The sequence below is a fragment of the Sphingobium fuliginis genome, from assembly GCF_015074805.1.
Classification (GTDB): Bacteria; Pseudomonadota; Alphaproteobacteria; order Sphingomonadales; family Sphingomonadaceae; genus Sphingobium; species Sphingobium fuliginis.
Genome location: NZ_CP060036.1, coordinates 795,001 through 910,343 on the forward strand (window position 1 = coordinate 795,001; position 115,343 = coordinate 910,343).

Sequence of the window (115,343 nt, forward strand, 5' to 3'; positions counted from 1 at the left end):
AACTTTATGGGGAGCTGCTGAATATCTTCGACAGCCGGGACAAGGACATCGCTTATTTTTACGAGTCCTATATTCCCGCTTTCGACATGACGGGTCCGCAGGAAGGGCGGTTGAGCCGGGTCGTGGAGCCCCGGACCGTGCGCCTGGGGATGAAGGTCAAGTTTTAGGGCGCGCCGCGTTGAAGCGGACGCTGGCCGCGCGCTCCAAATTTCTGTCGCCGCATCGTTTCAAACGGACATCCTCCCCGCGCGAAGCGTGGGGAGGAGGAACAGGCGAAGGCCGGTTGAGGGCTCAACCGCGCCGCTTCGCCTCCGTCCAGCGGCCATTCAACAACAGGAAGGCGATGGTCAGACGCCGTAAAGCAGCGTCGCCTCCGCGCTGCGTTCCCGCTCGCCGGCGATGCGCTGGCCATCCATTCCCTGATCTTCGAAAGGCTGACCGAGCCGGGACAGCAGGAATCGTCCGAACGTCCAATCGCCCAGCGCGGAATCGGCGTTGATGTGCCCCGCCTCTCCCGCGTCGGCAAAACGGCTGCCCCAGAATTGCGCGAGCAGCCTCGCCCGGCTGAAGGAGATATAGGGATCGTTGCGGCTGGCTACGAGGATCGAGGGGAAAGGCAGCAGCGCCTTGGGCGTCGGCGCGAAGCCGCGCAGGCGGGAGTCGACGGCGCCCGATTCGAGTTCAGGCGGCGCCACCAGCAGGGCTCCGACGATCTTTTCGCTCCATTCGCGGCATTCGAACGCGGCCCACCAGGTCACGGCGTGGCAGCCCAGGCTATGGGCGGCCAGAATGACCGGGCCATCGATGCGATCGATCGCATGGTTGAGATTGCCGATCCAGCTATTGCGCTGCGGGGCGTCCCAACTGCCCAGTTCGGCGCGGTGGCAATTGGGCAGTTCGGCTTCCCAGATCGTCTGCCAATGCCCCGGCCCGCTGTTCATCAGGCCAGGCACGGTCAGGATCGTCGCGGAAGCGGTCAGTTCAGGGGCATATGGGCGCATGGGAAACCTCCTGCCCATGACATATTCTCTATCATTATGATTGACAATAGTGGATGGATGTTTTGCGGACTGCTGTTGCCGCTGCGCGACGAACCGAAAGGCGCGCTCCCTCTGCCTGATCGAGGTCAGGCGGGCCAGTCGGTTCGGGAAAGTTGAAAGCCGGCACGCCTGCTCCTATCAGCGATGGATGCGGCGGCGATCTTCATGACAGACGGCATCAGGGACATTCTCGACCGTTTGCGCGCACCCGCCGGCAATGTCGTGGCGCGGGCCAGGCGCATGGTGGAGGCCCATGTGCCGGAAGAACGGCGCGGACCCGGATGGGACCGGCACTGGCGGGAGCTGGAGGCTTATCTGGAACTGCCGGGACAATGGCTTTGCGCCGAGGGAAAAGAGAATGACGGCTGACAAACTCGTCGAACTGATCGTCGCCCGTCTGGTGCGCGATCATGGACGCAGCAAACATCATTGGCGCAGGCTGGTGGGGCCGATCCGGCTCTATAGCCGCGCGACGCATCCGCATTGCAACTGGGCCGCCGCGCCGACCGGAAGCTTTCAGGAAATCGCCGCGATCGAGGCGCTGCTGGACGACTGGCGCATGCGTTACCCGCTGCTCTCCGGTTGATGAAGCATTTGGCTGGAGCGCCCTGCGTCAGGCAGGAGGCGGGGCACGCGCATCCGAATTTCCGTTATCGCATCCTTTCAGGCGGAAAACCGGCCCCGCCCTTCGACGGGCTCAGCACGGGCAGTTCCGCACCATATCCAAAGCAGATTCCGATCCGATTGCATCGGCTCGACTGCTCTAGGTTTGTGTTTATCGCGTTTTCCGAGCCAGCAGATGACTCCATCTGCTCTAGCTGCCCGCTTCCGTATTGACGGGCGGCGCCAATGGATTGGGATCGCTGTCCTCGGCTTTCTCCACGCGCTCCGCCGCTTCATCGTCGGCCTGGCCCGCATCGCCGCCGGGCGAACCCTTTTCCGGCGGCGGCACGTCATTGCGGCCCTCCGCCGGGTCCTGGGTCGATTCGCCGCGCTGTCCGTCATTCTGCATGTCGATCTCCTGCTTCGAGGGTCTCAACGTGCCATGTCCGGACGGTATCCTCACCACAGGGCGACAACCGAATAGGGTTTAACCTGCTTTATCGCTCCTTCCCCTCAGTGCGGCGCCGCGTCGCCACAGGCGTCCATCGGCACGCTGACATAGTCCAGCTTCACGTCCGAAATGCTGATGTCGGCAGCGCCGTTGGATCGCAGCACGAGCGGCGCGGTGACCGCCTGCATGTCCGCGCCGCGCTTGGCGAAGCATTGCAGCGGAACGACGAGCCGAGACCATTCCCCGGGCTTTGCGGAGGACAATGCGCCGCCGATCGGCAGTTCGACCGTGCTCTGCCCGCTTTGCAGGCCGACGGTCATCTTCCCCGCCGGCTTTGCGTCCACCCGATATTCGACGACCAGGCTGATCTCTCCGTTGCTCTCGCGCGAGAGGTCGAAGGCGCGGGGGGCGACGAAGGCGACCTGCCCTGCCCCCTTCCATACGAAGCGACGGCTGTCCTCCTGCGCGCGGCGGTCGACGCCGCTCTGTGTGACGCCCTCCGCCTCTATGGCCCAGCCGGGCGGCGTCTGGCCGCGTCCATAGAAGGTGCCGGGCGTCGCCGCCGCCATGCCGGCGGGGCGGCTCTCGTCCAGCGTCCCTACTTTGCCGGGCCGGGCGTAGCTCAGGCCATAGCCGAAGGGGAAAAGCGGATCGTAGCCCGGATCGCGGCGGTTCAGCACATATTGGTCCGGGCGTTTCGGCCAGGAAAAGCTCAGCTTCCCGCGGAAATCATGGCGCGGCTTCCCGTCCGCGCCGGCGAACAGCATATCGGCCACGCCGCCGCCCTCGCTTCCCGGCAGGAAGGCCGCGACGAAGGCGTCGGATGCGTTGAGTTCCGCATTCACCCAAAGCGGCCGACCGGAAAGGAAAACCGCCACCACCGGCACGCCCGCCGCCTTGAAGCGGCGCAGCATCTCCAGATCGCGCTTGTCGCCGGGGCTGTATTCCAGATTGGGAACGTCGCCCTTGAACTCCGCATAGGGCTTTTCCCCGAAGACGACGATGGCGGCGTCCGGCTTTTGCGTGAAGCGGCCGTCGGGGGCGTAGCGCGCCGTGCCGCCGCCGGCCTTCACCGTCTCTTCTATCCCCTTCCAGACCGACTGGGCGTTGGGAAAGGCCGAATTGGGCACGTCGATCCCCTGCCAGGTGATCGACCAGCCGCCCGCCTGCTGGCTGATGCTGTCGGCCGCCTCGCCCGCGACGAGGATGTCGGCATTGGCCTTGAGCGGCAGGACGCCTTCATTCTTCAGCAGCACCAGCGATTCCCGCACGGCGCGCCGGGCGACGGCGCGATGGCCGGCGGAGCCGATGGCATCGAACTTGCCGGCAAAGGCGCGGGTGGAGGGGCGCCCCCGCTCGAACGTCCCGGCGCGGATCTTCACCCGCAGGATGCGCCGCACGGCGTCGTCCAGCCGCGCCATCGGGATCGTGCCCGCCCTCACCTCCCGCAGCGTGTTGTCGTAAAGCTGTTTCCAGCCCGGCCCCGAATACATGAACATGTCGAGCCCGGCATTGATCGCCTGCGGGCAATCCTCATTGGAGCAGCCCGGCACCTGCCCATGGCTGTTCCAGTCCCCCACGACGAAGCCGTCGAAACCCATGCGATCCTTCAGCACGTCGGTCAGCAGCGACTTGTTGCCGCTCATCTTGGCGCCGTTCCAGCTTGAGAAGCTGGCCATGACCGATTGCGTGCCCGCCTCGATCGCCGCGGGATAGCCGCCCAGATGCACGTCGCGCAGCACCTCCTCCGACACGCGCGTATCGCCCTGGTCGCGTCCGCCGGTGCCGCCATCGCCCAGAAAATGCTTGGTGGTGGCGATCAGATGATCGGGCGCGAGGAAATCCCTGGTGCCGGCCTTGCCCTGCACGCCCTCGATCATCGCGCCGGCATAGTCGGCGGCGATCTGCGGCTCCTCCGAATAGCTTTCATAGGTGCGGCCCCAGCGGTCGTCCTGCACCACCGCCAGCGTCGGCGCGAAGGTCCAGTCGAGCCCCGCCGCCGCCGTCTCCAGCGCCGTCACGCGCCCGATCTCCCGGATGAGATCGCGGTCGCGCGCCGCGCCCAGGCCGATATTGTGCGGGAAGAGCGTCGCGCCGACGATGTTGTTGTTGCCGTGGACGGAATCGGTGCCCCAGATGATCGGGATTTTCGGGCCCCTGTCGCTCCGGGACATGGAGGCTTCATAGAATTCGTCCGCCAGTTTCAACCATTTGGCGGGCGAAGCATATTCGTCGCCATAAGGGCCGCTATTGCCGCCGTTCAGGACCGATCCGACCTTGTATGTCCGCACGTCGGCGGGGGTGATGGAGCCGATGTCGACCTGGATGAGCTGGCCGACCTTGTCCTCGACCGACATGGCCTTCAGCAATGCGTCGACGCGCCTTTCCACGGCCGGGTCGCGCTTGGGCTGGGCATCCACCCTGGGCCAGAGTTCGGGATGCGCAACCGAGGCCGCGGGCTGCTGCGCCGCCGCGGATGCCGCGAGCAGGACCGTCAGGACGGTCAGGGAAACGGGCGAAAGGCCGATGGTCATGTCGTCTCCTGGAATAAGGTCGCCTTCATGCTGGCGAAATAGCGGAATTTTTTCTGTCCGGGCATCAATGCGTTCCCGCGGAGGCAGGAGCACATTCTGCACTTGGGCCAACCGCCCCCATCAGGGCTTCAGGCTCTTGGCATTAAGCCTCGCCACGCCCTTCAGCGCGGCGTCGCCCGCATGATGCCCCACCGCCAGCGCATAGTTGCCGCCGTCGAGCCGCCAGCCCCTCCCTTCCTCGAAGCGCGCGATCAGGCGTGGGTCGACGGTCATGGTGACGCGCCGGGTCTCGCCGGGCGACAGGCTGAGCTTGTCGAAGCCGGCAAGCCGCCAGGCGGCGATGCCTGCGCTCCCCTTCGCCTGCACATAAAGTTGCGGAACGTCCGCGCCCGCACGGCTGCCCGCATTGGTCACGTCGAAGCTGACGGTCAGCGCCGCGCCGTCCTGCACCGCCAGATTGGCATAGGTGAAGCTGGTATAGGTCAGGCCATGGCCGAACGGGAAAAGCGGTTTCACGCCCTTCATCGCATACCAGCGATAGCCGACCTCCGCACCTTCGGGATAATCGACCGCAAAGGGCGCCACGCCGCCGGTCATGCCGTAATTGGTCTTGTCCCCGGCGTCCCGGCGGGCCTCGGCCGCGTGCAGTTCGGCTAGGCCCGCCGGTTCCGGACGCGGCGCCTGACCGGCGCGCACCGGGAAGGTGATGGGCAGGCGGCCCGAAGGCGCGACGTCCCCGAAGAGGATATTCGCCATGGCTTCGCCGCCGCGCTGGCCGGGATACCAGGCCTGCACCAGCGCCGGCACCTTCGCGATCCAGGGCATTTCCACAGGGCCGCCCGTCTCCAGCACGACGATGGTCTTCCGGTTGGCAGTGGCGACCGCTTCGATCAGCGCATCCTGATTGTCCGGCAGGCGCATATTGTCAGGGTCCTGCGCCTCCGTCTGCCATTGCCAGCCGAAGACGATGGCGAGGTCCGCCCGACGCGCCGCTTCGGCCGCGGCCCTTGGGTCGCCGCCGTCGACATAGCTGACCTCCGCCTGCGGCACGAGTGCGCGGATCGCCTTCAGCGGCGAGGAAGCATGCCAGGTCATCCGCGCGAAGGAGGCGGCGGCCCCCTTTGTCAGCGGAATTTCGACCGGAGCCCCGCCGACGGAGCGGACCTGCGACGATCCGCCGCCCGACAGCACCCCGACATCGGCATGGCCGCCGATCAGGACGATCCGCCGCGCGCTTTTCGCCAGCGGCAGCAGATCGCCCTCATTCTTCAGCAGGACGATGCCCTCCTCCGCCGCGCGCTGGGCGATGTCGGCATGGGCGGCATAGTCGATCTGGCGCGGGCTTTCCGGGACGGGATCGTCCATCAGGCCGCTGGCGATCACGCCATGGAGGATGCGCTCCACCATATCGTCCAGCCGGGCCGCGGGAATCCGGCCGGCCTTCACAGCCTCCTCGAACGGCTTGCCGAAATGGATCGCATCGTCCAGTTCCTGCCCCGATTCCTGATCGAGCCCGCCCAGCGCCGCCTTCCCGGTGGAATGGACCGCGCCCCAGTCGGACATGACCCAGCCCCTATAACCCCAGTCCCTCTTCAGGACTTGGTTGAGCAGCCAGTCATTTTCGCAGGCATAATCGCCATTCACCTTGTTATAGGCGCACATGACGGAGGCGGGATCGCCGATCTCCGTCGCGATCTGGAAGGCCAGCAGGTCGCTTTCGCGCAGCGCCGCCCTGTCGATCCGGGCGTCCAGCACGGTGCGGCCGGTTTCCTGCGAATTCAACGCGAAATGCTTGATGGTTGAGACGATATGGGCACTCTGCACGCCCCTGATATGCTCGCCCGCCATCACCCCGGCCAGCAGCGGATCTTCGCCCAGATATTCGAAATTCCGCCCGTTCCAGGGATCGCGGGTCAGGTTGACGCCGCCCGCGAGCAGGATGTTGAAGGTCTTGGCCCGCGCCTCCGCGCCGATCATCGCGCCGCCCGCATAGGCAAGCGCCGGGTTGAAGGCGGCCGCCGTGGCGAGGCTGGCCGGCAGGGCCGTCGCCGTATCGCCCTTGCGCTGCTCGATCTGGTTGGCGACGCCCAGACTCGCGTCGCTCTCCCGCAGGGTCGGGATGCCGAGGCGCGGGATGCCCGGGATGTGCCCTGCGGACGGGATCATGGCGATCGGTTGGGAAGGCCGGGCGAGCGGCGGGAAATAGCCGTGGATGATCGCCAGCTTCTCCTCGATGGTCATGGCGGCCACCAGCGCCCTGGCGCGTGCTTCCGGCGACAGGGCGCGGTTGCTGCCGGCACTGGCGGCGGGGACCGGCGGGGAAGGCTGCGCATGGGCCAGGCCGGCGACGCCAAGAAGCAGGGAAGCGATCAGCGGTTTGCGCGTCATCAGGATACTCTTGCAGAGGGTTGCCGCCCACGCAGATGGTCGAGCAGCGCACGATGGTCGGGAAGATGGGAGACGGCGGCGCCGGAGGCCCCGGCCACCCTGGCGAAGGCGGCCCGCGCCTCCTGCCCGCCGGGATAGCGGCCGATGCCGCCCGCCAGCCGGGTTTCGAAACCCATGCCGTAGAGGATATAATGATAGCTGGGCGGCAGGAAGGTTTCGAGATCGACCGTGAAATCGAAGCGCGAGGGCGGGCGGTGCCGCCATTGGGCGAGCAGGTCCTGCAGATCAGCCGGGATGGAGGCCGGATCGGCATTGTCGCGCCAATAGGCCGTGTCGGTGCGGCGGGTAATGCAATAATGCAGCTTCAGGAAGCGGACGATCCGTTCGAACCGCGCCGTCATCAGCCTGTTGAAGCGGCGCGCCGCGGCATTGCGGGCGGCGGTGTCGCTGGCGCTTCCGGCAGGCAGGAGGAAATCCCCCACCATGCGCAGCGCCGCCTCGATCAGCATGATGCCGGTCGATTCCAGCGGCTCGAAAAAACCCGCCGACAGGCCGATGGCGATGCAGTTGCCGATCCATTGCCGCTCGCGATAACCAGTAGCGAAGCGAAGCTGGCGCGGGGTCAGCGCCTCGCCGCCCGGCCTGACATAGCGGCGCAGCACGGTTTCCGCCTCATCGTCGGAGCAATGGCGGCTGGAATAGACATAGCCGATGCCCCGCCGTTCGGGGAGGCCGATGTCCCAAGTCCAGCCCGCCTCATGCGCGGTCGCCAGCGTATAGGGACGGATCGGCGCGTCCGGGCGGTCATGGGGCACCTGCATCGCCAGCGCGCGGTCGTTGAACAGCGTGTCGCCGCAGCCGACGAAGCCGCTGCCCAGCGTCTTCCCGATCAGCAGGGCGCGGAAACCGGAACAGTCGATGAAGATGTCCCCCTCTACCCGCCGCCCGTCCCTGAGGGTCAGGGCGGCGATGTCGCCATCCTCCCGCTGTTCGACATGCGCCACCATGCCCTCGATCCGCCGGACACCGGCGGCGAGCGAGATCGTCCGCAGATAGTCCGCGAAACGCGCCGCGTCGAAATGATAGGCATAGTTCATCGGACCGGAAAAATCCGGGTCCTGCACCCGCTTGGGCGCTCGCCCGGCGCGGATCACCCGTTCCTGCACGGTGACGCTGTCGGCCCAGGAAGCGCGCTGTCCCTCCATCGCCAGCCAATGGGGCAGCAGCGCCTCATCCTCGCCGCCGATGGGCATGTTGAACGGGTGGAAATAGCTGTCCGCGCCCGTGGCCCAGCCGTCGAACAGCACGCCCTGCTTGAAGGTCGCATCGGCGGAGCGGAGGAATTCCCCCTCCCCAACGCCCAGTCCCGCCAGGGTCGAGCGGATGGTGGGAAAGGTCCCTTCGCCCACGCCGATGATGCCGATCTCGCTGGATTCCACCAGCGTCACGTCGCGCATCCCCAGCGTGCGGGAGAAGGTGGCGGCGGACAGCCATCCGGCCGTTCCGCCGCCGACGATGACGATCCGACCGGGGGAGGGAATGTCGGCCGTCATCTCAACTTCTCCTCGTCAGCCGGTCAGAAGTTGGCCCGGGCGCGCACGCCCCAGGTCCGCGGCGGCTGGAGGTTGGACAGGAATACCGGGTCGTAGCGCGGCGCGCCGAAGGAACCGGCGCCCGTGCGGATCTTCCCATTCTCGATATTCTGGACGAAGGCTTCGACCGAATATTTCTGGTCCGGCGACACGAAGCGGATCGATGCGTCGGAACGGAAATAGGCCTTCTGGCGGTCCCAATCGGTGCCGTTGGTGCCGCGGTTCGGCATATTGTCGGCCGGATCGTCGGGATTGACGAAGGGATTCGCATCGCCGTTGAAGTAGCTCAGCCAGCTCTTGGTCTCATAATGGGTGGTGAAACGGGGCGTGATCTTCGCGCCGCTCGCCAGTTCGAAATCATGCTCATAGCTGAGCGTGGCGGAGAAGCGCGGCGCATGCGCCAGTTCATTGCCCTTGAGCTGCGCGATGGAGGACAGCTTGCCGCCGTCGTAGAGGCGCCCGTCGACGCTCTCCAGTTCCTCCAGCTTGGTCTTCTGGAGCGTGCCGGAGAATTGCAGCCGGTCGCTGTCGGTCAGGTTCGCCACCATTTCCGCCTCCAGACCATAGGCCTTGGCGCCCTTCGCATTCTGGGTGATCATCTGGCTGCGCACGACATTGCCCGCATCGTCGCGGAAAGTGACGGCCTGGTTCACCTGATAGCCCTTGAAGTCGCTATAATAGGCCGCGAGGTTCAGCGTGACGCGCCGGTCGAGGAAGCGCGACTTCAGGCCGACTTCATAGTTGGTGAGCGTTTCCGGATCGGTCAGGCCGGCATTGTCCTGGATATTGCCCGACTTGAAGCCGGTGCTGATGCTGGCATAGCCCAGCACATCCTCCGCCAGGTCGGCATCGACGCGGGCGAGATAGGTGAGCTTGTCCCACTTGCCCTTCACATCGTTGCTGGAAATGGAGAAACCGGGCAGCAGCGCGGCCAGTTCATCCGCCGTGGCGTTCGGATAGGCGCCGAAGATGCCGCCCTGGCACGCGTCGGCGGGCAGGGTCGCGGGGCAACCGGAGAAGGTCACGTTGCGCCCGCCGATATCCTCCTTCTTGTCGGAGGTGTAGCGCAGGCCGCCCGTGACGCGCAGCGCGTCGCTGACATGCCAGACCGCCTGGCCGAAGACGGCGCGGCTGTCGATCTGGCGATTCGCCTGGATGAAGCTGCCCGCCCAGCTGAAGGTGCCGTCGCGATAGCCGTTCCGCTGGTCGATGTCGAAGCGGATGCGGTTCTTCTCATGGCTGTAATAGGCGCCCAAAATCCAGTCGATCGCCTGTTCGCCGGTCGACTTGAGCTGGACCTCATGGCTCTGGAAATCGTAGCGCGAGGAGAGCGTCCGGTTCTCCCCGAAGGCGCCGAGCGGCAGGTCGTTGCCGTCCGCGTCGACCTGCCCCGTCGGCGGCAGAGCGCCTGCGTCCGCATCGGTCTGCGTCGAGCCGCCGATGCGCGACCAGCCCGCGATATAGCTCAATTGGATGCCGTCGGTGACATCGTAGTTCATGGTGCTGCGCACCGCGACGGAATAGCGGTCGGTGTCGGGCGCGGTGTCGCTGAGCGTCGACCAGCGCTTCGTGCCGGGGCGCGGCGTCTGGAGCAGGCCGATGACCGGCGCGCCATTGTCGAGGAAACCTTCCGCCGACAGGTTCCAGCTAAAGCGTTCGCTCGGCTGCCAGAGCATGGAGACGCGGCCCGACTGCTGGTCGGCGGCATAATATTTCTTGCCGGTGGTGATGAAGGCCGAGCGGTTGATGCCGGGCACGTCCGGCGCAGGCTGGAAATCGGCATAGCCGTCATGCCGGTCGGTGACGAAGGCGACGCGGAAGGCCAGCGTGTCGGTGACTGGGATGTTGATCGCGCCGCGCACGCCCAGACGGTCGTAATTACCCGCGACGACCTCCACATTGCCGCCGAACTCGCCCAGCTTCGGCTTGGCGGAGATGAGGCTGAGCGCACCGACCGTCGCGTTGCGGCCGAACAGGGTGCCCTGCGGGCCGCGCAGCACCTCGACGCGCTCCATGTCGTACATCAGCACAGACGCCCCCTGCGCGCGCGGCGAGTAGATGCCGTCGACATAGATGGCGACTTCGGGGTCCGCCACTTCGGTATAGGCGCTGTCGTTGCCGATGCCGCGCAGCGTCAGCAGCACCGCCGACTGGTCGCCCTGCTGGTTGAACTGGAGCGACGGGACGAAGCGGGCGAGGTCGGTGACGTCCTTCACCTGCTGCCGGTCGAGCTGCGCCTGACCGAAGGCGGACACGGCGATGGGGGTGGATTGCAGCGTGGTTTCGCGACGGGTGGCCGTCACGATGATGTCGCTGCCATAATCGGGCTGCGCCGTCTGGGGCGCTGCATCCTGTGCGAAGGCGGGGGTCATCCACAAGGTTGCGGATGCAAGCGCGGTGCTCGCGGCCAGCGCAAAGCTTTTCATCATCTCTCTCCCTGGACCCACATGGTCTGTGGGCGCCTATTGACCCAAGCCTGACAACGATGTCAACATGATTTTTGACATCGTTGTCATATATTGCCATATTGCGCCGGAACGGCTTTGCGGCTTCACTATATTCTCCAAGGTTCAGCCAAAGCCTCTTTCCATGGTGGCCGTCACGTCATCCCCGCCCCTTTCCGATCAAGAGCAGGTGGACAGCCGGCTTTTCCGGCTGTCCATCGGCGTGTTCTTCACCGGGGGCTTCCTGACATCGTCCGTCAGCCTGCTGGTGCCGCAGCTCAAGCTGATGCTGGACCTGGACTACAAGGGCGCGCTGCTGGTCCAGCTTGCCTTTCATTCCAGCTACATGCTCTTCGCGCTGCCGATCACCTGGTCGATCGTGCGCGCCGGCTACATGCGGGCCATCGTCGCCGGCCTGGCGGTGATCACGGCGGGATGCCTGGCCCTGACCCTGGCCCAGAACGCCCTGTCCTTCGCCATGGTGCTGGGGGCGCTGCTGCTCGTTTCGGCGGGGCAGACCTTCCTTCAGATCGCGTCCAACACCGTCGTGGCCGTGATCGGACCTTCGCGGGGCGCGGCGCGCCGGCTGACGCTGCTTCAGGGCTTCAATTCGTTCGGCACCGTCCTGGGTCCGCTGCTCAGCGCGCCGCTGCTGCTTGGCGAGCTGGACCCGCAGGCGGCGCGGCATGTCGGCGCGGCCCTGCCCTTTACGGGGACGGCGCTGGTCACGGGACTGCTGGCCTTCGCCTATTTCCGCAATCGCGCCTTGCTGGAGCAGGATGAATCGCGCCGATTCGCCTCCATCGGGCAGATGTTCCGGGTAATGCGCTCCCGCCGGTTGCGCTGGGGCGCGGCGTCGATCTTCGTCTATGTCGGCGCGGAGGTGGCGATAGGCGCGTTGCTGCCCACCGTCCTGATGCGGCCGGACCGGCTGGACGCGGCGCCTGTTCTCGCCGGTCAACTGGTCAGCCTCTACTGGGGCGGCGCGATGGTGGGGCGTTTCCTGGGCGCATGGGCGATGCAGCGGATCGCGGAGGCGCGGCTGCTGATGGCCGTGTCCTTCGGGGCGGCCGTCCTGACGACCGCCGCCATCGTCCTGCCGGGCGTCACCGGCGCCAGCGCCCTGCTGGCCGTGGGCCTTTGCAACGCCATCATGTACCCGACGATCTACGCGCTCGCCCTGCCGGAAGACGAATGGCAGGCGCCGGTCGCATCCATGTGGCTGTGCATGGCGGTGGTCGGCGGGGCCATCGTTCCACTGCTGACCGGCGCGCTGGCGGATGCGACGGCATTGCTGCCCGCGCTGATCCTGCCCGCCGCCTGCTATGCCTTCATCGCCCAGTTCGCGGCCCTGTGCGCGCGGCCGCAGGAGACCCGCCCATGAGTACCGTCACGATCAAGGACGTCGCGGCCCGCGCCGGCGTTTCCCCCAAGACCGTCTCGCGCGTCATCAATGGGGAGGACCATGTCCGACCCGAGATCAGGGAAGCGGTGCAGCGCGTGGTGGCGGAACTCAATTACCGGCCCAATGCCTTTGCCCGCAGCCTGTCCAGTTCCCGTTCCTATCTGCTTGGCCTGTTCATCGACGATCCCGTTTCGGGCTATGCCGCAGATGTGCAGCATGGGGCGCTGCTGCGATGCCGGGAACGCAGCTATCATCTGGTGGTGGAGCCGGTCGAGCTGAACCGGCCGGACTGGAAGGATCATGTCCGCGCCAGCATAGCGAGCCTCCGGTTGGATGGCGCGATCATCGCCCCGCCCATTTGCGATGCGGCTGAGCTGATCGACCTGTTCCGCGAATCCGACGTGCCCCATGTGCTGATCGCCCCATCCGGCGAATCGCCCGATTCTGGCGCGGTGCGCATGGACGATCGCGGCGCGGCGCGGGAGATGACCGCCTATCTGATCGGCCTTGGCCATCGCCACATCGGCCTGGTCCAGGGGCCGCTCAGCCACAGCGCGTCCGCCCGGCGGGAGGAAGGTTTCCGCGCGGCCATGGCGGAGGCCGGCATTGCGGTCGATGAAGATGCGGTGCTGCGCGGCGACTTCAGTTTTCGCTCCGGCCTGGAACGGGGGGAAGCGCTGCTGGACCGGACGGACCGCCCAAGCGCCGTCTTCGCCTGCAATGACGACATGGCGCTCGGCGTCCTCATCACCGCGATGAAACTCGGCATAGCCGTGCCCCAGTCGCTGTCCGTCGCGGGCTTCGACGATTCGGCCTCCTCGCGCGCGGCCTGGCCGCAGATCACGACCATCCGCCAGCCCAAGGCGGAAATGGCGGCCGCCGCCGTCGACATATTGGTCGACCCATCCTTCCGAAAGAAAAGCGCCGGGCCGCAATCCCGCCTGATGTTGCCCCACGCCCTTGTCGTGCGCGGCAGCACCGGGGCCGCATAGCGCCGGCCCCCAGCTTAACCATTGATAACAAGCCGGTTCAGGATTGGCGCATGTGCGGCATGGAATAAGGCGGTCAACGACGAGGTAAGAGGAGACCAGTCATGACCATTCGCAAGACCATGCTCGCCATCGCTGCCGCTGCCGCGACCCTTTCCGCGGCGGTTCCGGCCACTTCCTTCGCCCGCGACGGCGGCTGGCACCGCCATGATCGCCACGAGCGGGTTCGCTATTCCGACCGCCGCGACTATCGCGACTACCGTTCCTATCGCGACGACCGCGGCTATCGCTGCCGCAAGTCGGGCGGCACGACCGGCCTGCTGCTGGGCGGCGTCGCGGGCGCGCTGCTGGGCCGCGCGGTCGATACCCGCGGCGACCGGGCTCCCGGCACGATCATCGGCGCGGGCGCCGGCGCACTTGCGGGCCGCGCCATCGATCGCAACTCCAGCTGCTAAGCCGGATCGTAGAAGGGGCGGCAGCGCCATGGCGCTGCCGCCCCTTTTTTATTCCGCCTGCGGTCAGTTGGGCCGGACGATATTGGGGCCCAGATTCGTCATCACTTCTTCGGCGCTGAAGGCGCGGACATTATCTGCGGGCTTGCGGCCCCTGCCCATCACGATTTCTGCACTGGCCTCATAGCGGTCCACGGTGCGCACATCGATCCGGCTGTCCCAGAAGGGATCGCCCCAATAGGGATCCCAGCTCCGCCAACCGAAGCCGCGCCCATAATAGCGCCAGGATGGGCCCCAATAGCCGAAGGCGCCCGGCGCGAACGGCCGGTCGACATAGGTCCGGCTGCGCCTCTCGGTATTGCGGTCGGCCATGACGAACCAGTCATAGCCGCGCTGGCGCGTCAGTTCCGCGGCGCGGTAGAGCAGATAGCGCTCCACCGTCTCCCGCGATGTCATGCTGTTGCCGGAAAAGGTCACGCGAAAGCGATTCGCCTCGATCTGCTCGTCGGCATAGCCGCCGGGGGCAGCGCGGCTCTGCCCGGCCGGCTGATAGGGGGTTGCCGTCGTGCAGGCGCCAAGCGCAAGCATGAGGCCCGTTGCAAGCATCCATTTCTTTCCGATTTTCATCATGGCATCCTCGCTGCTTTTCTTCGTACCGGATCAACGCGCAACCATGGATTGGGGTGCCGCAGGCTGGGCAAAGCTGAATGATCGCAGGGGGCGGATATGAAGATGCCGGGCCCGGACCGGAGAATTCCTCCTCCGGTCCTCCCAAACTCTCAGAAGGTGAACCGCGCGCCGGCCCGGAAGGAGCGCCCGAATATTCCCAGTCCACCTTGGACCGGATTATAGTTGTTCGCGCCGTAGGTGACGGGGTCGATCGGCGGCAGATCGTCGAACAGGTTGAGTATATTGATGTAGAAGGTGAAGCGATCCGACGCCTTGAAGCTGGTCGTCAGGTCGACCGTGATATAGGCAGGCACGTCGCACTTCACGAAAGGCGCGGAAAGCAGGCCGCAATCGCCCGGCTCCGTCCCCTGGTCGGCGGCGGAAAGATTATAGCCGCCAAAATATTCGGCTGTCGCGCTGACCGTCCATTTCCCCCATTCCAGCGTATTCTGCCAGTTGCCGTGCCATTCCGGCGTGCCCGATCCGGCGGTCAGGTTGAAGTTGCCGGCCGTTCCTTCATAGGATTCCGTCGTGCCGTCCGGAAATGTCGTGCTGAGATTGATGATATAGCTCGCCTCCAGCGCCGAGGTGAAGCGAATGTCCGGGCCGAGGTCGATCTGCGCCCTCGCGGCGAAGTCCAGTCCTTCCGAACGGATGGTGTTGGCGTTGATAAGCTGCGACTGCACGAAGGCCACGCGCGGCGTCGCGCCGGGAAAGTCGGGCGCGGGCGCATCCGCGATGATATTATAGCCGGATGGCACCACCTGGCCCGCATAATAAGCGAGTAGCGCCGGGCGGTTGCTGGGCGTGGTGATCGCGCCGGTCTTCTTGATGTTGAAATAGTCGATGCTGAGGGAAATGTTCCGGATCGGCTCCACGACGATGCCGGCGGTGAAGCTGGTCGACCGTTCCGGTTTCAGGTCGGGGCTGGCCAGCGTGGTCTGGCCATAGCTGGCGCTGCTGATATAGGCCGGACAGCTGTTGAAGGTCGCCAGGGAACAGCCATATTGCGACAGGAAGGCGTCGTTGTACAGCGATTGAGCGGCCGTGACGAAGCCGGTCGTCGGAATGGCGTTGGCCTCCGCGAAGCTGGGGATGCGGAAGCCGCGTGACCAGGTGCCGCGAAGCGCGACCTGGCGGATCGGCGTGAACTTCGCCCCGACCTTCGGAGAGAAGGCGTGCTGTCCGCTCGAATAATCGTCATAGCGGCCCGAAGCGTTGATCTCGAGCGACTCCAGCACCGGCGCATTCAGCTCGACAAAGGCCGAACGGACCGTCCGGTGGCCCTTGGTGCCGAAGGCGTTGAGGACGAAATAACGCTGCGTCGGCCCGTTGACGTCCGAATTGGCGCTTGGCGCATCGATGGATTCATAGCGCAGCGAAAGCCCGCCGCCGATCTGCATCGGTCCCCCTGGCAGGTCGAACAGATTGCCGCTGAGCGTCGCCTCCACGGCATAAAGCTGGGAATTGGCATCCGTCACATTGTCTGGCGACAGATAATCGAGCGTCGCCTGACTATTGGCATAAGGGTTGACGAAATCATAGCTGCCGTCGGCAATCACGTTCAGAAGATTCTGGATATAGATATAACCGTTCTGCGTCCGCCGCAGGTCGGTGCGCATTGCGACGCCATTCACCGCGAAGTCCCAGTCGTCCCACAACTTGCCCGTAACGCCCAGAGCGGCGCGATAGGTGCGGCTGCGGGTCTCATTATATTCCTGGATATTGGGTATGCGCCCCAATATGCGCGCCACCTGCCCCTGCGCCGCGAAAGGATTGTTCGGATTGAGCCGGGCAGCCGGATTGGCGGCGGTGCAATTGGGATCGGGCAAGTTATTGATCAGCGGGCAGACATAGACCGGCAGGGCAAGGACAAGCGAACCGACGGAATTGGCGCCGCCAGCGGCGGCCGCCGTGCTGAAGCGGGGAAAGTTGATGCCGGCCGGGCCGTTGCGGCGGATGCTGGCGGGCAGGCCGGTGAAGCTCACATTGCTCTGAAGGAAATTCGCCTGGAAATAGGCCTCTATGTCGTCGGTGATCCGTCCCGTCGCCCGAAAGGAACCGCCCCATCTTTCGATATTGGGAGAGATGACGCCATATTGATTGACGAGATCGCCCTGGCATACGGTTCCGGGCGCACGCGCGTCCGCCGCGAATTCCTGTGGGGTCAGCGTATAAGGCGTCTCCCCGGCGATGCAGCCGGCGGCGGGGTTGAGGAACTGGTAGCGGCCGGTTTCGGCGGCATTGTCCGGACCGGCCGGCGCCACGAAGAAGGTGGTGGCGAACAGGCTGGCGTCGGTGGTGGTCGAAAAACCGGAATAGCCGCCTGTCGAAGGATTGATCGATCCTCCATTCGGCCCGATGGACGGTCCGCACACGCCGTCGCGGCAGATGCCCGACTGGTTCTGCGAATTATAGGGATAGCGCCGGTCGCGGTTATAGAGCGCCGCCTGATCGAAGTAGAAACCGCTGATATAGACGTTGAATCCCTGATCATCGAGATCGCCCCAGCCCGCCGTCAGGCTGAGCCGGTGATTGGCGCCGTCGCCCCGCTGGCTGATGCCCGCTTCCGCCCGGCCGGATATGCCCGTGATCTGCTTCTTCGTGATGACGTTCACGACACCCGCGATCGCGTCCGCGCCATAGGTGGAGGACGCGCCGTCGCGCAGCACTTCGATCCGGTCGACGATGTCGTCGGGAATGGTGTTGAGGTCGACGAAATTGCGCGTCGCATCGTCCGCCAGCGGATAATAGGCCGCGCGCAGGCCGTCGAACAGGACCAGCGTCGAGTTGGTGCTGAGGCCACGGAGCGACACCGCCGATGCGCCGGCGGCAAAGGCCCCATTGGCGGAAAAGGAGTTGGTGAGCGCGGGGCCGTTGTTCGACGCCAGCCGCTGCACCGCCTCCTGCGTGGTGTTGATGCCGCGCTGTTCCAGCGTCTCGGCATTGACGACGGTGATGGGCGATGGCGTCGCTGCCGTCGTCGTGCGCAGGATGGACCCGGTCACGACGATCGTGTCGCCCTCGCTCGGTTCGGCGGAGTTGGTCGTGGGGGCCGGGGCCTGTCCGGGCGCGGTCTGCGTGTCGGACTGCTGCGCAGTGCTGCTTTGCGCCGCCGCCGGGGCGATCAGGCTGAGGCTCGCCAGACAGGCCGTCAGTGCAGAGCTATTGCAGAGGGCGCGGTGGATGATAGCCGAATTGGTTCGCATTGCTCGATCCCCTCACAGGAAGAAGTCGCGCCGAACCGCAGTAAGATCGGCGCTGCCGCTGAACGCGCGATCGGGGTTGAGGGACGCTGGCTGGAATGCAACCTGGATTAGGATCGACTGCGGTAGGAAGAAGATAGTTGCTCAATTGCTACAATTTAAGGCTATTCCGGATGATCTCGCGCAAATTCGGATGAGATCATGGGTGGAATGCCTCCAGGACTCATGGAGATTGGCCGTCAGGCGTTGTCAGGATTTCCATCCCTGCCGCCGCTTCCGATTCCGCGCTCGATCAGCGCGTTGGCGATCGCGGCCACCTCCTGAACGGGGCGGCTGTCGTCCCAAACGCCAAAGCGCAGGCCCAGGAACACGTTCATGCCCATGATCGCCCAGGCATGGATTTCATCCGGCTCGCCGGAGACTTCCCCGCGCGCCGCCGCCTCGCGCAACCGGACCAATATCCGAGACGCCGTGCTCTCATAATGGGTGCGATAGGCCGCCTGGTCGACGAACTCCGCCTCATCGATGATGCGGTAGATTTCCTTGTGGCTCCGCGCGAACTCCAGAAAGCTCAGCAGCCCCAGCCGTTCGGCATCGATCCCGTCGCGGGCCTGCGCGATGCGCGGCCCGACATAGTCCCGCACCTGTCCGGACATATCCGCGACCAGCGCGCGGAAGATGTCGTCCTTGCTGTCGAAATAAGTGTAGAAGCTGCCCAGCGCGCAGCCTGCCCGCCGGGTGATGCCGCTGATCGACCCTTCGTGGAAGCCCTTTTCCCCGAACTCCTCGGCCGCCGCCGACAACAGCGCCCGGCGGGTTCTTTCCCCGCGGGCGGTGCGCGGCGTCTTGTCCTTTTCGCCCAGCAAATCCGTCATCCGTCATCCTCCCCATCCGTGATCTTTTTGCCGCATCCGGCCTGTTCCCGTCATGCGTCCTTATTTCAAGTTGAAAGTTGGTTCAACTTTCATTATCGAATCGCAGGAACAGTCCCGCGACCCGGATTTCCGGGCGTATTTCAGGAGAGGAACCGTCCATGAAGGCTCGCCATTCCCTGCGTATCGCCGCGCTCGCCTCCGCAGCATGGGGCGGCGCCGTTTCGCTTCCAGCCATCGCGCAAAATGAAACGCCCGCATTCGACAGCGGCAGCGAGATCATCGTCACCGCTCGCCGGCGGGAGGAGAATATCCTCGACGTGCCGGTGTCCGTCACCGCCATCTCGTCGGAAAGCATCGCCCGGCTCCAGGCGAACGACATGTCGGGCATTCAGGGGGCGGTGCCGAACGTCAATCTGGTGCAGGGACGCGGCTCCACCTCCAATTCCAACTTCTTCATCCGCGGCATCGGCCAGCCCGACGCGCTCCAGACCTTCGATCCGGCAGTCGGCACCTATGTCGACGGCGTCTATTTCAGCCGCATCCAGGGCGCGCTGGTGAACCTGTTCGACGTCGAGCGGGTGGAGGTGCTGCGCGGCCCGCAGGGCACGCTCTATGGCAAGAACACCATTGGCGGCGCGGTCAACATCGTCAGCCGCAAGCCCAGCACCACCGACTTCAAGGCAATGGGCAGCCTGACCTATGGCAGTTACGACACCTGGCTGGCGAACGGCTATGTCTCCGCGCCGCTGGTGCAGGACAAGCTCGCCCTCAGCATCGCGGGCGTCTATGACAAGCGCGCCGGCACTGTCACCGATCCTCTGACCGGCCGCAAATATAATGATCGCGACACCAAGGCCGGCCGCGCCATTTTGCGCGCCACACCCAGCGACCGGGTGGAACTGATCCTGTCGGGCGACTATACCCGCCAGCGGACGGCGCCGACACTGGGCTATGCCACCGCGCCGCTCACCAACGTGCTCTACAATTCCGCCTTCCAGGTGATCGGGGTGCCGGTGGTGAAGCCCGCCTATCCCTATGGCAAATATGATTACAAGGCGTCGACCAGCCTGGCGCCGGGCCAGGGCCAGCGGCTCGACCATTGGGGCCTGTCCTTCACCGCCAATGTCGAACTGAACGACGCGGTGACGCTGACCTCCATCACCGGCTATCGCAAGCTGCGCCCGGATTATTACATCGATTTCGACGCCACCGAACTGGAAGTGGCGGACGCCTTCGTCGGCGTGCATCAGAAGCAGTTCAGCCAGGAACTGCAGCTCAAATATGACAGCGGCCCGTTGTCGGGCGTGTTCGGGCTCTATTATCTGAATGAGACGATCCGGTCCCATCAGGAAAGCTATGACGACAATTATCTTCAGCTTCAGGCCGCTCCCGGCCTTATCCTGCCGCTGACCTTCACCCGCTTCATCGACGATCACCAGAATGTGAAGAGCTACGCCGCCTTCGGCCAGATGACCTATGATCTGACCCGGAAGCTCTCGATCACGGCAGGCCTGCGCTACACGAAGGAACGCAAGGAGTATAACCGGTCCACCTATACGGTGCTCGCCGGCGCGCAGACAGCGCCCTTCCTCTTCCCCGGCAGCCTGCCGGCGCCCTATAATGACCTAGACCATGTCGATTTCGACGCGTGGACGCCGATGGCGACCCTATCCTACAAGCCGACGCGCGAGACGCTGCTCTACGCGACCGTTTCCAAGGGCTTCAAGTCGGGCGGCTTCAACGGCCGCGTCAACGGGCTGGGCGACGTGACGCAGGTGGTGGACGGCGTCACCACCATCATCCCCTATTTCAAGCCGGAGACGGTCTGGAGCTATGAGACGGGCGCCAAGGGCAGCTTCCTGGGCGGGCGGGTCAATCTGTCCGCGGCCGCCTTCTACTCCGACTACAAGGACTTCCAGGCCCGTGTCGGCGGCGGCACCACCGGCATCGCGGGCGGCTCCTTCCCCGTCGTGAACGCAGGCAAGCTGCGCATCTGGGGCGTCGAGTTCGAGGCTTCGGTAAAACCCATGCGCAACCTGAACGTCGCGGCTTCTGTCGGCTATCTCAACGCCGATTACAAGGAGTTCAACGACGGCCGCCGCGCGCCCGCCTTCTCCTGCAATCCGACCGGCAACGCCATCACCTGCAAGCCCCCCTTCGCGCCGCCCATGACGGTGCGGCTGGCGGCGGACTACAGCATTCCCTTGGGCAGCGCGTCGCTGACCTTGGGCGGGGACATGCGCTTCGTGGACAAGCAGTGGCTGTCGGTGGACAACCGCCCCGGCCTTCAGGAAGACGGCTATACCATCGCCAACGCCTATGTTCAGGCCGATTTCGCGGAGGGCAAATATTATCTGCGCGGCGCGGTGAAGAATGCCTTCAAGGAATTGTACAAGACCGACGGGCAGGAATTTTCCAGCGTGGGCAACATCCAGACTGTCTATTATGGCGACCCGCGCACCTGGACGATCACGGCGGGCTTCCGCTTCTAATTTGCAAGGGACCAGCGGCAGCATGACCGGACGCGCGCAGGAAACGGCAGGCAAAGGCTATCGCGCGATCGTCCTCGCCATGCTGCTGCTGGTCTATACCTTCAACTTCCTCGACCGGCAGATCCTTGGTATCCTCGCCGGGCCGATCAAGGCGGAACTGGGCCTTAGCGACGCGCAGCTCGGCGCGCTGGGCGGCATCGCCTTCGCCCTGCTCTATTCGACGCTGGCGATCCCGCTGGCGCTGCTGGCGGACCGCACCAGCCGCACATGGGTCATCACCGCCAGCCTTGCGGTCTGGAGCGGCTTCACCGCGCTGTGCGGCATGGCGGGCAGTTTCGCGCAGATGTTCCTGTTCCGCATCGGGGTCGGCGTGGGGGAAGCAGGCGGCGTCGCGCCATCCTATGCCGTCGTCTCCGACTATTTCCCGCAAGGCCAGCGCGCCCGCGCCCTTTCCATCTACTCGCTCGGCATTCCGCTCGGCTCGGCGGGCGGCGTGCTGCTGGGCGGCTATATCGCGCAGACGGTCGAATGGCGCACGGCCTTCATTGTCGTCGGCCTGGCCGGCCTGATCATCGCGCCCATCTTCCGCCTCACCGTCCGGGAGCCGGCTCGCCCCGACATGCAGGCCGATGCTATACCGGTTTCCGCCGTCTTCGGCATATTGGCGGCCAAGCGCAGCTTCTGGCTGCTTGCCCTGGGCGCGGCCTGCTCGTCGCTTTGCGGCTATGGCGTCGCCTTCTGGCTCCCCAGCCTTTTGATGCGCAGCTTCGGCCTCGATCTGATGGGTGCGGGACAGTTTCTCGGCGCACTGCTGCTGGCCGGCGGCGTGGCGGGCGTATTGCTGGGCGGCTGGCTGGGGGATCGGCTCGGCGGACGCGACAGGGCCGCCTATGCCTGGGTTCCCGCCGCCAGCTATATCGTCGGCATGCCGCTGTTCGTCATCGGCGTGCTGTCGGACAGCGTGGCCTTCGCCTTCTGCCTGTTCCTAATCCCGCAGGCGCTGGTCTATGTCTGGCTGGGCCCGGTGCTGACCGCCGTCCAGCATCTGGTGCCCGCCCATATGCGTGCGAGCGCATCGGCAACCTTCCTGCTGATCAACAATCTGGTGGGCCTGGGCCTTGGCAGCTGGAGCGTCGGCGCGCTGTCGGATGCGCTGACGCCGCAATTCGGCCACGAAGCCCTGCGCTATGCGATCGTCGCGGCGCTGGGCTTTTACCTGCTGGCCGGACTGTTCATGGCGCTCGCGGGCAAGGCGCTGCGCAGGGACTGGATCAGCGCATAGCCCCTCCATCGGGCATCACCCAAAAGGTCGAAAGTCCGTAACGGATGGTTTACATTTTTGACTGATGAACTGCCGGAACCGAAGTGATACACTGCGTTGGCGAAATCCGGATACTTCCCCGCTTTTCGCTCGGCTGAACGCGAGAGCGGGAACGTCTCCAAACCCTTCCCCTCTTCGTTCAGCCGATTTCGGCCATATTTCGGCCCGTCGGAGACGGTTCGTTAAGGATAATGCATCAAGCATTCCTTAATTCGCGGATGTTAGACGAACGGCAACCGAAAGGGCCGGATATGACATTCGTTCGACTATGCGCTGCGTCCACCATCTTTTCGTCGGCATTGCTGCTGGCCAACCCCGCCACCGCGGCCGAGACCGCGAAGGGATCCTTCGCTGTCAGGGCCGTGGTTCCGGCCTATTGCGAGATCGACAGCGATCCCGTTCAGCTAAGCGAGGGTGCGGGCTTTCAGTCGGGAAGCGTGATGGAGCTTTGCAACAGTGCGGACGGCTTTCAGGTTGTCGCTTCCTATCGCGAACTGGCGCCGAACGAGCAGGTGCGGTTCAGCTATGCCGGGCTTTCGCGTCAGCTCAATGCATCGGGCTGGACGCCGGTTGCCAACCGTGTCGGCGCCAAATTCGGCATGCGCCCGATCGGCGTGCAATATAGTGCGCTTCAATCGCCGTTGGCGATCAATCTCACCATCACTTATTTCTGATCCGGCCGGGACCGGGCAACCCCGCAATCAGATCGGCGTAACGGCGACGGTCACCCGGTCGGTATATTTGCCGGCATGCCAGGTCGGGTCCGGATCGACGGTGATGGAAACCGCATGCACGTCGCCCTGCGACCCGGTATGCTCACCGACATTGATCTGATCGCCGGTCGCCATGTTGAAGGCGCGGCCATCCACGAACAGCCGGTAGGGAATGACGTCCGGCCCATCGGTCCGCCGAAGCATTCCGCCATATTGCGATGCGAAACGTAGCTGATAGCCGGATGTGCTGAGCACGCGCACCGCAAAGGGCTGCGACACCGTAGGCATGGTGGTGGACAGTTCGCCCAGGTCGATCCGGGCCGCTCCCCCTTCCCCGCCGACGCCGGCGAAGCGAATGCGCGCCGTCGCCGGAATTTCCAGCTTCAACCGAACCTGCGCCGTATCCAGCGGCGTGTTGCCGATGTCTTCCGACAGGGCAAAGATCAGCTGCTGGCGATAATCGCCGCTTCGCATGCCCCAGTTCACCGGCACGTTGACGGTATAGCCGACCGGGCTGCGCGCATGCGGCTGCAGAATGACGACGCCGCCACCGCTGGATACATCCGCAGGCGAGGCGGAGGTCACGGCGATGTTTCCGCCCGGGCCGTTCAGTGTGTAGTTGGGGAAAGAGGCGTCGGATGCGCCCAGATCCCGCGTCACCCGAAGCCGCAGGCGGCATTCACTGTCGCCGTCATTGCGTATCATGATGCGGAAAGGTTCGGTCAACTGCCGCTGGTCCATGCCGTCGCCGGCGGCAAGGCGGACCTCGCGAGGCCCCTCGATGAAGGAGGGCTGGCATTCCGCCCAGGCATGGGCCGGCATGACGAGCGATGCGAAACCCAGGCAGCGGCAAAATCGGCGCATCATATTCACTCCTGTGTCCCGGTGGCGGGGCGGGCCGTCACATCGCCCAGTTGTAGCAAGGATTTCGTGTCGGCGGGGACATGAATCGTGAACATCATGTCCGGATTGCGCAGTTCCACGCGATAGCTCTTGCCGGGACGAAGGCCCTGCGTGGCGAAACGGCCGGCCGAATTGGTGAAGAAGGGTTGCGGCTCGAAGTCCGGATCGTCCACCGCCGAAATGGTGCCGCCCAGCAGGCTGACCTTCTCCCCCTGATAATAGAGGAAGCCGTAGGCGCTGATGTTGGCGTCGCTGCCGACGACAAGCTTGTAACCGCTCTTATAGGGCGGATTGACGGTGTGCACGCCCGTGCCGATGTCATAGCCCTCCGTCCCGTTCTTCAGGTCATATTGAATGCTCTGACGGTTATAGCTGTTGAGCCGCCCGTCCATGGCCGGACCCCAGGTGCCGCTTTGCGCCTCCACCTTGCCGTCGTCCACCGACTGTCCCACCACGACCTGCTTGTCCTTGAGCGCCTCATGCGCCTTCGCGACAAGGAAGCTGTCGGAAACCGGCCGCCCGACGGCGATGCTGTTCCCCGCCATGGCGATCGAGGTACCGATCTGAAGGCGGCTGTCCTGCCGGTCGTCGATGCGCGAGAAACCATTGCCCGAAGAGATGGTAGTGAAGCGCGAATAGAAGCGGTTGCCGATATAGGTCGCCGACCCGTCGACCGAAGCCATGCCGTCCGAATTGCGCGCCGCGATGTCGTACCCGAAGGACCCGACCGTATCGTCATAGCTGCGCGTCAGGGTGAGACGCGCATCGTCCCGGCGGCTGTTATAACCTGCCTCCGCCCGCGTCTTCTGGCCGAAGGGCACGACCAGCGCGATGCGCGCGCCGAAACTGCGTCCGAACACGTCCTTGCCATATTCCACGCCACCGGTCAGCCGGAAGCGAGACGCCCGGTGCATGACATCGACGAAGGCGAGCTTGGTTCCCCTCAACCCCTCCCGCTCGAACCAGTTGCCGCCGACGACCAGGCTGGTGCGCTCGCTGAGTTGCTGGCCGTAATTGGCGGTCAGCGTGAAGGTTCGGAAGCGCCCGAAACCGATGGCGTCGGACAGGGTCGAGAAATTCCTGCTGCGATAATCGGCGCTGACGGACAATTGCTTGCCCTGGATGCCATAGCCGAATTGCAGCGAATAGGCGCCGCGCAGCGAATAGCCGGTGCCCCGCCCCGTGCTGATGGCGCTGGAGAATTCGAAGCGGCCAGGGATGGTGCGCGGCGTGGAAATTATCTCGATTGCGCCCAATTGCACATCATCCCCCGCCTGCACCGCGCCGCCGAGCAGCAGCCGGTTGCTGATGCCCCGGCGATAATAGGCCGACAGCGCGGGAGAATGACCATAGATCGGCTGAGCGCGGAAGTCGGTCGGCACGAAGCCGAGTGCGGCGCCATATTCGGTTTCGCCCGCCACCAGATCGGACGGGTTGAAATAGGAGTCGAAGGATGTGATCTGCCGCCGCCCGCTGACATCGGTGACATACAGCTGGGCATTGCGGCCGCCATATTGGGCCTGGAGCCGGGAGAGGTCGTAAGTGCCCGAATTGAGCTGGAACCGCTCCACCTGCTGGCCGTCGACGATCACATCGACGGTCGAATCGCGGTCCAGCAGAACCTGTTGCCCGCCAAGCTGGACGAGCGGCGTGCTGCCAGTGAAGGTCCGCCTGCCCTTTTCGACAGCGATGCCGCCCAGCAGCGTGCCGGAAGTGATCGACAGGCCGTTGAGCTGAAGGTCGCCCGCCGTCCAGCGCCGCTGCTTCTGATATTCGTCATAGACCAGCCGCGCCTGACGCCGGTAGAAGCCGCCTCCGCCCGTCAGCGCCTGGTCGTAACCGCCGTCGAACTCCAGAACGACGCCGCGATAGCGCATGGCGCCCTGCAGGATCATCGCGGGCTTTTCGAAGTCGCGGAAATCCGTAACCCGCATGTCCCCGATCATGTTCAGATAGGCGCTGAACGTCTCCGGCTCCAGCGTCGTCGCGGGGAGCGAGAAACGCACGGCCTCCCCCAAGGCCTGGGCAGCGACCATGGTCCCGTCGATGCGATCCACGCGCACCTGCAATTCGGACGAATCGTAGATGAGGGTGACGCCCGCTCTTTCCGCGTCCGCGACCGACACGGAAGGCGTGCCGGGCAAGACGGCGGCGAATTTGATCCGTCCGCTTTCCGACAGCAGGGGTGCGATATGCTCGATCAGGGACTGGCGGTCGAAAAGAACTGTGCCGTCCATATAGACCGTCGCAGAGACGTCACCATAGACATTGCCCTGCCGCAAAAGGGGCAGGGTCATCTGAAGGCCCTTGTCCGCAGGGCGCGGCGCGGAACCCGGCGGTGCGGGTGCAGCCGGGGGCTGCGCGCCTGCGCTTGGCTGCCCGGCCGCCTGCGCCAGCGCGATAGTCGACGATGCGACCAATGCGCCTGTGGCGACGCTGAAGAGTAGATGTTTCACCCTGCCCCCCCTCGGGCATGTTCAATGGATCAGCGCTTCAGCGTCACCGTCGCCCCAGCCGCCATCTTTTCCGGAGTCGGGATGAAGAAGACGCGGGCGCGACCCGGGGCGACGATTCCCATTCCGATCATTTCGCTCATCTGAGCGGCGTTGTATTCCGCGCTATAGGGCTTCCCCGCGCCATCGACGCCGCTGATGGTCCAACCGGACCGGCCGGCCGGGAAATAGCGATTGCCCTTGTTCTCGATGCGCACTTCCAGACCGTTTTCGGTCCTGGTCTTGCGAACATCCTTGTCCTCCGGCGCCTTTTCGTCCGGACCAAGTTCGACCTCCCGGGAAATCGGTGCGATCTGGGCGACCACCGGATCGGGCGTCGTCCCGTCGGGCACGACGTTGACGAGCACGTTGAAGCGCATCACAACCTGGATGCGCGACTGTTCGGCGGGAAGCTGGACCGGGATCTGGCTGACGGCGGCATAATAGACCTCCGACTGCGTCAGCGGGCCGTCCGGCAGATATTGGATGCGGAAGACCTGCTTGCCGTTGGGCGCGATCAGCGTCTGGGGCGGGAAGACCATGAACCGGTCGTCGGCGGGCTCCAGCGTCAGTTCGCCGCGTTCCCCGATGACGCCGCGATACATGCGCACTTCCATCGGCAACTGGCGGTCTTCATTATTGGCGACCTCGATCCGCGCCGTGGACCGCGTACCTTGCGGCTCCAGATCCACCGACATCGGCGTGACCCGCGCAGCCTGAGCGCCGGTCGCCATGCCCGTCAGCAGAAGCAGCGGCAGAACGAATTTCACCCATTTGAGGAACATCGTCCTCTTCCCCCCTCGATCATGAACGGCGGAAATCGGGGAAGCCATGAACGACTCCCCCAATTCCCGTGATATGCTGCGATCAGCTCGCGGTGACGGTGACCGTCACGGTATCGGTGTAGGTGCCAGCCACGGGGCGAGCATCCAGGTTGTTCAGAGGATCGACCAATGCGTCGAACTTGACCTGGCGATGCAGCGCGCCGCGCGAGGCGCCGTTGTTGAGCTGGACCAGGCCGAACAGCGCCGAACGGCGGAAACCGGGCTGCTGCAGCAGGCCGCCATTACGGTAATTGTCGGCGGCGAGCGAGTAGTTGATCGTGTTCTTGAAGCCCGCATCCGCGCCGGTCAGCGGGGTGCTGGTGGTCAGACGACCGGCATTGGCCGACGAGATGGTCATGCTGTTCGTGTCGTTGCACGACACGTAGAAGGAGTTCGTCGAGCTACTGGCGACGTCGTTGATGAAAAGCGCGGTGCTGCCGGCGTTGGTGTTGACGTTGACGGTGCCAAGCTGAATGTCACCGATATTCTCCATCGTGCAGGTCTTGGCGACCGATGCGTTGATGTCGAAGGTGTCGCTGTCGGTGTTGGCAGCGAAAGCGGGCGTGCCGGCCATCAGGACTGCTGCGGCCGTGGCGGCCATAAGGAGCTTCTTCATAAGGATTTCCTTGAATCTTGAAATGGATTGCGCGTCAGAGCGGCGACGGGATCAGGAACGTCTGCGAATCCCGATCCAAGCCATGCCTCAGAGCGCAGTCTGGACGGTGACGGTAACGGTGCCAGTATAATTGCCGGCCAGCGGGCGCAGCGTGTTTTCGGACGACAGCACCTTCGCAGCCAGCCGCACCTGGCGGTGAACGGGACCACGGCTGGTCTGGTTCTGGGCACCCTGCGCGCTGGAGAAGCTGGGCTGCGCACCGCTCGTGAAATAGTTCAGAGCCTCGACACGGTAGTTCAGCTTGTCGGTGAAGCCGGCGTCGTCGACGCCCGCCTGGAAGGCGCGCGAACCCTGGAGCGTCGCGGGACCGGACAGGGTCATCTGGTTCTGCTTGTTGCAGCTCACCCAGAACTGGTTGGTGTTCTGCGTCGCATCGCTGCTGAGCAGCAGGGCGCCATTGCCGGCCGTCGTGGAAATGTTCAGCGCGCCGAGGTTCACGTCATTGACGTTCTGCATCGTGCAGGTTTCGGGGATCTGCGCATTGATCTGGAACTGGTCGGTGGCCGAGTTGGCCGCAAGGGCCGGACTCGCGACAAGCATTGCTGCCGCGGAGGCAAGGATCATCTTCTTCATGGAATACTTCCCCATCTGTTACGAAAATCGGCCAGAACCGCCCCCGTCTCCAATGGGTTTGCTCCGGACCGTAACTTCAGGGAGGACGCGCGACTCTCTTTCCCCACCCCTGGAGCTGGTCGAAAGTATTAATATATATCTAACGAAAGTTAATACTCAATATTGGGTATGACGCCGCTTTAATGGTTAACAGGCAACAAGCGCATCTTGCCCTTCGATCATCAAAGTCGCGGATTCAGGCGGATGAAAGGCATAGTTTCCGCCAGATCGACCCAGATCGCCTCGATCATGTACGAGATCGGGACAAAGGGCTGTTAATTTGTTAAGGACAATTTATTCAATTTCTCTATATCCGACGTAATAGCTGTCGATTCGACCGATATAGATCAAGATTGAGAGGCTGCTGCCGGGGGGTATGTGTGGCTGAAGGCTCCATCGCGGATGGGGAATCGATTTTTGCGAGCTGGGTCGACGCCGATCCCATTCCGCACGCGATAATCGATCGCTCCTTGCGGCTGCATTGGCAGAATCGGGCCGCCACAGCCCTGCTGCAGCATTCGTCCGAATTGCAGGAACAGGACGGCCGCCTCTTCGCCCTGCAACCGGAAAACCACGCACGGCTCAAGCTGTTCGCCGCCCATGCCGGGTCCGACGCATCTTCCTCCATGGTCATTCTACCCGTTGCGGACGATTATCTCATCCTTCGCGGAAGGCCGATCGGGGCAAGCGGGCGGGGAGAACAGGGCGAGCAGATCGGCATCATGTTCTTTTCCGCCAAACATTTCATCGACCAGTCGATCGTGTCGGGCGACGTCAAGGACATTTATCGGCTCACCAATGGCGAGTATAAGATATTGAGCGCCATGATGAGCGGGATGAACGCCGAACAGATTTCGGGAAATCTCGAAATATCCCTGGAAACGGTCAGAACCCATATCCGCCGCATCTATTCCAAGACCGGCGTGAGGAGCCGCGAGGCATTGTTCGCCCAGTTGCAGCCGTTCAAGATATTGGCATAGCCCGCTGCCCCGCCGCCAGCCGAAGCAGACGGCCGCGAAAAACAGGAGCGAAAGCAGGCTGGCCTCTCGGCCCCTGCCCGCCTAAGGAACGGCTGACCGAAGTTGGCGTGCGTCGTGCAGAAAAGCCTGTCCTGAACCTGTCGAAGGGTGGGAACCGGTTTTCGGCCTGAAAGGATGCGACAACGGAAAACTGGAGCGCGCGACCTGCGTCCGATTTGACGCGGCGTGCTCCAAAGGAAAGGGCGGCAGGATTTGAACTTGCAGGTGCGGGCCTATGCCATGTTGGGCATGACCATGGCGTTCTGGGCGGGCAATGCGATAGTCGGCCGCGCGGTACGGGGCGAAATTCCGCCGCTGACGCTGGCCTTCGGCCGCTGGATGCTGGCGCTGCTGATCCTGGCCCCCTTTGCGTGGCGTCCCGTCATGGCCCAGCGCGCGCTGATCCGCCGCCATTGGCGCACGATCCTGTTCCTGGGGCTGGCCGGCGTCGCTGCGTTCAACGGCTTCCTCTATTCGGGCCTTCGCCACACGACGGCGGCCAACAGCCTGTTGTTGCAGGGATTGATCCCGACATTCGTCGTCATCGTGAGCCGCATCGCCTTTGGCGACAGAGCGCCCCTCCGCCGGGTCGCGGGCATTGCGCTGTCGACGCTGGGCGTGACATTCATCGTGTTCAGGGGCGATCTGTCCGAAATCCTGCGGCTGCGCCTGGGCATCGGAGACCTGCTGGTGCTATGCGGCTGTGGCGCATGGGCGGTCTATACCGCCTGCCTGCGCCTGCGCCCGCCCATCGCCCCGCTGGTCTTTCTGTTCGTGACCTTCGCCATCGGCGCGCTGGCGATGGGCATGGGCGCGTTGAGCGAGACGCAGGCGATCGCGCGGATGCACTGGAACGGAAGCGTGATGGCCGCCATCGCCTATGTCGCGATCTTTCCCTCGATCATCGCCTATATGTCGTTCAACGCCGCGGTCAGCCATGTGGGCGCCAGCGCCGCCGGACAGACGATCAGCCTGCTGCCGCTGTTCGGGGCCGTGCTGGCTGCCCTGATCCTTGGGGAACCGCTGTTCGGATACCATCTTGCCGGCATGGCCATGATCTTGGGCGGGGTGTTGCTGAGCTGGGGCGTGGGTTCGCCGGAACAGGATCAGCGTCCCTCCGCCAGCGCCACCGCGTCGGCGCCCGCCGGAAAGCGGAGCTGACCCGTCCCGTCATGAACGGCGGTCCAGACGGCTTGCGCGACGTCGCTCTCTCTGGTCGTCAGGGCAGGCGACGCGAAGGCCGCGAGGATCGGTTGCGCGAAATCCGCATATCGGCCGGGCAGCAGGTCGGTCACGGGGATGATGGCGTTCGCGCCGAAGCGGGTGGTGGGCGCATAGCCCGGCTCGACCAGTTTCACCTGAACGCCGAAATAGGCGAGTTCATGCGCGAGGGAAGCCGTGAATCCCTCGATCGCATGCTTGGTCGCGCTATAGGCCGCCGCGAGCGGAAAGGCTCCCAACGCCACGGTGGACGTCACGTTGACGATCATGCCCGATCCACGCTCGCGCATCTGCGGTATGAATGCGCGGCACATCGCCATGGTGCCGATGCTGTTGGTTTCGAAGAGCTGGCGGACCAGACTCATCGGCATGGCTTCGAAGGCGCCCACGCCGCCTATCCCCGCATTGTTGACCACTATGTCGACCCGGCCGGCGGCCGCGACCAGCGCGGCTATGCTGTCCTCGCTGGTGACGTCCAGCGGCAGCAGGCGCAGGCGTTCGGAATGGCCGCCGAACAGGGCCGGGTCGGGCCGTCGCATGGTTGCGACGACATTCCATCCCTGCGAGAGGAAATGAAGCGCCGTGGCCTTGCCATAGCCCGAAGAAGTGCCGGTGATCAGGATCGTCTTGCTCATCGTCTGCCTCGCTCGATGTCGATGCATGACCGATAGACGGACCGTTTCGGACGATCTATAATCAATGATCCATATAAGATTACGGATCGTCCATAACATGGATCCCCTTAGCGACATCATCGCCTTGCTTGGACCCAGCGCCGCCATCGCCAAGCCGATCACGGGGCGCGGGCGGTGGGGCGTTCGCTATCGCGCGCATGACGCGCCCGGCTTCACGATCATCCTTGCGGGGGAAGCCTGGGTCGCCTTCGAAGGGGGCGCACCGCTTCGGCTGGCGCAGGGCGACTTCCTGCTGATGCCGACCACCCCGCCCTTTTCCTTGAGCAGCGAAGCGGGTCTTCCCTGCACCTGGGTGGAACCCCGCGGCGAAGCGGTGCGGCACGGGGATCAGCCAGGCGATCCGGACTTCATCGCATTGGGCGGCAGCTTCGCGTTCGAGCGGGCCAACGCCCCCCTTCTGCTGTCATTGCTTCCCGATCTGATCCATATCCCGGCAGCGCAGGGCCGCGCCACGCGCTTCGGCCAGTTGATCGGGATGCTGGCCGACGAATGCCTGTCCAGCCATCCGGGCAAGGAACTGATCACCCGGCGCCTGCTGGAGATGCTGCTGGTGGAGGCGCTTCGCTGGCGGCCGGGCGGTGGGGAAGCGGACCATCGGGGCCTGCTGGGCGCGATGCGCGATCCCGCGCTGGCCCGCGCGCTGCGGGCCATGCATGAGGATGTGCGCGCGCCCTGGACCGTCGCGCAGCTTGCAAGCGTGGCGGGCATGTCGCGTTCCGCCTTCGCCGCGCGCTTCGGTGAGGCGCTGGGTTGCGGCCCGATCGAATATCTTGCGCGCTGGCGCATGGCGATCGCCAAACACGCCTTGCTGCGGGGCGACAGGTCCCTGGGCCGGATCGCGGAGGAAATCGGCTATGATTCCGCCAGCGCCTTCAGCGCCGCGTTCCGCAAGCGGCTGGGCTGTCCGCCCGGCAGCTTCGCGCGGCTCCACGGTGGCGGCGGTCCGGAGCTTAGCCCCCGCGCCCCGGCTTCACCGCATAGAGGCCGTGGTGCGACAGGATGAAGAGGGTTCGGCCGCCTTCCCCGCCGAAGAGCAGTTGCAAGGGCCGTTCCGGCACGTCGATGCGGCCGACCTCCCTGCCGTCGGGCGCATAGACGAAGACCTGCCCGTTCGCGACATAGACCCGGCCCTGCGGGTCCACCGCGACCCCCTCCCCACCGCGATCCGCGAACGGCCTGAGGTCGGTGATCGCGCCGCCCGCGCCCACCAGGCCGCTGTAGGTGCGGTTTTCCGAACCATTGGTGAGGAAGACGCGCCTGCCCGGCTCCCCCTGGATGAAACCATAGCTGTCGAGCGAATCGGAGAAGCGCAGGCCGCGATGGTCGGCCGGACCCTGCGCGAAGGTGCGGAAGGCAGGCAGGGCGATGCTGCCGTCGGGCGAGACATATTCCTGCGCCTTGGGCGCCGCCATGTCGCGGGCGAACATCTGGGCAAGCGTCGTGAATTCGTAGGTCCTGGGATCGATCTGGTCCCTGAACTCGCCATTGTTCCACCAGTTGACCGGCAGCACCGTGGCCCTGCCCGCGTGGGGCGCGACGGGCGTTGCCGGAATGACGCTGATCTCGCCGTCGGGCGCGCCGGGCCTGACGCTGTAGACCGTGCCGTTGCGCCCGTAGGAGGAGAGGACGAGCAGATTGCCGGAACGGTCGATGCTGAGGTTGACCGGATCGAGCGAGGCGTCGCGCACCATCTCCAGCCGGCCTTCGTCCGACCAGCGCCAGATGCGCTGGAAGCGGCGATCGATGAAATAGAGCCGGCCCTGCGCATCCACCGCGCCGCCGCCCGCCGAATGGAAGCCGTCTGCCAGTTTCTCCACCCTGCCGCCCAGGAAGCTGGCGGGCTTCACCGGCTCCGGCCGGGCGGGGACGTCCAGCACGGCGAACTCCCGTTCGCGAACGTCCAGCCCATGGGTGACGTCGCGAATGGCGTTTTCGAACGGGAATTTGGTGAGCCGCAGGAAGGTCGCGCAGCCATTTTCGTCGCAGGTGCCAAGGCCGCTTTCGCCATTCACATGGACGTTGCGGAAACGGATGTCATGGGAATTATAGAGGGTAATGGCGGCGGGTGCGGGCTCCCTGGTGCGGGTGACGCGATAGCCGTGGAAATTGGCGACCAATATGTTGCGCGAGTCCCTGATTTCCAGCGCCACGGCGTCGCCGCTCTCTCCCGCTTCACCCTCCGTCTGCGGCGCGAGCAGTTCCCAGTTGGCGACGCGGTTCAGGCCGATTTCCGTGCGGACATGATGCTCGACCGACGCCTGGATGAGGCGGCCGGGCGTTTCCGTGTCGGAGATCAGGATGCCGGGATGGCCGAAGGTGCTGGGGCTCCAGATATTGGCGAAGGTGCCGCCGCCGCCCTGCGTCACCCAGAGGCTGGCATATTGGCCGGCCCAGCGTCGGGCGGAATCGGGATCGCCGGTGGCATTGTTGTTGTAGGGATTGACCCGGCTGCCGTCGAAGCGGTCGGTGCCGTGGCCACCCTGGAACTTGACGTCGTTGACCATGGAGTGGGCGCCGGCCTTCCACAGCAGCGCCGTGGCGTGCGGATTGGCGCCGTTGGTGTTGAGGCCGAGGCCCGCGACGATCGCATCGCCGCCCTTCGCGCTTTCCACCAGCGCCTTGGGCGCGCCCACCCCTGCCCAGCCGGGCGCGCCGTCGGGCAGCACGATCTGCGTCAGGCTGGGGTGCAGGCCCAGCAGCACCGTATCGGGACGCAGGCGCAGCGTGTCGCTGACATGATAGAAGCCGGCGGGCAGATAGACGACGCGGTGGCTGTCGATCGCCTTCTGGATGGCGGCGGTGTCGTCGGTCCTGTCGTCGCCCTTGGCGCCGAGCGTGCGGGCGTTCACCCATTCCGGGACGGGCGGCAAGGGGCGGATGGCGGGAGCGGACGGGGCCGGCAGCGCGCCCATGGCTTCCGCCTGCATGTCCGTCCGGTACTCGCCCATGCGGCCGACGCCCGGCAGCGTCAGGCCGTGGGTGAAGGAGGCGATCCTGTAGTTCTGCCCCCTGCCAGCGACGGTGCGGCCGCTTTCGCGGAAACGGGCGAAGGTGGGGGTGTTGGCCGCCAGCACATTCTGGAAGCCGATCTGGGTATAGACATTCTTCTCGTTCGAGATGACGACGCCCGCCTTGGCCACATTCTCGAACCGGAGGTCCTGGCCCCAGAGCCAGTCGCCATAGCCCCGGTCGATCTCTATCCCGACCGGCACGTTGCGGAAGGCGACGTTGACCATCGTCAGGCCGGCCTCATGCTCGCGGATGGCGGCGTCGCGCTGTCCCTCGAACGTCGCGTCGACCAGCGCGAAGCCCCAGGCGGGGGACGGCTTTTCCGCGAGGATGCCGTAGCGCCCGCCCCGGAAATGCAGGTCTTCCGCTTCATTCGCCACATGGTAGAGGCCGGCGAGGCCCGAGCCGATGTCGAAATCGGCATGGCTGACGAAGCTGTGCTGGGCGGAGTGGAAGCGGATCGCGGTGGCCGCCGGATTGCCGTCCATGATGCGGAAGTCGATATTGCCGAGCGCAGAATAGAAGGTGCCGGGATTGGCGTCCGCGATGGTCCTGTTGAACGGCACGCTGCCCGCCGGGGGGAAGGCGGCGGGCGGCGTGTCCCGGTCGGTCTGGCGCTTGCTGCCGGTGAACATCAGCATATGGGCGACGCCGCGCTGGAAGCCCGGCGTGTTCCGGCCGAGCAGGATGACCGGGCGCCTTTCCCCGATGCCGAAGATGCGGACGCCCGGCCAGAGGAAGATCGTCCGGCTGATGCGATAGGTGCCGGCCGGCAGGAAGACGATGCCGCCGCCGCCCTTTTCCGCCGCCGCGTCGATGGCGCGCTGGATCGCCGCGCTGTCGTCCGCCCGGCCGTCCCCCGCGCCCTTGACGGTGACGGCGCGCGGCTCGTCGGGCGCAACGGTATAGACGGATGGAGAAGCGTGAGCGGGTACAGCCGCCGCCAGCAACAGCAGCACCGACGCGCAGGCCCCGCTCAATCCACGAACCATCGACATACTCCAGTTACAAGAAGTCCCGGCCGGTGAAGGCCGGGACGAGGTGGGGGAGAGAGTGGCAGATCAGAAGTTGAAGCGAACCCCCGCGCGGTAGATGCGGCCCAGCGTGTCGTAGAGCGCCGGGTTGATGTCCAGGCCGGTGTTGGTCTGCGGCGCGGCGACCGGGTCCTTGTCGAACAGATTGTCCACCTTGCCGTAGATCGACAGGTTTTCGCCGAACTTGAAGGTCGCGCCGATGTCGACGTAGAAGGCGCCCTTCATCCGGTTATAGTCGATGGTCGGGTGGTTCGTGGTCGAGGCCGGGCAGGACGACTGGCAGACGACATATTGATTGCCGAAGGTGCCGTCGCTGATCCAGCGTTCCTGCACCGTGAAGCTGAACCGGCCGCTGTCGTAGGTCTGGACCGCCAGCCATTTCCAGTCCGGCGTATTGCCGTTGTTGGCGCCCGCCTGATCGACCGGGTCGACGCCCGCAATGCCCGCATTGACGATGAACTTGCGGATATGCGTGCCCAGCGCCCGGACGGTGAAGCTGCCCGGCAGGCCCAGCGGCTGCTGCCACTGATAGCTTGCCTCTATGTCGAAGCCGCTGGTCTTCCAGGAAGCGAGGTTGAAGGGCTGGACATTGACGAAATTGGTGCCCTGCGGCCCGTCGAGCTGGAAGCCGCCGCAGAAGGCCTGGTTGCCCTCGAAGCAGAAGCGGACGATCTGGTCCGCCGACAGGGTGGAGACCACGCCGCTGAGCTTGATGTTGTAATAGTCGAAGGAGAGGCTGAGGCCGGGAAGCCATGACGGCCGCGCCAGCACGATGCCGAGTTCGGTGTTGCGGGCCACTTCCGGCTTCAGATTGGTGTTGCCGATGGTGTTCTGGAACACCTGCACCGCCTGGTTGCGGAAGGGATCGTTGAAGTTGGGCAGCGTCGTCACCGTGGGCGCCGCGAAAAGTTCCGACAGGTTCGGCGCGCGCACGTCGCGCGAGGTCACGGCGCGCAGGCGGATGCCGTCGAGCGGCGTGTCCCAGGTGCCGCCGACCTTCCACGTCCAGACCGTGCCCGACGTGCTGTAGTTGGTGACGCGCGCCGCGCCGTTGAGGTTCGCGCGGCCCATGGCGTCGCTGTCGATCAGCGGCAGGTCGACTTCGAGATAGCCTTCCCACACTTCATATTTGCCGCGCCCGTTCTTGTAGTTGCCGGCCGCCCAGTTGCTGCCCAGCGTCGAATTGAGCAGCGGATCGGCCGGATAGTCGGGGCTGTTGGGGCTGAGCGGCGAAACGCCCGCGCCATAGGGATCGGCGTTCACGCGATAGAATTCGCGGCGATATTCGCCGCCGAACGCGACCGAGACCGGCCCAGCCCACAGTTCGAACGGATTGCCCGAGAAGTTGAGGCTGGCGACGTCCTGCGTCAGCTTCGTATGCTGGAACGGTCCGTTCTCATGCGGCGCGACATAGGCCAGCGCCGCATCCGAAGGGGTGAAGCCGCCGAAGATGTTGATCGGCTGGCAACCCGCCGCCCGCGCCGCCGGATCGGCGCAGACGACGGCGCCGTTGAGCGTGATCGCATTGGTTGCGGCGACATAGCGGTTCTGGAGGACGATGTCCCGCACCCTGATGTCGGAAATGGTGATGCCATGTTCATAATAGGCGTCATAGTTCCAGCCCGTTCCGCCGACGCCGATCTTGCCCTTCAGCCCGCCGACGAAGCGATATTGCCTGCGGTCGGTGTGCACCCGGGGATCGGGGAAGGCGCCGTTGCTGCTGCCGAAGCTGAATTCCGTGATGCCCGCCGTGGCGCAGCGGTCGCGCACCAGTTGCGGCAGGAACGGGTTGGCGCACTGGACGGTCAGGCTGGGCCGGTTATAGCCGGGGCTGGGCTGGTTGCTGGTCTTCACCTGCGCGACATTGACCGTCACATAGGCTTCATTGTCGTCGGCGAAGTCGTAGCCGATCCGGGTGTAGCCGTTGATGCGCTCCAGCGCCGATTTCAGAGAGGCGCCCGAACCCGGCGCGCCCGACAGGTCGCCGCCCTGGCAGAAGCTGTTGCCGCGGAAGCAGTTGCTGACCTGGCCGTTGCCGAGCGGCTGGCCGCCCGAACCATAGTTGAAATTATAGGGCGTGCCGTTCCGGTCGAAGGCGATGCCCTGCAACGGGCCGTTGTTGATGAGGCCGTAGCGCGCATATTGATAGGGCTGTGCATAGTCGCGATAGTTGAACTGCGGCAGGCCGTTGTTGAGCTGGCCGGTGTTCATCAGCGTCGTCGCGCGGTACCAGTCGCGGCTGCCGGCGAGGTCCGTGCCGAAGTCGCCGGCGCCCACGCCGCCTTCATGGTCATATTCGCCGCTCAGCACGACATGCAGGCGATCGTCGAGGAAGGACTTGCCCCAGGCCGCCTGCACCAGCGCGGTTTCATCGTCGCCATATTTGGTGATGCTGCCAAGGATATTGCCCTTGAACCCTTCGAAACGGGTGTCGGTGATGAAGTTGACGACGCCGCCGACCGCATCGGAGCCGTAGGAGGCCGACGCGCCCCCCGTCACCACGTCGACGCGCTTCACCAGAAGCTGCGGGAACATGCTGATGTCGGGAACGCCGGTGACGTTCGCGCCGACGACGCGCTGGCCGTCGAGCAAGGTCAGGGTGCGGATCGGGCCCAGGCCGCGCAGGGAGAAGGAGCTGAGGCCCTGCTGGCCGCTCGACGTGCTGAAGGTGCCGGTCGACGCGCCGGTCGATCCCTGCAACGAAGGCAATTGGGCGACGGTGTTGAAGATATTGGGCTGCGCATTGTTGGCGATCTGCTCCTCACCGATCACCGTGGTTGGCGTGGGCGCGTTGAAGCCGCTGGTCGTGATGCGCGACCCGGTGACGACGATGTCGGCATTGCGCGCCGCGCCCGCATCCTCCGTCTGCGCCTGGGGCGCGGCCGTCGGGGGCGTGGCCGCGTCCTGGGCCCGGACCGCGCCGGCCAGAGCCATGCTCGCCACCGCCGCGAGGCTGACGCCGGCCAGATGTCGATGGATTGCGATCGTCACTTTCATTGATCCTTCCCCTTTTATATCTGGCCGCCCGTTGCCGGCCGGCTGCGCCCATGCCCGGCGATGCCGCAAAGATTAGCCCCCGGCCCGCCGCGCCGCACTTACGACATAGGTCGTAGGCGCGCCGTGGCGGCGTTTTCCTACGGCTTCGCCGCGTAGAGGGCGTGGTGCGTCAGGATGAACAGCGTGCGCCTGTCCGGGCCCCCGAACAGGATCTGCAACGGACGATCGGGCACGTCGATCCGGCCGCTTTCCCTGCCGTCCGGCCCATAGACGAAGATCTGCCCGTTCGCGACATAGACGCGGCCCCGGCCGTCCACGGCCACGCTTTCCCCGCCGCGATTGGCGAAGCGGCGAAGATCGGTCAGCGCGCCGCCCGCGCCCACCGTGCCGCTATAGGTGACATTTTCCGACGCATTGGTGACGAACAGGCGCTCGCCCGGCTCGCCCGACACGAAACCATAAGCGTTGAGGCTGTCGGACCAGCGCCAGCCGCTATGGTCGACCGGCCCCTGCTGCCAGGTGCGGAAGGCGGGCAGCGACAGGCTGCCGTCCGGTGACAGATATTCCTGCGCCTTGGGCGTTCCCACGTCGCGTGCGAACATCTCCGCCAATGTGGTGAACCGATAGGTCCCGAAGTCGAGCTGGTCGCGAAACTCGCCATTGTTCCACCAGTTGACCGGCAGCAATGTCCGGGCGGCGGCGGCGTTGCGCACCGGAGTGGGCCGGATCGGCGTCATCGCATCCTTCGGCCCCGCCGGATCGAAGGAATAGACGCCCGCCTTCGGCCCCAGGGAGGACAGCACCATCACATGGCCCGATGCGTCGATGGCAAGGTTCACCGGGTCGAGCGCATGGTCGCGCACGATCTCCAGCCCCTTGTCCTCGCTCCAGCGGTGGATGCGCTGGAACCGGCGGTCGATGAAATAGAGCGCGCCCTGCGGGTCCACCGCCGCGCCGGAGATCGACCAGAAGCCGTCCTCCAGCTTATCGACCTTCGTGCCGCCGGGCGGCGGGGCGGGGATGGTGCTGCCCGCCGGTCCGATGTCGAGCTTCGCAAACTCCCTTTCCCGCACGAACAGCTTGCGAGTCACATCCTCTATCGCATTGTCGAACGGATATTTGCTCGCCCGCAGGAAGGTGCCGCAGCCTTCGTCGTCGCAGGTGGCATAGCCGCTTTCGGCGTTGATGTGGACGTTGCGGAAGCGGATGTCGCCCGAATTGGCGAGCTTCACCGCGCTTTCCTCCGGCGCATAGGTGCGCGTGACCCGATAGCCATGATAATTGGCGAACAGCAGGTTGCTGGAATTGCGGATGTCGAGCGAGATGGCGTCGGGCCCGTCGCCCACTTCCTGTTCGGTCTGGGGCGCCAGGAACTCCCAATTATGCACATTGTCGAGCACGAATTCATTGCGGGCATGATGTTCGACCGACATTTCATAGACATGGCCCGGCGTGCGGGTGTCCGTGACATAGAAACCCGCCTGCGCGAAGCTGTTGGGGCTCCACACATCGACGAAGGTGCCGCCGCCCCCGTCCGTGACCCAGATGCTGGGATATTGCGCGTCCAGCCGGTCGTCCGTGACGGGATCGCCGGTGTGGACCCGCAGGCTGCCGAGCGTCGTGCCGTCTGCGGTGGGGGTGCCGCCGCCGCCCATGATCTTGACGTCGTCCACCAGGCTGTTCTCGCCCGAGCGCCACAGCAGCGCGGAGGCGCGCGGGTTCACGCGGCCGGTGAAGAGGCCGAGGCCGGACAGGATATTGTCGCCGCCCCTGGGGCTTTCCAATATGGGGAGCACCGTGCCGAGGCCGGCATGTCCGGGATTGTTGTCCGGAATATAAAGCTGCGTGATCGCCGGGTGCAAGCCGATCAGCACGCTGTCCGGGCGCAGTTTCAACCGGTCGGTGACCTTGTAGAAGCCGGTCGGGAAATAGAGGATGCGGTGGCTGTCGATCGCCTTCTGGATCGCGGCGGTGTCGTCCGCCCTGCCGTCGCCCATCGCGCCCAGCGTGCGGACGTTGACCCATTGCGCCATATCCGGAAGGTCGCGGATGGCGGGCGTCCTGGGCGCGGGCATGGCGGGCAGCGCCTCCACCTCCGCTTCCGTCCTGTACTCGCCCGTCCGTCCGAGCGTGGGCACGGCGAGGCCGTAGGAGAAGGACGCCACCCTATAGGCCCTGCCCTTGCCGTTCACCGCCTGCCCGCTGTCGCGGAAGCGCGCGAAGACCGGGCTGTTCACCGCCAGCGCGTTTTCGAAGCCGACCTGGGTGAAGACATTCTTCTCATTGGAGATGATGACGCCCGCCTTCGACACATTTTCGAATCGGACATCCTTGCCCCACAGGCTGTCGCCATAGCCCCGGTCGATCTCGATCCCGACGGGCGTGTTGCGGATCGCGACATTGACCAGCGTCAGGTCCACCTCATGTTCCCGGATGGCGGCGTCGCGCTGGCCGTCGAAGGTGGAATCGAGCAGGGTGAACTGCCAGGCGGGCGAGGTCTTTTCCGTCACGATGCCATAGCGGCCGCCCTGGAAATGGACATTTTCGATGACGTTGCCCGCCTGATAGACGCCCGCAAAGGCGGTGCCGAGGCGGAATTCCATATGGCTGAGGAAGGCATGCTGCGCCATGCGGAAGCGCACGCCCGCCGCCGCCGGATTGCCCGGCGCGATCTCTATGTCGACATTGCTCATCGAGGAATAGAAAGTGCCTGAATTGGCGTCGCGCACCACCTTTTCGCGCGGGACGACGGTCGGCACCGGCACGGGCACCTGGCCGACATTATACTGGTCGCCGCCGCCGAAGACGATCATGGTCGACACGCCCTGCTGGAACCCGGGCGTATTGGCGCCCAGCAGGATCACGGGGCGCGTCGGCCCCACGCCATAGACGCGCACGCCCGCCGGGATCACCAGCGTGCGCGTGATGCGATAGGTGCCGGACGGCAGGAAGACGATGCCATGGCCGGTCCTGTCCCGCGCCTTGTCGAGCGCCTGCTGGATCGCCGCGCTGTCGTCCGCGCGGCCGTCGCCCTTCGCCCTGACGGTGACGGCATCGGGTTCGTCGGGGGCAAGGGGGAAGACCGAGCGGCCCGCGGAGGATGCCTGCTCCGCCTGTGCCTGTTCGGCCCCCGCCAGGGCCGTCGCCGCCAGCAGAGCCGCCATCATGGCGCGTCCGATCATCACCGTCTCCCGAGATAGTTGTCGCCTCGACCCATGGCTAAGGCCGGGGCCGGCGCTTGGCACTTGCGACAAAGGTCGTAGTTTTCATGCCTCTGCCGGCAAAGCTATAGCGAAGGGACATCGGGGCGGTGCGTCATCAGGGCGCCATCGCCCGCCTGCCAGGGACGCCATTTTGCCATCATCCGCCGATCCTGCCCCCTCCTTGCCGCTCGCCGTCATCGTCATGGGCGTCAGCGGCTGCGGCAAGTCGACGCTGGGCGCCCTGCTGGCCGAAGCGCTGGCCTGTCCCTTTCTGGAGGGCGACAGTTTCCACTCGACCGATGCGGTGGAGAAGATGCGCGGCGGGCGGGCGCTGACCGACGAGGATCGCTGGCCCTGGCTCGACCGTCTGGGGCAAGCGGCGGCGGATGCGATAGCGGCGAACGGCGCGGCGGTCCTTGCCTGCTCGGCGCTGCGCAGAAGCTATCGCGACCGGCTGCGCACGGCGATCGGCGCGCCTGTGCGTTTTGTCCTGCTGGAAAACAGCCGGGACCAGTTGCTGGCGCGCCTTTGCAACCGCCCCGGCCATTATATGCCCGCCAGCCTGCTGGACAGCCAGTTGGCGACGCTGGAACGGCCGCAGCCGGACGAGGGCGCGATGATCCTGACCACCGACACGCCGCCCGGCGCGCTGCGCGATCTGACGCTGGACTGGCTGCGCTGATTGCCTTCACGGCATCAGGCGGCGGCGTCCTTCCCACAAATGCCAGCGCATCGCGAGCGCGGCGCCCTCCGGGTCCTGGGCGCGGATCGCGTCGACGATCAGCTCATGCTCGCGCAGCATGGTCGCGATCACCTCCGGCGGGCGGGAGCGGGAGATGTCGACGCCCGCCCGCATGATCTTCTCTACATCGCCATATAGCGCATCGAAGGTGATGACGAAGGCCGGATTGCCGGTCGCTTCCGCAATGCGGCGGTGCAGTTCCATATCCTCGGCATGGGCGGGCTCGCTGGACAGCAGGGCCTGGCTCAACAGCGCCAGCCCTTCTTCGATATGCGCCATTTCATGCCCCGTCCGCCGGGTGGCGGCGAGGCGCGCGGCCTCCGCCTCCAGCACGAAGCGCACCTCATAGCTGCCGAGCGTCGTCGGCAGTTCGCTGAGCGGCATGAAGGCCGTCAGCCGTTCCGACGGGCGGCTCTTGACGAAGGAGCCGGCGCCCCGCCGCGCCTCCGTTATGCCGTCCGACGCCAGCCGCACCAAAGCTTCCCGCACGATGGCGCGGGAGACGCCGAACATCTCCGCCAGCCGCGATTCGGAGGGCAGGCGTTCACCGACCTCCAGACCTTCCGCCTTGATGATCTCGACAATGCCGGCATAGGCATGGTCGGAAAGCCGCGCCTGCGTCATCGGGACACCTGCCTGTCTGTCGAAGTCATGGCTGCCCCCTTGCTAGAAGATACTGCTCGCCGCCAGCACCAGCAGCAGGCCGACGACGGCGACGACTGTCTCCATGATCGACCAGGTCTTGAAAGTGCCGGGCATGTCGGTGCCAAGATAGCTTTTCACCAGCCAGAAACCGGGATCGTTGACGTGCGAGAAGAACAGCGAACCCGCGCCGATGGCGAGGACCATCCATTCGGGTTGCACGCCGGATGCGGCGACCAGCCCCTCCATGACGCCTGCCGTGGTGATCGTCGCCACCGTGGCTGAACCGGTCGCCAGGCGAATGCAGACGGACACGCCCCAGGCAAGCAGGATCGGGGAGATCGCGCCGCCCTGCGCCAGCCGCACCAACATGTCGGAAAGCCCCGCCGTCACCAGCACCTGCTTCAGCGCGCCGCCCGCGCCGATGGCCAGGATGATGCCCCCGGCGGGCGTCATCGCCTCCGTCCAGATGGCGTTCTGGATGCTGCGGTCGGCGATGCGTCGCCCGAACAGCAGCGGCAATGCAGCAAGCACCGCCACGAGCAGCGCGACGACCGGATCGCTGATCCAGCTCAGCCAGTGGAACAGCGTCGCCATGTCCGGCGGCATCAGCGCGACCGCCTGCCCCGCCGCGATCAGCACGACCGGCAGCAGCACGGCCGCCAGTGCGCGGCCGACGGAAGGAGTCGCGACATCGACGCGCACGGGATCGAGCAGCGGAGGACTGAGCTTCACGCCGGGCGCGGTGAAGCGGGCCAGCAGCGGGCCGGCGATGATGGCGGTGGGGATGCCGACGATCAGGCCATAGACCAGCGTCAGGCCCAGATTGGCGCCCAGCGCGTTCACGGCCAGCAACGGGCCGGGATGCGGCGGCACCAGCGCATGGACCACCGACAGGCCCGACAGGGCGGGCAGCATCAGGCGGAGCTTGGCCGTGTCGTTGTTCTGCCCATTGGGCAAGGCCGCCGCCGCCGAAGCGACGATCGGCAGCAGCAGCACCAGCCCCGTTTCGAAGAAGAGGGGCAGACCGATCACGATGGCGGTGAAAAGGCTGGCCCAGGGCGCGCCCCCAATGCCTGAAATGCGCAGCGCAGCGCGCGCGAGTCCGCCTGCGCCGTCCGACAGTTGGAGCATCGCGCCAAGGCCGAGGCCAAGCGCGACGACAAGGCCCGTGCCGCCCAGGATGGCGCCCGCGCCCTTCTCCACCGCCTTTGCGGTTTCCTCCATCGGCAGGCCCGCCAGCAGCCCCACGGTGAAGGCGCCGCAGAGCAGGCCCACGAACGGATGCAGCCGCCCCCGGATGATGAGCGTGATGGAGAGCGCGATGCCGGCAATGGCCGAGAAGATCAGCCGATAGTCCGCCGGGCTCATGCGGCGCCTGCTCCCGCACCGACGCGGGCGACCGGCGGATGAGGAGCCACCGCCGCCATAACTGATGTTAACGCCATCCTCTCCCCTCTCTTCTATATGGTGATAGGGCCATGCGGAGATCAGCCGCTGCTTAAACCTGTTAGACAGGTCATAGCCATGATTTCAGCGCAAAACCACAGATATGGGGTCGTATATCGCATTTTTCGCTTGAAGCTGTCTGACCGATTCCGGTATGTTAGCGTTATCGAATCCGACATGGCAGTGCGCGAACCGCGCTGCCTCGGCAAGCCTGGCGGAATAGGCCGGGTAGAATAGCGCCGGGCAGGACAGCGCCCGGCAAAACAGGGAGAGAGAGGATGCACATCGCGCTGGATCTGCATGACAGCCTCGGTCATCAGGATCAGAGGCCCCAGGGCATCAGGACGGCCGAACCGCCCCAGCTCACCCCCACCCAGATGAAGGTTCTGCGCTGCGTTCATTCGGGCCTGCTGAACAAGCAGATCGCCTATGAACTGGGCATGGCCGAAGCCACGGTGAAGGTTCATATGACGGCGCTGATGCGGAAGCTGAACGTCCGCAACCGCACCCAGGCGGCCATCGTCGCGCGCAATCTGGGCTGGCTGCGCCCCGCGCTTGGCCGCGCCGCCGACTGACCCCTCATTCATCCTCCAGAAAAAAGGGAGCTTCGCGTGGCGACCACTTCCCGTCGTGAAATCCTGGGCGGCCTTGGCGCCGGAATGGTTCTGGCCGGCATGGCAACGCGCGCCGGCGCGGCGCCGGCGCGCAAGATCGGCTATGCCATTGTCGGGCTGGGTTCCTACGCCACGCGCCAGATCATGCCGAACTTCGCGGGTTGCGAGCATGCGAGGCTGGTCGCCCTCGTCAGCGGCACGCCGGCCAAGCTGGACCAATATGGCGCGCAATATGGCATAGCGGCGACCCACCGCTACAGCTATGCCGATTTCGATCGCATCCGGGACAATCCGGACATCGACGTCGTCTATGTGGTGCTGCCCAACAGCATGCATGCCGAATATAGCATCCGCGCGGCGCAGGCGGGCAAGCATGTGATGTGTGAAAAGCCCATGGCCGTGTCCGTCGCGGAGTGCGAGGCGATGATCGCCGCCTGCCGCAAGGCGGGGACGAAGCTGATGATCGGCTATCGTTCGCGGTTCGAACCCTATAACCGGCTCGCCATCGAACTGGCGCGCGGCGGCCATGTCGGCCCCACCCGCCTCATCACCGCCGAACATGGTTTCCCGGCCCGGCCGGACCAGTGGCGGCTCGACCGACCGTTGTCGGGCGGCGGATCGATGATGGACATCGGCATCTACAGCCTGAACGCAGCCCGTTACCTGACCGGGGAAGAGCCGGTTTCGGTCAGCGCCGTCGAGACCACGGACAAAGCCGATCCCCGCTTCAAGACGGTGGAGGACCGCATCAGCTTCCTGCTGCGCTTTCCATCCGGCATCGTCGCCAACTGCATCTCCAGCTATAGTTCCTCCCATAATGGCTATCGCGTCATCGGCACGCAGGGCTGGATCGACATGGAACCGGCGACCCCTTATCAGGGGCAGAGCATGTCGATCCGCAAGGATGGCGTCACGACCCCGCGCACGCTCCCGCCCGCGGCCAAGAACCAGTTTGCGGGGCAGCTCGATCATATGGCCGAATGCATCGTCAACGGCACGACCCCCATCGTGCCGGGCGAGGAAGGCCTTGCCGACATGCGCGTGATCGAAGCGATCTACCGTTCGGCGGCCGAGCGGCGAGAGGTCGCCATAAGGGCATGACGTCGCGCCGGATGTTCCTGGCCGGTCTGGCGAGCCTGCCCGTCGGCGCGCGGCTGGGCGCGGCGGTGGCCGCCCCCATCGGCTCGATCCGGCGGCTCGACCCCGAACTGGACCGGATCGTCGCGCCATCCGCGTCCGTGACCGTCCTCGCCAGGGGCTATAAATGGGCCGAGGGTCCGGTCTGGGCGCCGCGGGACAATTGCCTGCTGTTCAACGATCCGCCGTCCAATATCCTGTATCGCTGGCGGCCGAAGGATGGGGTGCGTCCGTTCCTGTCGCCTTCCGGCCTGCAAGGCCCCGTGCCGCCCGGCATCAGGGAGCCGGGCCTCAACGGTCTGGCGATCGATTCCTCCGGCGCGCTGATCGCCGCGGACAGCGGCACGCGCGCCATCGTGCGAATCGACCTGCGCACGCGCGCCCGGACCATTTTGGCCGACCGGTTCCAGGGCAAGCGTTTCAACAGCCCCAATGATCTGTGCGTCGCGCCGTCGGGCATGATCTATTTCACCGACCCGCCCTATGGGCTGACGGATGGCGATAGGTCTGCGTTGCGGGAACTGGAGCATTGCGGCCTCTATGCGCTGGGTCCGGACGGAGCGCTGTCGCTGCTGGACGGCAGTCACCGCCGCCCCAATGGCGTTGCGGTATCGCCGGACGGCAGGACGCTCTATCTTGCACTGTCCGATGAGCAGCGGCCGGAGGTTCTGGCCTATTCGCTCGATGAACGCGGCTTTCCGACGGGTCAGCGCCTGTTCCACGACATGCGCGCGGAACAGGAGAAGGGCCTGCCCGGCCTGCCGGACGGCATCAAGGTTTCACGCAATGGGCATGTCTTCGCCACAGGTCCGGGGGGCGTCCACATACTCGCCCCGGACGGCAGGGCGCTGGGGCTGATCGGGACGGGCAAGTCGGTGGCGAACTGCGCGCTGGACGCCGCCGGGCGACGCCTTTTCCTCACATCCTCCGATATGCTCGCGGTCGTGCCGGTTCGGCCGGTCTAAGGTGTGTGGGGATTCAGCCCATGGCGGGCTGCAAATGACGGCTTTCTGCGCTTCCAGTGCTCACGTACTTTGAGTACGCTGCGTCGAAACGAGTCACCTGCCTCGTTTCGAGGTTCTCGAAATCCACCATTTTCGCTCCACCCTGAGCTGAATCCCCACACACCTTAGGGGCGGCTCACGACAGGGAGATCAGGCCGCGGCCCCCAGCCGACCCAATTCCCCCTCCGCCCGCGCGCGCCTTCCATAGACTATCTCGAACAGCGGCCCCGCCATCATGGTGGTGACGATCGCCATCAACACCAGCATCGAGAACAGGGCGGGTTCGATAATGCCCTTCTGAATGCCGATATTGATGATGATGAGTTCCATCAGTCCGCGCGAGTTCATCAGCGCGCCGATTCCCAGCGCGGTCCGATTATCCTCGCCCGACAGGCGCGCCGCCGCATAGCAGGCGCCGAACTTGGCAAGGATGGAGGCGACCAATATGCCGAGCGCAATGAGCAGGAAGGAAAGCGAATTCACCATGTCGAGGCGCGTGTTCAACCCGGAATAGGTGAAGAACATCGGCAGCAAGATGACGACGGCCAACGGTTCGACCTTCTTCCTCAGTTCCTCCACGAACAAACCGCGCGGCATGAATACGCCCAGGATGAAGCCGCCGAATATGCCGTGAATGCCGATCGCGTCCATGATGAAGGCGGACAGGCAGAACAGCGCCAGCGTGATCGCCAGCACGGTCATGCTCATTTCGCCCTGCGCCTCTACCGCGCGCCCCAGCGGCGCAAGCAGGCGCCGACCGAACAGCAGCAGGAAACCGACATAGAGGAAGGCGCCGACGATCGCCAGAACGGCAACGCCGCTGCCGCCGCCGAACAGGGCGAGCACCACGGCCAGCACGCACCAGGATGCGGCGTCGTCGAACGCCCCGGCCGTCAGCGAAAGGGTTCCGAGCGGGCTGTCGGCAAGGCCGCGTTCGTTGATGATCCGCGCCAGCATCGGAAAGGCGGTCAGGGCAATGCATGCGCCCATGAAGAGCGTCGCGCTGCCCTGACCTATGCCCTCCGCGAAAAGGCCGGGAACGGTGACAAGCCAGGGCGTGATCAGGATCGCGATGACGAAAGGCGCGAACAGCCCCGCGCCCGACACCATCGCCGCGTTCCGGGCCTTCGACTGGAAATGATCCAGGCGCAGCGTCAGGCCGACGAGGAACATGTAAAGCGCCACGCCGAACTGCGCGCCGGCGTATAGCACATTGTTGGTTTCCCTGGGAAAGATCATCGCCTGCAGGTCGGGCGCGACGACGCCGAACAGCGAGGGCCCCAGGATCACGCCGGCGATCATTTCCCCGACTACCTGGGGCTGCGCCAGGAATTTGCGGCAGAACCAGCCCACCCCCCGGCAGGCGAGGACGATGAGCGCGAGTTGCAGGAAGAAATGGATGCTGTAGTCGCCGGGAGCGAAACTCAGCAGCTTCGCGCTGACCGGCGGCCCGTGGGGCGCCAATATGTTCGTCAGCGACGGAAAAATATCCCCTGCCATCCCACCCTCTCGCCTCTTATTTTGGGAGCGCTACCACATATTCCCGGTGGAAGGAAGGGATTGCGCGCTTGACGGCCCGGCGCAAGCGGCCCGATGCCGCGGAAGAAGAGGGAGGAGAGGCATGGGGCAAGGCGGGGGAAGGGGAAAACCGCCGCTGCCCTGGCCCAGGCAAAGCTCTGGACGCAAACCTCTCCCCAGTTCATCGCCATGCTGCCGGTGTCGCTTCGACCCCGACAGCATGGTCTTCATTCAGACGTTGACCTGGTCATGAGCAGAAGACCGGTTCCCGATTTCCCGCACCATGTCCTAGAAACGGAAACGAACGCCTGCCCGATACATGCGCCCGACGACATCGTAGAGCGCGGGATTGACGAAGAATGGCGACTTGGCCGGATCGCGATCGAACAGGTTGTCGACCTTGAAATAGGCGGTCACCTGCGGCGTGACATTATAGGTGCCGCCAATGTCCATGTAGAAGGCGCCGGGCATGAAATTCTGGTCGATGGTCGGATGATTGTTGGTGGACGCAGGGCAGGTGCCCGGCTGGCAAACCACATATTGGTGGCCCAGCACGCCGTCGCTGAACCAGCGCTCCTGGATCATGAACGAGAATTTCTCATTCTCGTAGCTCTGGATCGACAGGAACTTCCAGTCGGGCGTGTTGCCGGTATTGACGCCCGCGCTGTCGACCGGGATCGTGCCGATCAGGCCGGAGTCCGTCACGAACTTGCTGACATGCGTCGCAAGGCCGCGCAGGGTCAGGGTGCCCGGCAGGCCCAGAGGCTGCCGCCACTGGTAGCTCGCCTCTATGTCGAACCCGCTGGTATCGATCGACGCCAGGTTGAACGCCTGCACATTGATGAAGTTCGGCCCCTGCTGGTTGTTCAGGTTGAACGCGCTGCAGGTTTCGGGACGGACATTCTGGAAGCAAAGGTTGACGATGTCGCCCGCGCCCAGGCTGGAGATGACGTCCTTGATCTTGATCTTGTAATAATCGAACGAAACGCTGAGGCCCGGCAGCCAGGACGCGCCGGAAAAGGCGATGCCCGCCGTCGTGTTGCGCGCCGTTTCCGGACGCAGGTTCGGGTTGCCGATGCTGTTCTGGATCGCGAGCACATTGACGCCCCGAAACGGGTCGAAGAAATTGGGCAATGTCGTGGTGACCGGCGCGGCGAACAGTTCCGACAGGTTGGGCGCGCGGACGTCCTTGGACGTCACGCCGCGCAGGCGGAATCCTTCGATCGGGAGGTTCCATGTGCCGCCGACCTTCCATGCCCAGATGGTGCCGGACGTGCTGTAGTCGGTCACGCGCACCGCGCCGTTGATGTTGGCGCGACCGAGCGCGTCGCTGTTGAGGACCGGCAGATCGGCCTCGAAAAAGGCTTCCTTCACGCCATAGGCGCCGCCGCCGCTCTTGTAATTGCCGGCGTACCAGTTGTTGCCGCCGGGCAGCAGCGTGGGATCGAACGGATAGTCGGGTTCGCTCGGCTGGAAATTGGTGCCGACGCCATAGGGATCGGCCTTCACGCGATAGAATTCATGGCGATATTCGCCGCCGAAGGCGATCGACAGCGGCCCGGCCCACAGTTCCACCGGCGAACCGGAGATGTTGATGCTGACCACGTCCTGCGTCTGGCGGGTCCGCTGGCGGGGTCCGTTCTCCGGCATGATATAGGCGAGCGCAGCCGCCGACGGGTTGCCGCCGAAGATGTTGAGCGGCTGGCATCCGTTCGCCCGCGCCGCGGCGCTGGCGCACACCACCGCGCCGTTCAGCGTGGTTGCGTTGATCGCGTCGTTGAAGCGGTTGGTGAGCAGGATGTTCGACACATCGATGTCGGTATAGTTCGTGCCGCGCTCATAATAATTGTCGTACGACCATTCGGTGCCCAGGAAGTCGAACTGACCCTTGGCGCCGATCACCGCGCGATACTGGCGGCGGTCGGTGTTGACCTGCGTGTTGCCCAGCGCGGCGTTGCTGGTGCCATAGCCGAAGCTGGTGATGCCCGCCGTCGCGCAGGCCGCCTTGATCGACGCCGGCACGAACGGATTGGCGCACTGGATCGTCAGGCCCGGCTTGTTCATGCCGCCCACAGGCTGGTTCTGCGTCTTCACCTGGCCGAAGTTGAAGGTGAAGTAGAGTTCGTCATTGTCGGCAAAGTCGAAGCCGAGGCGTGCATAAGTGTTGATGCGTTCGATGGACGACTGGAGCGAACGGCCCGCATCGACATTGCCCGACAGGTCTCCGCCAAGGCAGAAGCCGGGAAAGCAGCCGCGCACATTGGTCGTGCCGTCACGCGCGGGGACGCCGTTCGATCCATAGTTGAACTGGAACGGGTTGCCGTTCTGGTCGAACGCCGTGCCCTGCAGCGGGCCGGAGGTGATGAGGCCATATTTGGTGTAGTTATAGGCCTGCGCATAATCGCGCAGCACATAGCGCGGCGATCCGTCATTGATGACGCCACGGTCGATCAGGCTGGTCTGCTTGAACCAGTCGCGGCCGCCGGCCAGGCCGATGCCCCAGTCGCCGCCGCCCACGCCGTCTTCATTGGCATATTCGCCGCTGACGACCAGATGCGCGCGATCGTCCAGGAAGCTGGTGCCGGCCGCAAGCTGGACGAGCACCTGTTCATTGTCGTCATATTTGCTGATGCCGCCCTGGATATTGCCCTTCAGCCCCTTGAAGCGGGTGTCGGTGATGAAGTTGACGACGCCGCCCACGGCGTCCGATCCGTAGGAGGCCGACGCACCGCCATTCACCACGTCGACGCGCTGGATCAGCAATTGCGGGAACAGGCTGACGTCGGGAACGCCGGTCACGTTTGCGCCGACAACCCGCTGGCCATCGATCAGCGTCAGGGTACGGATCGCGCCCACGCCGCGCAGCGAGAAGGAACTGAGGCCCTGCTGGCCGCTTGAGGTGCTGAAGGTGTTGACCGTGGTGCCGCTTGAGCCCTGAAGCGACGGCAACTGGGCAATGGTGGTGAAGATGTTGGGCTGCGCATTGGCCTGAATCGACGTTTCATCGATCACGGTCGTGGGCGTCGGCGCGGTATAGCCGCTGGCCTTGATGCGCGATCCGGTGACCACGATGTCCGAAGTGCTGGCGCGCTCTTCGCCATTCTGGGGCGCCGAAGCCTGGCTCGCCGCCTGAGCGAAAGCGGGCGCATGGACAAGGCCGATGCCGAGCGCGACCATGCTTGCCATGGCGCAACCCGCGCGCATCAAACGGCGTTGAAACTGGAAATCCGACATCCTGCTCTCCCCAATAAAATGATGCTTTGCATCTGAATGCGGGGCTGTCGCCCCGGCCGCGCGCCTTCACCGTCAAACGATAACAAGGAATCGACTGATTTTTAGTTAGCGCTAACAATGCCTATTGATTGGAGGAGGATTATTGTCAATACTCATACAAGATTATCGGGAGGGGATGTTGCTTTCGAACCACAAATGCCGCCGCCATGCCATGTCCGTGCAGGACGGCGGCCCGGCTCCCATCGCCCGAAAACCCAGGCGATTTCGCGGCTCGCGCTGGAGCAGGCCGCCATGTTGACGCTGGTCGGCAAGTTCCGCTGGACGATCATCGGCCTGTTTGTGGGCGCGATGGTCATCAATTATCTGTCGCGTTCCGTGCTGGGCGTTGCCGCGCCCGTGATCCTTGCCGAACAGAAGATCAGCAACGTCGAATATGGCTGGATAACCGGCGCCTTCCAACTGGGCGTGATGCTCCAGCCGGCGGCCGGCTATTTCCTTGACAGCGTAGGGCTGCGCATTGGCTTCGCCATATGCGTCGCGGTCTGGTCGCTGGTCACCATGGCGCATGGCCTTGTGAATGGCTGGTTCGGATTCGCCGCGCTGCGCGGGCTGCTCGGCCTGGCGGAAGGATCGGCCCAGCCCGCCGGCCAGAAGCTGGTGGCGGAATGGTTCCCCTCCAGGGAACGCGGCATCGCGGGCGGCATCTACAATATCGGCGCTTCCTTCGGCGCGGTCTTCGCCCCGCCGCTCGTCGCCTGGGCCGTCATGGTGCATAGCTGGCGGCTGGCCTTCGTCGTGGCGGGGGGCATAGGCCTCATCTGGTCGGTCCTCTGGTTCCTCCATTACAACAGCCCGATGAGGCACCGGCGGCTGAGTCAGGCGGAGCGCGACTATATCCTGAACAACCAGGAACAGCGCCTGGCCGCTCGCGCCGAAAAACCCGCTGTGCTCGCCCTTGCGCGGCGGCGCGACCTTTGGGGCATAGCGCTTCCCCGCCTGCTGGCCGATCCGGTCTGGGGCATGCTGTCCTTCTGGATGCCGCTCTACCTTGCGCGCGTGCGCGGCTTCGATCTTGGGCAAATCGCGCTGTTCGCCTGGCTGCCCTTCCTGGCCGCCGACCTTGGATGCCTGTTCGGCCCGGCCGTCGTCGCCTTCCTCCAGCGCAGGGGGATCGACCTTGTCGATGCGCGGCGCTGGGCCTTCACGCTTGGCGCCCTGTTGATGACCGGCATGGCCTTTGTCGGCTTTGCCACCAATCCCTATGCGGCGATCGCCCTGCTCTGCCTTGGCGGCTTCGCCCATCAGACCCTGTCGGTGACGGTCATCACCATGGCGTCCGACCTGTTCGCTAGGAATGAGGTGGCGACCGCCGCCGGCATGGCGGGCCTGGCCGGGAATCTGGGCGTGCTGGTCTTTTCCCTTTCCCTTGGGCAGATGGTCGACCGGGTCGGCTATGAGCCCTTTTTCATCCTGCTCGGCGTGCTCGACCTGGTCGGCGCCGCCATATTGTGGACGCTGGTGCGCAAGCCTCGATGACAAACATTTCCAACCCCATTTTGCGGGGCTTCAATCCTGATCCGTCGATCGTGCGCGTGGGCGACGATTTCTACATCGCGACATCCACCTTCGAATGGTATCCGGGCGTGCAGATCCACCACAGCCGCGACCTGGTGAACTGGCGGCTCGTCGCTCGCCCGCTCGACCGCGCGGCGCAGCTCGACATGCGCGGCGATCCCGACGGCTGCGGCGTGTGGGCCCCGGACCTCAGCCATGCGGACGGCCGCTTCTGGCTGGTCTTCACGGACGTCAAGCGTTACGGCGCCACTACCGTTCAGGGGGCGAAGGGCATGTCGTTGCGCGACTTCCCCAATTATGTCGTCACCTGCGAAACGGTCGACGGCATATGGTCGGACGCGGTGCACCTCAACAGCAGCGGTTTCGACCCGGCGCTATTCCATGACGATGACGGGCGCAGCTGGATGCTCAACATGCTGTGGGACCACCGGCCCGGCCATGGCCGGTTCGCCGGCATACAGGCGCAGGAACTGGACCGCGCGGCGCTGAAGCTGGTCGGCGAACCGACGCTGATCTTCAGGGGCACGGAGCGCGGCTTTACCGAAGGGCCGCATCTCTACAAGCATGGCGGCTTCTATCATCTGCTGGTCGCCGAAGGGGGCACGGGCTGGGATCATGCCGTCGTCATGGCGCGCGCGCCCGACCTGCTCGGCCCCTATGAAGTGCATCCGGATGGAGCCATATTGACCAGCGCGGGCCGCAAGGACGTGCCCATCGCCCGCGCCGGCCACGGCGATCTGGTGGAACTGGCGGATGGCAGCACCTGGCTGGCCTATCTGTGCGGCCGTCCCCTGCCGGGGCGCGAACGCTGCATCATGGGCCGCGAAACCGCGATACAACCGATGCTGTGGGGCGAGGATGGCTGGCTGCGCACCGTCAACGGGGACGCGCAGCCCGACCGGACGCCGCCTGCGCCGGACCTGCCGCCCGCCCCATGGGACATCGAACGCTGGGACGGCCGCTTCGACCTTCCCCAACTGCCGCAGGACCTGCAATGGCTGCGCAGCCCCGCCCCGGAACGGCTGTTCAGCCTGACGGTCCGGCCCGGCTTCCTGCGTCTTTACGGGCGTGAAACGGTCGGCAGCCTGTTCGAGCAGGCGCTGGTGGCGCGGCGGCAGACCGCCTTCCGCTTCACCGCGACGACCTCGCTCTCCTTCGAGCCCCGCAGCTTCCAGCAGGCGGCGGGCCTCATCTATTATTATAACAGCACCAAATTCTATTATCTGTGCGTCAGCGCCGAGGAAGGCCGGCGGCAGCTCCAGATCCTCTCCGCTTCGCCCGAAAATCCGGAGGGCAACAGATTCGACATCGTCGCAGACCGGCTGCCCGACGGCGCGATCGATCTGCGCGCCGCCGTGGATGGCGACCGGCTGCGCTTCGCCTGGCGGCCCGATGGGGAGGACTGGCATATCCTTCCGGATGTCCACGACGCCAGCATCCTGTCGGACGAAGTCACCCACCCCGGCCTGCCCAACTTCACCGGCGCCTTCATCGGCATGGCCTGCCAGGACCTGTCGGGCCAGGCCCATCCGGCGGATTTCGCCAGCTTCGTCTATGTGGAGGAAGAGCTCGGCGCTCCGGTGGACTGACGCTGCACGATCCGATGCTCCAGAATCCTCTCGCGGGGAACGCGGGAACGGCGGGCGCCCGCCGCGATCTGAGCCACCAACAGGTTAAGGGCCTCCGCCGCCAGATCCCGCACCGGCTGGTGCACGGTCGTCAGCGGCGGCCACAGCGTCTGGGCGGCTGTGGTATCGTCAAACCCCACGACGGTCAGTTCCGCCGGAACGTCCAGATGGCGCCGGTGCGCCACGGACACGACGGCCGCCGCCATGTCGTCATTGCTCGCGAAGATCGCCGTGGGCGGACTGGCCGCGCCCAGCAACTGCTCGGCAGCGGCGAGGCCGGACATATAGGTGAAATCGCCCTGCGCGACCTGCACCTCCACCCCGCCCCGTTCCCGGACGGCGGCGTAGAAGCCAGCCATGCGTTCGGCGCTTGCCGCCTGATCGGGATTGCCAAGGATGAACCCCAGTCGGCGATGCCCCATGTCCAGCAGCAACCCGGTCATTTGATAGGCCGCGGCCCGATCGTCGATGCGCACGCAAATCGTATCGGGGGACTGATATGCGCCCACCGCCGCCATGACGCAGCCTCTGGCCCGCAGGACGCGAAGCACATCCGGCGCTTCACCCAGCGGCGGAGCGAGCAGCACGCCGCTGATCCCCGATTCGATCCAGTCTTCCAGCGCGGCGGCGGACGGAGCGCGCCCCCCTTCCCCCTTCAGCAGCACAAGCCGCGCGCTGCAGGCGGACGCTTCCTCGAACACCCCTGTCAGAAATTCGCTCATGAACGCGGCGCTGGGATTGGAATAGATCACGCCGATGCGCAGTTCGCTGGACGTCACCAGGCTGCGGGCCGCGACGTTCGGCGTGTAAGCCAACGCCTTGATCGCCTCCTCCACCACCGCGCGCGCCTGTGCGCTCACGCCCGCGCGCCCATTGATGACGCGCGACACCGTCATCGACGACACGCCCGCCCGCGCCGCCACATCGACGATCGTCGCCCCGCGCGCCGGACGCTCCGGTTTCGCCATGCCCACCCCATGTCTTCGACAAACCCAAAACGGTGATCTAAGCCAAGGATCGCCTGCGGCAAAGGGGCAAAGAGGACATGGATCGGCGGAGATGCCGGAGCGCGGCGAGAGGCGTTCGCCGGGTCATCCCCCGGCGGGCGACGGCGCATAAAATATTTGTGTGAGTTATTGACCAGCCCTCTGGATCGTATAGGATTTTAGCGCCGGTCGATCAGCAGGACACCGGCATCATAATCGACAAGGGGATGCTGGATGACCGAGCGGGCCATGCTTTTCGATCGACGTCAGGCGCTGTTGGCGTCGTCCCTGGGCAGCGCGGCGGCGCTGCTGGGTGGCGAAGCAGCGGCCGCTCCGCGCTCGACCGCCGTTTCGGGCGGTGCGGGAACCTGCACCACGCCGCGCAACGCCATTGCGAGGACGCGCTATGGCCCGGTGCGCGGTTATGTCGCCGGAGACGTCTTCACCTTCAAGGGCATACCCTATGGCGACGATGCGGGGGGAGAGAACCGCTGGCTTCCCGCCAGGCCCCCCAAGCCCTGGACCGATCCCTATCCCGCGCTCGCCTATGGGGCGAACTGCCCGCAGACGCTGCACAGTTTTCGCGCGAAGGAACACACCTTCCTCCAGCAATGGACCGACGGCTTCCTTGGCGAGGACATGCTGAAGCTCAACATCTGGACGCCCTCGCTGTCGGGCAATCGCCCCGTCATGGTCTATTTCCACGGCGGCGGCTTCGCCTTCGGCTCCTCCTACGAACTCGCCTCTCACGACGGCGCGCAGATGGCGCGGCATCATGACGTGGTGCAGGTGTCGATCAACCACCGCCTCAACGTGCTGGGCTTTCTGGACCTGACCGAGGTGGGCGGCGCGCCCTATGAGGAATCGGTCAATGTCAGCATGACCGACTGCATCGCGGCGCTACGCTGGGTGCAGGAAAATATCGCGGCCTTCGGCGGCAATCCGGACCGGATCATGATCTATGGCCAGTCGGGCGGCGCATCCAAGGTGACGACGCTGATGGGCATGCCGTCGGGCAAGGGTCTCATCCATCGCGCGGCGGCGCAATCGGGCGGCGGCGGCAATATTCCGACGCTGGAGCAATCGCGCGATTTCTCGCGCCGGGTCGTCAAGGAACTGGGTATCGGCGCGCGGGACATCGGCGCGCTGCAAAGGATGGACTGGGCGACGCTTTTCGCCGCGGGCAACAAGGTGGCCGAGCAGGTCAACGGCCCGCGCGGGGTAGGCGGCCCCTCCACCACTCCGCGCGTGGGCTGGAATCCGACAATGGACGGCCGGGTCATCACGGTGCGGTCCTTCTTCGACGTGGCGCCCGATGTTTCCCGCGATGTGCCGATGCTGATCGGCAACACCAGCGAAGAGGGAATGCGGTTCGGCCAGAATCCCGGCGAGGCGGAATGGCGCGCCGACCTCAGCCAACGCTATGGCGCACGGAAGGCGGACGCGCTTATCGCCCAGATGAAGCGGGACCACCCCGAAAAGGCGATCCGCACCCTCTCCTACGGCGTGGACTCCCTGGGCTACCGCAATCGCATCCAGACCATGGTTGGCCTGCGCGACAAGCAGCCGGGCGCCGCGCCGATGTACCAATATCTCTTCCAGTGGCAGTCGCCCCAGCTGGACGGAGTCGCTGGCGCATGGCACACCGCCGACCTTGCCTTCGTGTTCGACAATACAGCGCTGTGCGATCAGGGCACCGGCAATACGCCCGAAGCGCGGAAGCTGGCCCGCACCATGGCGACGGCCTGGGCCAATTTCGCCCGCACCGGCAATCCCAGCCAGCCGGGCCTGAACTGGACGCCGACCGACGCCACGCGGTGCGCGACCATGGTCTTCGACAATCAATGCCGCATGGTCGACGATCCGCAGGGCGCGGCGCGCCGCATCATCCTGAGCTGAACATCAAGAGGACTGTCCATCCATGCGCCGGTCGCTGCTTCCCTTCCTCACCCTTGCCGCCATTGCCGCGCCTGCCCTGTCGCAGGACGCGGCGCCGGGGTCCAATCCCATCATCCGCGACAAGTTCACCGCCGATCCCGCGCCGATGGTCGATGGCGACCGCCTCTACCTCTATGTCGGCCATGACGAGGCGCAGCGGGACGAGATGTTCAACATGAAGGAATGGCTGGTCTATTCCACCACGGACATGCGGCACTGGACCGATCATGGCCCGATCATGAAGGTGTCCGACTTCAAATGGGCGAAGAAGGATGCATGGGCGTCGCAGACCATCCGAAAGAACGGCCGCTACTGGTTCTACGCCGCGGTCGAGCATGACAACACGCATCCGGGCAAGGCGATCGCCGTCGCCGTTTCGGACAAGCCGACCGGCCCGTTCGTCGATGCGAAGGGCTCGGCGCTGATCACCAACCAGATGACGCCAAAGGGCACCCACAGTTGGGAAGACATCGATCCCACAGTCTTCACGGACGACGATGGCACGAGCTGGATCGCCTGGGGCAATCGTCAGGCCTATATCGCGAAGTTGAAGTCCAACATGATCGAGCTGGACGGACCCATCAGGGAGATCACTCCGCCCCATTTCGAGGAAGGCCCCTGGCTGCACAAGCGCGGCAGATTCTATTATCTGACCTATGCCTCCCTCGACAGGGCGACGCATCGGGACGAACGCATATCCTATGCGACCGCAACGTCCCTCGACGGCCCCTGGACCTATCGCGGCGAACTCACCGGCTCTGGCAAGTACAGCTTCACCATCCATCCGGGCATCGCCGAATTTAAGGGCGACTGGTATATTTTCCTGCACAACGCCACGCTTGCGATCGGCGATCTGAACGGCGCCATCGGCCGGCGGGCCGTCACCGTCGAGCGGCTGGAATATAATCCTGACGGCACCCTGAAACCGGTGGTGCAGACCGAGGCCGGAGTAACGGCGCGCCCTGCGCGGAACTGAGCATCCCGCTCGACACATATGATTGGTAGCGCTATCAATAAGCGAGCCGCACGGGATGGTCGGCACTTCCAGGAGAGATTGATCGTGACGCACCGGACCTTAGGCCTTTTACCCCTTCCTTCTGCGCTGCTGTCCTTTTCCCTGCTCATGCTGGGCGCCGCCACCGCCGAGGCGGCGCCCGCCCGGTTCGATCGCTTTGCCTATGAAGGAAAGTCGATCGAGAAGATCGCGGTAAAGCCGGGTGAATATCGCAACCCGATCCTGACCGGCTATTATCCCGATCCATCGGTCATGCGCGTGGGGGACGACTATTATCTCGTCAACTCCTCCTTCGCCCATTATCCGGGCCTGCCGATCTTCAGGTCGAAAGACCTCGTCAACTGGACGCAGATCGGCAATGCGATCGACCGGCCGGAACAGCTCGACTTCAACGGTCGCCGCATTTCGCAGGCCGTATTCGCGCCGGCCATCAGCTGGCACGAGGGCACTTTCTACATCGTCAACACCTGCGTCGAATGCAGGGGCAATTTCATCATCACGGCGAAGGACCCCGCCGGCCCCTGGTCAAACCCCATATGGCTGCCGTTCGAAGGGATCGACCCCTCCATCTACTGGGAGGGGGACAAGGCCTATATCGTCAACAACCGCGCGCCCAACGAACCGCCCCGCTATGACGGGCACCGCGCCATCTGGATTCAGGAATATGACTGGCGCGCCGGCAAGATGGTCGGGGAAAGCACGCAACTCATCAACGGCGGCGTCGACATCAGCAAAAAGCCGGTCTGGATCGAAGGGCCGCATATCTTCAGGAAGGACGGCTATTATTATCTGACCGCGGCCGAAGGCGGCACCAGCGTCAACCATTCGCAGGTCGTGTTCCGTTCGAAGGATCTGCGCGGCCCCTACACGCCCTATGAGGGGAACCCGATCCTCACCCAGCGCGATCTTGACCCCGCGCGGTCGAACTTCATCGGATCGGCCGGTCACGCCCAACTGGTGGAGACGCAGAGGGGCGACTGGTGGGCGACCTTCCTGGCCGTGCGTCCCTATGATGGCGACGACCATTACAATATCGGCCGCGAAACCTTCCTGCTGCCAGTGACATGGAAGGACGGCTGGCCGATCATCCTGCCGCGCGGTCAGGCGATCCCCCATGCAGCGAAGCGCCCCGACCTTCCGCCGCAGCCCAGGCCGGCGATCCCGACGAGCGGCGACTTTTCCTATGTCGAGGATTTCAACGGCACGCGCCTGCCCATGCAGTGGATCGGCATTCGCACCCCGCACAAGCCCTTCTACCAGATCAGGGACGGCGCGCTGGAACTGGAGAGCGGGGCGGCCATCGGGGACCTGAACGGCGTCCCTGCCTTCATCGGGCGGCGGCAGCAGCATGCCAATGCCACCTTCTCCACCACGCTGCGCTACACGCCGGTCAAAGACGGCGACCGCGCCGGGCTGGCCGCCGTGCAGAGCGACCGCAGCAACCTCTTCTTCGGCCTGACCCGCATCGCCGGCCAGCCCGTCGTCGCGCTCTACACCCGCGATGCGGCCGACGCCGACACGCTGGTCGCCTCTGCCCCCGTCGCCACGAACGGACCCGTGACCCTGACCATGCGCGTGACCGGTGGGACGATGGCGTTCGACTATGGCGCCGGCGGCAAGACCCGGACGCTGAAGCAGGGGGTGGACGCCACGCTGCTCAGCACCCGGAAGGCCGGGGGCTTCGTGGGCACGGTCGTCGGCCCCTATCACTACACGCCCGCCCCATGAGGAAGCGCGCCATGCTCCGCCCGGTCGCCGTCGCGCTGGCCGCCAGCCTCTCCCTTGCCGCGCCCGCGCAGGTCTGGCGCGCCGATCAGGGCGACGGCACATATCGCAATCCCGTCCTCTTCGCCGACTATCCCGATCCCGACATCATCCGCGTTGGCGAGGATTTCTATTTCGTCTCCACGACCTTCGCAAACTCCCCCGGCGTCACCATCCTTCACTCGAAGGATCTGGTGAACTGGCGGATCGTCAGCCATGTGGTCGACCGGCTCGATGGCGACCCGCGCTATGAGCTGAAGGATGGCGGCGACTATCGCCATGGTTTCTATGCCGCCAGCCTGCGCCGCCATAATGGCATGTTCTATCTGGCGGTCACGCCGGTCGGGCACAGGACGCGCATCTATCGATCGTCGACGATCGAAGGTCCGTGGACGTATCGGGCGATCGACCGCGAAGCCTTCGACCCCGCGCTGTTCATCGATGCCGACGGAACGGCCTATCTCGGCACCTCGATCGGCAGCGACGGCACGGTGACGCTGTTGACGCTCAACAAGGATTTGAGCGCCGTCACCGCCGCGAAGGTCCCCTATTACAACAAGGGCGCGGAAGGATCGAAGATCATCCGCCACAATGGCTGGTACTATCTGTTCAATGCCATTCCCGGCAAGCTGGCGATGACCGTCTCCCGCTCGCGCAGCCTGTGGGGACCGTGGGAAACCAAGCCATCGATCGACGACAGGACCGGCGGTCATCAGGGCGCGATCGTGGATATGCCCGACGGGAGCTGGTACGGCTTCGTCATGGTGGATGCCGGCGCGATCGGGCGCATGACCAACATCAGCCCGATCTTCTGGAAGGACGACTGGCCCTGGTGGGGAACGCCCGACAGGCCCGATCACGTTCCCGAACGATCGCCCAAGCCGATCAAGGGCCATGCCTTTGCCGAACCGCCCGCCTCGGACGATTTCTCCGCATCGAAGCTCGGGCTGCAATGGCAGTGGAATCATAATCCTGACGACGGCAAATGGTCGCTGACGCAGCGCCTTGGCTTCCTCCGCCTCCACGCCACGCAGGCCGACGGCATCTGGACCGCGCGCAACACGCTGACGCAGAAGGCGCAGGGGCCAAGGATGCGCGCCGTGACGAAGCTCGACACGGCGGGCATCAGGCCGGGCGACATTTGCGGCCTTGGCAGCTTCGGCAAATATAGCGCCCAACTCTCGGTCGTCGGCGGCGCAGGGGTGCGAAGGCGCTGCGCATGATGCTGACCGAAAGCACCATGGACGGGCCGAAGACAGAGGTGCGCGTCCCGTCCCTGTCCATTGCCGGCCGCACGCTCTGGCTGCGCGCCGACATGGATTTCGACGCGAAGCTGGGCCGTGTCGCCTACAGCCTCGACAACCGGAAATGGGCGGAGGTGGGCGGCAGCTTCCCGCTCGCCTTCGACTGGCGCACGGGCACCTTCCAGGGGCAGCAGATCGCGCTTTCCTGCTATAATCCCGCGCCAGCCGGCGGCTATCTCGATGTCGACAGCTTCACCCTCATGCCGCTCCCGCAGGGCGTGCGGCCATGAGCCTCAGCCGCCGTGACACCATGATGGCGATGGCCGCCGGCACCGCCGCGCTCGCCGCCGCACGGCCGGCAGACGCCGCACCTGGAGCGCAGCATCCGCTGACGCTCTGGTATCGGCAGCCCGCCGCGACGTGGACGGAAGCGCTCCCGATCGGGAACGGACGCCTTGGCGCGATGGTGTTCGGCGGTGTGGCGCGGGAAAGGCTGCAACTCAACGAAGGCACGCTCTGGGCCGGCCAGCCCTATGATCCGGTCAATCCGGAGGCGAAGGCGAACCTGCCCCAGGTGCGCGAACTCATTTTCGCGGGCAGGATCGCGGAGGCCGAAGCGCTGGCCAACAAGACGCTGATGGCAAAGCCGCTGGCGCAAATGCCCTATCAGACGCTGGGCGACCTGATCCTCGATTTTCCGGACGTCGGGCAGGCGGCCGCCTATCACCGCGAACTCGATCTGGACAGCGCGATGGCAACCACCCGCTTCACCGCCGGCGGCGCCGCCCATGTCCGTCAGGTGGTCGCCTCCCCCGCCGACAATCTGATTGCCGTCCGCCTCTCCTCGACCGGCGGGCTCGACGTCGACATTTCCCTCCGCTCCTCCCAGAGCGGCGTTCAGGTCGCTGCGGACGGCGCCACCAGCCTGCTGCTCACCGGTCGCAACGGCGCGTCCAAGGGGATGGAGGGCAAGCTCCGCTTCGCCGCCCGCCTGACCGCCCGCGTGGAGGGCGGCAGCGCCACCCACGGCGCAGACGGCCGCCTCAGCATCCGGGGCGCGAAGTCGGTCACTCTGTTCCTCGCCATGGCGACCAGCTTCAGGCGGTTCGACGATGTCGGCGGCGATCCCGTCGCCGGCACCGCCGCGACGCTTGGCCGTGCGCAAGACCGCTCCTTCGCGACCATCGCCGCGGATGCCGCCGCCGCGCACCGGCGGCTGTTCCGCCGCGTCAGCCTGGACCTTGGCACGTCGCCGGCCGCCCAGCTTCCGACCGACCAGCGCATCGCCGCATCGCAGACCAGCGACGATCCCGCGCTCGCCGCGCTCTATTTCCACTATGCCCGCTACCTGTTGATCTGTTCGTCGCGCCCCGGCGGTCAGCCCGCAAACCTGCAGGGGCTCTGGAACGACAGCCTCAATCCTCCCTGGGGCTCCAAATATACGATCAACATCAATACCGAGATGAATTACTGGCCAGCCGAGCCGGTCGCGCTCGGCGAATGTGTCGAGCCGCTGGTGGAGATGGTGCGCGAACTCGCCGTCACGGGCGCGCGCACCGCCCGGACCATGTATGGCGCGCGCGGCTGGGTGGCGCATCACAATACGGACCTCTGGCGCGCCACCGCGCCGATCGACGGTGCGCAGTTCGGCCTGTGGCCGACCGGCGGGGCGTGGCTGTGCATCCATTTGTGGGATCATTATGACTATGGCCGCGATCGCGCCTATCTTGCGTCCATCTACCCGCTGCTGACGGGCGCGGCGCGCTTCTTCCTCGACACGCTCCAGCGCGATCCGGCGACCGGCTTCCTCGTCACCAATCCGTCGATGAGCCCCGAAAACCCGCACGGCCACGGCGGCACCGTCTGCGCCGGGCCGACGATGGACATGGCGATCCTGCGCGACCTCTTCTCCCGGACGATGGAGGCCGCGAAGATCCTCGGCCAGGACGCCGCCCTTGTCAGCGAAATGCAGGCCGCGCACGACGGGCTCGCCCCCTACAGGATCGGGCGGCAGGGCCAGCTCCAGGAGTGGCAGCAGGATTGGGACGCCGACGCGCCCGAACAGAATCACCGCCACGTCTCTCATCTTTACGGCCTGCACCCCTCGCGCCAGATCACGCCGGACGGCACCCCCGCGCTCGCCGCCGCCGCGCGCCGCACGCTGGAAATCCGCGGCGACCGTGCGACCGGCTGGGCGACCGCCTGGCGCATCAACCTCTGGGCGCGCCTGCGCGAGGGCGATCATGCGCATGAGATATTGCGCTTCCTGCTGGGGCCGGAGCGCACCTATCCCAATATGCTCGACGCCCACCCGCCATTCCAGATCGATGGCAATTTCGGCGGCGCGGCTGGGATCGTCGAAATGCTGATGGACAGCCATGGCGACGTCATCGACCTGCTGCCCGCGCTGCCCGCGGCCTGGCCCGCCGGCGGCGTCACCGGCCTGCGGGCGCGGGGCCGCTGCGGCATCGATCTCCACTGGCGCGATGGGCGGCTGGACCGGGCCATCATGCGCCCCGAACTCAGCGGGCGTCGCACCATCCGCCTCGGGACGAAGAGCCGCCCCCTCACCTTCAAGGCCGGCCTGCCGGTCACATTGACGCTCAAGGATTTTGCATGACCCTGCGCCGTTTCATCCTGCCGACCGTGGCGCTGTGCGCCGGCACCGCTCTTTCCGCGCAGTCGCCGGTGCAGACCGCGGACCCGCTCGCCCCCACCGGCCGCTGGTCCGCCTATCGGGCGGGCAGCGCGCAGGTGCCGCCCATGGGCTGGAACAGCTGGAACGCCTTCTTCACCCATGTGGACGAGGAAAAGCTGATGGGCTCGGCTGAGCGTATCCGGGAGACCGGCCTCGCGCAGAAGGGCTATCGTTACATCAACATCGACGATGGCTGGTGGATCAGGCGCCGGGTGAGCGACGGCAAGCTGATGATCCGCACCGACAAATTCCCCTCCGCGCGGGTCAAGGGCGATCCCAGCTTCCGCCCGCTGACCGACAGGCTGCACGCCATGGGGTTCAAGGCCGGCATCTATTCCGACCTCGGCCGCAATATCTGCTCGCAAGCCTATGCCGATGGCAGCGAGCAGCTTCCCGAGGGCAGCGTCGCAGAACGCGAAGTCGGCCTTTACGGCCATACCGACCAGGATATCCGCCTCTTCTTCGCCGACTGGGGCTTCGACGCGATCAAGGTCGACGGTTGCGGCATCCGCGCCTACGCCGCCGACGCCGAGCGGGTGAAGAGCGGGCAATATCGCGCCCTGGCGCCGCTGATCGACCAGCACAGCATCAGCCGGTCGAACATCCCGGCGGTCAAGGCGCTGTTCGCCGACATCAACCAGTCGCTTGCCCGATATAATCCCGATGACGACTATATGCTCTCGCTCTGCATCTGGGGCAGCGCCAATGTCCGGAGCTGGGGCAAGGATGTCGGCAACATATCGCGCACCAGCGACGACATTTCGCCGGACTGGGGACGAATGCTCACCAATTACGACAGCGCCGCCCGCCGTGCCCTATACGCGCATCCGGGAAGCTGGAACGATCCCGACATGCTCTTCATCGGCAAGGGTGATTTCGACGCGAACCACCTGATCGAGGCGAAGTCGCATTTCTCGCTATGGGCGATGATGAACGCGCCGCTGCTGATCGGCGCGGACCTGCGCGTCACGCCGCAGCCGCTGATCGACATTTTCGGCAATGCCGACATCATCGCGCTCAACCAGGACCCGGCCGGCAATCAGGCGGTCATGGCTTTCGACGCGGACGGCTTCCAGATTCTCGTCAAGACGCTGGCCAACGGGGACAAGGCGGTCGCCCTCTTCAATCGCGGCCTTGCGCCGGTGGACGCGATCCTGACCGCCGATCACCTGAAGTTCCGCGCCGACCGCCCGATCGCGCTCGCCAATCTCTGGACGGGGGAGAAGAGCAGCTTCACGCATGACATGAAGCTGCGCGTCGCTCCCCGCGAAACGGTCGTGTTCCGCGCAAGGGGCGACCGGACGCTGGCCGGCGGCCTCTACCTGTCCGAACAGCCCGGCATGGTGAATCCGGCGGCGGACGGCGTGGTGCAGCCCGAACCCGATCCCACCATCTATCGCTCGATCCCCAACTGGCGCGGCACGCGCGGGATCGGGGAGCGGCCGATGTATGCCGGCTGGGGCGGCGCGATGGCGGACTTCACCCCCTATAACCAGCCGCTGGTCATCGCGGGCAGGACCTATGGCTCGGGCATAGGCATTCTGGCCAACAGCCGGCTTGAAGTGCGCAACGCCGGCTTCGCCCGCTTTGCGGCGCAAGTCGGCGTGGACGACAGCGCGCTCGACGGGGATCAGGCGGTGCGCTTCTTCCTCTATGGCGACGGCAAGCCGCTCGCCAGCACGCCGCCGATGCGCCGGGGCGCGCCGGCCCAGGCGATCGCCGCGGATGTGAAGGGGATCAAGCTGCTGGAACTTGTCGCCCGCGCCGACGGCGCGAAGGGCAATGCCGTTCCGGTGAGCTGGGGGGACGCAGCGTTGCTGCGCTGATCCCCCCTCCATCCGTTACCGCGTGATCGGCAGCTCGAACGATCCGACCGGCAGCGGCGCTTCATCATAGAGGTTGACGACCGGCGATTCCGCCCAGGCATAGCGCACGCGCGTCGCCGGCAGGCCGTCGCCCGCCAGCACGATGCGCGTGCCTTCCACCCGGCCGGGTACGAAACGGCAGCTTCCGGCCGCTGCTCCGCACAGTTCGAAGCCGATGGCCTGACTCGCGCTGCGCATATGCAGCCCGCCGGTCAGCCCGGTGAACTCGACCGCCGCGCCGCCGTCCGTCGTCGCCACCGCCCGCGCCGCCTGCGGGCCGGTGCGCGACACCGGATCGCCATAGGCGACGACGCGCATCGCCCGTGCCAGGCGGCGGCCGACCTCCTGCTTTTCGCCCGGATGGATGTCGAACGGGTCGCCCAGGTCGATGGCCGTGGCGAGGCCGCCATGCGCATCCCGCGCCATCGCCTGATATTGCACCTGGCGCATCGCCGCCCAGCCGCTTTCCCCCGGCTGCGTCACCGGCGCGCCGTAAGCGGCAAGCTGGACCGCGACGAAAGCGAGGTCGGGCGAACCGAACTGCCGCCGCCAATCCTCCATCATCGCCTTCATGCGGTCGTCATAGCCGGGCAGGTCGACGTCCGATTCGCCCTGATACCAGGCGACGCCTTTCAACCCTATCGACCCCAGCGGCGCGATCATGCCGTTGTAGAGCGTGCCTGAACCGGTCGTGTCGCCCCACGGCACGCGCGGCGCGCCCGCCGGCGATCTGGCCGGCACCGCATAGCGCCAGCCGTCGCCCAGCGGCAGGTCCCCGCCCTGCCCGTGCCCAAGCCCCAGTTTCATGACCTCCGCCGGGCCGGACAAGCCGCCATTGGCATAGTTGTCCTGCACATTGACGATCAGCACATTGCGTCCCGGCTTCAGCACGCCGGGGGGCAGGTCGAACATGCTCGGCTGCCAGCTTCGGGCGCTCATCGCCACCGGCTTGCCATTGATCCACACCCGGCCGACATCGTCCAGCAGTCCGAGGGAGAGGGTGGCCGCCTGCTTCGCCTGCGCCGCCGTCAGTTCGATCTCCCTGCGGAACCAGACCATGCCATTATAGTCGGCCAGCGCGGGAACGCCCCATTGTTCCCAAGGGCCTATGCTGGGCACGTCCTGCCATGCGATGCTGCTGTCCGGCTGCCAGGGTTCCTTGCCGGCGGCATCCCCGGTTTCCTTGCGCCACCATTTTTCCCATTCGGCGCTGGCCGCCCGCTCCGCCGCAAAGGGATCGCGCCCATGCAGCGATACGAGCGCCGATTGCGCCGCCTGTCCGACCGCCGCCTGCGCCCGCGCCCCCATCCACGGGCTGATCCGTGATCCGCCCCAACTGCTGGCGATGGCGCCGATCGGCACGCCGGCCGTCTTCCGCAATTCCCGCGCCATATAATAGCAGGCGGCTGAGAAATCGGCCACGCTGTCCGGTCCGGCCGGGCGCCAGGACGGCGCCTGCCGGAAGTCGCGCAACGGATCGTCCGCCACAGCGCGCGGCACCAGCATCAGGCGCAATCGGTCATCGGCCGAAGCGCGAATCTGGCCCACCGCATCCTGCGCATTGCGGACCTCCAGCTCCATGTTCGACTGGCCCGAACAGAGGAAGACGTCGCCCACCGCCACATCCTGCGCGACCGCGCTGCCCGAGGGAGCGCGGGCCTCCAGCGTCACCGGTCCTGCGGTGGCGAGCGGACCGAACTGCGCCGCGAAACGGCCTTCCCTGTCGGCGCGGACCTGCCGGACCTCACCCGCCAGCGTGACCGAGACGGCTTCGCCGGGATCGGCCCTGCCCGTCACCGTCACCGGATGATCGCGCTGGATGACGGCATGATCGCCGAACATGGGGTCGAAGCGCGGCGCGGCCAACGCCGGAGCTGCGCTCAGCGCGACCAGACTGACGGTCAAACCCAAGTGCCAGATGATGTTGCGGGAAAACATAGGCCGTTCGCTCCTCCCTGTCCTGTCGGCCCTGTCCCGGGCCGTCACGCGCAGGGATAATCCATTTTCCTCCGGCGGCAACCGGATTTGTTATCGCTACCACTGAAAGGCGCCTATTTCGCCGTTCCGAAATCGAGATGGCTGGCGAAGAACGGGATCAGCTTGTCCTGAAAACGCCATGCGACCCGGTTCGTATGATCGCCGTCGTAGATTTCGAAGCTGTTGGCGATGCCATAGCGGTCGAGTGCTTCGTGAAGCGCCCGTGCGTCGTCCTTCAGCCCGTCCTTGTCGCCCACATCGATGGCAATCGCCCTGTAGCGGCGCAGATTGCCGATATATTGGTCGACAAAGGCCAGGGGCGCATTGGCCGCCCAGCGGGCGAGAACCTGCGGCTGCACCTGGCCGTCCTTGACCGGCAGGTCCAGATAGAGCGGCGGGTTCCCGGGATTGGGGGACCAGGCCGCGGCGGTCGCAAGCTGCGCCCTGAGGAAGAAAGGCAAGGCAGCCGAATCGGCAGGAGTCTTCACCGCCTCCAGCGCCTTCAACGCTGCCGCGTCCATCTGCCCGGCGCTGCGCGGGGACAGGCAACAGGGGCTCATCATGTAAAGGGCGCCGAACATGTCGGCATGCTTCATGCCGATGCGGCTGGTGCCGTAACCGCCCATGCTGTGCCCCGCCAGACCGCGACTTTCGCGGCGGGGGATGGTGCGGTAATGGGTGTCGATATAGTGGACCAGATCACGCGCTATGAAGGTTTCGAAGTCTCCCGTCGTCATCGATCCCGAATACATCGACCCATTATGGACAGTCTTCGAATCGGGCAACACCAGGATCATCTCCCGCGAGCCCTTCGCAAAGGCATTCTGCACAGTCGTCGGGACATGGATTTCCTTCGTCCATTGTTCCGCCCCGATGGAATAGCCGTGCAGCGCATAGATGACGGGATAGCGCCGGCCCGGTTCGCGGCCATAGCTGGGCGGCAACAGGACCAGGACGTCGCGGTCGGCCGCCTCCCCCTCCAGATTGCCTTCGATGGACGGCGCATGCACCTTGATCCGCTCCACGGTCACGGCTTTCGCGCCTGCCACCGCCGGCGGTCCGCCCGTCGCCACCTGCGTCCCGCCGGGCGCGGCGCTCATCGCCAATGCCGATCCGACCATCGCGGCCATGATCATCTTCTTCACATCATCCCCTTTCCATCGCATGTCATTTGTCTTCAAGCTCCTGTCTTCCAGGCTCAGGCGCCCCGCAGCATCCGCATGACCAATGTCCGGATACGGCCATAATTGCCCTTCGCCAGCGGCCCCAGGACGCCATGCCGCTCCTCCGGCAGATGCGCCAGCGGATGGCCGTTCGGCCGGAAGACGTAATGATCGAAATAGGCGCGCCACGCGGCGCGCTCACGCTCGGGCCGCTCGGCCAGGGCGATCATCGCCAGCAGCATCGCCGCATAGGGCGAATCGGGGCCCGCCGCGAACCCGTCCCACCAATAATTCACGAGGATGTTGACGTCGTCGAGCGCCTCTACCTGATGCCACCAGAGCTTGGGCAGATAAAGCGCGTCGCCCGGAGCGAGATCGACGACGAGGGCCCTTGCCCGCGCGGCCGCGAAACGGGGATAGGTCGCCGCTCCATCGGGTGCGCCCGCCGCCATGGAAACGGGCTGGCCGGACAGGGTATGGTCCACCGGCCCTACATAAAGATCCCCGATGGCGTCCGGCGGATAAAGGGTGAAGCGCCGCCGTCCCGCCACCACGCAGGCGAGATTGTCGTAACTGTCATAATGACAGGCGACCGTCGACCGGTTGCCGATCCAGAGGCGCGGATGAACGCCAGCGCCCACCAAATTGCAGGGATTCTCCTCCGCGAAACCGGGAAAATGGGAATCGGCGGGCAGCGATCCCAGATAGGCGGTTTCGCTCCCGCTTTCGGCATTGGCGGCGATCCGGCCCAGCGCATCGCCGATACTGGCCGTTTCCCGCGTGAAGTTGAAGCCGCCGGGACCGTCGCCATAATGATAACGTCCGCCAAGCTCGGCGCCCGCGGTAAAATATTCGGCGCTCGAACTGGCGGCGAATCGGGCGACATAGTGCAGCGCCGCGGACCCGCCCTGCCCGCCGGCCGCCACTGCCGGCCAGTCGTTGAACCGCCCGCGGATCACCGCGGGTCGGCACAGGGCGGCGAATGCGCGCAGATCGTCAGCCGCCGTCATATCGGCCGCCGCGAACGCCTCGATCACGGGGCTGGCGTCGCCCATGTTCAGGCCGGCACCGCCAGCCGTTCATTGCGGCGGCGCGCCATCAGCGCGATGTGCCGGAGCGAGCCGATCATGGCATAGGCGCTTTGCATATGCCCCGCACGGAACAGCTTGAGCACCGTCGCATCGTCCAGATCGCCAAGCGCATCCAGACTGATCGTGTAAAGCCCGTCGAGTCGCAGCCTTTCCCCATCATCGAAGTTGAGAGAGATGTCGATCGGCTCGATCAGGCGATGGGCCAGCATCTCCGCGATGAAGGCGTCGGTATCCGCGGCCCCTGCCATCAGGCGGCCCAAGGCATTCTGCACAGCCTTCAGCGATGCCGTGGGCGCGCCCTGCGCATCGAACAGCGATTCGCCCTCCCGCCCGGCAAAACGGTCATGGCCGGGATCGAAGGCGATGCTCTCCCCCAGAGCGAAGAAGCCCTCGCGATCCGCCTCCAGCGGCCGGAAGGCCGGTCGGCCGTCGGGCGAATCGATCAGGCATTCCCCTCTTTTGAAGCCCATCAACGCCCCGGCATAGAAAGCGCCGGTCTCCGCATGTTTGGAAAACAACAGGGGACAGGCAGCGGCCGCAGCCGCAAATTCGCCGACCACGATGCGGACGAAGGGATCGCGTCCCTCGTTCGCGGGCCGCATCCGCAAGGTTGCGTGCAGTTCGCTGTTCAGCAGTTCCACCTCTTCCATATCCTCTCCCACCTTGTTGACGGCCGCTCGGCTTGCCGCTTCGGCCGGCTTTTTCCCCATGCGGAGGCTGCATCCTGGCGGATAATGATTACGCCTACAATTCCGCTTGATCGCGCGTTTAGATAGCGCTACCATTTTCAGCAGAAAAAAAGAAGACCTGGGTGAGGATGATCAAATCCGCTTAGAAAAGCGGGACAAATCCCTGATCAAGAAAACATGATCGCCGCAGCAATAGTGCCGCGGCGTTCGGGCGAGATATTGTCTGAACAAGGGGAGGATCATGACGTATAGAATGACCAAGGCCGAACCGGCGCGCGGCCGTGCCGCGCTTGCGGCGACGGCAAGCCTGCTGGTCCTGGCCATCGCCGTTCCGGCCACGGCCCAGGACGCCGCGCCGGCCAGCGATGCCGACATCATCGTCACCGGTATTCGCGGCTCATTGCAGCGCAATCTCGACATCAAGCGCGATTCTTCCGGCGTCGTCGACGTCATTTCTGCGGAAGACATCGGCAAGTTCCCGGATTCGAACGTCGCGGCGTCGCTCCAGCGCCTGCCGGGCGTATCGATCAATCGCGCCGGTTCGCGTGGCGAGCCGGACGGCATCACCGTTCGCGGTTTCGCCGGAGACTTCAACGAAACGCTGATCGACGGCCGCAGGATTTCGACGGCGACCGGCGGACGATCGGTCGACTTCACCACTGTCGGATCGGACTTCGTGGGCCAGCTGGCTGTCCTCAAGACGCCCGACGTTTCTTTGTCGAGCAGTTCGATCGGCGCAACCGTCAATATCTCCTACCCCAAGCCCTTCGATCACCCCGGCACCCGCGTCGCGATGAGCGCGGCCGGATCGGTCCAGGACGATGCCGGCAAGATCGTGCCGACGATCGGCGGCCTGTTCAGCACCACCTTTGCCGACGACACAATGGGCATCCTTGTCGACGCGGTCTATACCCGTCGCGATACCCAGGTGAACCGCGTCTATGTTTCGGGTTGGCAGGGCGGCCGGTTCGCGCCGTGCCAGCTTGCAGGCAGCACCGCCGCAAGCTGTTCCCCGACGTCGGATACTGAATCCGCCGCCTGGGCGACCCCGACCAACCGGCAGAATGTCGTCGGCTGGTATCAGCAGCAATATGGCGCCGACCAGCGCTATACCAAGGATGAACGCATCGACGGCCGCATCGCCTTCCAGTGGCAGCCTTCGGACGACGTGCTGCTGACCATCGACGACAATTATTCGCGTCAGAAGATCGTGACCGACATTTCCGGTTTCGGCATGTGGTTCAACCAGGGCGACCTGCGCAATGTGGAGCAGGACGAGAACGGCACGACGATCAATTTCATCCAGGCGGGCACGCCGACCGACTTCACGGCCGGCCGCGACAGCCGTCTGCTGGAAACCAATCAGGTCGGCGTCAACCTGAAATGGGATGCGACCGACAATCTGAAGTTCGAAGCCGACGCCTCCTACGCCAAGAGCCGGCAGAACCCCGGAAACCGTATCGGCAGCGAGAATGGCGACATCGGCTATGGCGGCCTGCTCGGCACGGCGCTGGGCGTCCGCGTAACCGGCGACAGCAAGAACAGCTTCCCCGAACTGACGACCTATGGCCCGGCCGGCGATCAGTCGCGCTGGAGCGATCCCACCATCATCGGTTCGCACGTCACCGTGCGGTCGGTCCAGAAGAACTCCGATGAGATCAAGCAATTCCGTCTCGGCGGCACCTGGGAGGACGACAGCTTCCGCGTGAAGTTCGGCGGCCGCTATATGGAGGACCGCTTCCGGCTGGAGAACCGCAACACCTTCGCCAATAATTTCTGGCAGGCCTATGCGGGCTACGGCACACCTTCGGGCCGGAATACGGGCGTGCCGATCCCGACCAGCCTTTATGGCCGTCCGATCAGCCTGAACAACTGGATTCCGGGCTTCTCCGGCAATCTGCCGCCGGAACTGCTGGCCTATGACCCGCGCGCCTATCAGGAATATCTGGAAGGGCTGGGCAATCCGCAGACGACGAACATCCCGGGCTTCAACTATGCCGATCCCACGGTCGGGCCGAATTTCACGGGAGCCTTCGACCTCGCGCTCGATCCCGGCAGCGTCCAGGACATCAGGGAACGAACCTGGTCCGCCTATGTCAGCGTGAATTTCGAACATGAGATTGCGGGGATGCCCTTCCGCTTCAATGCGGGGGTTCGCGAGGAGATCACCAACCTGACGTCCAGCGGCGTCGGTCGCTTGCCCATTGCCCTTACGGGCAGCGCCGCCGACCCGACGCTCCTCAACGTCACCTTCTCCGAAAGTCAGCCGATCTCGACGAAGAGCAGCTATTCCTATCTGCTTCCCAGTCTGGATATGAAGCTGGAGGTCACGAACAATTTCCACCTCCGCTTCGACGCATCGCGGACATTGACCCGTCCTTCGCTCAACACCCTGACGCCCGTTCTGAACGTCGGTGTGGGCCAGCGCGTCGGCGCGCTGACCGCGACCGGGGGCAATCCAAGATTGCAGCCTTTCCTCGCGGACAATTTCGACTTCGCGGCGGAATGGTATTATCAGCGCAACTCCTATGCGGCGGTGAACTTCTTCATCAAGGATGTGTCGAACTTCATCGTTGCCGGCACGCAGCGCCAGACCATCAACGGCGTGGTCGATCCGACGACGGGCCAGCCGGCCGTCTTCACCGTGTCGCAGCGGGTCAACGGCCCGTCCGCCACGATCAAGGGCGTGGAACTGGCATGGCAGCATGTCTTCGGCGACAGCGGCTTCGGCTTCAATGCCAACGCCACCTTCGTCGATACGAACAAGCCCTATGACAGGACCGACCTGTCGCAGAGCGGTTTCGCGGTGACCGGCCTTGCCAACAGCGCGAACTTCGTCGGCTTCTACGACAAGAACGGCTTCCAGATCCGTGCCGCCGTCAACTGGCGCGACAAATATCTGCAGGCCTTCGGCCAGGCGCAGAACAATTCGGCCTTCGGCGCCGAACCGACCTTCGTGAACGAGGCGTTGCAGGTCGACCTCAGCACCAGCTTCGACATCACGAAGCAACTGACCATCTTCGGCGAGGCGCTGAACCTCACCAACGAAACGGTCAGCACCCATGGCCGGTTCAGCAACCAGTTGCTTGACGTCTATGCCTATGGCCGGCGGTACACCGCAGGCGTTCGTTACCGCTTCTAACCTGTCTCGCCCTGGGGGGATGTCGGTTGACATCCCCTCCCTTTTTGGCGTTCCTTCCCGCTTTCCCTATCAAGGCTGTCGCCATGGTTCATCCCGTCCGCAACATCGTGATCGTCGGCGGCGGGACCGCCGGATGGCTGACCGCCGGCGTGATCGCCGCCCGCCATCGCAGCCGCATCGGCAACGGCTTCACCGTGACGCTGGTCGAATCCCCCAACACGCCGATCATCGGCGTGGGCGAAGGGACATGGCCGACGCTGCGCACCACCCTGTCGCGCATGGGCATTTCCGAAACCGACCTGTTCCGCGAATGCGACGCCGCCTTCAAGCAAGGCGCGCGCTTCGCCCGCTGGACGACGGGAACGCCTGACGACGGCTATTACCACCCCCTGATGCTGCCCCAGAATTTCGGGCAGGTGAACCTTGCCCCCCATTGGCTGGCGAGCGAGGGGGATGAAAGTTTCTGCGACAGCGTCTGTTCGCAGGGCCGCATCTGCGACGACGGCCTGGCACCCAAGACCATCGCGACCGCCGAATATGACGCGCTGGCCAACTATGCCTATCATCTGGACGCGGGCAAGTTCGCGCCCTTCCTGCAACGCCATTGCTGCGAAAAGCTGGGCGTGCGTCATGTCCTGGCCGATGTGGAGCAGGTGCTGATGAAGGAGGATGGCGACATACGCGCCATCCGCACCACCCAGGCCGGCGAGATCGAGGGCGACCTGTTCGTCGACTGCACCGGATTCAAGGCGCTGCTGATCGAAGGCGCGATGAAGGTGCCGTTCAGGGACTGCAACGACGTGCTGTTCTGCGACACCGCGCTCGCCATGCAGGTGCCCTATGAGCGGCCCGACAGCCCGATGGCGTCGCACACCATCTCCACGGCGCAGAGCGCGGGCTGGATCTGGGACATCGGCCTGCCGACCCGGCGCGGCATCGGCCATGTCTATTCCAGCAACCATATTTCCGACGAAGAGGCGGAACGGGAACTGCGCGCCTATATCGGTCCGCTGGCCGAAGGGCTGGGCGCGCGGAAAATCGCAATCCGTTCGGGCCATCGCGAAACCTTCTGGAAGGGCAATTGCGTCGCCGTGGGCCTGGCCGCGGGCTTCCTCGAACCGCTGGAGGCGTCGGCCATCGTCCTCATCGAACTGTCGGCCAAGATCATCGCAGAGCAGATGCCCGCCTGCCGCGAGGTGATGGACATCATCGCTTCGCGATTCAACGCCACGACCCATTATCGCTGGGGGCGGATCATCGATTTCCTGAAGCTGCATTATGTGCTGACGAAGCGCACCGACAGCGATTTCTGGCGCGACAATGTCCGGGAGGAGACCATTCCCGATCGTCTGAAGGAACTGATGCTGCTCTGGCGTTACCAATCGCCCTGGTTCCTCGACGAGTTCGACCGGGTGGAGGAGGTCTTCCCGGCGGCGAGCTACCAATATGTGCTCTACGGCATGGGATTCCGGACAGAGGTCGACCGGCCCGCCCTGGCGCGCGACGCCCATCTGGCGGACCGCGCCCGGCGGGAAAATACCGCCATGACGGCGAAGCTGCGCGCCGGCCTGCCGCGCCATCGCGATCTGATCGACAAGATCGTGGCCCATGGACTGCAACCGGTCTGACGGCCATATAATTTGTCGTACAAGATTGCCTTCGCAAAATGGTAGCGCTATCGTTGCGGGAATAACCAGAGAGGATCAGCATGCCCATGAAGTTGCGCGCATTGGAAGCCCTGCCGCTCGCCGCCCTGTTGCTGGCCGCCGGATGCCAGCAGTCGCAGCCGGCGAACGAAGCCCAGCCGAAGGCCGAAGCGAAGCGCGACGCATCCGAATATCTGTCGCAACCGCTGGTCACGGACATCTACACCGCCGACCCGTCCGCCCATGTGTGGAACGGGAAGATCTACGTCTATCCCAGCCACGACATCGACGGGCCGACGCCGGAGGACGATCTGGGCAGCCATTTCGAAATGCGGGACTATCGCATCCTGTCGATGGACAGGATCGGCGGCCCCGTGACGGTCGGCCCGGTGGCGCTGGATGTGAAGGACGTGCCCTGGGCCGACAAGCAGATGTGGGCGCCGGACGCTGCGTACAGGAACGGCACCTATTATCTCTACTTCCCGGCCAAGGACAAGGAGGGCGCCTTTCGCATCGGCGTCGCCACGTCGAAGGACCCCATGGGTCCGTTCAAGGCGCAGCCGCAGCCGATCAAGGGCAGCTATTCGATCGATCCCGCCGTCTTCACCGATGATGACGGATCGAGCTATATGTATTTCGGCGGCATCTGGGGCGGACAGCTTCAGCGCAATGTCGACGGCAAATATGATCCCGATGGGTCGAAGACCGATCTGGGACAGGACGACAAGCCCGCGCTGGCGCCGCGCGTCGCGAAGCTGACCGGCGACATGCTGGAATTCAGCGAAGCGCCCCGCGCGATCCAGATCCTGGACGACAAGGGCAAGCCGCTGCTGGGCGGCGACCATGACCGCCGTTTCTTCGAGGCGTCGTGGATGCACAAATATAAGGGCAAATATTATTTCAGCTATTCGACCGGGGATACCCATTATCTGGTCTATGCCATCGGCGATTCACCCTATGGTCCCTTCACCTACAAGGGCCGCATCCTGGAGCCTGTGGAAGGATGGACCACCCATCATTCCATCGTCGAATGGAACGGGAAATGGTGGCTGTTCTACGCCGACAGCCAGTTGTCGGGCCAGACCCGCCTGCGCAACGTGAAGGTGACCGAACTGCATTATAATCCCGACGGCACGATCCGGACCATCAATCCCTTCGTCGCCAAGGGGATGAAGGACGGCGCGGCCCATTGAGCGCGCCGGGCGCGGGGGAAGTGCCATCCCCCGCGCCCCACCGACCGGACGAGACATATCGAGCGACGCTGAAAACAGCGCGCTTCTTGGGGAGATAATCATGAAGACCGCTTTCGCCTTGCGCGCGGCCGGCGCGATATTGTGCCTCGCGACCCCGGCAATTGTCCATGCGCAGGCCACGGACATATGGGCGGAGGCCGACGGCAAGGCGCGGGAGATCGTCGACAGGCTGACGCTGGACGAGAAGGTCGGGCAGCTTCTGAACGTCGCGCCCGCGATCCCGCGCCTCGGCATCCCGGCCTATAACTGGTGGACCGAATCCCTTCATGGCGCGATCGGGGCGGTGCCCACGACCAATTTTCCCGAACCCATCGGCCTTGCCGCCACATTCGACGCGCCGTTGATCAGGCAGGTCGCCGCCACCATCGGCACGGAGGTCCGGGCGCTGCATAGGCTGGGACGGCAGACGGGGCATCTCGGCCGGATCGGCACGGGCCTCGACACATGGTCACCCAACATCAACATCTTCCGCGATCCGCGCTGGGGCCGGGGGCAGGAAACCTATGGCGAAGACCCCTATCTGACGGCACGGATCGGCGTCGCCTTCGTCCAGGGCATGCAGGGGGACAATCCGGACCTGCCTCTGGTCGTCGCCACGCCCAAGCATTTCGCGGTCCATAGCGGCCCCGAACCCAGCCGCCACACCGACAATATCTTCGCCACACCGCACGATCTGGAGGACACCTACCTGCCCGCCTTCCGCGCCGCCATTGTCGAGGGCAAGGCCGGGTCGATCATGTGCGCCTATAACCGCGTCGACGGGCAACCGGCCTGCGGCAGTCATATGCTGTTGCAGGACTATCTACGCGGCGCATGGGGCTTCAAGGGCTATGTCGTGTCCGACTGCGACGCCGTGGTCGACATTTACGAGCATCACAAATATGCGCCCGACGCCGCCACCGGCGTTGCCGTCGCGCTGCGCTACGGGGTCGACAGCGAATGCAACAATGCGACGCTGGGCGGACGCACCGACCTTGGCGATCGATACAAGGAATCGCTGGCGCGGGGCCATATCGGCATGGGCGACATCGACACCGCCCTCGTCCGGCTCTTTTCCGCGCGATACCGCAATGGCGACCTGCCGGGCCTGTCCTCCCGCAAGCCCAACGCGATCCCGCCAAGCGCGATCGGTACGCCGGATCATCAGGCGCTGGCGCTGAGCACCGCGGAAAAGAGCCTTGTGCTGCTCAAGAATGACGGCGTCCTGCCGCTGAAGCCCGGGACGAGAATCGCGCTGGCTGGGCCTTTGGCGGATGCGACCCGCGTGCTGCGCGGCAATTATTCCTCGGCCAAGAGCGCTCCACCCATTTCGGTCGCGGAGGGCCTGAAACAGGTCATGGGCGCGGACAGCGTGACGGTGATCCCCTTCAGCCCGTCGATCACGGACGGCGACCTCGTCCCCGGCACCGCGCTGTTGACGCCGGACGGCAAGCCGGGAATCAAGGCCGAATATTTCAACGCCACGGGCAAGGACCAGTTTGCAACCCGGCCGGTGCTGACGCGGACCGAAACCAGCATCGTATCGCGGGCGGCCGAGTTCAAACAGTTGTCGGACCAGCATCGGGTCCGCTGGAGCGGCTATCTGGTCGCGCCGGAAACCGGCCTCTATCGGCTGGCGCTGACCGGAGTGAAGGGCGAGGTCTCGCTGAACGGCAAGCCCGTCGTCTCCGCCAGCGAATATTCGCGCTGGGCGGAACCGCTGAAGCTGGTCGAGGTGCGCATGACCAGGGGCGAGCGCTACGCCATCCGCCTGCAGGGCGAGAGCGGCGTCGCCGCCAGCCCGGCGATCTTCTGGAAGCGCGTTACCGACGATCTCGACCGTGATCTGACAGCGGGCGCGAAGGATGCCGATGTCGTCGTCGCCGTGGTCGGCCTGACCTCCGACCTGGAGGGCGAGGAGATGCCCGTCAAGGTGGAGGGTTTCGACGGCGGCGACAAGACGACGCTGGACCTGCCCGCCGACCAGCGCGCCTTCCTGGAAAAGGCCAGGGCGCTGGGCAAGCCGCTGGTCGTCATCGCCATGAATGGCAGCGCCATCGACCTGTCCTGGGCGAAGGAGAATGCCGCCGCCATCGTCGAAGCCTGGTATCCGGGCCAATCCGGCGGGCTGGCGGTCGGCAATGTCCTTTCGGGCAAGGCCGATCCGGGCGGCCGACTGCCCGTCACCTTCTACAGGAGCGTCACTGACCTGCCGCCTTTTACCGACTATGGGATGGAGGGGCGCACCTATCGCTATTTCAGGGGCAAGCCCGTCTATCCCTTCGGCCACGGCCTCAGCTACACCAGCTTCCGCTACGCCCCGCTGACGGTCGAGCCGGTGGACGGTTCGGTCGAGAATGGCCTGAAGGTGCGCACCGCCATCACGAACACGGGTGCAAGGGCGGGCGACGATGTCGCGCAACTCTACATCACGCCCCCACGGTTCGAGGGCGCGCCTCGCCTTGCCCTGCGCGGCTTCCAGCGGGTGACGCTGAAGCCCGGCGAGACCCGGAAGGTGGAATTCACCTTGAGCCCCCGCGACCTCAGCTTCGTCACCATCACGGGCGAGCGCGGGCTGATACCGGGCGATTATGGCCTGAGCGTCGGCAGCGGCCAGCCGGACGACGGCGTGCAGGTCCCGCAGGCCCGCTACAGCATCGCCCGGATGATCCCGCTGCCCAAATAGGTTTCGCCCATTCCGCCGCCATTTTCCGAAAAGGACGACCATGATCAAGACCCTGCGCCGCACGACCGCCGCCTTGCTTCTCTGCGCCAGCGCATTGGCGGCGACGACCGCCAGCGCCGACACCGCCGGCAAGCCGACCACCGCCACCATCCATGCCGACCGGCCCGGCCCGGTCTATGACCGCCGCATCTTCACGCAATTCGCCGAACATCTGGGCCATGGCATCTATGGCGGCCTGTGGGTCGGCAATGATCGGTCGATCCCCAACACCAATGGTTTCCGCAACGATGTGGTGGCGGCACTGCGCAACCTCTCCGTCCCGGTGATCCGCTGGCCGGGCGGCTGCTTCGCGGACGAATATCACTGGCGGGAGGGCGTCGGCCCGAAGGGCAAGCGCCCGATCAAGGTCAACACCAATTGGGGCGGCGTGACCGAACCCAATAGCGTCGGCACGCATGAATATTTCGAACTGCTGCGGCAGGTCGGCGCGGAAGCCTATATTTCCGGCAATGTCGGCAACGGCACGCCGCAGGAAATGGCGGAATGGGTCGAATATATCACCGCGCCCGCCGGCAGCCTGGCCGATGAGCGCGCGAAGAACGGGCACAAGGAACCCTGGGTGCTGCCCGCCTTCGGCATCGGCAATGAGCTGTGGGGCTGCGGCGGCAACATGCGCGCCGAATATGCCGCCGACGTGACGAAGCGCTATTCGACCTTCCTGAAGGTTCCGGCGGGCAAGACGCTGGTGCGGATCGCGTCTGGCGCGAACGGCGGCGACTATAACTGGACCGAAGTGATGATGCGCGACGCGGCCAAGCAACTGGATGCGCTGTCGCTCCATTATTACACCCTGCCCCAGGGCGGCTGGCCGCCCAAGGCCGATCCGGTCAATTTCGACGAGACCGCCTGGGCCGACACGCTGGCCGCCACATGGAAGATGGACGAGCTTATCACCGGCCATAGCAAGGTGATGGACAAATATGATCCGCAGAAGCGGATATTCCTGGCTGTGGACGAATGGGGCACATGGTATGCGCCCGACCCCGGCACCAATCCCGGCTTCCTGCGGCAGCAGAACACGCTGCGGGATGCGCTGGTCGCCTCCGTCAATCTCGACATCTTCGCCAAACATGCCGACCGCGTGCGCATGAGCGCCATCGCGCAGATGGTGAATGTGTTGCAGGCGATGATCCTGACCGAAGGCAGGAAGATGGTGCTCACCCCCACCTATCATGTCTTCGAAATGTACAAGCCCTGGCAGGACGCGACGGTGCTGCCGATCGACATCGACACGCCCTGGTACAACAAGGACAGGTTCGTCATGCCGGCGGTCAGCGGATCGGCGGTGCGGGCCAGGGACGGCAAGGTCCATGTCGGGCTGTCGAACCTCGATCCCAACCAGACCAATATGGTGACGGTGAAGCTGGACGGGCTGAACGCCGCCAATGTGTCGGGCCGCATCCTGACCGCCCCCGCGATCAATTCGCACAACAGCTTCGACGCGCCGGAGGTGGTGAAGCCCGCCGCCTTCACCGGCGCGCAGGTGAGCGGCGGCACGCTGACGGTGGCGCTGCCGCCCAAGTCGGTGGTCGTGCTCGACCTGCAATAAGGATCGATAGTCACAGGAGGATGAGATGAAGCATCTATCTGCTCGGAAGGCATTGCGGCGCCCCTTCCGCTTCCCGGCGGCCCGCGCTTTCGCCATCGGCATCGCCGCCTGCGCCTTGGCTGCTCCGGCGCTGGGTCAGGCGCAGGACGACAGGATGACGCCCATTGCCGCCCCGGCCCAGCCCGACGCGATCGAACTGGGCACCGGCGCACTTCCCGGCGCCACGGCGAAGGAAAGCTGGCACCGCCAATATGGCAGCCGCTTTGCCCGCAACGTCACCGTTGCGACGCTGACGCCCTTCCTGCCCGATCCGGCCAAGGCTTCCGGCGCGGCGGTCGTCGTCGCGCCGGGCGGCGGTTCCCGCACGCTTTCCATGGACAATGAGGGCTATGACGTCGCGCGGGCGCTTGCCGCCAGGGGGGTTGCCGCCTTCGTGCTGAAATATCGGCTGCGCCAGACGCCGGCCGACATGGCGGGTTTCGAACGGTCGATGCAGGAGATGTTCTCCGGCGTGGCCAGGACACCGCTGCCCGCTCCCGCCTCGGCAGCGACAGACCTTGCCCCGCAACTGGCGGATTCGACCGCCGCCTTCCGCCTGATCCGCGCACGGGCGGCGCAATGGCATGTCGACCCGGACCGGATCGGCATGATCGGCTTTTCCGCCGGGGCGATGCTGACCATGGCGACGACGCTGTCGACGACGGAAGCGAAGCCCGCCTTCATCGGCAATGTCTACGGTCCGCTGGGCAGCATGACCGTGCCGCAGGACGCGCCGCCGATGTTCGCCGCCATCGCCGCCGACGATCCGCTGTTCGGCAATCGCGACTTCAAGCTGATCGACGACTGGCGCGCGGCGCATCGCCCGGTGGAATTCCACCTTTACGAACAGGGCGGCCACGGCTTCGGCATGTATCCGAAGGCGACCACCAGCACCGGCTGGTTCGACGCCTTCGTGCGGTGGATCGACATGCACGGCATGCTCAAGCGGGCGCGGTAACAGAGTGGAAGGGAGGGGTTGATCCCATATCGCCGGATCGGCCCCTCTGTCCTTAGCCTCCCAGCATCCGGTTCAGCCGGAACTTCAGCCGCCGCCGATAATCCTCGAAGGCGGAAACGCCGTGGATGACGCCCTTATTGGCGACCAGCGCGGCCTGGAGTCCCGGAATCGGCACGTCCTGCACGTCGCGCACATTATCTTCGCCCAGCGCCATGGCGGCCGCCCTGCCCGCCGCTTCGCCCAGCGCCATGGACGTCAGTTCCATGCGGATCGTGGCAAAGGCCTGATGCGTCGCCGCCACGCAGAAGGGGACTATGAGATTGGTGCACTGGTCCCGGTGCGGCAGCATCAGGTCCATCGGCAGGGGCGAGCGTTCATATTTCCCGCCGGTCCGCAACATGATCGAGCCTTCATTGCAGATGCCCCATCGCCCCGCCCCGTCCTGCACCGCGATGCGCCGGGTGGAATGGCTGTCCTGCCAATAAGAGCCCATGGCGACGATGCCCTTGCGGCGCGGCTCCGCGCCGTCCACGTCCGACAGGTCCCTGCCCGACCAGTTCAGCCCATTGTCGAGCCGGCGCGCCTCGCGGACATAGAGTTGCGGCGACCAGCCCGGCAGGTCGTTGGGATGCGGATGGATGTGCCGGCCCCGAACCAGGCCCCATTCGCGCACCTCGCGTTGCAGGCCCGGCGGAATGCGCGGGTCGCGGCCATAGGCCATGGCGTGGAACCAGCCCCGCAGATAGGCTTCATGCGCCTTCCAGATCTTCTCCCGTGTCGCATAGTCGGCCTGGGGATAGTCGTGGCTGAGGCCCACGGCATCGATGGACATCAGCGCGCGGTTGTTGACGTCGTAAATGCCCGGCGCGACCTCATCCGCCTTCACCAGATCGCGGGCGAAGGTCCAGTCGCGTCCATATATCCGCCCCTTGCGCCGGCGGGCGTCCAGGTCGCGGAACAGCAGTTCGTAGCGGGATTCGTCATAGCCATCGGGCGCGCGGGCGGGCAGGTCCTGCCGCAGGTCGGGACGGTTGGTCATGGTCAGGCGGAAACAATAGGCCTGCACCGCCTTGTCCGCCGCGCCAAGGGGAAGATCGGGCGCCGCCGCGACATGCGGCAGCAGGGCGCCGCCCTCGCCATTCCAGAAAGGGCTGATCGGCGCGATGCTGTCCTCATCGGGACGGCCGCCGCGCACCAGATGGCCGTTTTTCGCGCCGCGATAGCCGTTGAGCGGATTGGCGGCGTCGGCCGCCTCCCGCCCCACCTTGAACGCGACGCCGGCACGCGCCATGAGATCGCCTTCATAGCTGGCGTCGATGAACATGCGCCCGCGCACGATCCTGCCCGATTGCAGGAAGAATTCGCTTATGCGGCGATCGACGAGCTTGACGTCCTCCACACCGTCGGACCAGACCATCGGCACGCCCGCACTGGTCGTCATGCGCTCAAACAGGGGCACGGCAAGGGCGGGATCGAAGGCATAGCGGTTGCGCGGCATGCCGCCCGCCGCGGCGAGCCGTTCGATCACGGCACGGGCCAGGCCGCCAAAGGCGTCGATGTCGCGATAATCGGTCCAGCTCAACCCGCCGGACAGCATGCCGCCCGGCTGCCGTTCCCGCCATCCGCCGACGATGATCGCGGACGCGCCCATCTGCGCGGCGCTGACGGCGGCGACGATGCCCGCCGGCGTCGCGCCATAGACGACGACATCGGCGCGCAACGTCCGGCGCCCGACCATCGGCCTGCGCGAGGATTGGACGATGCGCGGTTCATTGTCGCGCTGACAGGCCGCCAATGCCGTGCCGGCCAGCCCGCCGGCGAGGAAAGTCCGTCGATCCATGATGCTCCCCAATAATGGAAGATTTATTTCATGCGCGGCGGCGATGATCCATTCGGTGTGATCACTTACCCATTGCGGGGAAATGCGCATTCGGTGGTTCCGGGGAGGGTATCGATCGGAAATGCAGTCTTGCCGGGGATCAGAAGGCGTTTCTGTGCACCAGAATCTGAACGGTGCCGAACAGGATCACGATGTCGCGCATCAGGCTCCAGCCATTCATATATTCAAGATCGGCTTCCACCCGCTGCAAAATATCCGCCCTGGTTTCGGTGGCGCCCCTGAACCCGCGAATCTGCGCGAGACCGGTTATTCCGGGTTTCAGCGCATGTCTTTTCCAATATTGGCGGTCGACGCGCCAGAACAATATGTCCTCCGCCGTCGACCCGATGGCATGAGGTCTTGGCCCGACAAGGCTCATCTCCCCCAGAAGGACATTGATGAGCTGCGGCAATTCATCGATGCTGGTCCGGCGGATGAAGCGGCCGACGCGCGTGATCCTGTCGTCCGTCCGGCTGGCCGAGCGGACGCCGTCCATATCGCATCGCTCCACCTTCATGCTGCGGAATTTGAGGATGCTGAACAGGGTGTTGCCCCGCCCGATCCGTTGCTGACGGAAGAAGACGGGGCCGGGCGAATCCAGCTTGATCGCAACGGCAACGGCGATCATCAGCGGCATCAGCCCGATCAGCAGGGGCACGGTGACGAACAGGTCCAGAAGCCGCTTCGTCGCCCGGTTCGCCAGGTTCAGCGGCCCTCGCGCCACCACCAGCGTGGCCATGTCCTGCCAGCGCCCGACCGTCAGCGGCGCCATGGATTCGACTTCGGGAGAGACGATCTCGCCCAATATATTGCCGCCCTTCAGCATCTGCGCCCAGGTCACGCGGCGGTCGGCGGGGCATGCGACGACCACCCTGTCGTGATCGCGCAGCAACATGCCCAGCCGGTGCAGCATATAGGGGTCGTCCAAATCGGCGCGAAGGCCGATGGCCTGCGCGTCCACCAGAGCCATCTGGCCCGGATTTTCCGGAATCGGGCAGTCGTCCACGATCAGCAGTTCGGCAAACAGCCGGTCCCCGAAATGGCGTTCGAGAAGGCGGCTCAGCAGCAGCCGTTGCGCCAGCAGCAGCCCGCCCGCGCAGCCCAGCCCCGCCAGCACGGCGGCGCGGGAGAAGGTCGAGGTCGATTTCACCGCGAACAGCACGAGGAAGAAGATCAGCACTGTGCCGGCAAAGGCCCGTGCGGCATTGCGGCAACTGGTCGTCGCATTGGTCAGGCCGCGGGGATCATAGGCCTGATTGTGAAAGGCGATGATGAGATAGGCCATGAGCAGCGCCGCGACGGAGGCGCCGCTGTCGCGAAGCCCCCCGGCCACGGGCGCGAGCGCCAGTCCGACGCTCAGCCCGCATGTCAACGCCACCATGTCCCACAGCGCCAGGGCTAGGCAAAGCCAGATTCGCAAGGCGCGATGCGCCGCGGCAGGGCCCCGTCCGCCGGCAGGACGGGTCGCCATCGCCAGGTCAATTCTCGACATGCACACCTCATTTTGCGCGCCTGGAGGATTCTCCGTGCCCGTGGCACGCATTCGATCGAAACCCAGTTGATGCAGAATATCTGTTCCGGCGACCTGATCCTTATCAGCGCTAAATCAGACATAATGTCGCTTCAGGTGCAATCCGGGAGAATACAGAGGGTTGATCGACGGTCCGAAATATCAGCCGGTGCGTATTCCTGCGTAGATGACAGATGACGCCTTTCATCTATAGTTCATACAGGACAGCTTCGCGAAGCAGCCGAAAGAGCTGCGATTGGATGATGGAACAGGATGGCAATGATTATCGCGATGGCGGTCGTCTCCGGGATATGGATGCTTGGGTCCTGTAATCTCTGGCGATTGCAGAACAAGTCGCGGAACATTGTAAGGATTGGGTGGCGGGATCGGCTCTTCGCGCTCCTGTGGTTGCCGGCATCGCTTTATCTTCTGGTCATTTCACTGCCCTATCTCACCTGGGACCTTATCAGGCGGAAGCGGAGAGGACGCACATGGCGCCGGTCGGCGCAGGGCGCGAAACGGGCATCGCTGCGGCTGGTGAAATCATCCGCCCGGGTGGAGGGCCAGGACAGGCAATCGGGCCTGCCGCACCCCCCCTATGGCGGATCGCCATTGCAGGTCGTCAAGAGCAGGGCGGCGCCCGACGATGCCCTGTTCACGATCAGATCGCCGGCGGGACGGCGGCGCTGAAGTTTCAGGAGAGAGAGGAGAAGGCAGCGACGCGCCGGGGATCGGAGGACGAAGGCTCCGCATCCGGGCGCGGTGGAGCGGTTCGATCGGAATATGGCCGGTCGAACCGCTCCTATCGCTCATCCGGCCGCGAAATGCGGCGGAGGGCGGTCCATTTCGGGAGATGGCCCGATCCGGGCCGGAAACAACGGCCCGCCGATCGCCGGCCCGTGTTCCTCAGCAATCCAGTTGCCTGCCGATCCCGGCGGCGAACGCCACGCGCAAGGCATCGGACAGGCTGCGCGTCTCCAGCTTGGACATCAGATTGGCGCGGTGGATTTCCACGGTGCGCGGGCTGATGCCCAATTGCAGCGCGATATGCTTGTTCGGCAGGCCCATGGTCAGCCCCGACAGCACGTCGCGCTCCCTGGGGGTGAGCTTCTCCACCATGGCCCCTGCGCGCACCGCCCGCTGACGGCGCGCGCCGGTATCCTGGAACAGCGTCCAGCAATTTTCGACCGCGCGCAGCAGCGTCTCCCGCTCGAAGGGCTTCACCAGGAAATCGACCGCGCCCATCTTCATCGCCGTCACGGTGGAGGCGATGTCGCCATGGCCGGTCAGCATGATGATGGGGAAATAGAGTTCCGCCTCGTTCAGTCGCCGCTGCACCTCTATCCCGTCCATTTCCGGCATGCGCAGGTCCATGATCACGCACCCCAGCGGCTCGTTCGCGGCGGCCGCCAGAAAATGCGTGCCGCGCTGCCAGGTGCGGACCGTATAGCCCTCCAGCTCCAGCAGGAAGGCGGTCGCGGCGCGGACCGAATCCTCGTCATCCACGATGTGGATCAGCTTAGTGGGTTCCAATGGCGTTTCCCTTCTTGCGTCTGAGACTGAAACCGAAGCAGCTTCCCGTGACGCTCGGCTCCAGCCAGATCCGTCCGCCATGGGCTTCGACAATGGTGCGGCAGATGGACAGGCCGACGCCGGTCCCCTCTTCCTTGCTGCTGACAAAGGCATCGAAAATCCGGTCCTTGATCGCGGGCGGAATGCCCGAGCCGGTATCGGAAACCAGAAAATGCGTGGTGAGTTCGTCCGCCGCCGCGACCCGCACGGTCAGCCGCCGTTCCGGCTCCTCGCGCATGGCGTCGATGGCATTGCGGCAGAGATTGCCGATCACCTGCTGGATCTGGATCGGATCGGCAAAGATCGATCCGGTGCCTGGCGCGACGTCCATTTCGACGGTGACGTCCGCCGCCTCCGCCATGGCGGCGATCAGCGCCAGGCTGCTGCGCGCCACATCCTGCGCGTCGTGGATTTCCAGCAGCGCCTCTCCGTCGCTGGCGAAATCGCGCAGGCGGCGCATGATCGCGCCGGCGCGCACCGCTTCCTGCGCGGCGGAGCGGAAGATGCGGTTCAGCTTCGGCCGGTCCGCCTCCTGCCCGCGCATCAGCAGGATCGAACTGCCCTCCATATAGGCGGCGAGCGCGGTCAGCGGCTGGTTCAGCTCATGCGCCAGCATGGAGGCCATCGCGCCCATCGCGCTGTAGCGGGTGCCGTGCAGCATCTCCGTCTGGAGCAGTTCCAGCCGCGCCTTGGTCGCATCCTGTTCGGTGAGGTCGCGGATGAAGGCGGTATAGTGCGTCTCATGCGCGCCCTCCATCTTCACGAAGCTCATCTCGATGGGAAAGTTGGAGCCGTTGCGGCGGCGCCCGATCAGCCTGCGCGGATAGGATAGCGGCCCGTCGCTCTCCACATGGAGAGGCTCGTCGCGGACCTCCCGCGGCGGCTGCGCTCCGGTCAGCAGATGGTCGAACTCCGCGCCTTCCAGCTCGCAAAGATTATAGCCGAACATGCGGCAGGCGGTGCTGTTCATATAGTCGATCCGCCCCGAAATATCGACGACGAACACTGCGTCGGGCGCGGTTTCCAGGATGGACCGCAATTCCGCTTCGCGTTCCTGAAGGGCGACTTCCTGCGCCCGTTCCGCCGTCACGTCGCGCACCAGCTTGGCGAAGCCCTGAAGCCGTCCCTTGTTGTCGCGCAGCGCCGTCACCACGCAGTTCTGCATGAAGCTGCTGCGGTCGCTCCTGATGAAATGGCAGTCGAATTCGCAGCTGCCATGCTCCTTGGCCAGGGCGAAGGCTTCGGCCATATTGTCTTCCATGCCGGGATGATGGGAATAGAGCAGCGATACCGGGCGGTTCACGATGTCGCGGCTGTCCCAGCCGGTGAAGCGTTCGGCGCCCCGGTTCCAGTGGACGACCCGCCCCTCCACATCGGTCATGTAGAGGGCGTAGTTGACCGATCCGTCGGTCAGCAGCTTCAACTGCTCTGTCAGGCGGTTGACATAGGCGCCCTGCCGTTCCGCCCGCGCACGCCAGAAGGTGGATTTCAGCGCCACCCCATTGGCCGCCACCATGACCAGCAGGAAGGCCAGGCCGTCCTCGCCGGTTCCGCCCCTGATCTTCACGTCGACAATGGCGTAGATGACCGTCAGCAGGCCGGCGGTGGTGACCGCGCCCGGGCCGATCCCCATCAGGGTGGCGACGGAAATCACGATCAGGGTGAGGACGGCATAGTCCCCGGCGGTCAGCGACGCGACGCCGTTGCGGAAAATCCACGAGGACGCGAGGAAGACGATGACCAGCGACGCGATATATTTGCCGAGGCCGCTCCAGCGCACTTCGGCAATCCACGCGGCCCACGCGGCGGGGACGAACCGTCGCGACGCATTACGCATGAATGCCAGCGAGAAACGCCGCTGAAGGCGCTCCCCGGCACCGGTTGCAAGCATAGTCTTTGACTCCGCGCTTATAGCCCAGAACTATTTCTTGCGACCTTGGTTTTTATTGGAGCAGGCCGGGATCGGCCCGACTCCGCTCATGCGTCATCCCCATAAGCCAGCCCTTCCTAAGGGAAATAGCTTAAGGGGAATTGCTGCGTTGCAATAGTGGTAACAGCATGGTCACGGATTGCCTAGTAGGTATTGCTACGGAATTTTACATCTTTACGGCAATAAAATCGCGCAAGAGCAATATATTAACATAGGTTATGCCGTGCCGTAGCGGCCCCTGGCGAACATCAGGAGCTGAACCAGCGCGTTTCGCCCGAGCAACAGGAGCGCAACGCCATAGGCCAGCGCTCCGGTGAGGATGGTGACGGTCAGCGCTTCGGCCGGGGCCATCTGGACCAGAAAGGGCCGCGCGCCCAGAACGCATCCCGCCATGGCCGCGGAAGCGAACAGCCCCAGCCGAACGGCGCGCCAGTAATCTGCCCAGCCGATCGGCAGCAGCAGGACCACGCCCAGGACGGAGAGCGGGTAGAGCAGCCAGGCGCGCAGGGTGAAGGCGGCGGCGATCGCGCCCGGCCCCTGATCCGCCGTCGCGAAGAAGAGGGTGCAGTTCACCACGGCATAGAGGGCGGCGAGCCATGTCTGCCATTGCGGCTTGCCAAGGGCGAGCATGAGCGACTGGTTATAGATGCCGACCGCCTGGAGCGCGCCGAAGAGGCTGAGATATTGCATCACAGGCACCGCCCCCGCCCAGCGCGGTCCGAAGACGAGATGGATGAAGGGATCGGCCACCAGCGCCATGCCGACAAAGGCCGGGGTGGTGATCAGCGATGTCGCGGATACGAGCTTGAGGAAGGCCGCCGTCAGTCGCGGCGGATCGTGCTTGAGCTGGGAGAAGGCCGGGAAGGCCACGCGGGAGAGGGCCCGCGCCAGCAGCAAGTTGGCGGCCAGCAGCGCGCGCTTGCCGACCGTATAGACGCCCGCCGCCGCCGCGCCCAGCACGACGCCCACGATCAGCACGTCGGAGTTGGAATTGAAGAAATTGGCGATGCCCGTCAGCGTCACATGACGGCTGTAGAAGAAGATTTCCCGTCCCTTCTGCCGCGCGAAGCGGAAGCGCGGCCGCCGGGGGCACGCCGCCCAGAGGATCGCCGCGCCGATCAGGGCGGTCGCCAGATTCTGCATCACCAGCGCCGTCAGCCCATAGCCAGCCATCGCCATGGGAATGCCGACCAGCGCGCCCGCCATGGTCGACAGGGTGGATCGCACCGCCAGCGGCCGCATCATCAGCGCCCGCGTCAGCCAGGCCTGCGGCACGACGTTCAGCGCGGAAAGGAAATTGGCGATGCTGAGCCAGCGCAGCACCCATGCCAGGCCCGGCTGGTCCAACGCCCGTTCCGCGACGCCGGCGCAGGCCAGGGTGAGCAGCAGCATCAGCGCGCCCAGGGCGAAGGCGATCCAGAAGGCGGTATCGTCCAGGTCGGGATCGTCGCGCCCGGCGCTGACCATCGGGGCGCTGATGCCCGACAGCACCGTCATCTGGAAGAACTGCCCCGCCAGCAGCGCCATGGCGACCACGCCCAGCGCCGCGGCGTCGACATAGCGGGCGACGATCATGAAGGCGAGGAACTGAAGCGCCTGCACGCTCCAGCTTTCGACCAGCGACCAGGCCATGCCCGATCGGATTTTCCCGGCTATGCCGCCCGTGGTTGCGGACATGATGCTTCCCTTATTGTCTTATGAAATCGTCGCCCGCGCGGACATGCTTGACGAAACTGGCCGGATTGCCGCGCCAGAGCTGGCGGGGGGGAACATCCTGGAACACCACGGCGCCCGCGGCTATGACGCTGTGATCCCCGATCGACACGCCCGGCAGGATCGTGGCGTTGCGCCCGATCCAGACATTGCGGCCGATGCGGATCGGCCGGGGCCGGGCGGCATGCCCTTCATGCACGGCATGGAAGCTGGTGTCGAACAGGCTGGCATGATCCCCGATCCGGCTGAAGGCGCCGATCTCCACACTGGCGGCGCTGAAGATGGTGACACCGCTGTTGAGCGATACCTGATCGCCCAGGACGATCCGGCCGCTTCCGGCGGTCTTCAGCCTGATGCGGGCAGGCTCGTTGCGCAGGCGCACAGCCTCCCCCAGGATAAGCTGCCCGGCGAGATAGGGGACGCCGCCGCGCACCCGCAAGGCCCGGCCCGCCTTGCCGCCCGCCGCCCGCAGGCGCCAGCGGGTCCATCGCGCATAGAGGTCGTCGAGCCGGGCGGTGACGAACAGTCTCATCGGCGCGTGAACACCAATTTGGCGGGATTGCCCGACATGACCGACATGGCCGGCACCCGGCCCGACACCACCGCATTGGGCGCGATGATCGCGCCATCCTCTATCTGGCTGTTGTCCAGGATCACCGCGCCCGCGCCGATCCAGACATTGTTGCCGATGCTGGTCGGGCCGCCCGACTGCAACCCCTGTTCGCGGATCAGCCGGTCGGCGCGGTCATAGCGGTAATTGACGCCGATGATGGAGACGTTCGGGCTGATCAGGCAGTCGTCGCCGATGACGATGCCATGGCTGTGCCCGGCGATGAACACGCCGCAGCCTATGTCGGTCCGCTCCCCGATCCGCACCGGCCCTTCGCTCGCCTTGATCTTCACGAAGGAACTGATCTGGGACCTGCGGCCGATCTTCAGCAGCCTGCTCCATTCCAGTTCCGCGCGCGGGCTGACGATCGCGCGCCCGGCGAACAGATGGTAGAGGCTGTGCACGAAGCCCGGAATGGCGAAGCGGCGTATGGCGACACCCATGCGCATGGCGTCACGCCTCGCCCAATGTCCGCGACAATTGTTCCACCGTGCGGATCTCGGCGATCTGGTCCATGCTGAGGCGCACGCCATATTGCGCCTCGAACGCGGTGATGATCCGCAGATGGGCCAGCGAATCCCAGCCGGGCACATCGTCCCGGTCGAGACGCAGGTCGATCCGGGACGGATCGACTTCGATGATGTCGCCGACAAGGTTCAGCAGGTCGTCCATGTTCACAGCCATTATTTCGTCTCCAGCATGATCCAGTCGCAATCCCTGAACGCGACATCCGCCCGGCAAAGCGCATAGTCGGTGCGGTCGCCGCCATCGGCGGCGGCAAAGCCCTGATCGTCGAAAAAGCCGCGCACCGGGCCGTTCTTGGCCGTCGGAACATGGCTGCCGTGCAGGGATGCGGCGTCGCTTTCCAGAAAGCGGCGCTTGACATCGTTCATCACGGCATGTTCCAGGCCCCGGCCCATGGCGCGGCAGCTCATCAGGAAATGCCGGATATGGAGCGCCGCGCCCTCCCGCCTCAGGGCGCAGATCGCCACTGTGCCCAATTGCCCGAAGCGGTCGCGCAGATCCGCCACGATGAGCTGCCATGCCGGGTCGGTCATCATCGCCTCCACCTCCCCCATGGTGGGGCGGCCCGTGGTCAGGTTGAACTGGTTGGTCTTGTTGAAGAGCTGATGCACCCTCAACAGGTCGGCCGGCCCGGCGTCGCGGATCGCCGCGCGCATGTCGAGCCCGCGCAGATAGTCCATCGGGTCGCAGGACGCGCACAGCGCATCCCGCCCGGCGGCCAGCGCATAATGTTCGGTCCTGGCCCTGTCCTCCGCCGTCAGGCGGCTTTTCTCGAACCAGGGCAGCGCGTCCAATATGTCGACATAGTCGGATGGATCGGGCGGCAGCAGCACGGCATGGACATCCGGGCAATATTGCCGCACGGCCGCAATCTCCGCCGCGTTGTCGTCGAGGAACACCAGCGCGTCCAGACCGATGTTGAGCTGCCTCGCAATCTTCCCGATCCCCGTATATTTGCTGTCCCAGCCTATCGCCGTCGCCGCCATATCCGACAATTGCAGCGGCATGTCGTCACGCAGGCGAAACACTTCCTCGACATCTTCCGGATTGTTCTTGCTGCACAATGCGAGCAGGATGCCGCGTTCCTTCAGCGCCTTGATCCTGAGCTGGAAGGCGCGGAACGCCTCCCCCACCATGTCGCCGCGGCCGACGCGGATGCCATGGGGGCCGTCCTCGCCCACCACCCCGCCCCACAGGCTGTTGTCGAGGTCCAGCACCAGGCATTTGCGCGCGGCGCCGAGCGCGCCGACCAGCGCATGGGCGAAGACCGCGCCGAATTCCCGCATCATCGCGTCCGTCCAGCCCAATCCGGCGATATAGTGCATCCGCCGGTCCACCGCCTGGCGCGTGCCGACCCGGCCCATCGCCTCGACCACGTCGAGCATCATCGCCCTGGGGCGCGCCCGCACGGCGCGGAGCAGCGCCAGGTTCAGGTCCAGGAAGAATTCGCGCTCGCCATAATCGCTGCTGAGGTCCGCGACGCCCAGCGCACTGGAAGGACAGGGGAAATTGGCGACGATCAGCGTCGCCGCGGTGCGCATGACCGCGCTGTCGATCCAGCCCTCCACCTCCGCCATCATGTCGTCGCGCAGGCGATGACGGTCCTCGACGGAGAGCTGGTGGAACCGTTCGAAGGCGTCGGGCCGCATCGCCTGCGCCGACAGCAGCAGGACGATGACATGGGGGTCGAAGCGCTGGAGCGCCTCGCCATGCAGGTCCTGCATATATTGGCCGAAGGGGCTGACATGGAATGCGGACATCTGGCCGACCTTCGCCGCCTCCACGCGCAGGAAGGGGGTGAGAAGGTCCAGCGTGACATTGCCCATCAACGCCACGTGCACGCCCGCCTGCGCCTCCATCTCGCGCAGCAGCCGGCCGGTCTTGCGGTAGTCGAGCGCCGCCGATCCGGCGTGCAGCGACTGCATCATCTCAGCAAAGCCCATCTGGGTGGTCATTTCTCAATCCTTTCCAAGCCGACGCCAGGCGAGGTGCAGCGTGAACAGCGTCGGGATCGCGCCGCCCAGCGTCGCCCCCCATAGCAGCCCGGTGATTCCGCAGGCGGCCCCGGCCAGCGCGCCGCAGACCGTCAGCGCCAGACCCACCACCCCCCATCCGTTGAGCAGCACCAGATCGGCGGGCGATCCCGCCGCCGTGAGCATCGCCCGGGGGAAGGCCATGGCGACCTTCCCCACGCCGTTCGCACAGGCGGCGAGGATCAGGGCCGGGCCGATGGCATAGAGGCCGCCTGTCACTATGGCGGCGATCCACGGGCCGCAGGCGACAAGGCCCGCCGTCGCCACGACGATCACCGCCAGCAGCGGCCTGGCCTCCGCCAGCACGACGGCCTGCCGGCGCGCCCGCTGCGCACCGATCAGGCGCGGGGCGAGGGTGAAGCCGACGCCGGACGCGAGCAGGCGGAAGGGAAAGATCGCGACCGACGCCAGCACGCCGAACAGCGCCAGTTCCTTCAGGTCCAGCGGGATCGGGATGATGATCCGTTCGACCTGAAGCGACACCGTGCCGAGGGCGACGAGGCCCAGCATCGATCCCGCCTCGCGCCAGCGGCGGGCGGGGTGGACGGCATCGCCGTCCTTCGCCCTGCGGCGCAGAAGGCCCCAGCCGATCGCGCCGAAGACGATGTTTCCGGCGGCGAATATGGCAAGAGGCGCCGTCCCGTCCTTCAGGCCGAAGACGACGGCCGCGGTCCCGGCCAGCAACAGGACGAAACTGGCCGAAATCGCAAGCAGCATGGAGGCGCCGGGCACGGCGCGCGCGCGAAGGCCGGTGCTGGTCGCCGCGACCAGCCCGCCGCCGGCAATCGCCAGCGCGGTCAGCCATGCCTCCGCCGGATGCAGTCCGCCCAGCAGGCCTGCCGCCATGCCCACCAGTCCGCCCACCACAAGGCCGGAGAAGATCAGGAAAGCCAGCAATCCTTTGCCCGCGCGCATCGGTCCGCGCAGGAACAGCTGGTCGACGCCCAGCGGCGTCAGCAGGCCGAAGATATTGAACAGGGCGACGGCCAGGGTGAAGCGGCCATAAGCCTCCACCGGCAGTTCCCGCGCCAGCAGCAGCATGCCCAGGGTGAAGGCCGCGCCCGACAGGCCGAAGCCCAGCGCGGCGAACAGGCTGGAGGCGGCCTTGTTGGTCGCCCGCGCGTTGGCGCCGACCGCCGTCATGCGGCCTCCAGCGCGGTGGGCGGAGGGGGCGTGCCCGCATCCGGCGAAAGCACGGCATAGGCGCGCCGCAGCCGGTCGACGAAGGCGGCATGGCCATAGTCGAGCCGCGCCCTTGCGGCGGCGGCCTCCCCCAGCCTCGCCCTCAGCGCGTCGTCGGCGCAGAGCCGCCGCAACCCTTGCGCCAGGTCCTGCGCCGTCGCGGGCGTCAGCATGGCGCAACGCGCGTCCAGAACCTGGGAATGGCTTTCGATGTTGGTCGCCAGCAGCGCCTTGCCCGACGCCATGTAGGAGAAGATCTTCATCGGCGTGTTCCGGCCCTTCAGCCGCGGCGAACAGAGGATGTCGGCCTGCGCCAGATAGCGGCCGAGGCCATCGAGCGGGCGCGGGCCAAGCAGGCGCACATCGCCTTCCAGCCCGCATTGCAGGGCGAGTTGCCGATGCTGCGCGACATGATCCGCCTTGCCGCCGATCACGACCAGCGCGGGACGCTCGGCAGGCGCAAGCGCCGCCATCGCCTGGATCAGCAGGTGGACGCCCTGATAGGATTCGAGGTTGCCGACATAAAGCGCGAGCGGGCGATCCTTTGCGTTCGGGCGCAGGTCTTCGACCGGCGCCGCGGTGGCGGGCCCTTCCATCGCCACGTCGGGCAGCAGGTGGATGCGATCGGCGGCTGCGGAGCGGCTGGCGCTCTGCTGGATGGCGGGGCAGACGGCGATCACCAGGTCGCTGCGGCGGAAGGCGAATTGCTCGCACCGTTCGACGATCCAGGCGATGGCGCGGGCCCGCGGCCATTTTTCGACGATCTGCTCGCTCAGGATCGAGTCCGCGTCATAGACGAGGCGCGTTCCGAACAGCCGGGACAAGGGCAGCGCGAAGAAGGCCGCTTCCTCGACGGCATGGATGACGTCAGGGCGATAACGCCGAAGCAGGCCGACCGCGGCAAAGAGCATCCAGAGGTCGCAGACCAGCTTCCCGAGCGAAAAACCGATGGGGACATTGCGGACGCCCGGCGGGGCGGCGATGCGGTGATGCCGCACGCCGGGCATCGGCACGTCGCGCCCTTCATGGAAGCTCAGCAGCGCGACCTCATGCCCCTGCGCCGCCAGAGCTTCGGCCGCCATGCGCACGGCAATGGGCGTGCCGCGTTCCTCGTAAAAGGGCTGGGGCGCCAGCATCAATATCTTCATGAGGCCATCCTCAGGCGAAGCTGGTTGCCGAGGAAATGCAGCGGGCTTGCAAGAGCGCCATAATGCCGCGCCTGCCGCCCGGCCGAACGGATGAGCGCGCGCAGGTCGCGTCCGGGCCGGTCGGCCGAAAGCCCGCCATGCAGGATGGTTCCGAAAGTCCCGATCCGCCGCGCATCGCCGCGCAATGGCAGGGGGTCCGATCCGCGCAGCACCGTCCGGTGGCGGAAGCGGCGTTCCGGCCAGAAGGCGGGGCGCCCGCCATTGTCGCCCAACAGCAACCGGCCTTCCGGATCGCCGGCCAGCAGCCTGTCGACCAGCCGTCCTCGCGCGCCGGCCCATTTGCCGACGCCCCAGGGAAGGATGGTCAGCGCGTCCGCCGCGCCCATCGCAGCGACCAATTGTTCGGCCGGCGCGCCGTCGGCGAAACCGGCGGCGGTGGCCAGCGCCAGTATCTCCAGCCGTTCGGCGCTGACGACCTGCCGGCCGGCCAGCACCAATATGTCGGCGGAACCGGTTTCCAGCCACAGGCTTTCCGGTTCCGCGGTCGACCGGCCCGATGCCTTCAGCATTCCGAACGCGTTGCAGCCCTGCTGCTCCGCCAGCATGAAGACGGGCAGGCAGTCCTTCCCGGCGGCCGCCATCATGCGCCCATGCGCCTGCATCAGCCGGTCCCGCGGATCGTCGCCGGGATGCAGATGGACGTGCGCGTCGATCATCAGCTCAGGCATGGCGCGGCCGCCATCCGCCGGTTCGCGGCAAGGGCGCGGCAGGCCACAGGCGGCGCGCCACCTGTTCGCTCAGCAGCGGCGCGGTGGTCAGCTTGCCGCTGACCAGCATATGATAGCCCTCCGGCCCCGGACGCAGATGCCGGTCGCCCGGATGAAGCGCCCGGCCGCTGCCGTCGCGGTCCGGCAGCAGGCCGGCATAGGTGGCCAGCACCGATCCTTCGTCCAGTTCGACATTGGGCAGGCACTGGCGGATGGATGAGAGGGCGGACCGGACATCCTCCGCCGTGGGTTCGGGCGAAAGGATGCCGGGCGCGGGACGGTAGAAAGTGCCGACGAGCGTCGCGGCGCCATAACGGCGAAAGAAGAAGCTGCGTCCGCGCCCCGGCGTGGGCGACAGGGCGTAGGCGTCGCTGGCGGGGGGCGCGGGAATGTCCATCAGCAGGTTGAAGGCGAGGACCGCCGCGCTCGGCACCCGGCGCGCCGGCCCCATGCAGCGTCCCGCCTGCGCGCCGCCGCAATCGAACAGCCGGTCGGCGGCGATCCTCTGTTCGCGCCCGTCGCTTGCGTTGCGCAACAGGACGGCCTGGAGGCGGCCGCCCTGCTCGATCAGGCCGATGACTTCGGTGGAGCGCAACACGACGCCGCCGCGCTGCTCCACTTCGGCCAGCATTTCCCTCAACAGCGCGGGCGGGTTCAGCAACTGCGCATCGTACCAGACCGCGCCGCCCAGCAGGCCATGGGATGCGACGTCATAGGCCTGCAAGACCTCCTGCCGCGAACAGGCGCCATCTTCGGGAAGCGGCACATGCTGGCCAAGCGCCGTTCGCAGCAGCCGGTCGAAGCCTCGCGCAAGGGCGAACAGCCGGGGCGAGCGGGGGGCGCCGGCATAAAGCGGCATCACGCAGCGCAGCGGCCGCACCTGATGGGGGTAGCGGTCGATATACCAGTTCTGCGCGCGGCGGCTGCGCACCCAGCGGGGGATGTTCATCGACTGGAGGTAGCGCAGCCCGCCATGGACGATGCCATAGCTGTTGACGGACGCGCCGGAGGGCTGGTCGTCCCGATCGACGAGGATCGGGCACACGCCCCGTTCGAGCGCGGCGAGCGCCAGCGTGGCGCCCTGGATGCCCGCCCCTATGATGACGGTTTCAGGCATCGGCGGACACATGCTCCACGATCTTCTCGATCCGATAATGCTGCTTGCCGTCGCCGCGGGTGAAGATGACGATCTCCGCGATCAGGCCGATCGCCGCGATCTGGATGCCCAGCACCAGCAGCAGCACGACCAGCACCAGCAGCGGGCGGTCGCCCAGCGGGATATTGCTGACCTCCCGCTGGAACAGCAGGAAAGCCATCAGGACCAGGCTGCTCAGGATCGACGCCGCGCCCACCGTGCCGAAGAAGCGGAAGGGGCGCTGCATGAAGCGGACGAGGAAGCCGACCGCCATCAGGTCCATCATCACGTCGAAATAGACGCCCGGCTTGTGCTGCGGCCGGCCAGCGTCGCTTTCGGCCTGCGGCAGGGTGAGCTGGACGACCTTGAAGCCATGCACCTCCGCCAGCAGGGGCAGGAAGCGCTGCTTCTCATCCTGGATCGGGATTTCGTCGAAGACGCTGCGGTGGACGGCGCGGACGAGGCATCCGGGATCGTCATATTTGGCTCCGGCGAAGCGCGCCATCTTCTGGAAGCCCCAGCCGCGCAGCCGGTTGAACATGGCGTCCGCCCGCCTGTCGCGGCGGGCGGCGACGACGTCGGCTTCGTCCAGATGATCCAGAAGTTCGGAGATCGCCGCGCCGCCGATCTGGAAATAAGCGGGCAGGAACAGCAGGTGCCGCCCGCTCGACTGGCGGATGCCTTCGCGCAGGCAGGCGGATTCCCCGAACTCCCGGCCGAAGCGGATGATCTCTATGGGTTCGCCGTCGCGTTGCAGTTGTTCCAGCGTGGCGACCGGATAGTCCGGCTGTCCGTCGATGACGAAGATGAACTCGTAACTTTTCCCCGAGGATGCAACCCTGTCCCGATATTCGGCATAGACGCGGGCGACATCGTCGAAACGCTTGAGGACCGGGACGATGACGGAAATGTCCATGACTTCGACCAGGTCCAGCTTTGCCGTGGCAACCATTGTTCAATCCCCCAATTTGATTTGGGCCGACAGTTTCGCGCCCAGCGACGCGAAACCCGAAACATTGCCGGTCAGGCTGGCGAGCATCTGCCCAATCACCGCCCATCCCAGCAGGAACAGCGCCAGCGACAGCCAGAGCACGCCGATGGCCAGCATCGGCAGCGCCAGCCCCCCGCCCCAGACCGCCGCCGCGACGGACAGCAGGCCAAGCAGGGTGATGCCGACGATCATATGGCGCGGCCAAGCCATGGGCCGCCGCACGAAGCTGAGCAGGATGCGGATCGACACGATGTCCAGCATCACCTTGTAGATGCGCGAGAAGCCATATTTGGAGACGCCGAACTGGCGCGGATGGTGCCGCACCTCGATCTGCGCCAGACGCGCCCCGGCCAGGCGGGAGAGGGCCGGAATGAAGCGGTGCATTTCTCCATACATGGGCAATTGCTTGATGAGGATGCTGCGGAAGGCCTTCAGCGAACAGCCGCTGTCCCGCACCGCCACGCCCATCAGCCGGGCCATGATGCGGTTGGCGCATTTCGACACGAAGACGCGCAGCCCGCCATCCTGCCGCTTCCTGCGCCAGCCGACGACGATGTCGTGCCCGGCGTCGATCAGTTCGACCATGCGGGGTATGTCCAGCGGATCGTTCTGCAGATCGCCGTCCATGGTGACGATGATGTCGCCGCGGGCATTCTGGATGCCGGCCGCCATCGCGGCGGTCTGGCCGTAATTGCCGCGGAACTTGACGATGCGCACGCGCCCGTCCCGCTCAGCGACTTCCGCCGCGCGGATAAAGGTCGCGTCCCTGCTGCCGTCATCGACCAGCACGACTTCATAGCTGGGCCGGAAGTCGGTCAATGCATTGCTGATCGCTTCATGCAAAAGCCGTACATTGTCCTCTTCATTATAAAGAGGAACGACAATCGAAACATCGACCATGCGTCCATTCCTACAATATTATATAATATTGCCGGCGATGCCCCTTATGATTTCCACAATCGGGTTCAACGCCAATCGATTCAGCGACCTTGGAAACACATTCACATAAATTTCAGAAACATACCATTATGTAGTCATACCTACGGCTAGGCGTTCTCCCCTATATTGACTTAAATTCGGTTAGATCGAATTCTTGCGCCATCGAACATCCTGTCGGCTTTTGCCGGATATGAGATCATATTCATGGCCACCACATCGGAGCATCTGGGATCGCACGCCGCCCTGCCGTCGCAGGATGGCCGGCGCGCGTCCATGGCCCTGCCGGGAGCGGCCCCTGCCCTGGCCGCGGGGTTGCTGGCCTGCCTGGTCTATGGGCTGACCATTCAGACGCGCCCCGCCCATATCGACGAATTCTACCATCTGCTGGCGGGGCGCAGCTGGGCCGCGGACGGCAGCTTCGCGATCCTGGACGGCCGTTACGAACGGGCGCGGCTGTTCACCGCCATCGTCGGCGGCAGTTTCGATCTGTTCGGGCGATCCGACCTCTGGGTGGCGCGCATTCCCTCGCTGCTCTTTTCGGGCATCAGCGTCGGACTGGTCTTCCACTGGCTGCGGCAGAGCGGCGGCATATGGAGCGCGGTGGCCGGCGCCGCGCTGTTCGGCCTTGCCGGCTATACGCTCGACATCGCGCATTTCGCCCGCTTCTACGCCCTGCACGCGCTGATGATACTGGCCGCGGCGGGAAGCCTTTTCCTCGCCACGCGGCCTGCGGGCCGGTTCAGGCCCGGCTGGCTGGCCGCCACGGCGCTCTGCCTGGCCATAGCGGCCCATCTGCAACCGGTGACGGCGATTGCCGCGCTGGCCCTGGGCTGCTGGCTGCTGTTCGACCAGCGCGCGACGATAGCCGCGATGCGCCCGCTGCACCTGATCGTGCTGGGCGCAATCGCGCTGGCCTGCGCAACCATCGCCCTGTCGCAGGCCGGGCCAGCGCTGGAAAGCTATCGCCATGCCGAGCGCTGGGCGACCGGATCGCAGGACGACGCCTTCTATTATCTGCGCGAATTCCGGGCGCAAATGCCCGCCATGCTGCTGCTCTGGCCCGTTGCGCTGGCGGCGGCGTGGCGGCGCAATCCCTCGCTGGCCAGCCTGTGCGCGATCATGGCGATGCTGTGCCTGACGCTCCACAGTTTCGCGGGGATGAAGGCGTGGCGCTACAGCTATTATGTCTTTCCCTTCATCTGCATGGCCTATGGCCTGGGAATCGGCGCGCTGGTCGAACGGTTCGGCGGCGGCGGAACGCTGCGTCCAGCCCTGCTGGCGGGCGCGGCGATGCTGCTGCTGATGGGCGGCGACGTCGCCTACCGCCATTCCGCCCGGCTGATGGCGTCGACCCTTGCGCAAGGGCCCGCCGCCCTTGCCGCGCCGGTGCCCGACGGCGAATGGGACAGGGCGGCGCCCGAATTGCGGCGGATCGCGCAAGGCAGCAGCCTGCTCGTCACCGGCGACGACCTGCGCACCCTGGCGCATATCGGGCCGTTCGACCTGTTCATCAGCCACAGCCGGCTGGGCGAGCTCAAGCCGCCGACCGACTTCAACAGCGATTTCCGCACCGGCCGTCCGCTGATCGACAGCCCGGCGGCCCTGTCCGAAGTCATCGACTGCACCGATAACGGCGTCGTCATCGTGTCCGATTATCAGTGGCGCAATCCCATGGGCGTGCGCCCCGAAATCGCCCGTGAGATCGAGCGACGCCTGACCCCCGTCCCCACGCACAGCAGCTTCCACGTCTACAGCTGGCGGCACCCAACCGTGCGGCGTGCCTGCCCCCATGTCGGGAAGCAGGCCCTTCCCGGCACGAAAGGTGCGTCCGTGGTCAGGCCCCTGCCGCCCCGCGGGCGGTGCGTGCCGTCAGGCCAGTCATGTCCGCCTGCGTTCTTTGGCATTGCAGCAACCGCGGGTGCGGCATGACTGGTTTGCTTCCTCCCCCCGATCTGGAAACGGGGTCGGTCCAATATGCCCGCCGGTTTGCGGGGCCTTCGGGCGCCTATCTGCTTAACATCCAGGAACGCGGCCTGCGCGATCTGGTCGACGATGGGCCGCCCCTCCACCAGAGCGCGCTGGATGTCGGCGGCGGCCATGGGCAGCTTGTCGGCGGACTGCTGGACATGGGAATTCAGACGACGGTGCTGGGCTCGACGGCCGATTGCGCCGAACAATTGTTGCAGGGCGCCGATGCCGGCCGGGTGGATTATGTGACCGGCGACCTGCTGGCCCTGCCCTTCCCGGACGGCCGTTTCGACCTTGTCACCAGCATCAGGCTGCTGGCGCACATCGACGATCCGGACAGGCTGATCGACGAACTTTGTCGCGTCGCCCGCTACAGCGTCATCGTCGATTATCCGACATTGATGGGCGCCAATGCGCTGTCGGCGGCGACCTTCCCGATCAAGCGGCTGATCGAGAAGGACACGCGCACCTATCGCAGCTTCTGGCCGGCCCGGATCGAGCAGGCCTTCCGCCGCAACGGCTTCGCGCCCCGGCGCCGCTTCAAGCAGTTCAGCGCGCCCATGGGCCTCCACCGCCTTGCGGGGAAGCCGGTCCGCATGGTGGAGGAAGGATTGCGCCGCATCGGCGTCACCAGCCTGATCGGCAATCCGGTGCTCCAGCGCTTCGACCGGGAGAGGAAGGCATGAGCGCGGACGGACGCCCCATCGTCGCCGTCACCGGCGCGACCGGCTTCACCGGCGGCGCGCTGGCGCGGCGGCTGATCGGCATGGGCTATCATGTCCGGTCCATGACCCGCCGTCCGCCCAGCGCCGCCGAAAGGGAGAGCGGCATCGAATGGATCGGCGGATCGCTGACCGACACCGATGCCTTCGCCCGGCTGGTGGAGGGTGCGACGGCCTGTTTCCACATCGCCGCCATGTACCGGTCGGAAGGCGCGCGGGAGGAGTTCCTGAGCGCCAATCGCGACAGCACGGCAGCGTTGCTGGCGGAATCGCGCAGGGCAGGCGTGGCGCGCTTCGTCTATTGCTCGTCCATCGGCGTGCATGGCGATGTGGCGGAGACGCCGGCGGACGAAAACGCGCCCTTCGACCCGCGCGACCCCTATCAGGAAAGCAAGCTGCTGGCGGAGGACCTGTGCCGCGACGCGATGATGCAGCCGGGCATGGACGTCGTCATCATCCGCCCCTGCGCCATTTACGGGCCGGGCGACACGCGCATGCTGAAGATGTTCCGCATGGTGCAGCAGGGCCGTTTCCTGTTCATCGGATCGCGGCGGCCGAATTTCCACCCGGTCTATATCGACGATCTGGTCGACGGATTCCTGCTGGCGATGACGAGCGACGCGGCGCCGGGCGGCACCTTCATCATCGGCGGCAAGACTTATCTGCCGTTGCGCGACTATGTCGCGACCGCCGCCAATGTGCTGAACGTGCCCGCGCCCCGGCGCACCGTGCCCTATGGGCTGGTCAACCTGGCCGCCCATGGCTGCGAACTGCTCTGCGCGCCGCTGGGGGTGCAGCCGCCATTGCACCGCCGCCGCCTGACCTTCTTCAAGCATAACCGCGCCTTTTCCATCGCGCGGGCGGAACAGGCGCTGGGCTTCCGGCCCGCCGTGGGGCTGGAGGAGGGCTTCCGCCGCACCGTCGCCTGGTATCGCAATGAAGGGCTGCTGGTATGAGCGCTTCAGCCGATCAGGCGCCTGACGCGGCCCCGGTCGCGCCGGTCCCGGCGATGGAGGCCAAACGCCGCGACGCCCGCGACCATGCCCGCCAGCGCCGTGACGGGCGCCGCAACCCCGCACAGCGCGGCAATGCCGCAGGCCGCGCCCGCCCCGGCGCTCCATCGGACGAAGCGGGATGCGCCCGCGCCATAGTGTCGCAATATGCCCTCCAGATCGGCTATGGCGATCCAGTCCGGGCTGGCCGGCGGGCGCACCGCGACCGGCCGCACCGCGCCGTCGGGGCAGGTCAGCGACTTCACGAGCAGGAAATCGCCCGCCGCGACCGCCATGGAAAGCGGGACGGAAATCGACAGCAGCGCGCCGGAAGACCGCCGGTAATGGATCGGCCGCGTGCCGCCCGGCTGGGGCGCGCCGAGATCCACGACCATCCCCTTTTCCTGGAGCAGTCCCACCATGCCGAAATGGGTCGGCACGCTGTCCGCGCCCTGAAACCAGGGCAGGGCGTCCGCCGCCGTCCTGTCGGGGGCGTCGCCGGCTGGGGCCTTTGCGAGCAGGTCGCCTTTCGCGCTCATCATGTCTCCTTCCCTTCAGCACCTAGCGGGGAAGCAGGCGCATCGCCATGGCGACAAAGGGGCTTCATCCGATGAGTGTGGCGACTCGCCTCGCCATGGCGCCGCTGCTGATGCTGCTGGCCCTGCCGCTGACCGCCGAGCAGCCCGCCGCCGGGCAACCGCCCCTGTCGGGCGTCAACATAGCAGGCGGGGAATTCAATTCCGCGCGCAAGCCTGGCGTCTTCGGCAAGGATTATGTCTATCCCGACGCAAGGACGGCCCAGCCCTTCATCGACATGGGGATGCAGATCGTCCGCGTGCCGATCCTCTGGGAACGGGTGCAGCCGGAGCCGCTGAAGCCGCTTTCCACGACAGAGATGGCCCTGATCGACAAGTCGTTCGCCAGTCTGGCGCCGTTCCGGACCATCGTGCTGGACGTGCATAATTACGGCCGGTACGACGGCCAGCGGCTGGACCAGATTTCCAATGGGTCGGCGATGCTGGCCGATCTGTGGCAGCGGCTGGCGGAGCATTACAAGGGCAATGGCGCCGTCGCCTTCGGCCTGATGAACGAGCCCTATGGCATGACGCCCGCCGCCTGGCGGTCGCTGGCGGACGGCAGCGTCGCGGCGATCCGGCGGACGGGGGCGGCCAATCTCATCCTCGTGCCGGGTTCCAAATATAGCGGCGCGCATAGCTGGACCACGGGCGGATCGAACTCCAACGCGCTCGCCTTCGCCGATTTTCGCGATCCCGGCGGCAATTATGCGTTCGAGATGCACCAATATCTGGATGCCGACAGTTCCGGCACGGCGACGAGCTGCGTCAGTCCGGACCTGATCGACGCGCGGCTGGCGGGTGCGACGACATGGCTGCGGACCAATGGCCATCGCGGCTTCCTGGGCGAATTCGGCGCGCCGCCGGACGACAATTGCCTGCGTGGGCTGGAGGTTCTGCTCGCCCATTTGCGCGCCAATGGCGACGTCTGGATGGGATGGACCTATTGGGCGGGCGGCGCATGGTGGGGCGCCCGCTATCCGATGAGCGTTCAGCCGACCGGCGGCCCCCGTCCGCAGGCCGCGGTGCTCAGCAAATATATCGTTGCAAGGGAGCCATGATGAAGCAGTTTTCCGTCATGAGCGCAGCCGCCACGGCGGCCCTCATGATCCCGCAGGCGGCCCTGTCCCAGACCGAGGTGGAGGTTCCGCCCGACGGATTGCGGGTCCGGCCGACCGTGCGCCTGCTCTACGACAGCAACATCCTGCGGCAGAATGACGACCTGGTCGCCGGAGAGCAGGACGACCTGCGCATCACGCCCAGCGTCGACGTGACCTACCGCCGGCAATTCGGTCTTCACCGGCTGACGGTGATCGGGTCGGCGGGCTATGATTTCCACCAGCGTTTCGAATTTCTCGATCGGGAGAGGATCAGTCTTCAGGCCGATGCCGATCTGTCCGTATCCGGTTACTGCCATGTGCAGCCCAGGGCGCGGCTGAATTTTGCGCAATCGAACCTTTCCGATCAGGGCGTGGTCGTCGGCAATACGCAGCGGACGCAGGATTACAGGGTCGCGGTCGACTGCGAGAAGCCCTATGGTTTCTTCCCCGTGGCCGCCGTGGGCTATCTGAATACCAGCAACAGCGCCTCTTCGCGGCGGATATTCGACATCGACACGTCCACGGCGATGGCGGGCATCGGCTATTCCAAGGCCAGCCTGGGCGAAATCCGCGCGACGTTCCAATATGAGCGTTTCCGCCGCCCCAATGCCGACGAGGCGATACCCGGCCTGCGCGACGGCGCGGAAAATTACCGCGCGGGCATCCTCTTCCGCCGGGCCGTGGCGCCACGCCTGAGCTGGCAATTGGGCGCCAATTATTTCAAGACCAAGCCGCGCGCGCCCGGCATTGCGGACTTCTCCGGCCTGGGGGTGGAGGCGCAGGCGGTCTATACCCCTTCCAACCGGCTGTCGATCCTGTTGGATGTCGACCGCAGCTCCCGCAATCAGAGCAATACGGGCGCGACCTATATCGTGCAGACCGACTTCACCCTGCGCGGCAATCTGAAGCTGGGGGCGCGGTCCGGCCTGTCGGCCGGCGGAAGCTACAGCCGCCGATCGTTCAAGGGCGAATTGCAGCTCGACACACCGCTGCTGCGCCGGTCGGACCGCACCCGCGCGGTCTTTGCCGGCTATCGTTACCAGTTGCGCAGCCGCCTCAATGCCGGGGCGGAGATACGCCATGAGTGGCGAACAACGGCCGTCGACCAGTTCCGGTACAAAAGTACGTCGGGACTGCTGTTCGTCGGACTGGATCTATGAGGTACTGGCCATGAAACCGATCTTCCCTGCCCTTTCCGTCCTGATCCTTGCGTCCCTTTCCGCTGCCGTTCCGGCGGTGGCGGCCGATGCCGCGCCGGGCGCGGCGCTGGCGTCCAGCTACATATTGGGGGCCAATGACGAGATAAGGGTTTCCGTCTTCGGCGCCTATCCGTTCGACGTCAAAACCCGGATCAAGGAGGACGGCAGCGTCACCCTGCCCAGCGTCGGGGAAGTCGTGGCGCAGGGCGTGACCGCCAATGCGCTGGCGACCAAGGTGCGCGATCAGTTGAAGGCGGGCGGATATTTCGTCAATCCGATCGTCAATGTGGAGGTGGTGAGCTATGTCAGCCGGGCGGTGACCGTCTTCGGCAATCTCCAGAATCCCGGCGTCTATCCGCTGGACCGGCCGCAGACGATCGCGATGATGCTGGCCCGCACCGGCGGCGCGCGGACCGATGCCGCCGATTACGCCATATTGCAGCGCCAGGGCGAGGAAGACCGCCGCATCCCGCTGGAAGACCTGAACAGCGCGACGGGAACCGGGCAGATGCTGCGCCCCGGGGATTCGCTGTTCGTGCCCAAGGCGGAGGACGTCTTCATCTACGGCCAGGTCAACAAGCCGGGCAAGATCACCTATGAAAGCGGCATGACGCTGCGCCAGATGCTGGCGCAGGCGGGCGGACCGACATTGGGCGGGTCCGAAAAGAAGATCAGCCTCAACCGCGGCAACCAGAGGATCAAGCGCGCCGACCTGGACATGCTGGTGAAGCCGGGCGACGTCTTCACCGTCCAGGAACGCATCTTCTGATCAGGCTGGGAAGGAACCCGAAATGTCCCTGTTTTCCTGGATAGCGCGGTGGCTGAGGCCCAAGCCCCAGCCCAAGCCCCAGAGCAAGGAGCTGGCGCGCCGCATGGCGGCCATCCGCGCCGCCGCCGCCGCCGAACCCGCCACGCCGGCGCCCCCGACGGCCGACATGTTGCGGTCGGCCATCCGCAAGGGGTTCAACTCGACCCAGCCCGTCACCAGTTCCAGCCATCTTCACGGCCGGCAGGAACAGTTGGAACTGCTGGTCGAGGGCGTTCTGGATCGGGGAAATCACGCCCTGATCTACGGCGCGCGGGGGTCCGGCAAGACGTCGCTGGCGCGGGTCTTCGCCAATATGGCCGACGACCGGGGCTTCGTCGTGCTCTATTCGGCGTGCGAACCCGATCAGGATTTCGGGGCGCTCATCAGGCCCTATGTCGATGCCCTGGCCGGGGCGCCGGTCGACTGGCCCGCGGACCGTCCGGTCAATCCGCGGGACGTGGTCGAACAGATCGCGCCGCGCGCCCGTCGCCGCTTCATCCTGATCCTGGACGAATTCGACCGCATCACCGACGGCGCCGTGCAACATGACGTCGCAAGGCTGATGAAGATGCTGTCCGACGCGGCCATGCCGGTTCATATCGTCGCGGTGGGCATCGCGGCGGGGGTCGATGCCCTGATCGCGGGCCATGCGTCCCTGCGGCGGCACATGTCGGTGATCCCGATCTCGCGGATCGAATCCCAGGCGGTGTTCGACATCATCGCCAAGGGCGCGGGGTCGATCGGCATGGGCTTCACCGATGCCAGCCGGGAGACCATCGCCCATCTCGCCTGCGGATCGCCCTATCATGTCCGGCTGTTCTGCGCCCTCGCCTGTTTCGAGGTGATCAAGCGGAAGGAACGGAAGGTCGACCTGCCCGCGACGCTGGCCGGGGTGGCGCGGGCCGTCAATGACTGGGCGCTCACCAATGCGGAGGACGCCGCGCTGTTCCGCAAGGTGATCGCGACGAACAGCCCGCACTGGAGCATGATCGAAACCATCGCCCGCACCGCCGCCGCTCACGGCTTCATCACCCGGCACGCGCTGGCGGATGAACGGGGCGAGCGCATCCTGTCCCAGTTGCGGGACGCGCTGATCATCGATGCGGCAGAGGATCGCATCGCCTTCCAGGACAGTCTGGCGCCGCAATTCATGCTGGCCATGCTGTTCGCCGCGCAGAACAGCGAGAAGATCGATGAGAACATCATCAGCATGAACGATCTTCATCGCCCGATCGCCGCCGAATAGGCCGGATCGCCATCGAATAGGATAGTGACTATGCTGATATTGGACATATTCCGCGCGATATTGCAGCGCTGGCGGCTGGTGGCGGGGATATTCTGCAGCGTCATGCTGCTGACCGCGATCTGGATATTGATGACGCCGCGCGAATATGTGGCGTCGGCCACGCTGCTGTTCGACACGCGCGCGCCCGACCCGCTGCCGGGCGAGACCCGCGCGGCCGGCGAACCCGCCGCCATGCTGGCGACCGAGGCGCAGATATTGCGCGGGGAGGCGATCACCGGCCATGTCACCCGCGCGCTGGGCCTCGACAAGGAACCCGAACTGCGCAGGCAGTGGTTCGACCAGACCAACGGAACCCAGACCTTCCAGGGCTGGCTGAACCGGCGGGTCCAGAGCGGGCTGGAGGTCACGCCCAGCCCGGCGGGCAGCACCATCGACATCGCCTATCGCAGCACCGATGCGGCCAGATCGGCGGAGATGGCGAATGCCTTTGCCGATGCGTTCAACAAGACCCGCCTGTCGATGAGCAATGATTTCGCCAAGCGCTACGCCGACTGGTTCAAGACCCGCCTCAGCGAATCCGAGGCGCGGATGGAAAGCGCGCAGAGCGAACTGGCGAAGTTCCAGCGCGAGCACGGCATTGTCTCCACCGGGGCGATCGATGCGGAAAGCACGCGGCTGAGCGAATTGTCGTCCAAATTGTCCACCGCCGAAGCGTCCGCCGCCGATGCGGGCGCCCGCGCCGCCGCAGGGGCGAGCATGCCCGAAGTGCAGTCGAGCGGGGTGGTCCAGGGATTGCGTGCGCAGATCGCGACCAAGTCGGCCGAAATCCGCCAGATGTCGGCGGAACTGGGGCCCAGCCATGAGTTGATGCGGGCGGCCAATTCCCAGCTTGCCCAGTTGCGGGCGGCACTGGCGCAGGAAACGGCCAAGACTTCGGGCAGCCTGTCCGCGGCCAGTTCCGCCGCCGCGGCCAACCGGGGCGCCATGCAGTCGCTGCTGAACCAGCACCGCGCCCGCATGCTGTCGCTCGCGGGCGACCGGGGCAAGCTCAACGTGCTGGAAAGCAATGTGGAATCGGCCAAGAAGCAATATGAGACCGAGACGCAGCAAATGGCCGAACTGCGCGCGAAGAGCAGCATCCCTTCGCTGAACGTGCTGCATCTGAACGCCGCAGAGGCGCCCTTGCTGCCGAACGCGCCGAACATTCCCGTGCGGCTGCTGATGATGACGATATTGGGCCTGATGCTCGCCATCGGCACGGCGGTCCTGCTGGAATGGCTACAACCCCGCGTCCGCAGCCGCGATGCGATGACATATCTGACCGGCGTGCCCGTGCTGGGACAGGCCGACCTCCGTCACATCGGACAGCAACTTCGCCTTGAAGGAGCCAAATGGTCATGAGACTCCGATCCACAGAGAGAAGCGAGCAGCCCGGCGCGATCTTCATCGCCGCCGGCCCGGGCGAAAAGCCCGAGATGAATGCCGTGGGGCCGATCCAGGTCGATCCGCTGGTCGTGGCGATCAGCGACCCGGAAGACCGGCTGGCGGTGCAGGCGCGCGACATACAGTCGACGCTGGCCGCGCTCCGCCTGGCGGACGGGCGGGCGCCCTCCTCCATCGCGGTCCTCACGGTCGGCGCGGTCGACGAGGCGGCGATCCTGACCGCCAATGTCGCGGTGTCGGCGGCGCTGAGCGGGCTGCGGACGCTGCTCGTCGACATGAAGCAGTCGGACTTCGTCCAGCACCGGCTGCTCGGCCAGACGCCGGTCACGCCCACCGATCCGGAGGATGACCTCCACGCCTTCGTCCGGCCTGCCTCGATCCCCAGACTGTCCCTGCTGGCGGCCGCATCCGACAGCCGGGACCTGGCCGACATGATGGCCGATTTCGACCTGTGCCTGGTCGACGCCAGCCATGTCGAGGACCTCGCCCTGGCAGCGGCCGGCGCGGAGGTGGCGATACTGGCCGTCAGCCGCGACGCCACCACCACGGCGGACCTCAAGTCCACGATCAACAAGCTGTCGATGCTGGGCATGCCGTTGATCGGCACGGTCATGATCGTGTGACGGCATGAAGCGTGGAACAGGCATGAAGATCGTCCATATCTCCCGCCAATATCATCCGGGCATCGGCGGGCTGGAGAATTTCACCCGCAACCTCTGCGAGGAGCAGGCGCGGGCGGGCCATGACGTGCGCATGGTCACGCTGAACCGCATCTTCGACGGCGATGGCGCGGAACTGCCCGCGCGGGAGACGATCGGCGGGGTGGAGGTCGTCCGCCTGCCCTTCCGCGGCGGACGGCGCTATCCCATTGCGCCGGCGGTGCTGCGCCATGTGCGCGATTGCGACCTGATCCACGTCCATGCCATGGATTTCTTCGTCGATTTCCTGGCCCTCACGCGCTTTCTGCACCAGAAGCCGATGGTGCTCAGCACCCATGGCGGCTTCTTCCACACAGATTATGCGCAGCGGCTGAAGCAGGTCTATTTCCACAGCATATCCCGCCTGTCGCTGAGCCGCTTCCACGCGACGATCGCCTGTAGCGAGGCGGATCAGGACAGTTTCGCGCGCATCTGCCGCCAGAGGCTGACGCTGGTGGAAAATGGCGTCGACATCGACAAGTTCGCGGCCGCCGCCGACCCGGATGCGCGGGCGATCCTCTATTTCGGCCGCATCGCCCCCAACAAGCGGATCGATCGGCTGATCCGCTGGTTCGCCGCGTTGAATGCGCTGGACCCGGCCTGGTCGCTGATCGTCGCGGGCAAGCCCATGGGCGTCGCCCTGTCCGACCTGCGCCGGATCGCCGTCGAACAGGGTATATCCCAAAAGGTGGAATTCCACGACAGCCCCAGCGACGAGGCGCTTCGCGCGCTGATCGGGCGCAGCAGCATCTTCGCGTCCGCCAGCGCCTATGAAGGGTTCGGCATATCGTTGATCGAGGCGGTTTCCGCCGGCCTCTATCCCGCCGCCAGCGACATTCCGGCGCATCGCCGGTCCTGCGAGAAGCTGGGCGTCGGCACGCTCCTGCATTTCGACGATCTCCTGTCGGCCGCGCGGCTGCTCAAGGATTTCCGCACCGCCAGGGTCAGGGGAGCCCTGAAGGACGCGGCCGAACCGCTGCGCGGCTATAGCTGGCCGGAGGTCTCGGCGCGCATCGTGCATATCTACGACCAGATATTGGGCCATCGCCAGCGGGCCATCGGTCCGGTGAAGGTCGCCGTTCTCTCCCAGACGGAGGCGCTGGCGGAAATCCGGTCCCATGTCCGCGCGCAAAGGCCGAAGGTCATCGCCTTCTGCAACGCCCATATGGCCAATCTGGCGCGGAAGGACGACCGACTGGCCGGGGCGCTGAGCAATGCGCTCGTGCTGAACGACGGCATCGGCGTCGATCTGGCGAGCCGGTTGCGCTATGGCCGCTCCTTTCCCGTCAACCTCAACGGCACGGACTTCATCCCCGCGCTGCTGAAGGACCATCCCGAAGGGCTCCGGCTGTTCCTGGTCGGCGCGGCGCCGGGCGTGGCGGAGCGCGCGGCGGTGACGCTGCGCCGCCTGTGCCCGCGGCTCTCGATCGTGGGAATGCAGCATGGTTTCTTCGACCCGCAGGAGGAAGCGGGCCTGAGCGACCGCATAGGGGCGAGCAAGGCCGATCTGGTGCTCGCCTGCATGGGCAATCCCCGGCAGGAGATCTGGGCGGCGCGCTGGGCGCCGGAGTTCGGACGGCCCGTGCTGTGCGGCGGCGCTTTGCTCGACTTCCTCGCCGGACGGGTGCGGCGCGCCCCGGCCTGGGTGCAGCGGGCGCGGTTCGAATGGGCATGGCGGCTGTTTCAGGAGCCGACCCGGCTCGCGGACCGCTATCTGCGCGGCAATCTGAGCTTCATCGTCCATGCGCTGAAGGATGCCTGGCGCGGGCAGGATTGGGAGGATACGCCCCCGCCAGCCCCGACCACAGCCCTGCGGGGGGCCGATGCGGCCTGACCCCAGCATGGCCCGGCGCCGGACGACCATGCCGAAGCGCATTTCGGTCGTCATCCCGTTCTTCCAGCGCAAGCGCGGGCTGCTGCGCGAAGCTGTGCGGTCGGTCGCCTGCCAATATCTTCCCTGGCCCGCCGAAGTCGAACTGATCGTCGTCGACGACGGTTCGCCGGTCGCGGCCGACCTGGATGTCGATAATCTCGCCTTGCCCGACTGGATCAGGCTGCGCATCCTTCGCCAGGCCAATGCCGGCCCGGCGGCGGCGCGCAACCATGGCCTGGACGCCCTATCGCCGGATTCCGGCTATATCGCCTTTCTGGATTCCGACGATCAATGGTCGACGCACCATCTGGCCTGGGGGATCGACACTTTGGGCACGGCGCATGATTTCTACTTCTGCGACAGCGCCATGCCGCCGACGACCATGTTCGCGGCCATGGCGTTTTTCCAGGCGCTGCCCGCGCAGCAGGGGGTCGAACTGCTCGACGGGACGCGCGGCACCTATCGCTTCGTCGGGACGAGCGGCGGATCGTCGATGGTGCGCGACTATCTGTGCCAGACATCGTCCGTGATCCTGCGCAGGTCGGCGGTGGGATCGCTCCGGTTCGAGGAGAGCCTGCGCTATGCCGGGGAAGACTGGCTGATGTGGGCGCGGATTGCGCATCGGGCGCGGGGCATCTGCTTCTCGCTTTCCGCCAACAGCCTGCGCGGCGAAGGCATCAACCTGTATCGCGACGCGCATGAGCGGCTGGGCGGGCGCAACCTGCGGCGCATCCTTTCCATGATCCGGGCGAACGAGCTGATGGGGGCGATCGACGGCATCGATGCGCAAAGCCTGATGCTGACGCAGCAGCGGCGACGCAGCTTCCAGATGGAACTGGCGGCGATCCTGATGCATCCGCGGCTTTATCTGGGCCTGATGGACCGGCTCCAGCGGGCGATGATCGCAAGGGCCTACCGGCACCTCTGGCGTGACCTGCCCGGCTGTTGGACGGAAATCCTGCGCCGCAAGCTGCGCCCGGCGGCCCTGCGGGAGATGCCTGCGTGAAGCTTTATTATTACCGGGCGCCGCAGGGGAATTTCGGCGACGACCTGAACGGCTGGCTCTGGGAAGAACTCGCGCCGGGCCGCTGGTCGGACGAGGATGATGGCGAGCTGTTCTGCGGCATCGGCACGATCATCGGCAACGACATGCCGCAGGCGAAACGGATCAGGGTGTTTTCCAGCGGCATCGGCTATCGTCCCGTGCCCGCCGATTTCGACAGCGGGCGGTGGAAGGTGACGGCGCTGCGCGGGCCGCTGACGGCGCAGGTGGTCGGGCGGCCGGAACGGGCGGTCGCGGACGGTGCGCTGCTGCTGTCGACCCTGCCGCGGCTGAAGCCACTGGCCGAGGAAGAACGGCACGGGACGATCTTCATTCCCCATTATGAGGCGATGGACGAAGGCCCCTGGGAAAGGGCCTGCGGGCTGGCGGGCGTGGAACTGGTCGATCCCCGGCAATGCGCGCATCGGGTGATAGAGCGCATCCGATCGGCGCGGCTGGTGATCGCGGATTCCATGCATGCCGCGATCATCGCGGATACGATGCGGGTGCCCTGGGTGCCCGTTGCGTCGTCCCGGCGGATCAACAGCTTCAAATGGCTGGACTGGACCCTGTCGCTGGACCTGCCCTATGAGCCGGTG

At 65.6% G+C, this 115,343-nt stretch carries 87 protein-coding genes (2 of these 87 only partly in view); 44 read left to right on the forward strand and 43 right to left on the reverse strand.

Annotated features, from left to right (window positions below; genetic code table 11):
• Nucleotides 1–167 carry the final stretch of a TonB-dependent receptor gene (locus tag H5V43_RS19745; RefSeq protein WP_025551053.1) on the forward strand. It extends 1,819 nt beyond the left edge of the window, so the window shows 167 of its 1,986 coding nt (coding positions 1,820–1,986); its start codon lies off the left edge, out of view; its stop codon occupies nt 165–167.
• 180 nt (nt 168–347) lie between these two features.
• Here H5V43_RS19745 and H5V43_RS19750 read toward each other — a convergent pair whose 3' ends face one another.
• The gene (locus H5V43_RS19750; protein ID WP_044661142.1) at nt 348–1,001 is read right to left on the reverse strand and encodes an RBBP9/YdeN family alpha/beta hydrolase; all 654 of its coding nucleotides are present in this window, start codon (nt 999–1,001) and stop codon (nt 348–350) included.
• Between the two features lie 204 nt (nt 1,002–1,205).
• Here H5V43_RS19750 and H5V43_RS19755 point away from each other — a divergent pair, with 204 nt between their 5' ends.
• Together H5V43_RS19755 and H5V43_RS19760 are read left to right on the forward strand one after the other, a co-directional pair.
• Nucleotides 1,206–1,409 (forward strand): hypothetical protein, encoded by a 204-nt coding sequence (locus tag H5V43_RS19755; protein ID WP_025551051.1) that lies wholly within the window; start codon nt 1,206–1,208, stop codon nt 1,407–1,409.
• Complete coding sequence (locus H5V43_RS19760) at nt 1,399–1,626, forward strand: hypothetical protein (RefSeq protein WP_025551049.1); 228 nt, start codon at nt 1,399–1,401, stop codon at nt 1,624–1,626. The genes H5V43_RS19755 and H5V43_RS19760 overlap by 11 nt, the downstream gene beginning before the upstream one ends.
• 228 nt (nt 1,627–1,854) lie before the next feature.
• On the opposite strand, the gene H5V43_RS19765 is transcribed toward H5V43_RS19760, so the two are convergent.
• From H5V43_RS19765 to H5V43_RS19785, 5 genes are all read right to left on the reverse strand, one after another.
• Nucleotides 1,855–2,052 (reverse strand): hypothetical protein, encoded by a 198-nt coding sequence (locus H5V43_RS19765; RefSeq protein WP_025551047.1) that lies wholly within the window; start codon nt 2,050–2,052, stop codon nt 1,855–1,857.
• Between the two features lie 104 nt (nt 2,053–2,156).
• Nucleotides 2,157–4,628 carry a glycoside hydrolase family 3 protein gene (locus H5V43_RS19770; RefSeq protein WP_025551045.1) on the reverse strand — a complete coding sequence of 824 codons (2,472 nt, stop codon included), beginning with the start codon at nt 4,626–4,628 and terminating at the stop codon, nt 2,157–2,159.
• A 120-nt stretch (nt 4,629–4,748) separates the two neighbouring features.
• Nucleotides 4,749–7,016 (reverse strand): beta-glucosidase family protein, encoded by a 2,268-nt coding sequence (locus tag H5V43_RS19775; protein WP_025551043.1) that lies wholly within the window; start codon nt 7,014–7,016, stop codon nt 4,749–4,751.
• Nucleotides 7,016–8,569, reverse strand: coding sequence for a tryptophan halogenase family protein (locus H5V43_RS19780; RefSeq protein ID WP_025551041.1), 1,554 nt, complete (start codon nt 8,567–8,569; stop codon nt 7,016–7,018). Before H5V43_RS19780 ends, H5V43_RS19775 begins: the two co-directional genes overlap by 1 nt.
• Before the next feature lie 23 nt (nt 8,570–8,592).
• Nucleotides 8,593–11,037: a TonB-dependent receptor gene (locus H5V43_RS19785; RefSeq protein ID WP_037483723.1), complete on the reverse strand. Its 2,445-nt coding sequence runs from the start codon at nt 11,035–11,037 to the stop codon at nt 8,593–8,595.
• A 160-nt stretch (nt 11,038–11,197) separates the two neighbouring features.
• Here H5V43_RS19785 and H5V43_RS19790 point away from each other — a divergent pair, with 160 nt between their 5' ends.
• The 3 genes from H5V43_RS19790 (at nt 11,198) to H5V43_RS19800 (ending at nt 13,901) form a co-directional block, all read left to right on the forward strand.
• The gene (locus tag H5V43_RS19790; protein WP_025551037.1) at nt 11,198–12,436 is read left to right on the forward strand and encodes an MFS transporter; all 1,239 of its coding nucleotides are present in this window, start codon (nt 11,198–11,200) and stop codon (nt 12,434–12,436) included.
• Entirely contained in the window at nt 12,433–13,449 is a 1,017-nt protein-coding gene (locus H5V43_RS19795; RefSeq protein ID WP_025551035.1) for a LacI family DNA-binding transcriptional regulator, read from the forward strand. Before H5V43_RS19790 ends, H5V43_RS19795 begins: the two co-directional genes overlap by 4 nt.
• A 101-nt stretch (nt 13,450–13,550) precedes the next feature.
• Nucleotides 13,551–13,901, forward strand: coding sequence for a glycine zipper 2TM domain-containing protein (locus H5V43_RS19800; RefSeq protein ID WP_025551033.1), 351 nt, complete (start codon nt 13,551–13,553; stop codon nt 13,899–13,901).
• A gap of 63 nt (nt 13,902–13,964) precedes the next feature.
• On the opposite strand, the gene H5V43_RS19805 is transcribed toward H5V43_RS19800, so the two are convergent.
• The 3 genes from H5V43_RS19805 to H5V43_RS19815 all read right to left on the reverse strand — a co-directional run bounded on the left by H5V43_RS19805 (nt 13,965) and on the right by H5V43_RS19815 (nt 18,648).
• Nucleotides 13,965–14,528 carry a CC0125/CC1285 family lipoprotein gene (locus H5V43_RS19805; protein WP_161942146.1) on the reverse strand — a complete coding sequence of 188 codons (564 nt, stop codon included), beginning with the start codon at nt 14,526–14,528 and terminating at the stop codon, nt 13,965–13,967.
• Nucleotides 14,529–14,677: 149 nt separating this feature from the next.
• Nucleotides 14,678–17,776: a TonB-dependent receptor plug domain-containing protein gene (locus H5V43_RS19810; RefSeq protein ID WP_025549207.1), complete on the reverse strand. Its 3,099-nt coding sequence runs from the start codon at nt 17,774–17,776 to the stop codon at nt 14,678–14,680.
• 236 nt (nt 17,777–18,012) lie between these two features.
• Nucleotides 18,013–18,648: a TetR/AcrR family transcriptional regulator gene (locus H5V43_RS19815; protein WP_025549208.1), complete on the reverse strand. Its 636-nt coding sequence runs from the start codon at nt 18,646–18,648 to the stop codon at nt 18,013–18,015.
• Between the two features lie 158 nt (nt 18,649–18,806).
• On the opposite strand from H5V43_RS19815, the gene H5V43_RS19820 reads away from it, so the two are divergent.
• The 3 genes from H5V43_RS19820 (at nt 18,807) to H5V43_RS19830 (ending at nt 23,135) form a co-directional block, all read left to right on the forward strand.
• Nucleotides 18,807–21,140, forward strand: coding sequence for a TonB-dependent receptor (locus H5V43_RS19820; RefSeq protein WP_025549209.1), 2,334 nt, complete (start codon nt 18,807–18,809; stop codon nt 21,138–21,140).
• 22 nt (nt 21,141–21,162) lie between these two features.
• Nucleotides 21,163–22,422: a spinster family MFS transporter gene (locus H5V43_RS19825; RefSeq protein ID WP_044661139.1), complete on the forward strand. Its 1,260-nt coding sequence runs from the start codon at nt 21,163–21,165 to the stop codon at nt 22,420–22,422.
• Nucleotides 22,423–22,652: 230 nt separating this feature from the next.
• Nucleotides 22,653–23,135 (forward strand): hypothetical protein, encoded by a 483-nt coding sequence (locus tag H5V43_RS19830; protein ID WP_130030061.1) that lies wholly within the window; start codon nt 22,653–22,655, stop codon nt 23,133–23,135.
• A 27-nt stretch (nt 23,136–23,162) separates the two neighbouring features.
• Here H5V43_RS19830 and H5V43_RS19835 read toward each other — a convergent pair whose 3' ends face one another.
• The 5 genes from H5V43_RS19835 to H5V43_RS19855 all read right to left on the reverse strand — a co-directional run bounded on the left by H5V43_RS19835 (nt 23,163) and on the right by H5V43_RS19855 (nt 28,642).
• The gene (locus H5V43_RS19835) at nt 23,163–24,041 is read right to left on the reverse strand and encodes a hypothetical protein (RefSeq protein ID WP_037482525.1); all 879 of its coding nucleotides are present in this window, start codon (nt 24,039–24,041) and stop codon (nt 23,163–23,165) included.
• 2 nt (nt 24,042–24,043) lie between these two features.
• Entirely contained in the window at nt 24,044–26,533 is a 2,490-nt protein-coding gene (locus H5V43_RS19840; protein ID WP_128830744.1) for a fimbria/pilus outer membrane usher protein, read from the reverse strand.
• A gap of 29 nt (nt 26,534–26,562) precedes the next feature.
• The gene (locus tag H5V43_RS19845; protein ID WP_025549215.1) at nt 26,563–27,354 is read right to left on the reverse strand and encodes a fimbrial biogenesis chaperone; all 792 of its coding nucleotides are present in this window, start codon (nt 27,352–27,354) and stop codon (nt 26,563–26,565) included.
• An 82-nt stretch (nt 27,355–27,436) separates the two neighbouring features.
• Entirely contained in the window at nt 27,437–28,009 is a 573-nt protein-coding gene (locus tag H5V43_RS19850) for a spore coat protein U domain-containing protein (RefSeq protein ID WP_025549217.1), read from the reverse strand.
• Nucleotides 28,010–28,096: 87 nt separating this feature from the next.
• On the reverse strand, nt 28,097–28,642 hold the full coding sequence (locus tag H5V43_RS19855) for a spore coat protein U domain-containing protein (RefSeq protein ID WP_044661138.1): 546 nt from the start codon (nt 28,640–28,642) through the stop codon (nt 28,097–28,099).
• A 419-nt stretch (nt 28,643–29,061) separates the two neighbouring features.
• Here H5V43_RS19855 and H5V43_RS19860 point away from each other — a divergent pair, with 419 nt between their 5' ends.
• On the forward strand, nt 29,062–29,661 hold the full coding sequence (locus H5V43_RS19860; RefSeq protein ID WP_025549219.1) for a helix-turn-helix transcriptional regulator: 600 nt from the start codon (nt 29,062–29,064) through the stop codon (nt 29,659–29,661).
• A gap of 252 nt (nt 29,662–29,913) precedes the next feature.
• The gene (locus H5V43_RS19865) at nt 29,914–30,861 is read left to right on the forward strand and encodes a DMT family transporter (protein WP_229742664.1); all 948 of its coding nucleotides are present in this window, start codon (nt 29,914–29,916) and stop codon (nt 30,859–30,861) included.
• Here H5V43_RS19865 and H5V43_RS19870 read toward each other — a convergent pair.
• Nucleotides 30,807–31,556, reverse strand: coding sequence for an SDR family oxidoreductase (locus H5V43_RS19870; RefSeq protein WP_025549220.1), 750 nt, complete (start codon nt 31,554–31,556; stop codon nt 30,807–30,809). The two genes, H5V43_RS19865 and H5V43_RS19870, sit on opposite strands and share 55 nt — an antisense overlap.
• Before the next feature lie 97 nt (nt 31,557–31,653).
• Here H5V43_RS19870 and H5V43_RS19875 point away from each other — a divergent pair, with 97 nt between their 5' ends.
• Complete coding sequence (locus H5V43_RS19875; protein ID WP_025549221.1) at nt 31,654–32,619, forward strand: AraC family transcriptional regulator; 966 nt, start codon at nt 31,654–31,656, stop codon at nt 32,617–32,619.
• Here the strand turns inward: H5V43_RS19875 and H5V43_RS19880 are convergent.
• The 3 genes from H5V43_RS19880 to H5V43_RS19890 form a co-directional block, all read right to left on the reverse strand.
• Nucleotides 32,567–35,617: a glycosyl hydrolase family 28-related protein gene (locus tag H5V43_RS19880; protein ID WP_044661136.1), complete on the reverse strand. Its 3,051-nt coding sequence runs from the start codon at nt 35,615–35,617 to the stop codon at nt 32,567–32,569. The genes H5V43_RS19875 and H5V43_RS19880 overlap by 53 nt on opposite strands.
• A 69-nt stretch (nt 35,618–35,686) precedes the next feature.
• Nucleotides 35,687–38,656: a TonB-dependent receptor plug domain-containing protein gene (locus H5V43_RS19885; RefSeq protein WP_025549222.1), complete on the reverse strand. Its 2,970-nt coding sequence runs from the start codon at nt 38,654–38,656 to the stop codon at nt 35,687–35,689.
• Nucleotides 38,657–38,793: 137 nt separating this feature from the next.
• Nucleotides 38,794–41,838 carry a glycosyl hydrolase family 28-related protein gene (locus tag H5V43_RS19890; protein ID WP_025549224.1) on the reverse strand — a complete coding sequence of 1,015 codons (3,045 nt, stop codon included), beginning with the start codon at nt 41,836–41,838 and terminating at the stop codon, nt 38,794–38,796.
• Nucleotides 41,839–42,010: 172 nt separating this feature from the next.
• Between H5V43_RS19890 and H5V43_RS19895 the strand changes: the two genes are divergently transcribed.
• Nucleotides 42,011–42,541 (forward strand): gluconokinase, encoded by a 531-nt coding sequence (locus H5V43_RS19895; protein WP_025549225.1) that lies wholly within the window; start codon nt 42,011–42,013, stop codon nt 42,539–42,541.
• Between the two features lie 6 nt (nt 42,542–42,547).
• On the opposite strand, the gene H5V43_RS19900 is transcribed toward H5V43_RS19895, so the two are convergent.
• Both H5V43_RS19900 and H5V43_RS19905 read right to left on the reverse strand, forming a co-directional pair.
• Nucleotides 42,548–43,225 (reverse strand): FadR/GntR family transcriptional regulator, encoded by a 678-nt coding sequence (locus H5V43_RS19900; RefSeq protein WP_044661134.1) that lies wholly within the window; start codon nt 43,223–43,225, stop codon nt 42,548–42,550.
• Between the two features lie 42 nt (nt 43,226–43,267).
• Nucleotides 43,268–44,614, reverse strand: a complete 1,347-nt coding sequence (locus H5V43_RS19905; protein WP_025549226.1) for a GntT/GntP/DsdX family permease — start codon at nt 44,612–44,614, stop codon at nt 43,268–43,270.
• 356 nt (nt 44,615–44,970) lie between these two features.
• On the opposite strand from H5V43_RS19905, the gene H5V43_RS19910 reads away from it, so the two are divergent.
• The 3 genes from H5V43_RS19910 (at nt 44,971) to H5V43_RS19920 (ending at nt 47,408) form a co-directional block, all read left to right on the forward strand.
• Complete coding sequence (locus H5V43_RS19910) at nt 44,971–45,267, forward strand: response regulator transcription factor (protein ID WP_025549227.1); 297 nt, start codon at nt 44,971–44,973, stop codon at nt 45,265–45,267.
• An 84-nt stretch (nt 45,268–45,351) separates the two neighbouring features.
• On the forward strand, nt 45,352–46,407 hold the full coding sequence (locus H5V43_RS19915; protein WP_044662968.1) for a Gfo/Idh/MocA family protein: 1,056 nt from the start codon (nt 45,352–45,354) through the stop codon (nt 46,405–46,407).
• Nucleotides 46,404–47,408, forward strand: a complete 1,005-nt coding sequence (locus H5V43_RS19920) for an SMP-30/gluconolactonase/LRE family protein (protein ID WP_044661133.1) — start codon at nt 46,404–46,406, stop codon at nt 47,406–47,408. The genes H5V43_RS19915 and H5V43_RS19920 overlap by 4 nt, the downstream gene beginning before the upstream one ends.
• 189 nt (nt 47,409–47,597) lie before the next feature.
• Here the strand turns inward: H5V43_RS19920 and H5V43_RS19925 are convergent, their stop codons facing one another.
• Complete coding sequence (locus H5V43_RS19925; protein WP_025549230.1) at nt 47,598–48,947, reverse strand: cation:proton antiporter; 1,350 nt, start codon at nt 48,945–48,947, stop codon at nt 47,598–47,600.
• A 306-nt stretch (nt 48,948–49,253) separates the two neighbouring features.
• Nucleotides 49,254–52,151 (reverse strand): TonB-dependent receptor plug domain-containing protein, encoded by a 2,898-nt coding sequence (locus tag H5V43_RS19930; RefSeq protein WP_244968694.1) that lies wholly within the window; start codon nt 52,149–52,151, stop codon nt 49,254–49,256.
• A gap of 339 nt (nt 52,152–52,490) precedes the next feature.
• Here H5V43_RS19930 and H5V43_RS19935 point away from each other — a divergent pair, with 339 nt between their 5' ends.
• On the forward strand, nt 52,491–53,735 hold the full coding sequence (locus tag H5V43_RS19935; RefSeq protein ID WP_025549233.1) for an MFS transporter: 1,245 nt from the start codon (nt 52,491–52,493) through the stop codon (nt 53,733–53,735).
• A complete protein-coding gene (locus H5V43_RS19940; protein ID WP_025549234.1) occupies nt 53,732–55,363 on the forward strand; it encodes a glycoside hydrolase family 43 protein in 1,632 nt (543 codons plus the stop codon). The genes H5V43_RS19935 and H5V43_RS19940 overlap by 4 nt, the downstream gene beginning before the upstream one ends.
• Here the strand turns inward: H5V43_RS19940 and H5V43_RS19945 are convergent.
• Nucleotides 55,327–56,370: a LacI family DNA-binding transcriptional regulator gene (locus H5V43_RS19945; RefSeq protein ID WP_044661132.1), complete on the reverse strand. Its 1,044-nt coding sequence runs from the start codon at nt 56,368–56,370 to the stop codon at nt 55,327–55,329. The genes H5V43_RS19940 and H5V43_RS19945 overlap by 37 nt on opposite strands.
• Nucleotides 56,371–56,622: 252 nt before the next feature.
• On the opposite strand from H5V43_RS19945, the gene H5V43_RS19950 reads away from it, so the two are divergent.
• From H5V43_RS19950 to H5V43_RS19975, 7 genes are all read left to right on the forward strand, one after another.
• Nucleotides 56,623–58,287: a carboxylesterase/lipase family protein gene (locus tag H5V43_RS19950; protein WP_193666829.1), complete on the forward strand. Its 1,665-nt coding sequence runs from the start codon at nt 56,623–56,625 to the stop codon at nt 58,285–58,287.
• 22 nt (nt 58,288–58,309) lie between these two features.
• Nucleotides 58,310–59,302: a glycoside hydrolase family 43 protein gene (locus H5V43_RS19955; protein WP_025552074.1), complete on the forward strand. Its 993-nt coding sequence runs from the start codon at nt 58,310–58,312 to the stop codon at nt 59,300–59,302.
• 147 nt (nt 59,303–59,449) lie between these two features.
• Nucleotides 59,450–61,069: a glycoside hydrolase family 43 protein gene (locus H5V43_RS19960; protein WP_044662966.1), complete on the forward strand. Its 1,620-nt coding sequence runs from the start codon at nt 59,450–59,452 to the stop codon at nt 61,067–61,069.
• Nucleotides 61,070–61,080: 11 nt separating this feature from the next.
• Nucleotides 61,081–62,328, forward strand: a complete 1,248-nt coding sequence (locus H5V43_RS19965) for a glycoside hydrolase family 43 protein (protein WP_254657304.1) — start codon at nt 61,081–61,083, stop codon at nt 62,326–62,328.
• Nucleotides 62,325–62,639, forward strand: coding sequence for a beta-xylosidase family glycoside hydrolase (locus H5V43_RS23820; RefSeq protein WP_254657303.1), 315 nt, complete (start codon nt 62,325–62,327; stop codon nt 62,637–62,639). Before H5V43_RS19965 ends, H5V43_RS23820 begins: the two co-directional genes overlap by 4 nt.
• Entirely contained in the window at nt 62,636–64,969 is a 2,334-nt protein-coding gene (locus tag H5V43_RS19970) for a glycoside hydrolase family 95 protein (RefSeq protein WP_193666830.1), read from the forward strand. Before H5V43_RS23820 ends, H5V43_RS19970 begins: the two co-directional genes overlap by 4 nt.
• Nucleotides 64,966–66,873, forward strand: a complete 1,908-nt coding sequence (locus H5V43_RS19975) for an NPCBM/NEW2 domain-containing protein (protein ID WP_193666831.1) — start codon at nt 64,966–64,968, stop codon at nt 66,871–66,873. Before H5V43_RS19970 ends, H5V43_RS19975 begins: the two co-directional genes overlap by 4 nt.
• Before the next feature lie 15 nt (nt 66,874–66,888).
• Here H5V43_RS19975 and H5V43_RS19980 read toward each other — a convergent pair whose 3' ends face one another.
• The 4 genes from H5V43_RS19980 to H5V43_RS19995 all read right to left on the reverse strand — a co-directional run bounded on the left by H5V43_RS19980 (nt 66,889) and on the right by H5V43_RS19995 (nt 71,853).
• The gene (locus tag H5V43_RS19980; protein ID WP_193666832.1) at nt 66,889–68,850 is read right to left on the reverse strand and encodes a sialate O-acetylesterase; all 1,962 of its coding nucleotides are present in this window, start codon (nt 68,848–68,850) and stop codon (nt 66,889–66,891) included.
• Between the two features lie 113 nt (nt 68,851–68,963).
• Complete coding sequence (locus H5V43_RS19985) at nt 68,964–70,025, reverse strand: alpha/beta hydrolase (protein ID WP_025551694.1); 1,062 nt, start codon at nt 70,023–70,025, stop codon at nt 68,964–68,966.
• 62 nt (nt 70,026–70,087) lie between these two features.
• Nucleotides 70,088–71,107 carry a cupin-like domain-containing protein gene (locus tag H5V43_RS19990; RefSeq protein WP_044661126.1) on the reverse strand — a complete coding sequence of 340 codons (1,020 nt, stop codon included), beginning with the start codon at nt 71,105–71,107 and terminating at the stop codon, nt 70,088–70,090.
• A 2-nt stretch (nt 71,108–71,109) separates the two neighbouring features.
• Nucleotides 71,110–71,853, reverse strand: a complete 744-nt coding sequence (locus H5V43_RS19995) for a SapC family protein (protein WP_239659648.1) — start codon at nt 71,851–71,853, stop codon at nt 71,110–71,112.
• A gap of 232 nt (nt 71,854–72,085) precedes the next feature.
• Here H5V43_RS19995 and H5V43_RS20000 point away from each other — a divergent pair, with 232 nt between their 5' ends.
• The 6 genes from H5V43_RS20000 to H5V43_RS20025 all read left to right on the forward strand — a co-directional run bounded on the left by H5V43_RS20000 (nt 72,086) and on the right by H5V43_RS20025 (nt 83,144).
• Nucleotides 72,086–74,974 (forward strand): TonB-dependent receptor, encoded by a 2,889-nt coding sequence (locus H5V43_RS20000; RefSeq protein WP_044661125.1) that lies wholly within the window; start codon nt 72,086–72,088, stop codon nt 74,972–74,974.
• Nucleotides 74,975–75,057: 83 nt separating this feature from the next.
• Nucleotides 75,058–76,602 carry a tryptophan halogenase family protein gene (locus H5V43_RS20005; RefSeq protein ID WP_044661124.1) on the forward strand — a complete coding sequence of 515 codons (1,545 nt, stop codon included), beginning with the start codon at nt 75,058–75,060 and terminating at the stop codon, nt 76,600–76,602.
• Between the two features lie 80 nt (nt 76,603–76,682).
• Nucleotides 76,683–77,813 carry a glycoside hydrolase family 43 protein gene (locus H5V43_RS20010; protein ID WP_025551696.1) on the forward strand — a complete coding sequence of 377 codons (1,131 nt, stop codon included), beginning with the start codon at nt 76,683–76,685 and terminating at the stop codon, nt 77,811–77,813.
• 100 nt (nt 77,814–77,913) lie between these two features.
• A complete protein-coding gene (locus tag H5V43_RS20015) occupies nt 77,914–80,538 on the forward strand; it encodes a glycoside hydrolase family 3 C-terminal domain-containing protein (protein WP_193666833.1) in 2,625 nt (874 codons plus the stop codon).
• 40 nt (nt 80,539–80,578) lie between these two features.
• Entirely contained in the window at nt 80,579–82,147 is a 1,569-nt protein-coding gene (locus H5V43_RS20020) for an alpha-N-arabinofuranosidase (RefSeq protein WP_065847763.1), read from the forward strand.
• A 25-nt stretch (nt 82,148–82,172) separates the two neighbouring features.
• A complete protein-coding gene (locus H5V43_RS20025) occupies nt 82,173–83,144 on the forward strand; it encodes an alpha/beta hydrolase (RefSeq protein WP_193666834.1) in 972 nt (323 codons plus the stop codon).
• A gap of 52 nt (nt 83,145–83,196) precedes the next feature.
• On the opposite strand, the gene H5V43_RS20030 is transcribed toward H5V43_RS20025, so the two are convergent.
• Together H5V43_RS20030 and H5V43_RS23700 are read right to left on the reverse strand one after the other, a co-directional pair.
• Nucleotides 83,197–84,984, reverse strand: a complete 1,788-nt coding sequence (locus tag H5V43_RS20030; protein WP_229742659.1) for an FAD-dependent oxidoreductase — start codon at nt 84,982–84,984, stop codon at nt 83,197–83,199.
• 139 nt (nt 84,985–85,123) lie between these two features.
• Complete coding sequence (locus H5V43_RS23700) at nt 85,124–86,515, reverse strand: sugar transferase (RefSeq protein ID WP_044661119.1); 1,392 nt, start codon at nt 86,513–86,515, stop codon at nt 85,124–85,126.
• Nucleotides 86,516–87,070: 555 nt separating this feature from the next.
• Here H5V43_RS23700 and H5V43_RS20040 point away from each other — a divergent pair.
• Entirely contained in the window at nt 87,071–87,223 is a 153-nt protein-coding gene (locus tag H5V43_RS20040; RefSeq protein ID WP_157846842.1) for a hypothetical protein, read from the forward strand.
• 216 nt (nt 87,224–87,439) lie between these two features.
• On the opposite strand, the gene H5V43_RS20045 is transcribed toward H5V43_RS20040, so the two are convergent.
• The 13 genes from H5V43_RS20045 to H5V43_RS20105 form a co-directional block, all read right to left on the reverse strand.
• Nucleotides 87,440–88,066, reverse strand: coding sequence for a response regulator transcription factor (locus H5V43_RS20045; protein ID WP_226869583.1), 627 nt, complete (start codon nt 88,064–88,066; stop codon nt 87,440–87,442).
• The gene (locus tag H5V43_RS20050) at nt 88,053–89,996 is read right to left on the reverse strand and encodes a PAS domain S-box protein (RefSeq protein ID WP_025547647.1); all 1,944 of its coding nucleotides are present in this window, start codon (nt 89,994–89,996) and stop codon (nt 88,053–88,055) included. Before H5V43_RS20050 ends, H5V43_RS20045 begins: the two co-directional genes overlap by 14 nt.
• Nucleotides 89,997–90,251: 255 nt before the next feature.
• On the reverse strand, nt 90,252–91,712 hold the full coding sequence (locus tag H5V43_RS20055; RefSeq protein ID WP_025547649.1) for a lipopolysaccharide biosynthesis protein: 1,461 nt from the start codon (nt 91,710–91,712) through the stop codon (nt 90,252–90,254).
• Between the two features lie 10 nt (nt 91,713–91,722).
• Nucleotides 91,723–92,280, reverse strand: coding sequence for an acyltransferase (locus tag H5V43_RS20060; protein ID WP_025547651.1), 558 nt, complete (start codon nt 92,278–92,280; stop codon nt 91,723–91,725).
• Complete coding sequence (locus tag H5V43_RS20065; protein ID WP_025547653.1) at nt 92,277–92,807, reverse strand: acyltransferase; 531 nt, start codon at nt 92,805–92,807, stop codon at nt 92,277–92,279. The genes H5V43_RS20060 and H5V43_RS20065 overlap by 4 nt, the downstream gene beginning before the upstream one ends.
• Before the next feature lie 4 nt (nt 92,808–92,811).
• Complete coding sequence (locus H5V43_RS20070) at nt 92,812–93,042, reverse strand: acyl carrier protein (protein WP_025547655.1); 231 nt, start codon at nt 93,040–93,042, stop codon at nt 92,812–92,814.
• A complete protein-coding gene (locus H5V43_RS20075) occupies nt 93,042–94,838 on the reverse strand; it encodes an HAD-IIIC family phosphatase (RefSeq protein WP_025547657.1) in 1,797 nt (598 codons plus the stop codon). The genes H5V43_RS20070 and H5V43_RS20075 overlap by 1 nt, the downstream gene beginning before the upstream one ends.
• Nucleotides 94,839–94,841: 3 nt before the next feature.
• Complete coding sequence (locus H5V43_RS20080; protein ID WP_025547659.1) at nt 94,842–96,059, reverse strand: polysaccharide biosynthesis protein; 1,218 nt, start codon at nt 96,057–96,059, stop codon at nt 94,842–94,844.
• Nucleotides 96,056–97,246 (reverse strand): glycosyltransferase family 4 protein, encoded by a 1,191-nt coding sequence (locus tag H5V43_RS20085; RefSeq protein ID WP_065847405.1) that lies wholly within the window; start codon nt 97,244–97,246, stop codon nt 96,056–96,058. The genes H5V43_RS20080 and H5V43_RS20085 overlap by 4 nt, the downstream gene beginning before the upstream one ends.
• Nucleotides 97,243–97,974: a hypothetical protein gene (locus tag H5V43_RS20090; protein ID WP_025547660.1), complete on the reverse strand. Its 732-nt coding sequence runs from the start codon at nt 97,972–97,974 to the stop codon at nt 97,243–97,245. The genes H5V43_RS20085 and H5V43_RS20090 overlap by 4 nt, the downstream gene beginning before the upstream one ends.
• The gene (locus H5V43_RS20095) at nt 97,967–99,130 is read right to left on the reverse strand and encodes an FAD-dependent oxidoreductase (RefSeq protein WP_025547661.1); all 1,164 of its coding nucleotides are present in this window, start codon (nt 99,128–99,130) and stop codon (nt 97,967–97,969) included. The genes H5V43_RS20090 and H5V43_RS20095 overlap by 8 nt, the downstream gene beginning before the upstream one ends.
• On the reverse strand, nt 99,123–100,100 hold the full coding sequence (locus tag H5V43_RS20100; RefSeq protein ID WP_025547663.1) for a glycosyltransferase family 2 protein: 978 nt from the start codon (nt 100,098–100,100) through the stop codon (nt 99,123–99,125). Before H5V43_RS20100 ends, H5V43_RS20095 begins: the two co-directional genes overlap by 8 nt.
• A gap of 3 nt (nt 100,101–100,103) precedes the next feature.
• Nucleotides 100,104–101,039 (reverse strand): glycosyltransferase family 2 protein, encoded by a 936-nt coding sequence (locus tag H5V43_RS20105; protein WP_025547665.1) that lies wholly within the window; start codon nt 101,037–101,039, stop codon nt 100,104–100,106.
• A 243-nt stretch (nt 101,040–101,282) separates the two neighbouring features.
• Here H5V43_RS20105 and H5V43_RS20110 point away from each other — a divergent pair, with 243 nt between their 5' ends.
• Genes H5V43_RS20110 through H5V43_RS20120 form a run of 3 tightly spaced genes read left to right on the forward strand, consistent with a single transcriptional unit; the run spans nt 101,283 to nt 104,724 of the window.
• Nucleotides 101,283–103,007, forward strand: a complete 1,725-nt coding sequence (locus H5V43_RS20110; RefSeq protein WP_025547666.1) for an ArnT family glycosyltransferase — start codon at nt 101,283–101,285, stop codon at nt 103,005–103,007.
• A complete protein-coding gene (locus tag H5V43_RS20115; RefSeq protein WP_025547667.1) occupies nt 103,004–103,732 on the forward strand; it encodes a methyltransferase domain-containing protein in 729 nt (242 codons plus the stop codon). Before H5V43_RS20110 ends, H5V43_RS20115 begins: the two co-directional genes overlap by 4 nt.
• Nucleotides 103,729–104,724: an NAD-dependent epimerase/dehydratase family protein gene (locus H5V43_RS20120; protein ID WP_025547668.1), complete on the forward strand. Its 996-nt coding sequence runs from the start codon at nt 103,729–103,731 to the stop codon at nt 104,722–104,724. Before H5V43_RS20115 ends, H5V43_RS20120 begins: the two co-directional genes overlap by 4 nt.
• Before the next feature lie 5 nt (nt 104,725–104,729).
• On the opposite strand, the gene H5V43_RS20125 is transcribed toward H5V43_RS20120, so the two are convergent.
• A complete protein-coding gene (locus H5V43_RS20125) occupies nt 104,730–105,302 on the reverse strand; it encodes a hypothetical protein (protein WP_025547669.1) in 573 nt (190 codons plus the stop codon).
• Nucleotides 105,303–105,370: 68 nt separating this feature from the next.
• On the opposite strand from H5V43_RS20125, the gene H5V43_RS20130 reads away from it, so the two are divergent.
• The 9 genes in view from H5V43_RS20130 to H5V43_RS20170 are tightly spaced (at most 30 nt apart) and all read left to right on the forward strand, a layout consistent with a single transcriptional unit that may run on beyond the window.
• A complete protein-coding gene (locus H5V43_RS20130) occupies nt 105,371–106,396 on the forward strand; it encodes a glycoside hydrolase family 5 protein (protein ID WP_037481688.1) in 1,026 nt (341 codons plus the stop codon).
• 17 nt (nt 106,397–106,413) lie between these two features.
• The gene (locus H5V43_RS20135; protein ID WP_226869582.1) at nt 106,414–107,595 is read left to right on the forward strand and encodes an outer membrane beta-barrel protein; all 1,182 of its coding nucleotides are present in this window, start codon (nt 106,414–106,416) and stop codon (nt 107,593–107,595) included.
• A 10-nt stretch (nt 107,596–107,605) separates the two neighbouring features.
• Nucleotides 107,606–108,403: an SLBB domain-containing protein gene (locus H5V43_RS20140; protein ID WP_025547673.1), complete on the forward strand. Its 798-nt coding sequence runs from the start codon at nt 107,606–107,608 to the stop codon at nt 108,401–108,403.
• Between the two features lie 22 nt (nt 108,404–108,425).
• Nucleotides 108,426–109,688: an ATP-binding protein gene (locus H5V43_RS20145; RefSeq protein WP_044661110.1), complete on the forward strand. Its 1,263-nt coding sequence runs from the start codon at nt 108,426–108,428 to the stop codon at nt 109,686–109,688.
• Between the two features lie 30 nt (nt 109,689–109,718).
• Nucleotides 109,719–111,089, forward strand: a complete 1,371-nt coding sequence (locus H5V43_RS20150; protein WP_025547675.1) for an exopolysaccharide biosynthesis protein — start codon at nt 109,719–109,721, stop codon at nt 111,087–111,089.
• Nucleotides 111,086–111,754: a tyrosine-protein kinase family protein gene (locus H5V43_RS20155; protein ID WP_037481691.1), complete on the forward strand. Its 669-nt coding sequence runs from the start codon at nt 111,086–111,088 to the stop codon at nt 111,752–111,754. Before H5V43_RS20150 ends, H5V43_RS20155 begins: the two co-directional genes overlap by 4 nt.
• 4 nt (nt 111,755–111,758) lie before the next feature.
• Nucleotides 111,759–113,663, forward strand: coding sequence for a WecB/TagA/CpsF family glycosyltransferase (locus tag H5V43_RS20160; RefSeq protein ID WP_229742657.1), 1,905 nt, complete (start codon nt 111,759–111,761; stop codon nt 113,661–113,663).
• A 28-nt stretch (nt 113,664–113,691) separates the two neighbouring features.
• Nucleotides 113,692–114,708, forward strand: a complete 1,017-nt coding sequence (locus H5V43_RS20165) for a glycosyltransferase family A protein (protein ID WP_238320158.1) — start codon at nt 113,692–113,694, stop codon at nt 114,706–114,708.
• A protein-coding gene (locus H5V43_RS20170) for a polysaccharide pyruvyl transferase family protein (protein WP_044661109.1) crosses the window boundary here: on the forward strand, nt 114,705–115,343 show its 5' portion. Its footprint extends 387 nt past the window's final position; only the first 639 of its 1,026 coding nucleotides appear in the window; it begins with the start codon at nt 114,705–114,707; its stop codon lies off the right edge, out of view. Before H5V43_RS20165 ends, H5V43_RS20170 begins: the two co-directional genes overlap by 4 nt.

What these genes read in the sequence shown, in the direction of transcription:
- H5V43_RS20030 (WP_229742659.1), bottom strand. Translation starts at nt 84,984, where the DNA reads ATGGATCGACGGACTTTCCTCGCCGGCGGGCTGGCCGGCACGGCATTG.
- H5V43_RS20120 (WP_025547668.1), top strand. Translation starts at nt 103,729, where the DNA reads ATGAGCGCGGACGGACGCCCCATCGTCGCCGTCACCGGCGCGACCGGC.
- H5V43_RS20100 (WP_025547663.1), bottom strand. Translation starts at nt 100,100, where the DNA reads ATGGTTGCCACGGCAAAGCTGGACCTGGTCGAAGTCATGGACATTTCC.
- H5V43_RS20015 (WP_193666833.1), top strand. Translation starts at nt 77,914, where the DNA reads ATGAAGACCGCTTTCGCCTTGCGCGCGGCCGGCGCGATATTGTGCCTC.
- H5V43_RS20145 (WP_044661110.1), top strand. Translation starts at nt 108,426, where the DNA reads ATGTCCCTGTTTTCCTGGATAGCGCGGTGGCTGAGGCCCAAGCCCCAG.
- H5V43_RS19760 (WP_025551049.1), top strand. Translation starts at nt 1,399, where the DNA reads ATGACGGCTGACAAACTCGTCGAACTGATCGTCGCCCGTCTGGTGCGC.
- H5V43_RS20155 (WP_037481691.1), top strand. Translation starts at nt 111,086, where the DNA reads ATGAGACTCCGATCCACAGAGAGAAGCGAGCAGCCCGGCGCGATCTTC.
- H5V43_RS19915 (WP_044662968.1), top strand. Translation starts at nt 45,352, where the DNA reads ATGGTTCTGGCCGGCATGGCAACGCGCGCCGGCGCGGCGCCGGCGCGC.
- H5V43_RS19880 (WP_044661136.1), bottom strand. Translation starts at nt 35,617, where the DNA reads ATGGTTCGTGGATTGAGCGGGGCCTGCGCGTCGGTGCTGCTGTTGCTG.
- H5V43_RS19855 (WP_044661138.1), bottom strand. Translation starts at nt 28,642, where the DNA reads ATGAAGAAGATGATCCTTGCCTCCGCGGCAGCAATGCTTGTCGCGAGT.
- H5V43_RS19995 (WP_239659648.1), bottom strand. Translation starts at nt 71,853, where the DNA reads ATGGGGAAAAAGCCGGCCGAAGCGGCAAGCCGAGCGGCCGTCAACAAG.
- H5V43_RS19770 (WP_025551045.1), bottom strand. Translation starts at nt 4,628, where the DNA reads ATGACCATCGGCCTTTCGCCCGTTTCCCTGACCGTCCTGACGGTCCTG.
- H5V43_RS19820 (WP_025549209.1), top strand. Translation starts at nt 18,807, where the DNA reads ATGAAGGCTCGCCATTCCCTGCGTATCGCCGCGCTCGCCTCCGCAGCA.
- H5V43_RS20105 (WP_025547665.1), bottom strand. Translation starts at nt 101,039, where the DNA reads ATGGTCGATGTTTCGATTGTCGTTCCTCTTTATAATGAAGAGGACAAT.
- H5V43_RS19930 (WP_244968694.1), bottom strand. Translation starts at nt 52,151, where the DNA reads ATGGCAAGCATGGTCGCGCTCGGCATCGGCCTTGTCCATGCGCCCGCT.
- H5V43_RS19970 (WP_193666830.1), top strand. Translation starts at nt 62,636, where the DNA reads ATGAGCCTCAGCCGCCGTGACACCATGATGGCGATGGCCGCCGGCACC.
- H5V43_RS19955 (WP_025552074.1), top strand. Translation starts at nt 58,310, where the DNA reads ATGCGCCGGTCGCTGCTTCCCTTCCTCACCCTTGCCGCCATTGCCGCG.
- H5V43_RS20130 (WP_037481688.1), top strand. Translation starts at nt 105,371, where the DNA reads ATGAGTGTGGCGACTCGCCTCGCCATGGCGCCGCTGCTGATGCTGCTG.
- H5V43_RS20020 (WP_065847763.1), top strand. Translation starts at nt 80,579, where the DNA reads ATGATCAAGACCCTGCGCCGCACGACCGCCGCCTTGCTTCTCTGCGCC.
- H5V43_RS19785 (WP_037483723.1), bottom strand. Translation starts at nt 11,037, where the DNA reads ATGATGAAAAGCTTTGCGCTGGCCGCGAGCACCGCGCTTGCATCCGCA.
- H5V43_RS19870 (WP_025549220.1), bottom strand. Translation starts at nt 31,556, where the DNA reads ATGAGCAAGACGATCCTGATCACCGGCACTTCTTCGGGCTATGGCAAG.
- H5V43_RS19920 (WP_044661133.1), top strand. Translation starts at nt 46,404, where the DNA reads ATGACGTCGCGCCGGATGTTCCTGGCCGGTCTGGCGAGCCTGCCCGTC.
- H5V43_RS19950 (WP_193666829.1), top strand. Translation starts at nt 56,623, where the DNA reads ATGACCGAGCGGGCCATGCTTTTCGATCGACGTCAGGCGCTGTTGGCG.
- H5V43_RS20085 (WP_065847405.1), bottom strand. Translation starts at nt 97,246, where the DNA reads ATGAAGATATTGATGCTGGCGCCCCAGCCCTTTTACGAGGAACGCGGC.
- H5V43_RS20140 (WP_025547673.1), top strand. Translation starts at nt 107,606, where the DNA reads ATGAAACCGATCTTCCCTGCCCTTTCCGTCCTGATCCTTGCGTCCCTT.
- H5V43_RS19805 (WP_161942146.1), bottom strand. Translation starts at nt 14,528, where the DNA reads ATGATGAAAATCGGAAAGAAATGGATGCTTGCAACGGGCCTCATGCTT.
- H5V43_RS19885 (WP_025549222.1), bottom strand. Translation starts at nt 38,656, where the DNA reads ATGAAAGTGACGATCGCAATCCATCGACATCTGGCCGGCGTCAGCCTC.
- H5V43_RS20050 (WP_025547647.1), bottom strand. Translation starts at nt 89,996, where the DNA reads ATGCTTGCAACCGGTGCCGGGGAGCGCCTTCAGCGGCGTTTCTCGCTG.
- H5V43_RS20010 (WP_025551696.1), top strand. Translation starts at nt 76,683, where the DNA reads ATGCCCATGAAGTTGCGCGCATTGGAAGCCCTGCCGCTCGCCGCCCTG.
- H5V43_RS19890 (WP_025549224.1), bottom strand. Translation starts at nt 41,838, where the DNA reads ATGATCGGACGCGCCATGATGGCGGCTCTGCTGGCGGCGACGGCCCTG.
- H5V43_RS20125 (WP_025547669.1), bottom strand. Translation starts at nt 105,302, where the DNA reads ATGATGAGCGCGAAAGGCGACCTGCTCGCAAAGGCCCCAGCCGGCGAC.
- H5V43_RS20090 (WP_025547660.1), bottom strand. Translation starts at nt 97,974, where the DNA reads ATGCCTGAGCTGATGATCGACGCGCACGTCCATCTGCATCCCGGCGAC.
- H5V43_RS19780 (WP_025551041.1), bottom strand. Translation starts at nt 8,569, where the DNA reads ATGACGGCCGACATTCCCTCCCCCGGTCGGATCGTCATCGTCGGCGGC.
- H5V43_RS19845 (WP_025549215.1), bottom strand. Translation starts at nt 27,354, where the DNA reads ATGTTCCTCAAATGGGTGAAATTCGTTCTGCCGCTGCTTCTGCTGACG.
- H5V43_RS19825 (WP_044661139.1), top strand. Translation starts at nt 21,163, where the DNA reads ATGACCGGACGCGCGCAGGAAACGGCAGGCAAAGGCTATCGCGCGATC.
- H5V43_RS19795 (WP_025551035.1), top strand. Translation starts at nt 12,433, where the DNA reads ATGAGTACCGTCACGATCAAGGACGTCGCGGCCCGCGCCGGCGTTTCC.
- H5V43_RS20080 (WP_025547659.1), bottom strand. Translation starts at nt 96,059, where the DNA reads ATGACGGCGGTCGGCGCCAACGCGCGGGCGACCAACAAGGCCGCCTCC.
- H5V43_RS19810 (WP_025549207.1), bottom strand. Translation starts at nt 17,776, where the DNA reads ATGCGAACCAATTCGGCTATCATCCACCGCGCCCTCTGCAATAGCTCT.
- H5V43_RS19755 (WP_025551051.1), top strand. Translation starts at nt 1,206, where the DNA reads ATGACAGACGGCATCAGGGACATTCTCGACCGTTTGCGCGCACCCGCC.
- H5V43_RS19800 (WP_025551033.1), top strand. Translation starts at nt 13,551, where the DNA reads ATGACCATTCGCAAGACCATGCTCGCCATCGCTGCCGCTGCCGCGACC.
- H5V43_RS20070 (WP_025547655.1), bottom strand. Translation starts at nt 93,042, where the DNA reads ATGGCTGTGAACATGGACGACCTGCTGAACCTTGTCGGCGACATCATC.
- H5V43_RS20095 (WP_025547661.1), bottom strand. Translation starts at nt 99,130, where the DNA reads ATGCCTGAAACCGTCATCATAGGGGCGGGCATCCAGGGCGCCACGCTG.
- H5V43_RS20065 (WP_025547653.1), bottom strand. Translation starts at nt 92,807, where the DNA reads ATGCGCATGGGTGTCGCCATACGCCGCTTCGCCATTCCGGGCTTCGTG.
- H5V43_RS19960 (WP_044662966.1), top strand. Translation starts at nt 59,450, where the DNA reads ATGCTGGGCGCCGCCACCGCCGAGGCGGCGCCCGCCCGGTTCGATCGC.
- H5V43_RS20165 (WP_238320158.1), top strand. Translation starts at nt 113,692, where the DNA reads ATGCCGAAGCGCATTTCGGTCGTCATCCCGTTCTTCCAGCGCAAGCGC.
- H5V43_RS20135 (WP_226869582.1), top strand. Translation starts at nt 106,414, where the DNA reads ATGAGCGCAGCCGCCACGGCGGCCCTCATGATCCCGCAGGCGGCCCTG.
- H5V43_RS19750 (WP_044661142.1), bottom strand. Translation starts at nt 1,001, where the DNA reads ATGCGCCCATATGCCCCTGAACTGACCGCTTCCGCGACGATCCTGACC.
- H5V43_RS19900 (WP_044661134.1), bottom strand. Translation starts at nt 43,225, where the DNA reads ATGACGCAGGCGCGGCTTTCCGACCATGCCTATGCCGGCATTGTCGAG.
- H5V43_RS20110 (WP_025547666.1), top strand. Translation starts at nt 101,283, where the DNA reads ATGGCCACCACATCGGAGCATCTGGGATCGCACGCCGCCCTGCCGTCG.
- H5V43_RS20055 (WP_025547649.1), bottom strand. Translation starts at nt 91,712, where the DNA reads ATGTCCGCAACCACGGGCGGCATAGCCGGGAAAATCCGATCGGGCATG.
- H5V43_RS19765 (WP_025551047.1), bottom strand. Translation starts at nt 2,052, where the DNA reads ATGCAGAATGACGGACAGCGCGGCGAATCGACCCAGGACCCGGCGGAG.
- H5V43_RS20075 (WP_025547657.1), bottom strand. Translation starts at nt 94,838, where the DNA reads ATGACCACCCAGATGGGCTTTGCTGAGATGATGCAGTCGCTGCACGCC.
- H5V43_RS19835 (WP_037482525.1), bottom strand. Translation starts at nt 24,041, where the DNA reads ATGATGCGCCGATTTTGCCGCTGCCTGGGTTTCGCATCGCTCGTCATG.
- H5V43_RS19830 (WP_130030061.1), top strand. Translation starts at nt 22,653, where the DNA reads ATGCATCAAGCATTCCTTAATTCGCGGATGTTAGACGAACGGCAACCG.
- H5V43_RS19905 (WP_025549226.1), bottom strand. Translation starts at nt 44,614, where the DNA reads ATGAGCCCGGCGGACTATCGGCTGATCTTCTCGGCCATTGCCGGCATC.
- H5V43_RS19940 (WP_025549234.1), top strand. Translation starts at nt 53,732, where the DNA reads ATGACAAACATTTCCAACCCCATTTTGCGGGGCTTCAATCCTGATCCG.
- H5V43_RS19910 (WP_025549227.1), top strand. Translation starts at nt 44,971, where the DNA reads ATGCACATCGCGCTGGATCTGCATGACAGCCTCGGTCATCAGGATCAG.
- H5V43_RS19775 (WP_025551043.1), bottom strand. Translation starts at nt 7,016, where the DNA reads ATGACGCGCAAACCGCTGATCGCTTCCCTGCTTCTTGGCGTCGCCGGC.
- H5V43_RS19790 (WP_025551037.1), top strand. Translation starts at nt 11,198, where the DNA reads ATGGTGGCCGTCACGTCATCCCCGCCCCTTTCCGATCAAGAGCAGGTG.
- H5V43_RS19875 (WP_025549221.1), top strand. Translation starts at nt 31,654, where the DNA reads ATGGATCCCCTTAGCGACATCATCGCCTTGCTTGGACCCAGCGCCGCC.
- H5V43_RS20160 (WP_229742657.1), top strand. Translation starts at nt 111,759, where the DNA reads ATGAAGCGTGGAACAGGCATGAAGATCGTCCATATCTCCCGCCAATAT.
- H5V43_RS20005 (WP_044661124.1), top strand. Translation starts at nt 75,058, where the DNA reads ATGGTTCATCCCGTCCGCAACATCGTGATCGTCGGCGGCGGGACCGCC.
- H5V43_RS19990 (WP_044661126.1), bottom strand. Translation starts at nt 71,107, where the DNA reads ATGGGCGACGCCAGCCCCGTGATCGAGGCGTTCGCGGCGGCCGATATG.
- H5V43_RS19815 (WP_025549208.1), bottom strand. Translation starts at nt 18,648, where the DNA reads ATGACGGATTTGCTGGGCGAAAAGGACAAGACGCCGCGCACCGCCCGC.
- H5V43_RS23700 (WP_044661119.1), bottom strand. Translation starts at nt 86,515, where the DNA reads ATGTCGAGAATTGACCTGGCGATGGCGACCCGTCCTGCCGGCGGACGG.
- H5V43_RS19985 (WP_025551694.1), bottom strand. Translation starts at nt 70,025, where the DNA reads ATGATCATGGCCGCGATGGTCGGATCGGCATTGGCGATGAGCGCCGCG.
- H5V43_RS19975 (WP_193666831.1), top strand. Translation starts at nt 64,966, where the DNA reads ATGACCCTGCGCCGTTTCATCCTGCCGACCGTGGCGCTGTGCGCCGGC.
- H5V43_RS19980 (WP_193666832.1), bottom strand. Translation starts at nt 68,850, where the DNA reads ATGTTTTCCCGCAACATCATCTGGCACTTGGGTTTGACCGTCAGTCTG.
- H5V43_RS19965 (WP_254657304.1), top strand. Translation starts at nt 61,081, where the DNA reads ATGCTCCGCCCGGTCGCCGTCGCGCTGGCCGCCAGCCTCTCCCTTGCC.
- H5V43_RS20025 (WP_193666834.1), top strand. Translation starts at nt 82,173, where the DNA reads ATGAAGCATCTATCTGCTCGGAAGGCATTGCGGCGCCCCTTCCGCTTC.
- H5V43_RS19935 (WP_025549233.1), top strand. Translation starts at nt 52,491, where the DNA reads ATGTTGACGCTGGTCGGCAAGTTCCGCTGGACGATCATCGGCCTGTTT.
- H5V43_RS23820 (WP_254657303.1), top strand. Translation starts at nt 62,325, where the DNA reads ATGATGCTGACCGAAAGCACCATGGACGGGCCGAAGACAGAGGTGCGC.
- H5V43_RS20150 (WP_025547675.1), top strand. Translation starts at nt 109,719, where the DNA reads ATGCTGATATTGGACATATTCCGCGCGATATTGCAGCGCTGGCGGCTG.
- H5V43_RS20115 (WP_025547667.1), top strand. Translation starts at nt 103,004, where the DNA reads ATGACTGGTTTGCTTCCTCCCCCCGATCTGGAAACGGGGTCGGTCCAA.
- H5V43_RS20060 (WP_025547651.1), bottom strand. Translation starts at nt 92,280, where the DNA reads ATGAGACTGTTCGTCACCGCCCGGCTCGACGACCTCTATGCGCGATGG.
- H5V43_RS19850 (WP_025549217.1), bottom strand. Translation starts at nt 28,009, where the DNA reads ATGAAGAAGCTCCTTATGGCCGCCACGGCCGCAGCAGTCCTGATGGCC.
- H5V43_RS20000 (WP_044661125.1), top strand. Translation starts at nt 72,086, where the DNA reads ATGACCAAGGCCGAACCGGCGCGCGGCCGTGCCGCGCTTGCGGCGACG.
- H5V43_RS19925 (WP_025549230.1), bottom strand. Translation starts at nt 48,947, where the DNA reads ATGGCAGGGGATATTTTTCCGTCGCTGACGAACATATTGGCGCCCCAC.
- H5V43_RS19945 (WP_044661132.1), bottom strand. Translation starts at nt 56,370, where the DNA reads ATGGCGAAACCGGAGCGTCCGGCGCGCGGGGCGACGATCGTCGATGTG.